Annotated in this window: 100 protein-coding genes and 2 pseudogenes (1 of these 102 only partly in view); 43 read left to right on the top strand and 59 right to left on the bottom strand. The window is 72.3% G+C overall.

Going from position 1 to position 113,949, the window contains the following annotated elements; genetic code table 11:
• Positions 1–1,826: 1,826 nt before the first annotated feature.
• The 4 genes from ACGFW6_RS31855 to ACGFW6_RS31870 all read right to left on the bottom strand — a co-directional run bounded on the left by ACGFW6_RS31855 (position 1,827) and on the right by ACGFW6_RS31870 (position 7,545).
• A complete protein-coding gene (locus ACGFW6_RS31855) occupies positions 1,827–4,715 on the bottom strand; it encodes an SNF2-related protein (protein WP_393517596.1) in 2,889 nt (962 codons plus the stop codon).
• A 122-nt stretch (positions 4,716–4,837) separates the two neighbouring features.
• The gene (locus ACGFW6_RS31860; RefSeq protein WP_393517599.1) at positions 4,838–5,416 is read right to left on the bottom strand and encodes a sugar kinase; all 579 of its coding nucleotides are present in this window, start codon (positions 5,414–5,416) and stop codon (positions 4,838–4,840) included.
• A complete protein-coding gene (locus ACGFW6_RS31865; RefSeq protein ID WP_393517602.1) occupies positions 5,413–6,561 on the bottom strand; it encodes an ROK family glucokinase in 1,149 nt (382 codons plus the stop codon). The genes ACGFW6_RS31860 and ACGFW6_RS31865 overlap by 4 nt, the downstream gene beginning before the upstream one ends.
• A 246-nt stretch (positions 6,562–6,807) precedes the next feature.
• Entirely contained in the window at positions 6,808–7,545 is a 738-nt protein-coding gene (locus ACGFW6_RS31870) for a GntR family transcriptional regulator (protein ID WP_393517999.1), read from the bottom strand.
• A 129-nt stretch (positions 7,546–7,674) separates the two neighbouring features.
• Between ACGFW6_RS31870 and ACGFW6_RS31875 the strand changes: the two genes are divergently transcribed.
• Complete coding sequence (locus tag ACGFW6_RS31875) at positions 7,675–8,697, top strand: Gfo/Idh/MocA family oxidoreductase (protein ID WP_393517605.1); 1,023 nt, start codon at positions 7,675–7,677, stop codon at positions 8,695–8,697.
• Positions 8,698–8,811: 114 nt separating this feature from the next.
• Here ACGFW6_RS31875 and ACGFW6_RS31880 read toward each other — a convergent pair whose 3' ends face one another.
• The 3 genes from ACGFW6_RS31880 to ACGFW6_RS31890 all read right to left on the bottom strand — a co-directional run bounded on the left by ACGFW6_RS31880 (position 8,812) and on the right by ACGFW6_RS31890 (position 12,137).
• A complete protein-coding gene (locus tag ACGFW6_RS31880; RefSeq protein ID WP_393517608.1) occupies positions 8,812–9,996 on the bottom strand; it encodes a cytochrome P450 in 1,185 nt (394 codons plus the stop codon).
• A 43-nt stretch (positions 9,997–10,039) separates the two neighbouring features.
• Positions 10,040–10,720 carry a response regulator gene (locus ACGFW6_RS31885; RefSeq protein WP_393517610.1) on the bottom strand — a complete coding sequence of 227 codons (681 nt, stop codon included), beginning with the start codon at positions 10,718–10,720 and terminating at the stop codon, positions 10,040–10,042.
• A 172-nt stretch (positions 10,721–10,892) separates the two neighbouring features.
• On the bottom strand, positions 10,893–12,137 hold the full coding sequence (locus ACGFW6_RS31890) for a sensor histidine kinase (protein WP_393517613.1): 1,245 nt from the start codon (positions 12,135–12,137) through the stop codon (positions 10,893–10,895).
• Positions 12,138–12,315: 178 nt separating this feature from the next.
• Between ACGFW6_RS31890 and ACGFW6_RS31895 the strand changes: the two genes are divergently transcribed.
• Entirely contained in the window at positions 12,316–12,516 is a 201-nt protein-coding gene (locus ACGFW6_RS31895; RefSeq protein WP_393517616.1) for a hypothetical protein, read from the top strand.
• A 60-nt stretch (positions 12,517–12,576) separates the two neighbouring features.
• Here the strand turns inward: ACGFW6_RS31895 and ACGFW6_RS31900 are convergent, their stop codons facing one another.
• From ACGFW6_RS31900 to ACGFW6_RS31915, 4 genes are all read right to left on the bottom strand, one after another.
• The gene (locus tag ACGFW6_RS31900; RefSeq protein WP_393517619.1) at positions 12,577–12,963 is read right to left on the bottom strand and encodes a ribonuclease domain-containing protein; all 387 of its coding nucleotides are present in this window, start codon (positions 12,961–12,963) and stop codon (positions 12,577–12,579) included.
• A 153-nt stretch (positions 12,964–13,116) separates the two neighbouring features.
• Positions 13,117–13,743, bottom strand: coding sequence for a dihydrofolate reductase family protein (locus ACGFW6_RS31905; RefSeq protein WP_393517622.1), 627 nt, complete (start codon positions 13,741–13,743; stop codon positions 13,117–13,119).
• A 66-nt stretch (positions 13,744–13,809) separates the two neighbouring features.
• Positions 13,810–14,868, bottom strand: coding sequence for a P1 family peptidase (locus tag ACGFW6_RS31910; protein WP_393517625.1), 1,059 nt, complete (start codon positions 14,866–14,868; stop codon positions 13,810–13,812).
• Positions 14,869–14,901: 33 nt separating this feature from the next.
• Positions 14,902–15,078, bottom strand: a complete 177-nt coding sequence (locus tag ACGFW6_RS31915; protein ID WP_393517628.1) for a hypothetical protein — start codon at positions 15,076–15,078, stop codon at positions 14,902–14,904.
• 177 nt (positions 15,079–15,255) lie between these two features.
• Between ACGFW6_RS31915 and ACGFW6_RS31920 the strand changes: the two genes are divergently transcribed.
• Complete coding sequence (locus ACGFW6_RS31920; RefSeq protein WP_393517631.1) at positions 15,256–16,002, top strand: SDR family oxidoreductase; 747 nt, start codon at positions 15,256–15,258, stop codon at positions 16,000–16,002.
• 288 nt (positions 16,003–16,290) lie between these two features.
• Here the strand turns inward: ACGFW6_RS31920 and alc are convergent, their stop codons facing one another.
• Together alc and allB are read right to left on the bottom strand one after the other, a co-directional pair.
• Complete coding sequence (gene alc, locus ACGFW6_RS31925) at positions 16,291–17,406, bottom strand: allantoicase (RefSeq protein WP_393517633.1); 1,116 nt, start codon at positions 17,404–17,406, stop codon at positions 16,291–16,293.
• A 38-nt stretch (positions 17,407–17,444) separates the two neighbouring features.
• Positions 17,445–18,782 (bottom strand): allantoinase AllB, encoded by a 1,338-nt coding sequence (gene allB, locus ACGFW6_RS31930; RefSeq protein ID WP_393517636.1) that lies wholly within the window; start codon positions 18,780–18,782, stop codon positions 17,445–17,447.
• A gap of 250 nt (positions 18,783–19,032) precedes the next feature.
• Here allB and ACGFW6_RS31935 point away from each other — a divergent pair, with 250 nt between their 5' ends.
• Entirely contained in the window at positions 19,033–19,827 is a 795-nt protein-coding gene (locus tag ACGFW6_RS31935; protein WP_393517639.1) for an IclR family transcriptional regulator, read from the top strand.
• Positions 19,824–20,492, top strand: coding sequence for a DUF6304 family protein (locus tag ACGFW6_RS31940; RefSeq protein ID WP_393517642.1), 669 nt, complete (start codon positions 19,824–19,826; stop codon positions 20,490–20,492). The genes ACGFW6_RS31935 and ACGFW6_RS31940 overlap by 4 nt, the downstream gene beginning before the upstream one ends.
• A gap of 1 nt (position 20,493) precedes the next feature.
• Here ACGFW6_RS31940 and ACGFW6_RS31945 read toward each other — a convergent pair whose 3' ends face one another.
• Entirely contained in the window at positions 20,494–20,805 is a 312-nt protein-coding gene (locus ACGFW6_RS31945) for a DUF5955 family protein (RefSeq protein WP_393517645.1), read from the bottom strand.
• A gap of 207 nt (positions 20,806–21,012) precedes the next feature.
• Between ACGFW6_RS31945 and ACGFW6_RS31950 the strand changes: the two genes are divergently transcribed.
• A complete protein-coding gene (locus ACGFW6_RS31950; RefSeq protein ID WP_393517648.1) occupies positions 21,013–21,615 on the top strand; it encodes an NTP transferase domain-containing protein in 603 nt (200 codons plus the stop codon).
• A gap of 210 nt (positions 21,616–21,825) precedes the next feature.
• On the top strand, positions 21,826–23,448 hold the full coding sequence (gene aceB, locus ACGFW6_RS31955) for a malate synthase A (protein ID WP_393517651.1): 1,623 nt from the start codon (positions 21,826–21,828) through the stop codon (positions 23,446–23,448).
• A gap of 1 nt (position 23,449) precedes the next feature.
• Here the strand turns inward: aceB and ACGFW6_RS31960 are convergent, their stop codons facing one another.
• Both ACGFW6_RS31960 and ACGFW6_RS31965 read right to left on the bottom strand, forming a co-directional pair.
• Positions 23,450–23,731, bottom strand: coding sequence for a SelT/SelW/SelH family protein (locus ACGFW6_RS31960; RefSeq protein WP_393517654.1), 282 nt, complete (start codon positions 23,729–23,731; stop codon positions 23,450–23,452).
• Complete coding sequence (locus tag ACGFW6_RS31965; protein ID WP_393517657.1) at positions 23,728–24,642, bottom strand: HipA family kinase; 915 nt, start codon at positions 24,640–24,642, stop codon at positions 23,728–23,730. The genes ACGFW6_RS31960 and ACGFW6_RS31965 overlap by 4 nt, the downstream gene beginning before the upstream one ends.
• A 263-nt stretch (positions 24,643–24,905) precedes the next feature.
• Between ACGFW6_RS31965 and ACGFW6_RS31970 the strand changes: the two genes are divergently transcribed.
• On the top strand, positions 24,906–26,369 hold the full coding sequence (locus ACGFW6_RS31970; RefSeq protein WP_393517660.1) for a catalase: 1,464 nt from the start codon (positions 24,906–24,908) through the stop codon (positions 26,367–26,369).
• A 171-nt stretch (positions 26,370–26,540) separates the two neighbouring features.
• Here ACGFW6_RS31970 and ACGFW6_RS31975 read toward each other — a convergent pair whose 3' ends face one another.
• Positions 26,541–28,058 carry an IucA/IucC family protein gene (locus ACGFW6_RS31975; RefSeq protein ID WP_393517663.1) on the bottom strand — a complete coding sequence of 506 codons (1,518 nt, stop codon included), beginning with the start codon at positions 28,056–28,058 and terminating at the stop codon, positions 26,541–26,543.
• A 93-nt stretch (positions 28,059–28,151) separates the two neighbouring features.
• Between ACGFW6_RS31975 and ACGFW6_RS31980 the strand changes: the two genes are divergently transcribed.
• The 3 genes from ACGFW6_RS31980 to ACGFW6_RS31990 are packed head-to-tail and all read left to right on the top strand — an operon-like array spanning position 28,152 to position 31,784.
• Positions 28,152–29,666 (top strand): IucA/IucC family protein, encoded by a 1,515-nt coding sequence (locus ACGFW6_RS31980; RefSeq protein ID WP_393517666.1) that lies wholly within the window; start codon positions 28,152–28,154, stop codon positions 29,664–29,666.
• Positions 29,667–29,709: 43 nt separating this feature from the next.
• A complete protein-coding gene (locus ACGFW6_RS31985; RefSeq protein WP_393517669.1) occupies positions 29,710–30,981 on the top strand; it encodes a VWA domain-containing protein in 1,272 nt (423 codons plus the stop codon).
• Complete coding sequence (locus tag ACGFW6_RS31990; RefSeq protein ID WP_393517672.1) at positions 30,981–31,784, top strand: hypothetical protein; 804 nt, start codon at positions 30,981–30,983, stop codon at positions 31,782–31,784. The genes ACGFW6_RS31985 and ACGFW6_RS31990 overlap by 1 nt, the downstream gene beginning before the upstream one ends.
• Positions 31,785–31,833: 49 nt before the next feature.
• Here ACGFW6_RS31990 and ACGFW6_RS31995 read toward each other — a convergent pair whose 3' ends face one another.
• Entirely contained in the window at positions 31,834–32,460 is a 627-nt protein-coding gene (locus tag ACGFW6_RS31995; protein WP_393517674.1) for a winged helix-turn-helix transcriptional regulator, read from the bottom strand.
• 87 nt (positions 32,461–32,547) lie between these two features.
• On the opposite strand from ACGFW6_RS31995, the gene ACGFW6_RS32000 reads away from it, so the two are divergent.
• The 4 genes from ACGFW6_RS32000 (at position 32,548) to ACGFW6_RS32015 (ending at position 35,583) form a co-directional block, all read left to right on the top strand.
• Positions 32,548–33,759: a pyridoxal phosphate-dependent aminotransferase gene (locus ACGFW6_RS32000; protein ID WP_393517677.1), complete on the top strand. Its 1,212-nt coding sequence runs from the start codon at positions 32,548–32,550 to the stop codon at positions 33,757–33,759.
• 47 nt (positions 33,760–33,806) lie between these two features.
• Positions 33,807–34,406, top strand: a complete 600-nt coding sequence (locus ACGFW6_RS32005; RefSeq protein WP_030954057.1) for a histidine phosphatase family protein — start codon at positions 33,807–33,809, stop codon at positions 34,404–34,406.
• Between the two features lie 73 nt (positions 34,407–34,479).
• Positions 34,480–35,109, top strand: a complete 630-nt coding sequence (locus ACGFW6_RS32010; RefSeq protein ID WP_393517680.1) for a hypothetical protein — start codon at positions 34,480–34,482, stop codon at positions 35,107–35,109.
• A 51-nt stretch (positions 35,110–35,160) separates the two neighbouring features.
• Positions 35,161–35,583, top strand: coding sequence for an acyl-CoA thioesterase (locus tag ACGFW6_RS32015; protein ID WP_393517683.1), 423 nt, complete (start codon positions 35,161–35,163; stop codon positions 35,581–35,583).
• 9 nt (positions 35,584–35,592) lie between these two features.
• Here the strand turns inward: ACGFW6_RS32015 and ACGFW6_RS32020 are convergent, their stop codons facing one another.
• Positions 35,593–35,988 carry a winged helix-turn-helix transcriptional regulator gene (locus tag ACGFW6_RS32020; protein ID WP_393517686.1) on the bottom strand — a complete coding sequence of 132 codons (396 nt, stop codon included), beginning with the start codon at positions 35,986–35,988 and terminating at the stop codon, positions 35,593–35,595.
• A 92-nt stretch (positions 35,989–36,080) separates the two neighbouring features.
• Between ACGFW6_RS32020 and ACGFW6_RS32025 the strand changes: the two genes are divergently transcribed.
• A complete protein-coding gene (locus ACGFW6_RS32025; RefSeq protein WP_393517689.1) occupies positions 36,081–37,511 on the top strand; it encodes an MFS transporter in 1,431 nt (476 codons plus the stop codon).
• A gap of 320 nt (positions 37,512–37,831) precedes the next feature.
• Here the strand turns inward: ACGFW6_RS32025 and ACGFW6_RS32030 are convergent, their stop codons facing one another.
• Entirely contained in the window at positions 37,832–38,686 is an 855-nt protein-coding gene (locus ACGFW6_RS32030) for an NAD(P)H-binding protein (RefSeq protein WP_393517692.1), read from the bottom strand.
• A gap of 96 nt (positions 38,687–38,782) precedes the next feature.
• Between ACGFW6_RS32030 and ACGFW6_RS32035 the strand changes: the two genes are divergently transcribed.
• Positions 38,783–39,577: a helix-turn-helix domain-containing protein gene (locus ACGFW6_RS32035; RefSeq protein WP_393517695.1), complete on the top strand. Its 795-nt coding sequence runs from the start codon at positions 38,783–38,785 to the stop codon at positions 39,575–39,577.
• 168 nt (positions 39,578–39,745) lie between these two features.
• Positions 39,746–39,874: a hypothetical protein gene (locus ACGFW6_RS32040; RefSeq protein ID WP_393517698.1), complete on the top strand. Its 129-nt coding sequence runs from the start codon at positions 39,746–39,748 to the stop codon at positions 39,872–39,874.
• Positions 39,875–39,894: 20 nt separating this feature from the next.
• Here the strand turns inward: ACGFW6_RS32040 and ACGFW6_RS32045 are convergent, their stop codons facing one another.
• Positions 39,895–41,541 carry a serine/threonine-protein kinase gene (locus ACGFW6_RS32045; protein WP_393517701.1) on the bottom strand — a complete coding sequence of 549 codons (1,647 nt, stop codon included), beginning with the start codon at positions 41,539–41,541 and terminating at the stop codon, positions 39,895–39,897.
• 124 nt (positions 41,542–41,665) lie between these two features.
• Here ACGFW6_RS32045 and ACGFW6_RS32050 point away from each other — a divergent pair, with 124 nt between their 5' ends.
• Positions 41,666–42,268: an exonuclease domain-containing protein gene (locus ACGFW6_RS32050; RefSeq protein ID WP_393517704.1), complete on the top strand. Its 603-nt coding sequence runs from the start codon at positions 41,666–41,668 to the stop codon at positions 42,266–42,268.
• Here ACGFW6_RS32050 and ACGFW6_RS32055 read toward each other — a convergent pair.
• From ACGFW6_RS32055 to ACGFW6_RS32170, 24 genes are all read right to left on the bottom strand, one after another.
• Positions 42,234–43,577: a nucleobase:cation symporter-2 family protein gene (locus ACGFW6_RS32055; RefSeq protein WP_393517707.1), complete on the bottom strand. Its 1,344-nt coding sequence runs from the start codon at positions 43,575–43,577 to the stop codon at positions 42,234–42,236. The genes ACGFW6_RS32050 and ACGFW6_RS32055 overlap by 35 nt on opposite strands.
• A 328-nt stretch (positions 43,578–43,905) precedes the next feature.
• Positions 43,906–45,282: an 8-oxoguanine deaminase gene (locus tag ACGFW6_RS32060; protein ID WP_393517710.1), complete on the bottom strand. Its 1,377-nt coding sequence runs from the start codon at positions 45,280–45,282 to the stop codon at positions 43,906–43,908.
• A 113-nt stretch (positions 45,283–45,395) separates the two neighbouring features.
• Positions 45,396–46,319, bottom strand: coding sequence for a factor-independent urate hydroxylase (gene pucL / locus ACGFW6_RS32065; RefSeq protein ID WP_393517713.1), 924 nt, complete (start codon positions 46,317–46,319; stop codon positions 45,396–45,398).
• Positions 46,320–46,324: 5 nt separating this feature from the next.
• Positions 46,325–46,717, bottom strand: coding sequence for a hydroxyisourate hydrolase (gene uraH, locus ACGFW6_RS32070; RefSeq protein WP_393517716.1), 393 nt, complete (start codon positions 46,715–46,717; stop codon positions 46,325–46,327).
• A 7-nt stretch (positions 46,718–46,724) separates the two neighbouring features.
• Positions 46,725–47,234, bottom strand: a complete 510-nt coding sequence (gene uraD / locus ACGFW6_RS32075) for a 2-oxo-4-hydroxy-4-carboxy-5-ureidoimidazoline decarboxylase (RefSeq protein ID WP_393517719.1) — start codon at positions 47,232–47,234, stop codon at positions 46,725–46,727.
• Positions 47,235–47,379: 145 nt separating this feature from the next.
• Entirely contained in the window at positions 47,380–47,748 is a 369-nt protein-coding gene (locus ACGFW6_RS32080; RefSeq protein WP_393517722.1) for a helix-turn-helix domain-containing protein, read from the bottom strand.
• Positions 47,745–47,996: a hypothetical protein gene (locus ACGFW6_RS32085; protein ID WP_393517725.1), complete on the bottom strand. Its 252-nt coding sequence runs from the start codon at positions 47,994–47,996 to the stop codon at positions 47,745–47,747. The genes ACGFW6_RS32080 and ACGFW6_RS32085 overlap by 4 nt, the downstream gene beginning before the upstream one ends.
• A gap of 154 nt (positions 47,997–48,150) precedes the next feature.
• Positions 48,151–49,206, bottom strand: a complete 1,056-nt coding sequence (gene hypE / locus ACGFW6_RS32090) for a hydrogenase expression/formation protein HypE (RefSeq protein WP_393517728.1) — start codon at positions 49,204–49,206, stop codon at positions 48,151–48,153.
• Complete coding sequence (gene hypD / locus ACGFW6_RS32095) at positions 49,199–50,326, bottom strand: hydrogenase formation protein HypD (protein WP_393517731.1); 1,128 nt, start codon at positions 50,324–50,326, stop codon at positions 49,199–49,201. The genes hypE and hypD overlap by 8 nt, the downstream gene beginning before the upstream one ends.
• The gene (locus ACGFW6_RS32100; RefSeq protein ID WP_393517734.1) at positions 50,323–50,628 is read right to left on the bottom strand and encodes a HypC/HybG/HupF family hydrogenase formation chaperone; all 306 of its coding nucleotides are present in this window, start codon (positions 50,626–50,628) and stop codon (positions 50,323–50,325) included. Before ACGFW6_RS32100 ends, hypD begins: the two co-directional genes overlap by 4 nt.
• Positions 50,629–50,676: 48 nt before the next feature.
• Positions 50,677–53,337 carry a carbamoyltransferase HypF gene (gene hypF / locus ACGFW6_RS32105; RefSeq protein ID WP_393517737.1) on the bottom strand — a complete coding sequence of 887 codons (2,661 nt, stop codon included), beginning with the start codon at positions 53,335–53,337 and terminating at the stop codon, positions 50,677–50,679.
• Positions 53,334–54,218, bottom strand: coding sequence for a hydrogenase nickel incorporation protein HypB (gene hypB, locus ACGFW6_RS32110; RefSeq protein WP_393517740.1), 885 nt, complete (start codon positions 54,216–54,218; stop codon positions 53,334–53,336). The genes hypF and hypB overlap by 4 nt, the downstream gene beginning before the upstream one ends.
• A 3-nt stretch (positions 54,219–54,221) precedes the next feature.
• Entirely contained in the window at positions 54,222–54,620 is a 399-nt protein-coding gene (gene hypA, locus ACGFW6_RS32115) for a hydrogenase maturation nickel metallochaperone HypA (protein ID WP_393517743.1), read from the bottom strand.
• A 128-nt stretch (positions 54,621–54,748) separates the two neighbouring features.
• Complete coding sequence (locus ACGFW6_RS32120) at positions 54,749–54,862, bottom strand: DUF6893 family small protein (RefSeq protein ID WP_373309792.1); 114 nt, start codon at positions 54,860–54,862, stop codon at positions 54,749–54,751.
• A complete protein-coding gene (locus ACGFW6_RS32125) occupies positions 54,859–55,395 on the bottom strand; it encodes a hydrogenase maturation protease (protein WP_393517746.1) in 537 nt (178 codons plus the stop codon). Before ACGFW6_RS32125 ends, ACGFW6_RS32120 begins: the two co-directional genes overlap by 4 nt.
• On the bottom strand, positions 55,392–56,807 hold the full coding sequence (locus ACGFW6_RS32130) for a hypothetical protein (RefSeq protein ID WP_393517749.1): 1,416 nt from the start codon (positions 56,805–56,807) through the stop codon (positions 55,392–55,394). The genes ACGFW6_RS32125 and ACGFW6_RS32130 overlap by 4 nt, the downstream gene beginning before the upstream one ends.
• On the bottom strand, positions 56,804–57,487 hold the full coding sequence (locus ACGFW6_RS32135; protein ID WP_393517752.1) for a DUF6084 family protein: 684 nt from the start codon (positions 57,485–57,487) through the stop codon (positions 56,804–56,806). The genes ACGFW6_RS32130 and ACGFW6_RS32135 overlap by 4 nt, the downstream gene beginning before the upstream one ends.
• The gene (locus ACGFW6_RS32140; protein ID WP_393517755.1) at positions 57,484–58,203 is read right to left on the bottom strand and encodes a DUF5947 family protein; all 720 of its coding nucleotides are present in this window, start codon (positions 58,201–58,203) and stop codon (positions 57,484–57,486) included. The genes ACGFW6_RS32135 and ACGFW6_RS32140 overlap by 4 nt, the downstream gene beginning before the upstream one ends.
• On the bottom strand, positions 58,200–58,715 hold the full coding sequence (locus ACGFW6_RS32145; RefSeq protein ID WP_393517758.1) for a hypothetical protein: 516 nt from the start codon (positions 58,713–58,715) through the stop codon (positions 58,200–58,202). Before ACGFW6_RS32145 ends, ACGFW6_RS32140 begins: the two co-directional genes overlap by 4 nt.
• The gene (locus ACGFW6_RS32150) at positions 58,712–60,496 is read right to left on the bottom strand and encodes a nickel-dependent hydrogenase large subunit (protein WP_393517760.1); all 1,785 of its coding nucleotides are present in this window, start codon (positions 60,494–60,496) and stop codon (positions 58,712–58,714) included. Before ACGFW6_RS32150 ends, ACGFW6_RS32145 begins: the two co-directional genes overlap by 4 nt.
• A gap of 89 nt (positions 60,497–60,585) precedes the next feature.
• Entirely contained in the window at positions 60,586–61,674 is a 1,089-nt protein-coding gene (locus ACGFW6_RS32155) for a hydrogenase expression protein HypE (RefSeq protein WP_393517763.1), read from the bottom strand.
• A 137-nt stretch (positions 61,675–61,811) separates the two neighbouring features.
• Positions 61,812–63,518, bottom strand: a complete 1,707-nt coding sequence (locus tag ACGFW6_RS32160; protein ID WP_393517766.1) for an enoyl-CoA hydratase-related protein — start codon at positions 63,516–63,518, stop codon at positions 61,812–61,814.
• A 372-nt stretch (positions 63,519–63,890) separates the two neighbouring features.
• Entirely contained in the window at positions 63,891–64,139 is a 249-nt protein-coding gene (locus ACGFW6_RS32165; protein WP_393517769.1) for a hypothetical protein, read from the bottom strand.
• Positions 64,126–64,371, bottom strand: coding sequence for a DUF6400 family protein (locus tag ACGFW6_RS32170; protein WP_393517772.1), 246 nt, complete (start codon positions 64,369–64,371; stop codon positions 64,126–64,128). Before ACGFW6_RS32170 ends, ACGFW6_RS32165 begins: the two co-directional genes overlap by 14 nt.
• A 219-nt stretch (positions 64,372–64,590) precedes the next feature.
• Here ACGFW6_RS32170 and ACGFW6_RS32175 point away from each other — a divergent pair, with 219 nt between their 5' ends.
• From ACGFW6_RS32175 to ACGFW6_RS32190, 4 genes are all read left to right on the top strand, one after another.
• Positions 64,591–65,412 carry a TIM barrel protein gene (locus ACGFW6_RS32175; protein WP_393517775.1) on the top strand — a complete coding sequence of 274 codons (822 nt, stop codon included), beginning with the start codon at positions 64,591–64,593 and terminating at the stop codon, positions 65,410–65,412.
• A gap of 25 nt (positions 65,413–65,437) precedes the next feature.
• Positions 65,438–66,328, top strand: a complete 891-nt coding sequence (locus ACGFW6_RS32180; RefSeq protein WP_393517778.1) for a 2-hydroxy-3-oxopropionate reductase — start codon at positions 65,438–65,440, stop codon at positions 66,326–66,328.
• A gap of 197 nt (positions 66,329–66,525) precedes the next feature.
• Positions 66,526–67,983 (top strand): catalase, encoded by a 1,458-nt coding sequence (locus ACGFW6_RS32185; RefSeq protein ID WP_393517781.1) that lies wholly within the window; start codon positions 66,526–66,528, stop codon positions 67,981–67,983.
• Between the two features lie 387 nt (positions 67,984–68,370).
• Positions 68,371–68,610: a hypothetical protein gene (locus ACGFW6_RS32190; protein WP_393517784.1), complete on the top strand. Its 240-nt coding sequence runs from the start codon at positions 68,371–68,373 to the stop codon at positions 68,608–68,610.
• Between the two features lie 186 nt (positions 68,611–68,796).
• Here ACGFW6_RS32190 and gcl read toward each other — a convergent pair whose 3' ends face one another.
• On the bottom strand, positions 68,797–70,581 hold the full coding sequence (gcl, locus tag ACGFW6_RS32195) for a glyoxylate carboligase (protein ID WP_393517787.1): 1,785 nt from the start codon (positions 70,579–70,581) through the stop codon (positions 68,797–68,799).
• 253 nt (positions 70,582–70,834) lie between these two features.
• Here gcl and ACGFW6_RS32200 point away from each other — a divergent pair, with 253 nt between their 5' ends.
• Entirely contained in the window at positions 70,835–71,530 is a 696-nt protein-coding gene (locus ACGFW6_RS32200; RefSeq protein WP_393517790.1) for a hypothetical protein, read from the top strand.
• 105 nt (positions 71,531–71,635) lie between these two features.
• On the opposite strand, the gene ACGFW6_RS32205 is transcribed toward ACGFW6_RS32200, so the two are convergent.
• On the bottom strand, positions 71,636–73,240 hold the full coding sequence (locus ACGFW6_RS32205; protein WP_393518001.1) for an AMP-binding protein: 1,605 nt from the start codon (positions 73,238–73,240) through the stop codon (positions 71,636–71,638).
• 23 nt (positions 73,241–73,263) lie between these two features.
• Positions 73,264–74,934, bottom strand: a complete 1,671-nt coding sequence (locus tag ACGFW6_RS32210) for an AMP-binding protein (protein WP_393517793.1) — start codon at positions 74,932–74,934, stop codon at positions 73,264–73,266.
• A gap of 128 nt (positions 74,935–75,062) precedes the next feature.
• On the opposite strand from ACGFW6_RS32210, the gene ACGFW6_RS32215 reads away from it, so the two are divergent.
• From ACGFW6_RS32215 to ACGFW6_RS32230, 4 genes are all read left to right on the top strand, one after another.
• Positions 75,063–75,887, top strand: coding sequence for a response regulator transcription factor (locus tag ACGFW6_RS32215; RefSeq protein ID WP_393518004.1), 825 nt, complete (start codon positions 75,063–75,065; stop codon positions 75,885–75,887).
• Between the two features lie 171 nt (positions 75,888–76,058).
• Positions 76,059–78,878 carry an AAA family ATPase gene (locus ACGFW6_RS32220; protein WP_393517796.1) on the top strand — a complete coding sequence of 940 codons (2,820 nt, stop codon included), beginning with the start codon at positions 76,059–76,061 and terminating at the stop codon, positions 78,876–78,878.
• A gap of 223 nt (positions 78,879–79,101) precedes the next feature.
• A complete protein-coding gene (locus ACGFW6_RS32225; protein WP_393517799.1) occupies positions 79,102–79,890 on the top strand; it encodes a S1 family peptidase in 789 nt (262 codons plus the stop codon).
• A gap of 148 nt (positions 79,891–80,038) precedes the next feature.
• Positions 80,039–80,722 (top strand): LysE family translocator, encoded by a 684-nt coding sequence (locus ACGFW6_RS32230; protein ID WP_393517802.1) that lies wholly within the window; start codon positions 80,039–80,041, stop codon positions 80,720–80,722.
• Between the two features lie 14 nt (positions 80,723–80,736).
• Here ACGFW6_RS32230 and ACGFW6_RS32235 read toward each other — a convergent pair whose 3' ends face one another.
• Positions 80,737–81,840 carry a winged helix DNA-binding domain-containing protein gene (locus ACGFW6_RS32235; protein ID WP_393517805.1) on the bottom strand — a complete coding sequence of 368 codons (1,104 nt, stop codon included), beginning with the start codon at positions 81,838–81,840 and terminating at the stop codon, positions 80,737–80,739.
• Positions 81,841–81,995: 155 nt separating this feature from the next.
• On the opposite strand from ACGFW6_RS32235, the gene ACGFW6_RS32240 reads away from it, so the two are divergent.
• The gene (locus ACGFW6_RS32240; protein WP_393517808.1) at positions 81,996–83,153 is read left to right on the top strand and encodes a magnesium and cobalt transport protein CorA; all 1,158 of its coding nucleotides are present in this window, start codon (positions 81,996–81,998) and stop codon (positions 83,151–83,153) included.
• 142 nt (positions 83,154–83,295) lie between these two features.
• On the opposite strand, the gene ACGFW6_RS32245 is transcribed toward ACGFW6_RS32240, so the two are convergent.
• Complete coding sequence (locus ACGFW6_RS32245; RefSeq protein WP_393517811.1) at positions 83,296–84,732, bottom strand: MFS transporter; 1,437 nt, start codon at positions 84,730–84,732, stop codon at positions 83,296–83,298.
• 143 nt (positions 84,733–84,875) lie between these two features.
• On the opposite strand from ACGFW6_RS32245, the gene ACGFW6_RS32250 reads away from it, so the two are divergent.
• The 4 genes from ACGFW6_RS32250 (at position 84,876) to ACGFW6_RS32265 (ending at position 88,978) form a co-directional block, all read left to right on the top strand.
• The gene (locus tag ACGFW6_RS32250; protein ID WP_393517815.1) at positions 84,876–85,523 is read left to right on the top strand and encodes a TetR/AcrR family transcriptional regulator; all 648 of its coding nucleotides are present in this window, start codon (positions 84,876–84,878) and stop codon (positions 85,521–85,523) included.
• A 158-nt stretch (positions 85,524–85,681) separates the two neighbouring features.
• On the top strand, positions 85,682–86,596 hold the full coding sequence (locus ACGFW6_RS32255; protein ID WP_393517818.1) for an amidohydrolase family protein: 915 nt from the start codon (positions 85,682–85,684) through the stop codon (positions 86,594–86,596).
• 178 nt (positions 86,597–86,774) lie between these two features.
• Entirely contained in the window at positions 86,775–87,476 is a 702-nt protein-coding gene (locus tag ACGFW6_RS32260) for a LuxR C-terminal-related transcriptional regulator (protein WP_393517821.1), read from the top strand.
• 155 nt (positions 87,477–87,631) lie between these two features.
• Positions 87,632–88,978: a hypothetical protein gene (locus tag ACGFW6_RS32265; RefSeq protein WP_393517824.1), complete on the top strand. Its 1,347-nt coding sequence runs from the start codon at positions 87,632–87,634 to the stop codon at positions 88,976–88,978.
• A gap of 118 nt (positions 88,979–89,096) precedes the next feature.
• On the opposite strand, the pseudogene ACGFW6_RS32270 reads toward ACGFW6_RS32265, so the two are convergent.
• Together ACGFW6_RS32270 and ACGFW6_RS32275 are read right to left on the bottom strand one after the other, a co-directional pair.
• Positions 89,097–89,774: pseudogene (locus ACGFW6_RS32270) on the bottom strand (LysR substrate-binding domain-containing protein); the annotation flags it as partial.
• 45 nt (positions 89,775–89,819) lie between these two features.
• A complete protein-coding gene (locus ACGFW6_RS32275) occupies positions 89,820–92,297 on the bottom strand; it encodes a SpoIIE family protein phosphatase (protein WP_393517827.1) in 2,478 nt (825 codons plus the stop codon).
• A 231-nt stretch (positions 92,298–92,528) separates the two neighbouring features.
• Between ACGFW6_RS32275 and ACGFW6_RS32280 the strand changes: the two genes are divergently transcribed.
• The 4 genes from ACGFW6_RS32280 (at position 92,529) to ACGFW6_RS32295 (ending at position 99,461) form a co-directional block, all read left to right on the top strand.
• The gene (locus ACGFW6_RS32280) at positions 92,529–94,595 is read left to right on the top strand and encodes a SpoIIE family protein phosphatase (RefSeq protein ID WP_393517830.1); all 2,067 of its coding nucleotides are present in this window, start codon (positions 92,529–92,531) and stop codon (positions 94,593–94,595) included.
• 69 nt (positions 94,596–94,664) lie between these two features.
• Positions 94,665–95,423, top strand: coding sequence for an IclR family transcriptional regulator (locus ACGFW6_RS32285; protein WP_393517833.1), 759 nt, complete (start codon positions 94,665–94,667; stop codon positions 95,421–95,423).
• Positions 95,424–95,527: 104 nt separating this feature from the next.
• On the top strand, positions 95,528–96,664 hold the full coding sequence (locus tag ACGFW6_RS32290) for a PP2C family protein-serine/threonine phosphatase (RefSeq protein WP_393517836.1): 1,137 nt from the start codon (positions 95,528–95,530) through the stop codon (positions 96,662–96,664).
• Positions 96,665–96,779: 115 nt separating this feature from the next.
• Positions 96,780–99,461, top strand: a complete 2,682-nt coding sequence (locus tag ACGFW6_RS32295; protein WP_393517839.1) for a SpoIIE family protein phosphatase — start codon at positions 96,780–96,782, stop codon at positions 99,459–99,461.
• Between the two features lie 45 nt (positions 99,462–99,506).
• Here the strand turns inward: ACGFW6_RS32295 and ACGFW6_RS32300 are convergent, their stop codons facing one another.
• Positions 99,507–99,719, bottom strand: coding sequence for a hypothetical protein (locus ACGFW6_RS32300; RefSeq protein ID WP_393517842.1), 213 nt, complete (start codon positions 99,717–99,719; stop codon positions 99,507–99,509).
• A 30-nt stretch (positions 99,720–99,749) separates the two neighbouring features.
• Here ACGFW6_RS32300 and ACGFW6_RS32305 point away from each other — a divergent pair, with 30 nt between their 5' ends.
• Together ACGFW6_RS32305 and ACGFW6_RS32310 are read left to right on the top strand one after the other, a co-directional pair.
• Positions 99,750–101,177, top strand: a complete 1,428-nt coding sequence (locus tag ACGFW6_RS32305) for a family 43 glycosylhydrolase (protein WP_393518006.1) — start codon at positions 99,750–99,752, stop codon at positions 101,175–101,177.
• Positions 101,178–101,204: 27 nt separating this feature from the next.
• Positions 101,205–101,318: pseudogene (locus ACGFW6_RS32310) on the top strand (polysaccharide deacetylase family protein); the annotation flags it as partial.
• On the opposite strand, the gene ACGFW6_RS32315 reads toward ACGFW6_RS32310, so the two are convergent.
• Complete coding sequence (locus ACGFW6_RS32315; RefSeq protein ID WP_393517845.1) at positions 101,313–102,323, bottom strand: DUF2278 family protein; 1,011 nt, start codon at positions 102,321–102,323, stop codon at positions 101,313–101,315. The pseudogene ACGFW6_RS32310 and the gene ACGFW6_RS32315 sit on opposite strands and share 6 nt — an antisense overlap.
• Positions 102,324–102,538: 215 nt before the next feature.
• Here ACGFW6_RS32315 and ACGFW6_RS32320 point away from each other — a divergent pair, with 215 nt between their 5' ends.
• Together ACGFW6_RS32320 and ACGFW6_RS32325 are read left to right on the top strand one after the other, a co-directional pair.
• Positions 102,539–102,982 (top strand): SRPBCC family protein, encoded by a 444-nt coding sequence (locus tag ACGFW6_RS32320; protein WP_393517848.1) that lies wholly within the window; start codon positions 102,539–102,541, stop codon positions 102,980–102,982.
• A 79-nt stretch (positions 102,983–103,061) separates the two neighbouring features.
• A complete protein-coding gene (locus tag ACGFW6_RS32325) occupies positions 103,062–104,375 on the top strand; it encodes a lanthionine synthetase LanC family protein (RefSeq protein ID WP_393517851.1) in 1,314 nt (437 codons plus the stop codon).
• On the opposite strand, the gene ACGFW6_RS32330 is transcribed toward ACGFW6_RS32325, so the two are convergent.
• From ACGFW6_RS32330 to ACGFW6_RS32350, 5 genes are all read right to left on the bottom strand, one after another.
• On the bottom strand, positions 104,321–105,478 hold the full coding sequence (locus ACGFW6_RS32330) for an XdhC family protein (RefSeq protein ID WP_393517854.1): 1,158 nt from the start codon (positions 105,476–105,478) through the stop codon (positions 104,321–104,323). The genes ACGFW6_RS32325 and ACGFW6_RS32330 overlap by 55 nt on opposite strands.
• Before the next feature lie 47 nt (positions 105,479–105,525).
• Positions 105,526–106,983 (bottom strand): NCS2 family permease, encoded by a 1,458-nt coding sequence (locus ACGFW6_RS32335; protein WP_393517857.1) that lies wholly within the window; start codon positions 106,981–106,983, stop codon positions 105,526–105,528.
• Between the two features lie 263 nt (positions 106,984–107,246).
• The gene (locus tag ACGFW6_RS32340) at positions 107,247–109,631 is read right to left on the bottom strand and encodes a xanthine dehydrogenase family protein molybdopterin-binding subunit (protein WP_393517860.1); all 2,385 of its coding nucleotides are present in this window, start codon (positions 109,629–109,631) and stop codon (positions 107,247–107,249) included.
• Positions 109,632–109,636: 5 nt separating this feature from the next.
• Positions 109,637–110,221, bottom strand: coding sequence for a (2Fe-2S)-binding protein (locus ACGFW6_RS32345; protein ID WP_393517863.1), 585 nt, complete (start codon positions 110,219–110,221; stop codon positions 109,637–109,639).
• Complete coding sequence (locus ACGFW6_RS32350; protein ID WP_393517866.1) at positions 110,221–111,111, bottom strand: FAD binding domain-containing protein; 891 nt, start codon at positions 111,109–111,111, stop codon at positions 110,221–110,223. The genes ACGFW6_RS32345 and ACGFW6_RS32350 overlap by 1 nt, the downstream gene beginning before the upstream one ends.
• 375 nt (positions 111,112–111,486) lie before the next feature.
• On the opposite strand from ACGFW6_RS32350, the gene ACGFW6_RS32355 reads away from it, so the two are divergent.
• Both ACGFW6_RS32355 and ACGFW6_RS32360 read left to right on the top strand, forming a co-directional pair.
• Entirely contained in the window at positions 111,487–113,163 is a 1,677-nt protein-coding gene (locus ACGFW6_RS32355) for a PucR family transcriptional regulator (RefSeq protein ID WP_393517869.1), read from the top strand.
• Positions 113,164–113,316: 153 nt separating this feature from the next.
• Positions 113,317–113,949: the 5' portion of a hypothetical protein gene (locus ACGFW6_RS32360; protein WP_393517872.1), read on the top strand. The gene runs 150 nt beyond the window's last position; only the first 633 of its 783 coding nucleotides appear in the window; the start codon lies at positions 113,317–113,319; its stop codon lies beyond the right edge, outside the window.

Consider the following 113,949-nt stretch of genomic DNA (forward strand, 5'->3'; position numbering starts at 1 on the left):
GGAGTGGGGAGGGGTGGGTGGCGCGGAGGGGGGAGGGTTGGGTGGTGAGGTGCGGGAGGAAGGGGGCGATGAGGGGTCGGGAGCGGTGGGTGGCGCGGAGTGGGGAGGAGTGGGCGGTCCGGTGCGAGGAGAGGTGGGTGGTCCGGTGCGAGGAGAGGCGGGCGGTCCGGTGCGAGGAGAGGTGGGTGGTCCGGTGCGGGGAGAGGTGGGTGGTCCGGTGCGAGGAGAGGTGGGTGGTCCGGTGCGAGGAGAGGTGGGTGGTCCGGTGCGAGGAGAGGTGGGTGGTCCGGTGCGAGGAGAGGCGGGCGGTCCGGTGCGGGGAGAGGTGGGGTCGTTGGTGGTGGGGGGTGTGTTGGGGGCCGCCGGGTCGTGGCGCCGGTCGTCGGCGGGAACTGGGGCGTCGGAGGGCGGGGGCGTGGGGGTGTGGCGCGGATGGTCGGCCGGCTCGAAGGTCTCGGACGCCTCGGACGCCTCGGACGCCTCGGACGCCTCGGAGGGCAGGTTCGTGGGGGCGGGGCCCAGGCGATCGGGCAGCTCGGAGGGCGGGGCAGTGGGGGCGTGGCGCGGGCGGTCGGCGGGATCGGGCAGCGCCGATTCGTCTTCGCCTTCCGGCAGGTCCGAGGACGGCATCAGGAAGGCGCCCGCGAGCAGGCTCTGTACGTCACGGACCCGCATCCGGGCGGCGGCCGTCCCCGGCCGACGAAGCGGCTCACTCTCGCGCTGCCGGACGTCGTCGCGGCCCGTGTCCCGTCGGCGACTTCGGTCTCCGGAGCCGGTCGCCGGCGTGGGCCGGCGCAGCCTGTCGGCGCCCTGCGCTCCCCTGTCGGCTTCCTCCGACTCGGCTCGCCGCCGCTCCTTCAACGCCGCGCGCAACGCCTCACGCGCGGCGTCCCCCGGCCGCGGCCCTGGTCGACCGGAGGCCGGGGTGGGCGCGCCAGAGGCCGGGGCGGACGCGCCGGAGGCCCGGGCGGACGCCTCGGTGCCGGGTGCCGTCGCCTCGTCCGACGGTTCCGCCTCGGTCATGTCCGCTTGCGTGCCCGGCCGTTGCGGCGCACCTGGCTGATTCGCTTCCGGCCGATGCGGGTCCGTGCCGGCTGAGCGGGCCGCCCCGGACGGCAGAGCGTCACTACCGCCCTCCACGCTGTCCGGACCCTCGGCAGAGCTGACGCCCGCGCCGCCGAGGCCGAGGTCCCGGTTCCGGGTGGGCCGCACGGCCGCGCGTGCGGCGTCTCCCGGGCGGGCGACCCGCCGCCGGCCCTCCCCCACGGCCGACTCCCCGCCCGCAGCGGCCGCTTGCTCAGCCTCTCGCCGCTCCCGGGCAGCCCGCAGCGCACGGCGTGCCGCATCAGCCGGTCGAGCGCCGGCGTCCCCACGCCGGCTCGACTCACTCCCTGCCGGCACCCCGGGCGACGCCTCCGGCACGGCGCCCGCCCGCTGACTCGACCCACCCCCTACCGACGCCCCGGCGTCCCCAGGCCGACTCGACTCACCCTCTGACGGCACCGCGGGCGGCACCTCCAACCCGGCCTCCCCACGCCCGCTCGGCTCACCCCCTACCGGCACCCCGGACGGCACCGACGACGAGGCATCCCCACACCGACTCGGCTCACTCCCTGCCGGCACCCCCGGCGACGCCTCCGGCCCGGCCTCCCCACGCCCGCTCGGCTCACCCCCTACCGGCACCCCCGACCCGGCCTCGGCCGGTCGGTGCGACTCGTCCTCTGCCCGCACTGTCGGCGGCACCTCCGACCCGGTGGCGGAGTCTTCCCTCTCTGTGGGCTGCACCGGCTCACCGCCCTCCGCGCTCCAGCGCTCCCCCGCCCCCGTCATGACTCCCTCCTCAGCGACACGAGGTCGGACAGTTCGTGGTTCGTCAGTTCCGTGAGGGCCGATTCGCCGGAGCCGAGGATCGCGTCGGCGAGGGCGCGCTTGGCTTCGAGCATCTCGGCGATGCGGTCCTCGACGGTGCCCTCGGTGATGAGGCGGTGGACCTGGACGGGCTGGGTCTGGCCGATGCGGTAGGCACGGTCGGTGGCCTGTTCCTCCACCGCCGGGTTCCACCAGCGGTCGAAGTGGACGACATGGCCGGCGCGCGTGAGGTTCAGGCCGGTGCCCGCGGCCTTGAGGGACAGGACCAGGACCGGCGTCGCGCCCTCCTGGAAGCGGTCCACCATGCGTTCGCGGTCCGGGACGGGCGTCCCGCCGTGGAGCAGGTCCACCGGGACCGCCCGGGCGGCGAGGTGGGCGGCGATCAGGCGGGCCATGCCCACGTACTGGGTGAAGACCAGGGCCGAGCCGTCCTCGGACAGCAGGGTGTCGAGCAGTTCGTCCAGCAGGGCGAGCTTGCCGGAGCGGGCCGCCAGGCCGTCGGCCGGTGCCGCCGCCTCCTTCAGGTACAGCGCGGGGTGGTCGCAGATCTGCTTCAGGGACGTGAGGAGTTTCAGCACCAGTCCGCGGCGCGCGATGCCCTGAGCCGTCTCGATGGCGAGCATCGACTCACGCACCACGGCCTCGTAGAGAGCGGCCTGTTCCCGGGTGAGAGGGACGGGGTGGTCGGTCTCGGTCTTCGGCGGCAGTTCGGGGACGATCCCGGGGTCGGACTTCTTGCGGCGCAGCAGGAACGGCCGTACCAGACGGGCCAGCCGGGTCACCGCCTCCTCGTCCTCGCCGTTCTCCACGGCACGCGCGTGGCGGGCACGGAATGCCTTGAGGGGTCCGAGCAGCCCGGGGGTCGTCCAGTCGAGCAGGGCCCAGAGTTCGGAGAGGTTGTTCTCCACCGGTGTGCCGGTCAGCGCCACGCGTGCGGGCGTCGGGATCGTGCGCAGCGCCTTCGCCGTCGCCGAGTAGGGGTTCTTCACGTGCTGCGCCTCGTCGGCTACGACCATGCCCCAGGTGTGCCCGGCAAGCGTCGGTGCAGTCGACCGCATGGTGCCGTAGGTCGTCAGGACGAAGCCGCCGTCCATGTCGTCCAGGGTGCGGTCCGGGCCGTGGAAGCGGCGGACGGGCACGCCGGGCGCGAAACGGGCGATCTCCCGCTGCCAGTTGCCCAGCAGGGACGCCGGGCAGACCACGAGGGTCGGGGAAGTACGGGCGCGCTTCAGGTGCAGGGCGATGACGGTGATCGTCTTGCCGAGCCCCATGTCGTCGGCCAGGCAGCCGCCGAGTCCCAGGGATGTCATGAGGTCCAGCCAGGCCAGGCCCCGGAGTTGGTAGTCGCGCAGGGTGGCGCGCAGGCACGGCGGCGGCTCGGCGGGCCGTACTCCCGCCGTGAGCCGGTCCCGCAGGGCGGCCAGGGCGCCGACCGGTACCGCTTCGACCGTCTCGCCGTCGACCTCCGCGCTGCCGGTGAGGGCGACGGAGAGCGCGTCGACCGGGTCGAGCAGGCCCAGTTCGCGCTTGCGTGCCTTGCGCACGAGGGCCGGGTCGACCAGTACCCAGCTGTCCCGCAGCCGGACGACCGGGCGGTGCGCCTCGGCGAGGGCGTCCATCTCGCCCTCGGTGAGCGGGTCGCCGCCGATCGCCAGCTGCCAGCGGAACTGGAGCAGTTCCTCGCTCTCGAAGAACCCGGTGCCGTCGGTCGCCGAGCCGGGCGCGGGCCGTACGACAGCGGCGGCGCTGAGGTCCTGTGCCAGGTCCCGGGGCCAGTGCACGGCCACGCCGGCCGCTGCGAGCCGGGTCGTGGCCACGCCCAGCAGGTCGCCCAACTCGTCGTCGGAGAGGGCCAGTACATCGGGCACGTCCTGCTCGGCGAGCCGGTCCAGAGGGGCCCACACCCGGGCCGCGCGGCGCACCGCCAGTGCGGCGTCCACCCGCGCCCGGGGCCCGAAGGCGTCGTCGGCCTCGCCGGCCCACAGGGCGGCCGCGTCGGCCACCAGGGTGGGGTCGGCGAGGCTGTGGACCTGGACGACGGCGGCGCCCGCGCGACGTGCGCCGTCGTCACGGTCGTCGAAGAGGTCGTACGCGGACAGGTCCAGGCGCAGCGAGATCCGTACGCCGGCGTCCATGCCGGCGGCGACCTCCGCCGCCCAGTCGTGGGCGCCGGGCAGGCGCTGGGCCTCGCGCGCGGCGAAGGGCTTCCCCGAGACGTGGGGCGCGGCGGGGGTGCGGGGCAGGGTGTCGGCGACCGCGTCCAGGAAGGCGCGCATCAGTGCTTCCGGCTCGGGCAGCCGCAGCGGGCCGGGACCGGGCAGGGGGACGGCGTGTCCCTCGTGGGGCAGGGCCGCGGCGATGGCGCGCAGATGGGCGATGTCGTCGGGGTCGAGGGGTCCGGCCCGCCAGGCATCGTGGCCGGTCGGGGTCAGGCCGGGCAGCAGCCGGCCGCGCGCGGTGAGGCGCAGGGCGTGCAGGGCGGCCGCGCCCCAGCAGGCGGTGGCGGGGTGGGCGGCCGGGTCCCGCCGGGCCCGCACGAGCAGCGGCAGGGCCTCGCCGAGCGGCAGGGTCAGGGCGGGGGCGGTCCTGCGGCGGACTCCGGCGCCATGGCGTCGTACGACGGTGAGCTCGGTGTCCCCGGTGGGCAGCGGGCCGCCCTCCGGGTCCCAGAAGGCGATCCGGCCCTCGCGCGGGAGGGGCGCGGGCAGGAAGAGGGCCGCCAGGCGCTGCGCGGGAAGGGCCGCGCCGTGCTGTCGCGCGTCCGCGGGCCGGTCGTGGCCGGTCGCGCGGTGCCCCGCGCCCCTGCCGGGCGCGGGAGAGCTGCCCACGGCAGTCCCGTCGCTCATCTGCCCTGTCACCTCCCGCCCTCGAGTCCGATCAACCGTCTTCGACTCTACGGGCGGGGTCTGACAATCGGCCTCGGTGGCCTGCGCGGCCCGGGGACCGTCACGGGTCGATCACCGGGCCGTCAGGGAACCGTGCGGGAGACCGCGTACACGAACGGGTGGTCCGGGTCGGACAGGTTGACGACGATGTCCTGGGTCGGCGCCGGGTTCTTCTGCTTGCGGACCAGGCCGTACCAGAGTCCGGAGTCCTTGAAGTCCCAGCCGGTGATCTTCTGATCGCGGGCGTTGATGGTGATCTCGTCGGCATCCAGGTCGTTCCGGTCGGCGCCGATGGACTTGAGGAAGACGTCCAGGTTGCCCTTGGTGGTCTCGAACTGGACGTAGAGACGGCTGGTCTTCCAGTTGTTCGTCTCGTAGTAGGCGACCTTGTACGACGGCACCGGGATCGGGATCTGGTACAGCCGGCGCTGCACCCGCGACGGCCAGCCCTCGCTGAGGCCGGTCGCCGAGTACTTCTCCTCCTTGTCCTTGCCGCTGTCGCGGCTCTGGTTGGCGGAGATCACCAGGTAGCCGGCCGGCACGCCGATGAGCAGCACGATGATGAGCAGGGTGAGCGTCCTGCGGCGGATCATGTGGCGACGGCCCTCGGGCGGCGGCTGGTCGCCCGGGGAGTCGGTCTGACGGGGTACGGACACGGTCACGCCGACCCCTGGGACGTCCGGCGGGCTTCGGCGAAGCGGGCGTAGCGCTCGTAGCGCTCCACCCGGCGCCGGTTGGCGCGCCGGAAGCGGCGGGCGACCAGGCGGGCCAGGTCCGCGGCGCCGACCATGCCGGCCTCGGGGCCGAGCTGGGCCCGCGTGATGCGTGCCTCGGGGCGGTAGCCGCGGCCGGTGAGGTGGCGCTTGAAGGCGTCCCGCGCGGGACCGATCAGCAGGTCGTCGGCGGCCGACACACCGCCGCCGATCACGAAGCAGGAGGGGTCCAGGGCCGCCGCGAGGTTCGCGATGCCGACGCCCAGCCACTGGCCGATGTCCTGGAGCAGCTCGATGCACATCGCGTCGCCGTCGCGGGCCAGCTCGGTGATCATCGGGCCGGTGATGTCGCCGATCTGGCCCTTGACGTGCTCGATGATCCCGTACGCCACGGGAGAGTCCGCGGCGGCGAGCTCCTTCGCCTCGCGCACCAGCGCGTTGCCGGAGCTGTACTGCTCCCAGCAGCCGCGGTTGCCGCACGGGCAGCGGTGGCCGCCGGGCACGACCTGCATATGGCCGAACTCACCGGCGACGCCGTACTTGCCCCGCTTGACCTGCCCGTCCTCCAGGATCGCGCCGCCGATGCCGGTGCCCAGCGTGATCATGACGAGGTGGTCCTCGCCGCGGCCGGCGCCGAAGCGCCACTCGGCCCAGGCGGCGGAGTTCGCGTCGTTGTCGACGAGGACGGGCACGGCGAGCCGGCCGGCCAGGCGGTCGCGCAGGGGCTCGTTGCGCCAGGACAGGTGGGGCGCGAACAGGACGCGGTTGCGTTCGGCGTCGACCCAGCCGGCCGCGCCGATGCCGACGGCGTGCACGTCGTGGCGGTCGGACAGGTCCAGGACCAGTTCGACGATGGTGTCCTCGACGACCTTCGGACTCTTGGACTTGTCCGGGGTCTCGGTGCGGACCTTTTCGAGGATGTTGCCGTCGGCGTCCACGACGCCCGCCATCACCTTGGTGCCGCCGATGTCGATGCCGACGGTGGGGACTCTGGGCGCCGTCAGGTGTGAGCGGCGCTCCCGGGGGCCCACCGTCCTCAGAACGGGGGCCCGCCGTGAGCCGATGGGGGCCGTGAAGTCGCGATAGGTGCTCATCGAGGCCGATTCTGCCGCACGCTCACGCGGGGTGCCGAACGGGGCGGCAAAGGTGGGCGCGCGTCACACGCCACCTGGGGGGCGCTCGTGGTCGCTCGCGCGGTTCATCCACGCCCCGAGGACGTCGCGCATCGGAGGAGTTTCATTGTCCTGACATTGCAACGTACCGAGCGGTCTCTCGCTCACGACCGTACGAGCTCACGACCGTACGAGTTCACGGCCGTACGAGCTCACGACCGCGCGAGCTCACGACCGTACGAGCAACTGGAACTCGAAGGAGTAGCGGCTCGGGCGGTAGGTGTGCGTGCCGTACTCCACCGCCCGGCCCGTGTCGTCGAACGTCACGCGCTGCATGGTGAGCAGCGGGGCGCCCTCCTCCTCGGCCAGGCGCTCGGCCTCGGCGGCGGTGGCGGCGCGGGCGCCGATGGTCTGGCGGGCGCTGTGCAGCGTGATGCCGGCGGCGCGCATCAGCCGGTACAGACCGGTGGCCTCCAGCTGCGCGGTGTCCAGGCCGAGCAGGCCGGGCGGCAGGTAGTTGCACAGGTACGCCATCGGCTCGCCATGCGCGAGACGCAGCCGCTCCACGCGGTGCACGTCGCTGTCCTCGGCCACCCCGAGGGCCGCGGCGACCTCGGCGGACGCCGGGACGACGGTGTTGACGATCACCCGGGTCGCCGGGCGCTGGCCGGCCGACTCCAGGTCGTCGTAGAGGCTGCTGAGCTCCAGCGGGCGCTTGACCTGGCTGTGCACGACCTGTGTCCCGACGCCCCGGCGGCGCACCAGCAGGCCCTTGTCCACCAGCGACTGGATGGCCTGGCGGACGGTCGGACGCGACAGGCCGAGGCGTGCGGCGAGCTCGATCTCGTTGCCCAGCAGGCTGCCGGGCGTGAGCGCTCCGTGCTCGATCGCGGCTTCGAGCTGTTGGGACAGCTGGAAGTACAAGGGCACCGGACTGCTCCGGTCCACGCTGAGCTCGAGTTCCACGGTCGGGTCCACTTCTGGTTTCGGCACGGGCCGACTGTAGCTCTACGCGTTGTTGACGGGAAGTCGTGTAGTTTGATTGTCCGGACATTTGCATTGACAGCGTACGCACTGAACCCGCACTTTGTTTCCATGCGCATCGGGGTCATCGGTACGGGCCGCATCGGCACGATCCACGCCAACACGCTCAGCCGTCATCGCGACGTCGGCTCCTTGATCCTCACGGACGCGGACGCCTCGCGCGCCCAGGAGCTCGCCCACCGGCTCGGTGAGACGGCGGCGCCCGGGGTGGACGAGATCTTCCGGTGGGGCGTGGACGCGGTGGTGATCACCACCGCGACGTCGGCCCATGCCGAGCTGATCGGCCGCGCGGCCCGGTCGGGGCTCCCGGTGTTCTGCGAGAAGCCCATAGCGCTCGATCTGCCGGGCACGCTGCAGGCGATCGGGGAGGTGGAGACCGCCGGGACGATCCTCCAGATGGGCTTCCAGCGGCGCTTCGACGCGGGCTACGCGGGCGCCCGTGAGGCGGTGCGCTCCGGCCGGCTCGGACGGCTGCACACGGTGCGGGCGCTGACCAGCGACCAGGCGCCGCCGCCGGTCGCCTGGCTGACGCTGTCCGGTGGGCTGTACCGGGACACGCTGATCCACGACTTCGACGTGCTGCGCTGGGTGACCGGGCGCGAGGTCGTCGACGTGTACGCGGCCGGGTCCGACGCCGGGCCCGCGATGTTCCGCGAGGCGGGCGACGTGGACACGGCCGCGGTGGTGCTCACGATGGACGACGGCACGCTCGCCACGGCCACGGCGACACGGCTGAACGGCGCCGGGTACGACGTGCGCATGGAGCTGGCCGGTGAGCTGGACACGGTCGTGGTGGGTCTGGACGACCGCACGCCGGTCGCGTCCACCGAGCCGACGGGGCCACCCGCCGCGGACAAGCCGTGGCCGGGGTTCCTGGAACGGTTCGGGCCCGCGTACGAGGCGGAGCTGAACGCCTTCGTGGAGGTCGTGCGCGGTGAGCGGGCCAACCCCTGCGACGGCCGGGAGGCCCTGCAGGCGCTGCGGATCTCGGAGGCGTGCGAGGTGTCGAGACGCGACCGAAGACCGGTCGCGATCGCCGAACTCCCGGGCGGAACGCAGAACGCGGCGCTGTGAGGCCGGGCCCCGGCCCGCGCCGGCACCCGCCCCACCCACCACGCCACCGGCGCACCGGAGCACCGGAAGACGGCGCCCCTCTCACTGGAGCACCGGAAGACGCCACCCGCTCCCCTACCAGCGCACCGGAAGGCTCCGTACCCCACGGATCAGTACGCCCGGCAGCCATGGCCCCGGCGGTCCGTCCAGGGCCAGGTCCGGGGCGCGCTCCAGCAGGGAACGTATCGCCGTGCGGGCCTCGAGGCGGGCCAGTGGGGCGCCCAGGCAGTAGTGGATGCCGTGGCCGAAGGCGACGTGGCCCCGGGTGTCGCGCCGGATGTCGAAGCGCTCCGGGGCGGGGAAGCGGGCCGCGTCGCGGTCGGCGGCCGTGAGGCCGATCATCACCGCCTCCCCCGGCGCGATCGGCACCCCGGCGATCTCCAGAGGCTCGGCGGCGAACCGGAACGTCGCGTTCTCCACCGGCCCCTCGTAACGCAGCGCCTCCTCGACCGCGCCGTCGACCAGGGTCATGTCGGCGCGCAGGGCGGCCAGTTGCTCGGGGTGGGTGAGCAGGGCGTGGATGGCGTTGGTGATGAGGTGGACCGTCGTCTCGTGGCCCGCGATCAGCAGGACGAAGGCCATGCCGCGCAGCTCCTGCGGGGAGAGCCGGTCGCCGTCCTCCGCGGTGGTGCGGATCAGGTCGCTCAGCAGGTCGGCGCTCGGACCCGCGCACCGCTTGTCCTCGATGAGTTCGGTGAGGTACTCGGCGAGGCGTGCGAAGGCGTCGTACTCGCTCTGTGCGCTGGTCGGGGCGACCGCCTCCGTGGAGATCTTGCGGAACTCCGTGCGGTCCATCTCGGGCACGCCGAGCAGCTCGCAGATCACGGTGATCGGGAGCGGATAGGCGAAGGAGTCCACCAGGTCGGCCCGGCCCCGCGGGAGCATCGCGTCGAGCAGTTCGTCGGTGATCTGCTGGATCCGCGGCCGCATTTCCTGCACCCGGCGCATCGTGAACGCGCGGGTGATCAGGGCGCGCAGGCGGGTGTGCTGGGGCGGGTCGGCGACGAGCAGGTACTTCCCGATCAGCTCCTCGTCGAGGAACGTCACGCCGATCCGGCTGCCGTCCTTGGCGAGCCTGGGGTCGGCCAGCGCGGCGCGCGCCTCCTCGTGGCCCACGACGAGCCAGGTCTCGTGGTGGGCGTCGGGCTCCTGCAGCCGCACCCGGTGCACCGGGCCGTCGGCGCGCAGCCGCGCGTACACGGGGTGCGGATCCGTACGGAACCCGTCGCCGAACTCCCCGAGATCGATCACGTCCGCCATGACGTCCCCCTCCCACTGCACCGAGAACGCACGGCGGCCCGCCCTAGTGCCCGTTGTCCTCCATTTCCTCCAGCAACCCCGCGTCGTACGCCAACAGGGCGATCTGGACACGGTTGTTGAGGTCGAGCTTGGCGAGGACGCGCGAGACGTGGGTCTTGACGGTGGCGACACTCATGAACAGCTCGGTGGCGATGTCGGCGTTGGACAGGCCCCGCCCCACCGCGACGGCGACCTCGCGTTCGCGGTCGTTGAGCACGGTGAGCCGTTCACGCGCGCGCGTGCGGCGGGTGTCGGCGGCGGCGCCGGCCGCGTGGTCCATCAACTGCCGTGTCACGGTGGGCGACAGGACCGGATCACCGGCCGCGACCCGGCGCACCGCGGCGACGATCTCGGCGGGCGGGGTGTCCTTGAGCACGAACCCGGCGGCCCCGGCGCGCAGGGCGCGCAGCACCTGGTCGTCGGCGTGGAAGGTGGTCAGCAGCACCACCTGCGGGGCGTCCTTCCTGCCGCGCAGCCGCTCCGTGGCCGTGAGCCCGTCGACCGACGGCATCCGGATGTCCATCAGCACCACGTCCGGCCGGGCGCGGTCGACCAGCGCCTCGACCTCGGAGCCGTCGGAGGCCTCGCCGACGATCTCGATGTCGTCGGCGCCGCCCAGCATGAAGGACAGCCCGGCCCTGACCAACGGGTCGTCGTCGACGAGGAGGAGCCTGATCGCAGTCATGCGCCACACGTAATCACGGTTGCACGGGGTTCAGGTGCCGTACGGCGTGGAGCGAGTTCCGGGCCCGCGCCTCCGGCCGACGCGGCACACGCGCGTGGACGCCGTTCCGACCGCTGGGCAACACAGCGGTGGGGAGGGCCTGTTGGGCGCCGTACCCCGGGTTCCGCGAGGGTCACGCCCACGGCAGCGCGCCCCGCACCTCGAAGCCCCCGTCCGCCGCGGGCCCGTGCTCCAGCCGCCCGCCGGTCAGCGTGGCCCGTTCGGTCAGGCCGATCAGGCCCTGTCCCGAGCCGGGTACGTGCGGGACCGGGCCCTCGGGCGCGGGATTGCGCACCGCGACGCACAGGCCCTCGCCCGGGGCGCCGGTCACCGTCACCGTGACCTCGGTGCCGGGGGCGTGCTTGCGGGCGTTGGTCAGGCCCTCCTGGGCGATGCGGTAGGCGGTGCGGCCGACGGAGGACGGTACGGCGCCGGGGTCGGTGACACGCAGGTCGAGGGTGACCTTCATGCCGGCCTCGCGGGACTCGGTGACCAGCGCCTCCAGGGCCGCGAGGGTCGGCTGCGGCCGGCCGCCGTCGTCGGCCTCGCCCGCCCGCAGCACGCCGATGATCTCCCGGAGGTCCTGGAGGGCCTCGTGGGAGCTCTCCCGGATGACGCCCGCCGCCCGCTGGATCTCCTCGCGGGGCGCGTCGGGCCGGAACTCCAGGGCGCCCGCGTGCACGCTGAGCAGCGTCAGCCGGTGCGCCAGGACGTCGTGCATCTCGCGGGCGATGGCCTCGCGGGCGAGCCGCTGCGCCTGCTCGGCGCGCAGGACGGCCTCGGTCTCGGCGCGCAGGGCGCGGTCGCGCAGGCTCAGCATGAGCTGGCGCTTGGACCGTACGAACATGCCCCAGCCGACGATCGCCCCCGTCAGCAGCACGCCGAAGACGATCGCCCAGACGTACGGCACGTCGGGGTCGGGGCGCAGCCAGAAGAACACCGGGACCAGCGCCAATTCCGCGAGGGCCACCCAGGCGACGTACCGGAAGGGCCGGTGCACGGAGAGCGTGAAGAGGGCGACCACGGCCGCGCCGCCCGCGGTGTTCGACACGAAACCGATCGGGATCATCGCGACGGCGAGTCCGAGGGGCCAGCGGCGCCGCAGCCACACCGCGGCGCACGAGAGGGCGCCGAGGACCTGGTCGAAGATGGCGTAGCCGTCCGGCAGGTCCTCGCTGCGCAGCGTGTCGGCGGCCAGCAGCCCGATGAACACCGCGAGCAGGAAGCAGCAGAAGTCGACGACCCAGTCGCGTGCCGTGCGCCGGGTTCGCCCGGAGCGTCCGGGGTCGAGTCCGAGTTCCTGCACCAGGGCGGACGGCAGCAGCCAGCGCGGCCCCGCGAACGCCTGCGGGGCGTGCTCCTGCGTGTCACCACTCACGGTCGACAAATCTACGCAGTACGAGGCACCGTCGCGCTTCCTCGGACGCGATCGCCGACCAAAGTCGCGGCATCGCCGACTTTGGACGCACCGGCCCCCGCGGAAGGTGGACTTCCGTCGGTCATGCCTCGCCCCGCGGCCGATTGGTGTGGGGGGTCCGCGGGGCGAGAGTCATGACATGAAGCAGTTGCTGGAGATCCTCGGATTCATCGCTCTGGTGCAGGGCGTCGCCGGACTCGTGCACGAGTTCACCGACTGGAACTGGGGTCTCGTGCAGCGGCTCGGCTTCCTCGACGGCCTCGAGATCTACGCGAGCGTGGCGCTCCTCGCGCTGGCGTTCGCGCTGTTCGCCGCCGCCGAGAGCCGGAAGTCCGGCTGAACCCGGACCGGACGTCCGGCAGGTCGCACCGTTCCTCGGCGTCGATCTCGTCCGGCGGGTTCAGCAGCCGTAGTCGACCAGGTCGAAGGACTCGTAGTGGTCGGCCGTGTAGTAGTCCTCCTGGTTCTCCTCACCGGTGACGATCCGGCGAGCTCCGCGCGTGGACGAGCCGGGGGTGATGACCGTGTACTCGTGGTAGTACCCGGTCGACTGGCTCGGCAGGATGCCTTCCCGGTTCTGGAAGACGGTGCCGTCCTGCTCGTAGGGGAAGGGACCGCCCTGCTCGATGAGGTCGAGCGTGTCGTGCGCCTGGGAGGGCAGGTCGCTGTAGCAGATGCTGCCCACGGCCGCGGCGGCCGGAGTGGCGGTGACGGTGCCGCCGACGAGGAGGGCGGACAGGACGGCGGCTGCGGCGCCGATGCGAGTGATTCGTGGGGGGAATCTCATGGCTTCATGATGACGCGCGTAGACAGTGGCATGTCAATGTCAAGAAGGGAGATTTTCCCTTCGAGTCCGTTGAGTTCTCGGGAAGTTAACGTGCTCCCCGGCACCCTCACCCGATCTCCATGAGGCCGAGCGAGAGCGTCTGCCGGGGGCGTCTCACGCATTCTCGGGGAGCTCGTACGTGCCGTACTCGGGGCGGCCCGCCAGGTCGTACGAGTTGATGGCGACGCCCTTGCTCGTGCTGCTTCCGCCGGTGTGCCGGAAGGCGGTGGGCACGGCGCCCTCCGTGAAGAGCCGGTGCCCCGACCCGAGCACCACCGGGAAGGTCAGCAGATGCAGGGTGTCCACGAGTCCGAGAGCCAGCAGCGACCTGACGAGGGCCCCGCTGCCGTGGATCTGGAGTTCGCCGTCGGTGCGCTCCTTCAGGGCGGCGACCTCCTTGCCGAGGTCACCGCTGACCACGGTGGTGCCGGCCCACTGCGGGTCGGTCAGGGTGGAGGAGGCGACGTACTTCGGCAGCGCGTTGAGCTTGGAGGCGACCGGGTCGGCGGGGTCGGTCACCTTCGGCCAGTACGAGGCGAAGATGTCGTACGTACGCCGCCCGAGGAGGAAGGCCGCGGGGCGCTCGAAGACCCCGGTGACGAACCGCCCGAAGTCGTCGTCGGCGTACGGAAAGCTCCAGCCGCCGTGCTCGAAGCCGCCGCGGGTGTCCTCCTCCCGGCCGCCGGGCGCCTGGTAGACGCCGTCGAGCGTGACGAAGAGGGTGGAGACGAGCTTGCCCATGACGAGTGCCTCTTTTCCAAGGGGACGTCTGCTGTCATGAGCTCAGACCCCGCCCGCACCCGCAACTCATCGGTGGGCCGGCCGCCGCAGCAGGGCGAGCAGCGCTTCCGGGGGCAGCGGGTGGCGCGTGTCGCCACCGGGTCCCGTGGTCGTGGTGGCGGCCAGCAGGGCGTTGAGGACGGCCTCCTCCACCGCGTCGAGTACGGCGGTGAAGAGTGGGTCGAGCGTGTCGTCGGGCGCGAGGGCGGGCCCTGACGGGCTGCCCGTCGGCCGGGTGCCGAAGGCGATGCCGTAGTCGCCGCTGCCGTGACCGTAGGCGCCGCCGGACCTGGCCAGCGCGAAGACGGAGCGGCGGGCGAGCCGGGTCAGCCGGCGGGCGTCCAGCGGGGCGTCCGTCGCGGCGACGACCATGCAGGAACCGGTGTCCGGCAGCCCGGCCGGGGCCGGCAGACCGACATCGGCGGGAGTGACCGTACGCCCGCCCACCCTCAGCGTGCCCCCGAAGTTGGCCTGCACCAGCACGCCGAGCGTGGTCTGCCGCCCCGCCACCGGCACCCTTCGCGAGGAGGTACCGATGCCGGCCTTGAAGCCCAGGGCGACCGTGCCGGTGCCGGCCCCGACGCACCCCTCGGGCACCGGCCCGTCGGAGGCCGTCTCCAGCGCCGCACGGACGTGGGCGTCGCGGACCGGGCGCGAGCGGATGTCGGACAGCAGCCCGTCGTTGCACTCCCCCACCACGGGGTTCAGGCTCCGGGCGCGCGCTCCCTCGGGCCGTTCGAGCAGCCAGCCGACCAGGGCGTCCGCGACACGGAACGCGGACAGTGTGGAGGTGAGCAGGACGGGCGTCTCCAGGGCGCCGAGTTCGGCCAGTTGCGTGGCGCCGATCAGCTTGCCGTAGCCGTTGCCCGCGAACACCCCTGCGGGCAACGGACTTTCGGGGCCCACCCCGGCGGGCACGATCGCGGTGACCCCGCTGTGCACGTCCGGTGGGGCCACCAGGGTGGTGTGCCCCACGCGCACCCCCGGCACGTCGGTGAGCGCGTTGTGGGGGCCCGTCGGAAGGTCGCCCACGCCCAGTCCGATGTCACGGGCTCGGCACGGCGCAGGGGGTGCGGTTGGGTGCATGGCGGCACCCTAGTCCGGCCCTGCTCGCGGTCGTCACCTGCGGCGGCCGCGGGCCGACCAGCCGCTTCCGACGCCCGCCAGGTGAAGGGCCAGCGCCATGAGGCCGAGCAGCATGATGTTGGTGGAGGTGAAGGTGTCGTTGGTCGAGATCTCCGCGGCGTTGATCAGGAAGGCTATGAAGAACAGGACTGCGGAAGCGATGGCCAGCACGATGTCCGTCCCTTTCGTCGACTCCGGCCGGTGCGCCGGTCGCCATCCGGATGCCCCGAACCCGGCTGAGCATGCGGCGGGGTGACGGGCCGGCGTGCGACGGGCGCCTCGAACCCGCCCGGACTCGGTGTCCGGATGCCGCCAGCATCGCCGTCCGCGCGGAGCTGGGATGGACCCATGACAACCACTTACGGAACTCTGCACGACAAGGTCGCCCTGGTCACGGGCGGCAGCCGGGGCATCGGCGCGGCCACGGCACTGCGGCTGGCGCGGGAGGGCGCGGACGTCGCGGTGACGTACGTGCATGGCAAGGAGGCGGCCGAGGAGGTCGTACGGGCCGTCGAGACGCTGGGCCGCCGAGCCGTGGCCCTGCGCGCGGACGCCGGTGACGCGGACGAGGCGCAGGGCGCGGTGGACCGTGCCGCCGAGGCGCTCGGGGGCCTGGACGTGCTGGTGAACAACGCCGGCGTCGGGGTGCTGGGCCCGCTGGAGGGTCTGTCGCTCACCGATGTCGACCGGGTCCTCGCGGTGAACGTGCGGGGCGTCTTCCTGACGTCGCGGGCGGCGGCCGCCCGCATGGGTGCCGGGGGCCGGATCATCACGATCGGCACCTGTATGACACAGCGGGTGCCGGGCCCCGGCGGCACGCTCTACGCGACCAGCAAGTCGGCCCTCATCGGCCTGACGAAGGCGCTCGCCCGCGAGCTGGGCCCGCGCGGGATCACGGCGAACATCGTCCACCCCGGCCCCATCGACACGGACATGAACCCGGCCGACGGCCCGTTCGCGTCCGGCCAGGCGGCCATGACCGCGCTGGGCCGCTTCGGCACGGCCGACGAAGTGGCCGCGACGGTCGCGTACCTGGCCGCGGCGGACTACGTCACGGGGACGGAGTTCGCGGTGGACGGGGGCCACGCGGCATGACAAGACGTGGGGCGCACCGGTGCTGTCCGGCCGGCGCGCCCCACGAGATCAGAGCACCGGCGCCGCCCGACCGGTACGCCCACGAGATCAGGGCACCGGCGCCGCCCGACCGGTACACCCCGCGGGTTCAGAGCACCGGTGCCGTCCGACCGGTACACCCCGCGGGATCGGGCGCACGGCACAGTCCGACCCGCCCCGACGGATCATGCGCACCACCGGTGCCGTACGGCCGGCGCGGCCCGCGAAAGCGGGTGCGCCGGTCGTCGTCCGGGCCGTTGCCGCTCGGAATCAGCCGCCCAGCTCCTGGTGGCGTGCCGTCAGGGTCGCCGTGCCCTGCTCCGTGAGGGAGCCGTGCAGACGCAGGCGGGAGATGCCGCCGTCGGGGAAGATGTCCACGCGCGCGCGCGTGCCGACGGCGGGCTCCGGCAGGACGAAACGGTGGTTGGTGTCGGGCTGCAGGCGGGTGCGCGGCAGGATCTCCGTCCACTCGCCGTCCTCGCCGTCCTTCACGGACACCGCCGCCCAGCCCGCGCTGTTGCCCTTCAGGTACGCCGTGTCGATCTCGACGGCCCTGATCCGGGACTCCGCCACCAGCTGGTAGCGGATCCAGTCGTTGCCCCGGTCGCGGCGCCGGCGGGTCTCCCAGCCGTCGTCCATCTTGCGGGAGCGGCCCGGCTGGATGGTGTTCGTGGCGGGCGAGTAGAAGCGGTCGGAGGCGTCCTCGACCTGGCCGCCGTTCTCCAGGGCGACCACGTCGAAGGTGTCCAGCACCGACAGCCACGCGGGGTCGGGCACGACCTCGCCGTGCACGCGCAGGCGGGCGATGCCGCCGTCGGGGTGCTGGCCGACCCGCAGGTGGGTGAAGCGCTGCTCGGTGGAGACGGCGAACCCGTTCGCCGCGTGGCCGCCGATCGGCGTGCGCGGGACCAGGGTCGTCCACTTGACGTCGTCGCCGAGCAGTTCCTCGGGGGACGGGGAACCCGGTACGGACGCGCCCTCGACGGACACCGCCTGCGGGTAGTTGCCGCGGAAGTGGGCCGTGTCGACGACGATCCCGCGGATCACGCCGGGCGCGCCGAGGCGTACGAGCGCCCAGTCGTGGTCCTCGGCCGTGGGCCACGGGTGCTCGGCGGAGGCACCGCGGCGGCGCCGGGTCTCCCAGCCGTCCATGATCTTGCCCTTGTGGCCGAAGTGCTCGGGGTCGAACTCGGCCCGCTCGGGCACCAGCAGGTTCTCCCGCTGGGCGAAGAACTCGTCGTTGGCGGCGATGACTCCGGCGCCCAGCCGGCGGTCGGCGAGGTTGGCGTACTGGGTGAACGGGAAGTCGGCGGTGCGGTAGTCCGCGTACGGGTCGCCGCCGCCGTAGGGGTTCGCGTCGCCGGTGAAGCTGGGTATCGCCGTCACGGTGATCAGTTCTGCCTTTCGGGATCGATGGGTGGGAGTCAGTGGGTCCGGGTGAGGAGTCGCCCCTTCGGGTCGGTGAACTCGCCGTCCGCGACGATGCGTTCGCCGCGCAGCCAGGTGGACTTCACGACGCCGTACAGGGTCTTGCCGGCGTACGCCGTCACGCGGTTGCGGTGCTGGAGGGCGGCCGGGTCCACGGTGAACGTCTCGTCGGGCGCGAGGACCGCGAAGTCGGCGTCGCGGCCGGCCTCGATGGCGCCCTTCTGGTCCAGTCCGACGAGCTGCGCGGTCCGTGCCGACATCCAGCGCACCACGTCCTCCAGGCCGTGCCCGCGCCTGCGGGCCTCGGTCCACACGGCCGCGAGGCTCAGCTGGAGTCCGGAGATGCCGCCCCAGGCGGTGGCGAAGTCGTCGGTCTTGAGGTCGGCCGTGGAGGGCGAGTGGTCGGTCACCACGCAGTCGACGGTGCCGTCGGCCAGTGCCTGCCACAGCAGGTCCTGGTTGGCGGACTCGCGGATCGGCGGGCAGCACTTGAACTCGCTGGCACCGTCGGGGACTTCCTCGGCGGTCAGGGTGAGGTAGTGCGGGCAGGTCTCGACGGTGATCCGTACGCCGTCCCGCTTGGCCTCGGCGATCAGCGGCAGCGCGTCGCTGGAGGAGAGGTGGAGCACGTGCACACGCGCGTGGAGCCGCTTCGCCTGCGCGATGAGCTGAGCGATCGCCGTGTCCTCGGCGTCACGCGGACGCGAGGCGAGGAAGTCGGCGTACCTGGGGCCGCCGTGCTGCGGGGCGGCGTCGAGGTGGTGCGGGTCCTCGGCGTGCACGATCAGCAGGCCGCCGAAGGAGGTGATCTCCGCCAGGGACTGGGCGAGCCGGTCCTGGTCGAGGTGCGGGAACTCGTCCACGCCGGACGGCGACAGGAACGCCTTGAAGCCGAAGACACCGGCCTCGTGCAGCGGGCGCAGATCCTTGACGTTGTCGGGCAGGGCACCGCCCCAGAAGCCGACGTCGATGTGCGCCTTGTCGGCGGCGACGCCCCTCTTGGTCCGGAGGTTGTCGACCGTCGTGGTCGGCGGCAGGGAGTTCAGCGGCATGTCGACGAGGGTGGTGATGCCGCCGGCCGCCGCGGCGCGCGTGGCGGTCCAGAAGCCCTCCCACTCGGTGCGCCCGGGGTCGTTGACATGCACGTGCGTGTCGACCAGGCCGGGCAGCAGCACGTCGTCGCCGAGGTCCACCAGGCGGGCCCCGGACGGGACTTCGGCGTCGTGGCCGAGTACGGCGGTGATCTTGCCGGCGGAGACGGCGACCGAGGCGGCCCGCGTCCCCTCCGGGGTGATGACGCGCGTCGAGCGCAGCACCAGTTCAGTGTCGGACACCCGGACCCCTCTCTGCCGCCCTTGACTTCCGTCCCAGCGGAATTCAACGTTCTGTTGAAGGAGTCTTCACTCCCGTTCCGGCGCCGTCAAGGGCACACTTCTCCACAGTGCACCCGTGCGACACTCTCTGGACGTTTCCACAAAGCGGAATTACAATTCCACCAAGCAGAACGTAGCTACGTACAACCAGGGAGTCAACCGACCGACGGGTAGGCTTCTGCCCTTCCACCGGTCCCGAAAGGAACGCGCCGTGCCGACGTCCAGCGCCAGCACCACCGACGCCGCCAAGTCCAACGGCGGCGGCGTCCAGTCCCTCGAGCGCGCCTTCGACCTCCTGGAGCGGATGGCGGACGCGGGCGGCGAGGTGGGCCTGAGTGAGCTGTCCGCGAGCAGCGGGCTGCCGCTGCCCACCATCCACCGCCTGATGCGCACGCTCGTGGCCTGCGGCTACGTCCGTCAGCAGCCCAACCGCCGCTACGCCCTCGGCCCCCGCCTGATCCGTCTCGGCGAGTCGGCCTCCCGGCTGCTCGGCACCTGGGCCCGCCCCTACCTCGCCCGCCTCGTCGAGGAGACCGGCGAGACCGCGAACATGGCCCTGCTCGACGGCGACGAGATCGTCTACGTCGCCCAGGTGCCGTCCAAGCACTCGATGCGCATGTTCACCGAGGTCGGCCGGCGCGTGCTGCCGCACTCCACCGGTGTCGGCAAGGCGCTTCTCGCCTCCTTCCCGCCGGAGGAGGTGCGCGCGCTGCTGTCCCGCACGGGCATGCCGGCCGCCACGGAGAAGACGATCACCACGCCGGACGGTTTCCTCGCGGCGCTGGAGGACGTGCGCCGCCAGGGTTACGCCGTCGACGACAACGAGCAGGAGATCGGCGTGCGCTGCCTCGCGGTCCCGGTGCCCGACTCCCCGACCGCGGCGGCCATCTCCATCTCCGGCCCGGCCGGCCGGGTCACCGAGGCGGCCACGGACAAGATCGTGCCGATGCTCCAGCAGGTGGCCGGCGAGCTGTCGGAGGCACTGGCCACCCAGAGCACCGCGTGACGCCGTTAACGCGTTGGCCGGGCCGGTACACCGACCGGCACGGCACCGAGGAGATCGTCTTCGAGTCGGACGGCCGCGAGCTGATCCGTACGACGATCAGGGGTGTGCGCTTCGAGGGCCCGACGATGGACTCGCTCGGCGCGCAGACCGGCGAACCGCCCGAGCCGGCGTTCACCTTCCTCGACGGCGACCTCTGGTCGTGCCTGCTGGAGTGGGAGCTGACCGTCCCCGTCGAGGCGGCGGGTCGGCCCGGGCGCCTCGCGACGGTGCACTGCGCCGCGCGGCTCCAGTACCCCACGGAGACGGAGAACCTGACCGTCACCCTGACGCTGGACGGCCACGAGTACCGCGCCACGCACCTCGACTTCGAGGACGCGCTGAACGAGATCGCGAACGCGCTGCCCGGCCGGGCCCGCCTCAGGGCGTGCCTCTCGTGCGCCTGGTCCGACTACTCGCCGGGGACCCACGGCATGATGACCGGGCTGGCCTGCTTCCGGGACGCCAAGGACGCCTACCGGCGCTGCGACGGCAAGCACGGCCCCGACGGCATCTTCGCGATCTGGCCGCGGCGCACCGAGCTCGTCCAGGAGACCTGGCGGTGCGAGGAGTTCGAGCACCGGACGGCGGACCGGGGTTACCGGGGCCCGTTCCCGTACCCGGCCTGAACTAGCGGCGCGGTTCGCCGAACATCTCCACGGCGTCGCGTACCTGCGTGAGCCCCGGGGACAGCGCGCTCACCGATCCGATCGCACCCGCGATCAGCAGCAGCGACCTGCGCAGCCGGGGCGTCTCCGGCGCCCCCGTGACCACCATCGCGGCCAGCGCCGCGAGCTCGTCCTCGGCGATGGCGCGGTCCGGGAACTCCGCGGGATGCGCGGCGAGTTCGCGGCGCAGCCGGGACACCGCCGTCCGCAGTTCCGCCACCCTCGAGTCCTCGTCGCTGCCCGTCACCGGCCTCTGCCCCAAGCTCCGCAACAAAGCTCCCCCTCGCACGCCGTTGTGCGCCAGCCCTCGCGCAATCCCCGCCGAGCACCCCTGGCGCAGCTCGGGCGCCGGGGACGCCGGTCAGTAAACGCCACCGGATGCCGAAGCGCCACCGCGCGGACGGAAATTCAGTCGTTGGGAGTCGGGGCACTCGCGCAGGTGTCAGGTATGCAGGACGCATGACGGACAAGGACATGACGCATGGCTGAGAACGAACCGCTTCCGGTCGCCGGTCTGCTGCTCGCCGCCGGCGGCGGCCGGCGCCTCGGCGGACGCCCCAAGGCCCTGCTCCCGCACCGCGGCCGGCCGCTCGTGGAGTACGCGGCCGGGGTGCTGCGCGCGGCCGGCTGCGCCCGCGTCCACGTGGTGCTCGGCGCCGCCGCCGACGACGTACGGGAGCGCGCGGAACTCGGCGACTGCATCCTGGTGGAGAACCCGGACTGGGCCGACGGGATGGGCTCCTCACTGCGCGCCGGGCTCGCGTCGCTCACCGGGACGGGGGCCCGGGCGGCGCTCGTCTCGCTCGTGGACCAGCCGGGCATCGGTGCCGAGGCGGTCGCGCGGGTACGCGCCGCGTACACGGACGACACGTCCCTCGTCTCGGCCGCCTACGAGGGGGTGCGCGGCCATCCCGTCCTGTTCGGCGCCGCCCACTGGACGGGCATCGCGGCGAGCGCGACGGGCGACCGGGGGGCACGCGCCTACCTCAAGGATCACGCGGCGGCGGTCCGGCTCGTCGAGTGCGGGGACGTGGCACGGCCGTACGACATCGACACGGCGGCCGACCTGAGCCACCTTGAGTGAGCGGGGTGGCACCGAGCGCCACCTTGCCTCGACTCAGAGAATCTCGATATCAACAAACCATTGAACTTCCACCATGAGGAAACTAGTATCCACTGTTCAGAAGCGCCCGACCGCTCCACGGGCGCCAGTAGCCGTATCCGGGAAGACTGGCACCCGGTGCCAGAAGCTCGACAGCTCGTCCACGTAGCTCGCTGAAGGAAGTGACAGCTCATGTCCGCACCAGCGCCGTCCCCGCTGGCCATCGTCGACGCCGAGCCCCTGCCGCGGCAGGAGGAGGTCCTCACGGAGCCGGCCCTCGCCTTCGTGGCCGAGCTGCACCGCCGGTTCACGCCCCGGCGTGACGAACTCCTCGCCCGTCGCGGTGAGCGCCGCGCCGAGATCGCCCGCACCTCCACGCTCGACTTCCTCCCGGAGACCGCCGCGATCCGCGCGGACGACTCCTGGCGGGTGGCTCCCTGTCCGCCCGCGCTCCAGGACCGCCGCGTCGAGATCACCGGCCCCACCGACCGCAAGATGACCATCAACGCGCTGAACTCCGGCGCCAAGGTGTGGCTCGCCGACTTCGAGGACGCCTCCGCGCCCACCTGGGAGAACGTCGTCCTCGGCCAGGTCAACCTGAGCGACGCCTACACCCGGAACATCGACTTCACCGACGAGAGGTCCGGCAAGTCGTACGCCCTCAAGGACGCCGACGAGCTCGCGACCGTCGTCATGCGCCCGCGCGGCTGGCACCTGAACGAGCGTCACCTCCAGGTCGACGGCGTGCCGGTCCCCGGCGCCCTCGTCGACTTCGGCCTGTACTTCTTCCACAACGCCCAACGCCTGCTCGACCTCGGCAAGGGCCCGTACTTCTACCTCCCGAAGACGGAGTCGTACCTGGAGGCCCGCCTCTGGAACGACGTGTTCGTCTTCGCGCAGGACCACGTCGGCATCCCGCAGGGCACCATCCGCGCGACCGTCCTGATCGAGACGATCACGGCGGCGTACGAGATGGAGGAGATCCTCTACGAACTGCGCGACCACGCCTCGGGGTTGAACGCCGGCCGCTGGGACTACCTGTTCTCCATCGTGAAGAACTTCCGTGACGGCGGCGCCGAGTTCGTCCTGCCGGACCGCAACGCGGTCACGATGACGGCCCCGTTCATGCGGGCGTACACCGAACTCCTCGTGCGCACCTGCCACAAGCGCGGCGCGCACGCGATCGGCGGCATGGCGGCGTTCATCCCGTCCCGCCGGGACGCCGAGGTCAACAAGGTCGCCTTCGAGAAGGTCCGCGCCGACAAGGACCGCGAGGCCGGGGACGGTTTCGACGGCTCCTGGGTCGCCCACCCCGACCTGGTCCCGATCGCCATGGAGTCCTTCGACAGGGTCCTCGGCGACAAGCCGAACCAGAAGGACCGCCTGCGCGAGGACGTGTCCGTCCAGGCGGCCGACCTCATCGCGATCGACTCGCTGGACGCCAAGCCGACGTACGCGGGTCTGGTCAACGCCGTCCAGGTCGGCATCCGCTACATCGAGGCGTGGCTGCGCGGCCTCGGCGCGGTCGCCATCTTCAACCTCATGGAGGACGCGGCCACCGCCGAGATCTCCCGCTCGCAGATCTGGCAGTGGATCAACGCGGGCGTCGAGTTCGAGAACGGCGAGCACGCCACGCCCGAGCTGGCCCGCAAGGTCGCCGCCGAGGAACTGGCGAACATCCGCGCCGAGATCGGCGAGGAGGCCTTCGCGGCCGGCCACTGGCAGCAGGCCCACGACCTGCTCCTGGAGGTCTCCCTCGACGCCGACTACGCGGACTTCCTGACGCTGCCCGCCTACGAGCAGCTCAAGGGCTGACCTACAGCGGCGATGCCTTGTCCGAGTGGCCCAGGGACCTTCCCGGGGCCACTCGGTCGCGTACGGCCTGCTTGACCGCCGTCGGCTCGGGGAAGCCCTGCTCGCGGCGGTCCCAGACCACCTCGCCGTCCACGCGCACCACGAAGATGCCGCCCTTGCCCGGCTTCAGCGCCAGTTCGGACAGCTCCGCCTCGAAGGTGGTGAGCAGTTCCTGCGCCAGCCAGGCCGCGCGCGGCAGCCACCTGCACTGGGTGCAGTACTCGATCTCGACACGGCCGCTCATCCGAGGTGCACCGACCAATCCTGTTCGGCCGCCGGCTTTCCGTGCAGGTCGGGGACCCGCTTGAGCCAGTTCGGCCGGCCCGCTTGAGACTTCGCCGCCCTGCGGGCCTCCTCGGCGGCGAGTTCCTCCCGGGTGGGGAAGTCGGTGGGGAGCCAGGCCGCGGACGCCTCCACGCGCGCGTGGAGGTGGGCGACGTAGGCCTCGCGGGCCGCCTCGGGCGTCCCGTGGCCGGGCTCGTCGGCCAGCCAGGCGTCCGGCACCTCCGCCACGATCGTCCGCAGCAGCTCCTCGGTCACCCTGGGCGCCAGTTCGGCGTCGGCGGCACGCACGTCCGGGGCGTAGTGGCCGAGGGCGTGGTGACGGAAGTCGTAGGACTTCTCCGGGTCCGCGCCGTCCCAGCGGTGGTGGAAGATCAGGGCCGCTCCGTGGTCGATCAGCCACAGGCGGGCCGGGACGGTGCCGGACGTCGGCCAGATCATCAGGTTCGAGCTGTGGACCGTGCGGTCGACGTTCGCGGTCAGCGCGTCCAGCCAGACGATCCGTCCGGCCTCCAGCGGGTCCACGGGGAACGCCTTGGCGACCTCCGGCGTGAAGTCGCGCGCCCCCGGCAGGAAGTCCATGCCGAGGTTGACGCCCGCACTGGCGGCGTGCAGCTCGCGCACCTCCTGGTGCGGCTCGCCGTCCGCGACGGCGGGGTCGAAGTGGACCAGGACCAGCTCGGGGAAGCGCAGCCCCAGGGCACGGGCCAGCTCACCGACGATCACCTCGGCGACCAGCGCCTTGCGGCCCTGCGCGGAGCCGGTGAACTTCACGACGTAGGTGCCCAGGTCGTCGGCCTCGACGACGCCGGGCACGGAGCCGCCGGACCGCAAGGGGGCGACGTAGCGGACAGCGGTGACCTCTCGCAGCATTCTCGCGGGTCACCCGCCTCTCGTGAGCGATGCCGGCCTCGGGCACGAACAGCTCATGGTAACCGAGCGTGACATCGGGCGACGAATGCTTTCCGGGCCCGGGACAGCCTGAGTCGGCCGGCGCCAGAGGGGTACACGTCCAGGGCCACCCCGGAACGAAGCTCGTTCTGGACAAAGTCCAGAAGGTGCCGATGTCCCGGCAGCGGGGTTCACTGCTGGGGTGGGCGAAGCGACCTGGAATCGGCTCAGGACGGAGGACGCTCATGACTCAGGAGCCTCGGACGGCCCCCTACACCACCAACAACGTCGGCATCCCGGTGGAGAGCGACGAGCACTCGCTCACCGTCGGCGCCGACGGCCCCATTCTGCTCCAGGACCACTACCTCATCGAGAAGATGGCCCAGTTCAACCGGGAACGCGTCCCCGAGCGGGTGGTGCACGCCAAGGGCAGCGGGGCGTACGGGTACTTCGAAGTGACCAACGACGTCAGCCAGTTCACCAAGGCGGACCTGTTCCAGCCCGGCAAACGCACTCCGATGCTGGCCCGGTTCTCGACCGTCGCCGGTGAGCAGGGTTCGCCGGACACCTGGCGCGACCCGCGCGGCTTCGCCCTGAAGTTCTACACCGAGCAGGGCAACTACGACATGGTCGGCAACAACACGCCGGTCTTCTTCGTGCGCGACACGATCAAGTTCCAGGACTTCATCCGGTCCCAGAAGCGCCACCCGGTGACCGGGCTGCGCAGCAACGACATGCAGTGGGACTTCTGGACCCTGTCCCCCGAGTCCGCGCACCAGGTGACGTGGCTGATGGGCGACCGGGGCATCCCGAAGACCTACCGCCACATGAACGGCTACTCGTCGCACACCTACATGTGGATCAACGGCGGCGGCGAGCGGTTCTGGGTGAAGTACCACTTCAAGACCGACCAGGGCATCGACTTCCTCACCCAGGAGGAGGCCGACGAGCTGGCCGGGGCGGACGCGGACAAGCACCGCCGTGACCTGTTCGACGCGATCGAGTCCGGGAACGCGCCGAGCTGGACCCTGAAGGTCCAGATCATGCCGTTCGAGGACGCCGCGGACTACCGGTTCAACCCGTTCGACCTCACCAAGGTCTGGCCGCACGGCGACTACCCGCTCATCGACGTCGGCCGGATGGTCCTCGACACCAACCCCGAGGACTACTTCGTCCACATCGAGCAGGCCGCGTTCGAACCGTCCAACATGGTGCCGGGCATCGGCCCCTCGCCGGACAAGATGCTGCTGGGCCGCCTGTTCTCCTACCCGGACACCCACCGGTACCGGATCGGCCCGAACTACGCCCAGCTCCCGCCGAACCGGCCGCACGCGCCGGTGAACTCCTACGCCAAGGACGGCCCGATGCGCTACGAGCCGTCCCGGGCGTCGATGCCGTACGCGCCGAACTCCTACGGCGGACCCGACGCGGACTTCGGCCGCTTCGGTGACCCGGCGAGCTGGCACACCGCCGGTGAGCTGGTCCGCGAGGCGACCAAGCGGCACGCCGAGGACGACGACTGGGGCCAGGCGGGGACCCAGGTCCGCGAGGTCCTGGACGACGCCGCGCGGGACCGGCTGGTCTCGAACGTCAGCGGCCACCTGCTCCAGGAGGTGTCCCGACCGGTCCTGGACCGAGCGCTCCAGTACTGGCGGAACATCGACAAGAACATCGGCGACCGCATCGCCGCGAAGGTCAACGGCGGCTGAGGCCGCCGCTCCCGGCACCGGCGGCGAGGGCGACCCGCCCGGCCGCCGGGAACACCGGAACGTCCCCGTGCGGACCTCGCTGTTCCGCACGGGGACGCGGTGCGAACGCACGCGTCCCCGCGGCCGAGGCGAACGCCCGCAGCGGACGGGTCGTGGACCGGCGGACGCGCGTCACCCGCCGGCGAGCGGGTTGGGCAGCGGCAGATAACGGGCGGCCGCGCCGTCCGCGCCGGTCCAGCGCAGCAGCAGGTTGGTCTTGCCGGGCAGCGTGGGGGACGACAGCAGGGCCCAGATCTCCGGGAGGTCGTGGCGGGCGAGCTCGCGGCGTACCGCGGGCCAGGGGTCCAGCGCCGGGTGGTGTTCGACCAGGGCGCCGGCGATCTCCACGAGATGGTTGACGACCAGGCAGTACACCAGCCGCTCCCAGCCCGCCTCCCGTGACACCTCCGGCAGCAGCTTGACGCCCTCGGCGTCCCGGAACAGGGCCTGGACCGGCAGTCCGGCGCGGTCGACGGCGACCAGCGTGTTCTGCAGGTGTGCCTCCAGCACGACGCCGTGGTCGGCGAAGGCCGCGAGGGCGGGCGGCACGACCTGGGCCAGATACGCCTCCCACCACAGGGCCGGGTCCGCGGCCCCGTCCAGCGGGCTGCCCTCGAAGCCCTCGACGAGCCCGGCGGCCAGCAGCGGGGTCGCGCCCGGGAGGACGTGGCCGCGCAGCCCGTCCCGGACCAGGACGGCGAGTTCCTCGAAGGCGAAAGCGGCGGTGCGGTAGCCGCGGTCGGCGAGCCAGGCGGCGGGGCCGTCCTGCGCGGCGAGGGCGGCGGCCGCCGCGGTGTCGGTGCGGCGCAGCCTCAGCAGGTCGTGGCGCCACAGCCGGCGGATGTCGTTGGTGATGCGCACGTCCAGGCTGAACTTCAGGAAGAGGTCGTGCTCGGCGGCGTACAGCGTGCGGATCGCGGCCGTCGGCCGGACGTCGAAGCCGGTCGTGCCCAGCCGCAGCAGCCGCCCGTCGGCGAACGCGTCCGCGAGCTCACGGCCGGCCAGCTCCAGCTGCCAGGGGTGCGCGGGCAGCAGACGGTAGCCGGGCGGGGCCTCGCCCAGGGCGTCCAGCGCGGTGGTGTCGCCCTCCTCGGCGACCTCGTCCTCCCGCACGGCGAGCAGCGTCAGCGGGAAGCGGGCGTACGCCTCGGGCGCGTAGGGCAGCCAGGCGGCGACCGGGCCGCCGCCGCGCGCCTTGGGGGCGGGGTGGTAGGGGTGGCCGGTCAGGAGGGACTGCTCGGAGCGCAGGTACGGGTCCTCCGGCGGCGGCGTACGTGTGCGGGCCGTGAGCAGCGCGGCCACCGCGTCCCGGCTGTCGAGCATCTCGGCGGGCAGTTCGTGATTGGACAGTCCGGTGTGGCGGCGCAGCTCGTCGGCCACGAGTTTGACCAGTTCCGGGTGTCCGACGCGCTGCCAGGCACCGTCGACCCGCAACTCGGGCTCGGCGGGCCGCCGCTCCCCGCGGACCCGCAGCAGCCGGCCGGTGCCGCCCAGCCGGTACACCCGGCGCTCGGCGTCCGCCGCGCCGGCCGCCGCGTACGGTTCGGCCACCTCGCGCAGCAGGCAGTTGAGCAGGGGCGCGACCGCGTGGGCGTCGGCGCGGTCCGCGACGCCGGCCGCGGTCGGAGGGGTGAGCTGCACGTGATCCACTCGTTCTCTATGGTCCGTTCAGGTGGGAAGACGATCAGTATGTCTGTCGTCGGCGCCTGCCCGACGCCCTACTCGTACCCGAGGAGCCCGCCCGTGCACCGTCCTCCCAGCGCAGAGGCCGAGGTCGCCGCCGAACTGGCCGAGGTGCGCCCCGGCCTCGTGGCGCGCTACACGGCCGAACTCCCCGGAGCCCGGGCGGCCGTCCTGACCCGGCTGTGGCGTGCGCTCGCCCACGAGCCGCTGCCCTGGGTGGCCGGCCGTGAGCGGGGCGCGCGGGGCCTGACCCTGCGTCTTGCGGACGGCCGCCGGCTGCACGGCCCGCATGCCGACCCGTACACCACCGCCGCGTACGTCACCGCCGTACGACTCGACGGGACGACGTACGACGACCCAGCCCGGCTCGTGACCGCTCTGGCGGTGCCGCACGGTATGTCGTTCGCCGCCGAACTCGGCCACAGCGTCGCCTCGTTGGCGCTGTCGCGGGCCGGACAGGAGGATCACTCGCAGGAGTGGCCGACGCTGGACCGGGAGTGGGAGCAGCGGGTGGTGGACGGGCATCCGTTCCATCCCAACTGCCGTTCCCGGCCCGGGTTCTCGGTCGCCGAGCAGCTGGCCTACGGGCCCGAGCACCGGCCGGTGGTGACGCTGGGGCTGGTGCCGGTGCGGGCGGAGGAGTGTCTGGTGACGGGTGCGTGGCCGCGGGAGATGCGGGACGGCGGGCGGCTGCTGGTCCCCGTGCATCCGTGGCAGGCCGAGCACGTCCTCAAACGGCCCCGCGATCCCTACGAGGCCGGATCGGCCGCGCATCCGCTGATGTCCCTGCGCACGCTCGCCCTGCCGGAAGGGCCGCACGTCAAGACGGCGTTGAGCGCCCGGCTGACGTCGTCGGTGCGGGACATCTCGGTGTACTCCATCGGCCTGTCGGCCACGCTGTCGTCGTTCGCGGAGATGCTCGCGGCCCGGATGGACGGGCTGCTGCACGTCACGCGCACGCTGGGCGCGGCCACGGCCGGCTCCCCCGATCTGGCCGCGGTGGTGCGGGAGTCGCCGCAGGAGTACGCCGGGCCCGGTGAGCGGGTGGTGCCGGTGGCCGCGCTGGCGACCACGGACCTGCCCCGGTCCCCGCAGTGGCTGGCCGAGTTCACGCGGCTGGCGCTCACCGTGGGGCTGCGGCTGCTGGAGCTGGGCGTGGCGCTGGAGGCGCACGGGCAGAACCTGCTCGTGGTGCTGTCGGCGGACGGCTCACCGGTGCGTCTGGTCTACCGCGACCTCGCCGACATCCGTGTCGGCCCGGCGCGGCTCGCACGGCACGGCATCCCGGTGCCGGAGCTGACCGGACGGGTCGTCACGGACGATGTGACGGCCCTGCGCCGCAAGTTGTTCGGTTCGCTGGTGGCGGGGGCGCTCGCGGGTACGGCGGGTTCGGGCCCGGTGCTGCGCGAGGCGCTGGGGGCGGTCGTGGGCGACCTGCCGGACACCGGGGATCTCGCGGCCCTGCGTGCGGAGCCGCTGCCGACGAAGGCGCTGACGCTGATGCGGCTGTCGCCGGGGACACCCGGGGATCAGTGGACGCTGCTGCCCAATGCGCTGGTCACCGAGGTGTTCTGACCTCGTTTTGAAGCGGGACACCTGAGATCAATAAGATCCGCCGATGATCAGAACACAACGGCTGGCGGCAGGGATCTGTGCCCTGCTCGCCGCGCTCACGGCCGGGATAGCCTTCCCGGCCGGGGCGGTCGCCGACGAGACCACCGCCACCGCTCCGAAGGTCGATCTCGTGATCGACGTCAGCGGCTCGATGCGGGCGAAGGACATCGACGGCCAGTCGCGGATGGCCGCGGCGAAGCAGGCCTTCAACGAGGTGCTGGACGCGACCCCCGAGGAGGTCCAGCTCGGTATCCGCACCCTCGGCGCCAACTACCCGGGCGACGACCGGAAGACGGGCTGCAAGGACACCGCGCAGCTCTACCCGGTCGGCCCGCTGGACCGCACCGAGGCCAAGACGGCGGTGGCGACGCTGACGCCCACCGGCTGGACGCCGATCGGCCCCGCGCTGCTGAAGGCCGCCGACGACCTCGACGGCGGCGAGGGCTCCAAGCGCATCGTGCTGATCAGTGACGGCGAGGACACCTGCGCCCCGCTCGACCCGTGCGAGGTGGCCCGCGAGATCGCCGCCAAGGGCATCGGCCTGACCATCGACACGCTCGGCCTGGTCCCGAACACCAAGATGCGCCAGCAGCTGAGCTGCATCGCCGAGGCGACCGGCGGCACCTTCACCTCGGTCGAGCACACCGAGGAACTCGCCGACAAGGTCAACCAGTTGGTGGACCGGGCGGCGGACCCGGTCGTGACTCCGGTCGCGACGACCGGCGCCGACCAGTGCGCGAAGGCACCGACGCTGAAGTCCGGTCTCTACACCGACCGGGAGGAGTTCGGGCAGCAGCGCTGGTACCGCGTGGACGTGGAGCCCGGCCAGGAGCTGCGCACGTCGGTGAGCGTGTCGGCCGACCGGGCGGTGAACCCCTCCTACGGGGTGATGCTGCGGGCGGTGACCGAGCGGGGCCGGGAGATCGTGCGCGGCGAGGCCGCGGGCAACGGCCGCACCGACGTCGTGTCCACCGGTGTGCGCTACCCGAAGGCGGAGGCCGACGGTGACGACGAGGACACCGCACCCGCCGAGACCGTGTGTCTCCAGGTCACCCAGTCCTTCTCGGCGGGCTCCGGCGTGCAGACCACGCCCGGACTGCCGCTGGAGCTGACGGTCGACGTCGTGGACGGGCCGTCGGCGGCCGGCGACGTGGCCTCCTTCGGCCTCGGGCGCGGCTGGTGGCTGCTGGGCGCGCTGATCCTCACCGGCTTCCTCGCCGGTCTCATCTGGGGCTGGCTGTCGCGCTGGCGGGTCGCGGTCTGGAGGACCAACTGATGCGGATCACACGAGTGCTGAGCGGCGCCCTGCTGGCGCTGGGGCTGGCGGCGGGTCCCGCGGCCGCCGACGCCTCGCCGTCGCCGAGCGCGTCGGAGGAGGGCGGCACGCCGACCACGGCGGGCACCTCCTTCCGTACGGCCGCCGAGGTCGAGCAGGGGCAGACGGCGACGGCGAGCGCCTCCACGGGTGACTACCTGTACTGGTCGTTCCCGGCGGACGCCGGACAGCGCCCCACCGTGAAGGCGACGGTGAAGCTGCCGGACACGCACGCCGCCGAGAGCTGGCAGATCGACGTGTACGACGGTCTGCGCCGCCGTCAGGCCTGCCAGTACGGCGCCCAGACGCGCACCGCCGCGGCGAACTCCGCCTCGGTCGAGCTGACCTGTGTCCTGCGCACCGTGCGGGCCTGGTCGGAGCAGTGGGCCGACGACCCGCTGCCGGGCACCTACTACGTCCGGCTCTCGGTCGTGGACGTGACCACCTCCGACCTCGGCCTGCCGGTCGGCGCCGAGGTCCGGGTCGACTCCAAGGACATCGGCGGTTCGGCCGCGGTGGACGGGTCGCTGGCGCAGCCGCTCGTGCCGGGTGTGGCCGTGAAGCCGCAGGAGGAAGAGGAGAGTTCGTCGGCCTCGGCGGTGCTGTCGAGCATCGAGCCCGAGGACGGCTGGGCCTCGGGCTGGTGGTCCGACCGCTGGGTGTGGACCGCGATCGGCGGAGCGCTGGCCGCGCTCGCGGGCATCGGCGGCTATGCGCTGACCCGCGGTGCGGGGCGGCCGACGCGGGTGCCGCCGAGCGCCTGACACTCCGCCACCAGGGGCTCACCGCACGGGCGGTGGGCCCCTTGGCCCATCACGCCTCCTTCAGCGCCTTCGCGAGCGTGCCCTCGCCGGTCACCTCGATACGCCCGCCCCGTACGGCGTCGGTCACGCTCAACTCCCCGCGGGCGACGGCCTCGCACGTCTCTGAGTCCAGGACCAGCCGTGCGTCGGGCTCCCCGGGGGCGGGTCCGTCGCCGTAGACCGGCCCGTCCTCGGCGCCGACGTGCAGATGGAAGTCACCTTCCTCCAGGCGGACTTCGACCAGCCCCTCCCCTTCGAGCGCCCGCAGCAGCGGCAGCGCGAACCAGTGGGCGCGCACCGCGTCGGTGGGCCGCCGCTCGCCCAGCTCGGCCTGACCCCACTCCCCCAGCGCCTGCAGCACGGGCAGCAACTCCCGGCCACGCGGGGTGAGTTCGTACACGTAGGCCGCTCCGGGCGGCGGCAGCCTGCGCCGTGTGCTGATGCCGTCCCGCTCCATGTCCTTCAGCCGGGAGGCCAGCACGTCCGTGCTGACGCCGGGCAGGTCGGCGTGCAGGTCGGTGTAGCGCCGCGGGCCGGCCAGCAGTTCCCGGACGATCAGCAGGGTCCAGCGGTCGCCGACGGTGTCGAGCGCCCGGGCGGCGGAACAGTACTGGTCGTAGCTTCGGCGAGGTGACATGCGACGCAGTCTAGACATGTTGTTGGACTTTCCAAGCTCGAACTTGGTAAAACCAAGCAACACACGAAACCGGAGGGGCGAGCGCGCATGGAGTTCCGGCAGTCGAGCAAGCTGAGCGAGGTCTGTTACGAGATCCGCGGCCCGGTGATCGAGCACGCGAACGCGCTGGAGGAGGCGGGCCACAGCGTGCTGCGCCTGAACACCGGCAACCCCGCGCTCTTCGGCTTCGAAGCGCCGCAGGAGATCCTCCAGGACATGATCCGGATGCTCCCCCAGGCGCACGGCTACACCGACTCGCGCGGCATCCTCTCCGCCCGCCGCGCCGTCGCCCAGCGCTACCAGACGCTCGGCCTGGAGGTCGGCGTCGACGACGTCTTCCTCGGCAACGGCGTCTCCGAGCTGGTCTCGATGGCCGTACAGGCACTGGTCGAGGACGGCGACGAGATCCTCATCCCCGCCCCGGACTTCCCGCTGTGGACGGCCGTCACGACGCTCGCCGGCGGCAAGGCCGTCCACTACCTGTGCGACGAGCAGTCCGACTGGTACCCGGACCTGGACGACATGGCGTCGAAGATCACGGACCGTACGCGCGCCGTGGTCATCATCAACCCGAACAACCCCACCGGCGCGGTCTACCCCAAGGAGGTCCTGGAGGGCATCCTCGACCTCGCCCGCCGGCACGGCCTGATGGTCTTCGCCGACGAGATCTACGACCAGATCCTGTACGACGACGCCGTGCACCACTCGGTCGCCGCCCTCGCCCCCGACCTGGTCGTCCTCACCTTCTGCGGCCTGTCCAAGACCTACCGGGTGGCGGGCTTCCGCTCGGGGTGGCTGGTGGTCACCGGCCCGAAGCAGCACGCGAAGGACTATCTGGAGGGCCTGACCATGCTGGCCTCCATGCGGCTGTGCGCCAACGCGCCCGCCCAGTACGCCATCCAGGCGGCGCTCGGCGGCCGCCAGTCCATCCGGGACCTGACGAACCCCGGCGGCAGGCTGCGCGAACAGCGCGACGTGGCCTGGGAGAAGCTCAACGAGATCCCGGGCGTGTCCTGCGTGAAGCCGAAGGGCGCGCTGTACGCCTTCCCGCGCATCGACCCCAAGGTGCACAAGATCCACGACGACGAGAAGTTCGTCCTGGACCTGCTGCTGCGGGAGAAGATCCAGGTCGTGCAGGGCACGGGCTTCAACTGGCCGGCCCCCGACCACTTCCGCATCCTGACCCTGCCGTACGCGGAGGACCTGGAGGCGGCGATCGGGCGGATCGGGCGTTTCCTGAGCGGATACCGGCAGACCTGACCGCGGGATTCCGTGGAGTCGGGGCGCTGGGCTCTTAGCCTGGGCCCATGAGTGATCTCTTTCTCGTCCGGCACGGCGAGACCGAGTGGTCCCGCTCCGGACGGCACACCGGCTGGACCGACGTACCGCTCACCGAACACGGGCGGGAGGAGGCGCGGCGGCTCGTGCCGCTGATCCGTTCACACCGGATCGGGGCGTCGTTCGTCAGTCCGGCCCAGCGCGCACGGGAGACGGCCGAGCTGATCGGGCTGCACGGCACACGCGTCGACACCGATCTGCGGGAGTGGGACTACGGCGGCTACGAGGGCATCACGACCGTCGAGATCCAGGCCGAGCGGCCCGGCTGGTTCCTGTTCCGGGACGGTGTCGCGCCGGGGCCGCCCGACCATCCCGGGGAGACCCCGGAGCAGGTCGGGGAGCGCGCGGACCGGATGCTGGCCAAGGTGGACGCCGCGTTCGCCAACACCGAGGGGTGCGTGGTGCTGGTGGCCCACGGGCACTTCCTGCGCGTGCTCACGGCCCGGCGGCTCGGGCTGCCGCCCGCGGACGGGGCGCTGTTCCAACTGGCCACGGGGACGGTGTGCCGGCTGAGCACGGAGCACGGGCGGCCGGTGATCTCGGGGTGGAATGTCAGACCCGGGCCGTAGCCTTCCCAGCAGAGGGGAAAGCCGCCCGGCCGGCAGACGGCACCGGCGCCGGGCGCCCGGGGAGGAGCACGCCGTGACCAGACCACCGACCGCCGCCCAGCGGCGTGTCATCGACGCCGCCGATCCCGACACGGGACGGCTCAGGGGCACGGAGACCCAGCTCGCGGCACTGGTGAAACGGGGCCTCGCCTTCCGGCATCCCCGGCCGCCGCACGATCACTTCCTGACCCCGGCGGGACATCGGATACGGGACGCGGAGCCGGCGCCGCCCGCGCCGGCCGAGGACACCGCGGCCAAGGGCGTGTTCGCCGCGCGGATCGGCGGTGAGGAGGACGCCCCGCGCTCGGGCCCGGCCCGGCTGCGCGAGGTGCGCGGAGCCTGGCAGGGCCTGCTGGAGCTGCGCCGGATGACCAGTCGGGACGGAGCGGTGGACCGGCCCTGCGACTGGGAGCGCACGCATCTGGTGCAGGCCGCCGCCCTCGCGCTGGAGGCGGCCGGCCATCCTCCGGCCGAGCCGGACTCCACGGAGGGATACCGGGTGCGGGCGACCCGGCAGCCCGAGGCCGTCGCCGTGCACGAGAGCGACGCCGCGCGGCTGCGGGGCTGCGCGGCCACACTGGAGGAGGCGGGCTGGCAGGTCGGCGAGCACACCGAGCCGCGTACCAGGGCGCGCTATCTGCTGGCGTCCCCACGACGGGCATGACGCACATGCCAAGATCGGTGCACTGGGCACCGAAGGCGAGAAGGGGAAGCAGTGAGCGAGCAGTTTTCCGTCCGGGTCACCGTCCGCGGCTACGAGACCGACACCCAGGGGCACGTCAACCAGAGCGTGTACATCAACTACGCCGAGCACGCCCGCTGGTCACTGCTCCAGGCCGCGGGCATCACCCAGACGGGGCTGATGGGCAAGGGCGTCGGTCCCGTCGCGCTGGAGACGACCATCCGCTACCAGCGCGAGCTCCTCGCCGGTGACGAGGTCGACGTCACCTGCGCCTTCGCGTGGTCGGGCGGCAAGACCTTCCGCGTCCTGCAGACCATCAGCAAGGCCGACGGCACGGTGGCGGCCGAACTCGAGGGCGTCGGCGGGCTGATGGACCTGAAGGCCCGCAAGCTGGTGGCGAACCCGCAGGACTACTTCAAGGAACTGTCCACGGACCCGAGCCTGTTCGGGCTGTAGTCGCCGCAGTCACCCCTGCTCCTCGTCGTGCGCGGCGTCGTAGGCCGCGCGCGACTCGGCGATGTGGACCCTGTTCCGCTCGGCCCAGTCGGTCAGGCGTTGCAGGGTCTCGTGCAACTCCAGGGCCACCGGCGTCAGTTCGTACTCCACCTTCGGCGGCACCGTCGCGTGCACGGTGCGCGTGACGAGGCCGTCGCGCTCCAGATTGCGCAGGGTGAGGGTCAGCATCCGGCGGCTGATGCCCTCGATGCCGCGCTCCAGCTCCGTGAACCGGATGGGGCCGTGGGCCGCCGCGACGAGGATCTGGACGCTCCATTTCCCGGAGACCCTGTCAAGAACTTCCCGGACCGGGCACGCCTGCGCGTTCACTGCCTGGACGGTCACACCGGTGTTCCTCTGGGACATCGGACTGCCTCCTTACGCCGCCCTCCATGGTCACTCACGATGTACCCCGTTACAAGTCGTGCACCTATGGAGAACCCGGAGGCAGCGCCGTCATGGCCATCGTCGAGTCCCGGAGGCGCGGACCGCGCCGCACACGCACCCACTCCCGCTGGGCGTCTCTCGTCGTGCTGTGCGCGGGGACCCTGATGACGATCCTGGACGGCAACATCGTCACGGTCGCCATGCCGGCCGTCCAGAGCGACCTCGGTTTCTCGGGACCCGGGCTGGCCTGGGTCGTCAACGCCTATCTGATCCCCTTCGGCGGGCTGCTGTTGCTGGTGGGCCGGCTCGGCGACCTGATCGGCCGCAAGCGGATGTTCACGGCGGGCCTCGCCGTGTTCACCGCGGCCTCCGTGCTGTGCGGGGTGGCGACCGGGCAGAGCGCCCTGATCGCGGCGCGGGCTCTGCAGGGCGTGGGCGGGGCGATGACCTCGGCCGTGGTGCTCGGCATGCTGGTCGCGTTGTTCCCCGAGCCGGGTGAACGGGCCCGCGCCATCGCGGTGTTCAGCGCGGTCGGCGCGGCGGGCGGTGCGCTCGGCACGTTCCTCGGCGGGGCGCTGACCGAGGCCCTGAACTGGCACTGGATCTTCCTGATCAACCTGCCGATCGGCGTCGTGGCCTGGCTGGCGGCCGTGCGCGTACTGGAGCCGGACCGCGGCGCCGGGCTCGGCAAGGGCGCCGACTACCCGGGCGCGCTGCTGGTGACCGGCGCGCTGATGCTCACGGTGTACGTGATCGTCGGCGCGGGCGACCGGGATCTCACCGCGACCCTGCTGCTCGCCGCTCTCGCCCTGGCCCTGTTCGCGGCGTTCACCCTCCGCCAGGCCCGGGCCGCGCGTCCGCTGCTACGGCTGCGGCTGTTCGGCTCCCGGCTGCTGAGCGGCGCCAACGCCGTGCAGATCCTGATGATCGCGACGATGTACGGCTTCCAGTTCATCGGCGCGCTCTACCTCCAACGGGTCCTCGGCTACGGCGAGTTGCTCACCGGCACGGCCTTCCTGCCGGCGCCGGTCGCGATCGGGGTGCTGATGCTGGGGCTGTCGGCCCGTGCCGTCGGACGGTTCGGCGCGTACCGGGTGCTGCTCGCCGGGCTGCTGCTCATCGTCGCCGGCATGGCGCTGCTGAGCCGCGCACCGGTCGACGGCTCCTACGTCACGGACGTCCTCCCGCCCCTGCTCCTCCTCGCCACCGGGTTCGCCGCGGCGATGCCGGCGCTGACCGGGCTCGCGATGTCGGGGGCCCGCGAGGAGGACGCGGGGCTGGCGTCCGGACTCTTCAACACCACGCAGGTGGTGGGCGGTTCGCTGGGGCTGGCGGTCCTGTCGGTTCTGGCGGCGAGCCGGACGGAGCTGCTGCTGGCCGACGGTGCGGGGCTGGTCGCCGCCACCGCCGAGGGGTACCGGCTGGCGTTCCAGGTGGCGACGGGGATCGCGGTGGGGGCACTGGGGGTGGCCGCGGTCGTACTGCGGGGGCGGCGGGACTGAGCGGGCGAAGCGTCGGCTCCCGGGATCGGCGAAGCGCCCGCCCCCGGGATGCGGGCCGCCACGCGCGGGACCGTTGAGACGGCGGCCCGGCAAGCGGGGACCGGACCCGCGCGGCCCGGCCCCCTTCGCGAACCCGAGCGGACGGCCCCCTTCGCCGGCCCCCGCGGCCTGACCCCCTTCGCGAAACCCGCCTGGCCAAACCCTTCGCGAACCCGAGCGGACGGCCCCCTTCGCCGGCCCCCGCGGCCTGACCCCCTTCGCGAAACCCGCCTGACCCACCCCCTTCGCGGACCCGCGCGGCCCGGCCCCGGTCGCCGTGCTCAGTCCGCCCCGAAGGCGGCCCGGTGGTCCCGGGCCCAGTCCCGATAGCCTCGTGCCGGCCGACCCAGTACCCGCGGTACGTCCTCGGTGACGACGGCGTTGCCGCCCTCCTCGATGAAGCGGGCGCCGGCCATGAGGCTGTCCGCGTAGTCGGGGCCCAGGCCCGCGGCGAGCAGGTGTTCACGACGCTGGTCCGCGGTCAGCGGGAGCAGTGTCACCGGGCGGCCGAGCAGCTCGCCGAGCACCGCGGCCTGGCCACTGGCGCTGATGGTCTCGGGGCCGGTCGGGGTGTAGGTGCGCCCCGCGTGGCGGGCGTCGAGCAGCGCGCTCACGGCGACCTCGGCCACGTCCCGGGGATCGACCACGCCCTGCCTGCCGTCGCCCATCAGATGGGGTGCCGGGGTGCCCTCCCTGACGGACTCCGCCCAGGCCAGCGTGTTGGAGGCGAAGGAGGAGGGACGCAGGACCGTCCACTCCAGGCCGCTCGCCCGCACCGCCTCCTCGCCGGGCAGATGCCAGCGGCCGAACCCGCCCAGCCGGGGATCCCCCGTTCCGATCGAGGAGAGTTTCACGATCCGCCGCACCCCGGCCGCCCGGGCCGCCTCGACCAGGCCCCGGTCGTGCTCGGCGTCGTCCGGGCCGAACACGCCGACCAGGAAGGCGGCTTCCGCGCCCGCCATCGCCTCCTCGACCGAGGCCCGGTCCCGGGGGTGCCCGGGCACGGCCTCGGCGCCCGAGGGCACCCGGGCCGCCGCCGGGTCCCGGGTCAGGGCGCGCACCTTCTCCCCACGCTCCGCGAGCTGCCGTACGACTTCACTGCCGATGGTGCCGGTGGCACCCGTCACAAGGATCATGTCCTCCACGGTGGGCCCCTGGCGGCGCCGGACTCTTGGAAATTCCGGCACGGTTCACCGGCCCGGACGGCCGGGTGCCGGACATACGGTGGAGGCGTGACGAACACCTTCTCCCGACAGATCCTGCCCACGCCCGAGGCGTTGCGCCCCTGGGTCACGGGCATCGGGTCCGTGTCGGTGGGCACGGAGTCGACGGAGCCGTACGTGCGGCTCCCCGACACCGCGACGACGATCGTGTTCCGGGTCGGCGAGAACGGCCGCCGCAGCACGCTGGTCGTCGGCCCGCGCACCCGCGCCTCGTACCACCACGCCGAACGGTTCGCCTCCTGCCTGGAGATGCGACTGGCGCCCGGCACCACACGTCCCCTGCTCGGCGTCCCGGCGGTCGATCTCGTGGGCCGGATGATGCCCCTCGACGAGCTGACCGCCGCTCCCGCCCGCCGGCTGGCCCGTGCACTGCGGGACCTGGAGCCGGAGGAGGTCGTGCCGCACCTGGCGCGGTCGTTCCCCGATCTGTCCGCCGCCACGGACCGCTCCCGCGCCGCCGTACTGGCGGCGGGTGCGGAGGCCCTGTCGACGCGGAGCGGCCGCGTGCCCGGTCCGGTGCGGGAGGTGGCACGCGAACTCGCCGTCAGCGAGCGTCAGTTGCGCAACCTCTTCACCGAGGGCGTCGGTCTCTCCCCCAAGCACTACGCCCGCATCAACCGGGTGCGCGCGGTGCTGGCGCAGGCCGACGACGTCCCGTGGGCCCAGCTCGCCGCCGCGACGGGCTACTACGACCAGTCCCACATGACGTCCGACTTCCGCACCCTGATGGGTGTACCGCCCCGCTCCTTCTTCACCGGCCGTCTCCCGGACGCCCTGCCCTGCCAGGCGCTGAGGCACGGTTAGGGCCTCACGGCCGCCGGCCGGCGGGCCCGGCCGAGGTCACCCGGCGTCCGGCCCGGAAGCACCGCGGTCGCCGGCGGCTCCGGCCGGCCGTGGCACACGTACGGCTCCGGCCGCCGGTGGCACTCGTACGGCTCTCAGCCGCGCCCCTGGTCAGGGCTCCCGCGCCCCGTGCCGCTGATCCGCGCCGAGAACCTCGCCCGCGTGACCTCCCGGCACCGGTGGGTCCTCGCCGTCTACCTCGGCACCGTCTTCATCGCCGTGCCCGCCCTGGTCATCGTGCTGGTGGACGTGGTCTGAGCACGGCGTCCCACGAGGCCCTAAGCCGCGTCCCGCCAGATCGTCAGGTCCAGCTTGAGGAAGGCCAGGTCCGGCATGGCGGTCGACTTGGTCTGGAGCACGAGCAGCGCGATGTCGCCCGAGGAGTGCTTGACGCAGAACTGGGTGCCGTTCGCCGCCGCGGCGAGCGACCAGCGGTGCCGGTCCGCACCGGCGAGCAGCAGACGGCACTCGTCGAGGGTGGCTCCGGTGCCCGAGTCGTCGAAGACCTGGAGGAACACGCTGCTGTCGCTGTCCAGCGCGCACCCGGCGTTCTTGCAGTCGAAGCGGATGTCTCCCTTGCGGTCCCAGCGCTGGAACGGCTTCGCGAAGCTGACGGAACTCTTCGCGTCCAGCCACAGGCCGCCGTCCGCGACGGGCCGCGGAGTTGCGGGGGCCGTCGAGGAGGGCGAGGGCCGCGCGTCCTTCGGTGTCCCGGCGTCGGTCCCCGAGGCCCCGGTGCCCTCCCGCGTCGCCGGGGCGGACGCCCCGGAGGACGCCGATGACGAGGCGGACTCGTCCGGGCCGTGCGTGGCCGGTACGCCGGACACCCAGTCACGGAACCGGTCCCGCGCGTCCGGGACCGCCCACAGCAGACCGGTCAGCAGCGCCCCCGTCGTCACCACCGAGGCCGTGACCAGCGCGGTACGACGTCGGCGTGCCCGCCGCTCGTCCGGCCCCGCGGGCAGCGGTTGCGGTCGCGAGACGACCAGCGGCGCCGGGTGCAGCACCCGGGTGGGGACGGGCACCGGCGCCGGAACGTTCACCTCCGGCCCCCGCACCTCTCGCCACACGGCCGGCCCCGCCCCCGCGTCGGCCTCGCTCCCGAGCCGGCGCCGGCACCATGCGACGACCTCCGCCAGGCCGGCCCGATCCGCCGCGTCGACGGCCAGGCACCGGGCGATCAGCGGGCGCAACTGCTCGGGCAGCGCGCTCAGATCGGGCCGCTCGTGCACGATCCGGTAGAGCACCGTGGCCGCGGGGCCCTCGCCGTACAGCGCCCGGCCCAGGGCCGCGAACGCCGCTGTCTGGCCGAGCGCGAAGACGTCGGTCACCTCGGTGACCTCACCCGCGACGGCCTGCTCGGGAGCCATGAACTGGGGCGTCCCGACGGCCGACCCGGTGGCCGTGTACGAGGTGGCGTCCGCGGCCATCGAGATGCCGAAGTCGATGACCCGGGGCCCGTCGGCGGCCAGCAGTACGTTCGACGGCTTCAGGTCCCGGTGCACGATGCCCGCGCCATGGATGGCCTGGAGTGCCTCGGCCACCCCTGCCATCAGCCACAGCACCGCCGGCACCGGCAGCGGTCCGCGCCGGGCCACGGCTTCCGCCAGAGAGGGCCCGGGCACGTACAGCGTGGCCAGCCAGGGCGGGGTGCCGTCCGCGTCGGCGTCGATCAGTTCGGCCGTGTACGCGCCCCGCACCCGACGGGCCGCCTCCACTTCCCGGCGGAAACGCCGCCGGAAGTCCTGGTTGTCGGCCAGCTCCGGCCGGACGACCTTGATCGCCACCGGTCTGCCGCCCTGCGTGTGCGACAGATAGACCCGGCCCATGCCACCCGCGCCGAGCCGGGCGGAGAGGCGGTAGCCGGCCACCACGGGCGGATCGTCCCCCTGAAGCGGCTCGAACACCTCGGTCGCGCTGCTCATCGGCCCGCTGCCCCCTCGTCCCCTCGAATCCCCTGGCCCCCGGTCGCCCGTGAGGCGACCGAGGCAGAAGCCTAAGCGGAATTCGGATGCGGGAAGCCCCGGTCACCTGCGAAGCTCCCTCTCCATGGCCGCGCGACGCATCAGACCGAGCCGCTACATCTCCGTCGACATCGAGGCCGACGGCCCGATCCCGGGCCCCTACTCGATGCTGAGCATCGGCGCGGCGGTCGCCGGCGTGCAGGACGGCGACGGATTCACCGCGGCCGACCCGGAGAAGCACACCTTCTACCGGGAACTGCGGCCGATCAGCGAGGAGTTCGTGCCGGAGGCGCTGGCCGTGAGCGGGCTGGACCGGGAGCGGCTCAAGGCCGAGGGAAGTGAACCGGTCGTCGCGCTCACGGAGTTCGGCGACTGGGTGCGTGAGGTGAGCGCCGGGGCGCAGCCGGTGATGTGCGGCTATCCGGCGTCGTACGACTGGACGTTCCTGTACTGGTACCTGATCCGGTTCACGGGAGCGAGCCCGTTCGGCCACTCCGGCTGCCTGGACATGAAGACCCTGTACGCCACGAAGGCGGGCCTGCCCCTGCGGGCGGTGGCGAAGGGCACGATGCCGCGTGAGCTGCTGTCGCGGCGTCGTCACACGCACCATGCGCGGGACGACGCCGTCGAGCAGGCCGAGCTGTTCGCCAACCTCATGGTGTGGCCGGGGCCCGGGTCGCCCCGGTGATCTCCTCCCCTGCCTCCATGGGATGGGTGACGTCCTGGGCGTCCTTGCCCCTGCCCAGGTGATTGAAGACCAGGTTGAGCGCCACCGCCGCCACACAGCCCGTCGAGATGCCGGAGTCCAGGACGATCCTGACCGTCTCCGGGAAGGCGTGGTAGAACTCCGGCGCCGTGATCGGGATGATGCCGACGGCCAGCGAGACGGCGACGATCAGGATGTTGTTGTCCTTGTCCAGGCCGGCCCGGACGAGGGTCTGGATGCCGCTCGCGGCGACGGACCCGAAGAGCACCACACCCGCGCCGCCCAGCACCGGTCGCGGTACGACGGCGATGAGCGAGGCGGCCATCGGGCACAGGCCCATCAGCACCAGGAAGCCACCGCCCGTGGCGACGACGTACCGGCTGCGGATCTTCGTCATCGCCACCAGGCCGATGTTCTGGGCGAAGGCGCTGCACATGAAGCCGTTGAACAGCGGGCTGAGCGCGGAGCCGAGGGTGTCGGCGCGCAGGCCCGCCGCGATGGTCCTCTCGTCGGCCGGGCGGTCGACGATCTCGCCCAGCGCCAGCATGTCGGCGGTCGATTCCGTCATCGACACGACCATCACCACGCACAGCGAGATGATCGCGGCGAGCTGGAACTGCGGGGCGCCGAAGTGGAAGGGGGTCGGGAAGCCGACGACGTCCGCGTCCGCCACCGGCCCGAAGTCCGTGACGCCGAAGGGGATCGCGAGCAGGGTGCCGGCGACCAGTCCGAGGAGGACGGCGATCTGCTTGACGAAGCCGCGGGTGAAGCGGCGCAGGAGCAGCACGATGAGCAGGGTCCCGGCCGCCAGGCCCAGGTTCGTGGCCGAACCGTAGTCGTGGGCCGCCGGGTCGGGACCCTGGGCCCAGCCGAAGGCGACCGGCAGCAGCGAGATGCCGATCAGGGTGATGACCGTGCCGGTGACCACCGGCGGGAAGAAGCGCACGGCCTTGCTGAAGAAGGGGGCGGCGACGAATCCGAGGAGACCGGCGACGATCACCGCGCCGAAGATGATCGGCAGGGCGTCGGACTTGTCCTCGGTGGAGGCGACGATCGCCGTCATGGGGGCGACGCCCGCGAAGGTGACGCCGTTGACGAAGGGCAGCCGGGCGCCGATCTTCCAGATGCCGAGCGTCTGGAGGAAGGTCGCGATGCCCGCGGTGAACAGGCAGGCGCCGGTGAGGAAGGTCAGTTCGGCGGCGGTCAGACCTATCGCCGCGCCGACTATCAGGGGTGGGGCGACGACTCCCGCGTACATGGCGGCCACATGCTGAAGGCCGGTCGTCGCCATTTTCAGCGCGGGGAGTTTCTCGTCTACTGGGTGAGCGGACTGAGCGGGCACTGCGGCTCTCCTCCGGTCGGGTACACGGCTGCGCGGGCTGGCCGCCGTGGGTGTCAAGGAGGTGGTGCGCGGTCGTGCGGGACCGGTGGGGGTGGGGGGACGGTGACCGTTCCGGGGCGCGTGCGTCCAACACGCGCCCCGGACACGGCCGCCATGGACCCCGCTCGGGTCCACGGCTGCCGACCGGGAGCCGTCCCTCCCGGCCGGAGATCACATGCCGTATCGACGCTGTGGAGTTGGTGATACGGGGTGCGCCGTACCCGGTGTGCCCGGGGGCCTACTGGGCGGCGATCCGGGCCAGGCGCTGGGCCTGCTCCCGCGTGGAGCGGGCGATCGCGTCCTCGTCGGCGGTGAGCAGCCGGCCGTTCTCCACGATCTGCCGGCCGTTCACGAACGACGCGGTGACCGGGGCCGCCGCGCCGAAGACCAGTGCGGTCACCGGGTCGGCGATGGAGGCGTGGGCGAGCGTGTCCAGCTTCCACAGCACCAGGTCGGCGAGCTTGCCCGGCTCGAGCGAGCCGATCTCGGCGGCCCGGCCGAGGACCTGGGCGCCGCCGAAGGTGCCGAGGCGCAGCGCCTGGCGGGCGTTCAGGGCGGCCTCGCGGTGGGCGCCGAGGCGGTTGATGAGCAGGGCGTTGCGCAGCTCGGTGTGCAGTTCGCCGGACTCGTTGGACGCGGTGCCGTCGACGCCGAGGCCGACCGGGACGCCGGCCGCGAGCATGTCGGGGACGCGGGCGATGCCGGCGGCGAGGCGGGCGTTGGAGGACGGGCAGTGGGCGACACCGGTCTTCGTGCGGGCGAAGGCGGCGATGTCGGAGTCGTTCATGTGGACGCAGTGCGCCATCCACACGTCCTCGCCGAGCCAGCCCGTGGACTCGAAGTAGTCGGTCGGGCCCATGCCGAACAGCTCGTGGCAGAACTTCTCCTCCTCCACGGTCTCCGAGCCGTGGGTGTGCATGCGCACACCGAGGCGGCGGGCCAGCTCGGCGCCCTGCTTGAGGAGTTCGGTGGAGATGGAGAACGGGGAGCAGGGGGCGACGGCGACCTGGGTCATCGCGTCGAAGGAGGCGTCGTGGTGCTGCTTGACGGTCTCCTCGGTCCCGGCGAGCGCGCCTTCGAGGGTCTCGACGGCGAAGTCCGGCGGCAGCCCGCCGTCCTTCTCGCTGCGGTCCATGGAGCCGCGGGCCAGGGTGAAGCGCACACCCATGTCGCGGGCGGCGCCGATGATGGCGCCGGACAGGTCGCCGGAGCCCTGCGGGTAGACGTAGTGGTGGTCCATGGCGGTGGTGACACCGCCGCGGGCCATCATCGCCAGGGAGCCCTGCGCGGCCGAGCGGACCATCGGCTCGTCGATGCGCGCCCAGGTCGGGTAGAGCGCGACGAGCCAGTTGAAGAGGTTGTGGTCGGTGGCCAGGCCCCGGGTGATCCACTGGTAGAAGTGGTGGTGGGTGTTGATCAGGCCGGGGGTCACGAGATGGCCGGTGGCGTCGATGCGGCGTACGACGTTCTCCAGGCCCTCGGGGGCCCGGCCCGCGCCGAGCGACTCGATGCGGTTGTCCGCGACGACGATGTGGCCGGTGGCGTACTCGGTGTCGTTCGCGTCCACTGTCGCGATCGAACAGTTCTCGATGACGATGCGCTGGGCTGCTGCCATGATTCGTCCTTTGCGCTGTTGTGGAGAGGGCACGGCAGGACCCTGGGGGATTTGAGTGCCGCGGCCGGATCGGGGAGGACCTCACCGGCCGCGGGTGCCGATAGGGGGAGTTACTACAGGTTGGTGAGGTCCACCGGGATCTTCGGCTCGCAGCCGTCCCGCAGGATGGTGGCCTCGATCAGGCCGTACGGCCGGTCGGCCGCGTAGTACACCTCGTTGTCGTTCTTCAGCCCGAACGGCTCCAGGTCCACCAGGAAGTGGTGCTTGTTCGGGAGCGAGAAGCGGACCTCGTCGATCTCGCTGCGGTTGTTGATGATCCGTGAACCCATCTGGTACAGGGTCTGCTGGAGCGAGAGGGAGTAGGTCTCGGCGAAGGCCTGGAGCATGTGCTTCCTGGTCTGCTCGTAGGACTTCTCCCAGTTGGGCATCCGCTGCTCGTCGTCGGTCCAGTTGAACCGCCAGCGGGCGGAGACCTGGGTGGCCAGGATGCGGTCGTAGGCCTCCTGGAGCGTCGTGTACTTGTCCTTGACGTAGCCCCAGAACTCGGAGTTGGTCGAGTTCATCACGACGAGGTCCTTGAGGCCGGAGACGACCTCCCACTTCTCACCGTCGTAGGTGATCTGCGTCAGCCGGGTCTCCTGGCCCTTGCGGACGAAGGAGTGCTTGACCTCGTCGGAGCCGATGAACCGGGAGTTGGCGTCGGACGCCTCGATCCGCTCCCAGGCGTACTCCTCGATGCGGATCCGGGCGATCTGGATGGGCTCCTGGCTGGTCACGAAGTGCCGGGCCAGGTGGATGCCGAACTGCTCGGCCGACTCGATGCCGTGCTCCTTGGCGAACGCGAACACCGTGTTCTTGGTGGTGTCGGTCGGCAGGACGTTGGCGTTGGAGCCGGAGTAGTGGACCTCGTCCATGTCGCCGGACAGGGCGACCGAGACGTTCAGGTCCTTGATGTGGTGGGTGGCGCCGTCCCGCGTGATCTTTACGACTCGGTTCTCGGCCTTGCCGTACTGGTTCTGTCCCAGGATCGTGGGCATGTCTGCTAGCTCCCTCGGTAAACGGAGTAGCCGAACGGGTTGAGCAGCAGCGGTACGTGGTAATGCTCCCCGGCCGTCACGGCGAAGGTGATGGCCACCTCGGGGAAGAACACGGCACCGCTGTCCCGATTCGCGGGGGCGTCCTGCTGCGCATCGGCTTGCTTGTTCTCGAAATACGGCTCCACCGCGAAGTCGAGCCGTACGTGTGTGGTGCCCTCCGGCAGCGCCGGGAGGTCCTTGCACCGCCCGTCCGCGTCGGTCGCGGAGCCGCCGAGCGCCTGCCACTGCGCGTCGCGCCCGGAACGGGCGGCGAGCTGGATGGCGACGCCCTCGGCGGGGCGGCCGACGGAGGTGTCCAGGATGTGCGTGGACACCGAGGCGGTGGTGCTGGTGCTCATGCTGCTCTCAGTCCTCTTCGACGATGCGGGCGAGCCGAATACGGTTGATCTTGCCCAGCTCGGTGCGGACGATCTCCCGCTCCTGCTCCGGCGAGTTGCCGATCCGCTCCTTGACCGCGTCGCGCATCTGCTCGCCGGTCCGGCCGGTGGCGCAGATCAGGAAGACATGGCCGAACCGGTCCTGGTAGGCCAGGTTGAGTTCGAGCATCTCCGCCTTGAGCTCCTCGGAGGCGCCGGCCATGCCGCGCTGCTCCCGCGCCGAGGTCGGGTCGCCCGGCTTGGGGCGGCCGATCGGCGGGTGTCCGGCCATGGCCTCCGCGAGGTCCTCGGCGGTCAGCTCGGCCATGGCGGCGTCACTGGCGGCGTAGAGGGCGTCGGTGGTGGCGTAGGGGCGGGCGGCGAGCAGCCGGCGCGCCCATGCCGTGGAGGCGCACGCCTCGTGGAGCGCGGCGTGGGCCGCGTGCTCCTCCAGGGCGTTGAACCGGGCCAGGCCCGGGGGCGTGGAATTCGACGTCACGGGAGCCTCCGTGGCCGCGAAGGGCCTTCGTACTGAACGGGCGTGCCGATATGTAACGCCCTACGACGACGAGACGTCAACACTTTGTTGAAAATTCGCGGGACCGAAACGGAGCGGGCCGCATCAGGAAACAGAGTGGGCCGCTTCAGGCACCCTTCTCACGGTTCAGGTAGTTGTAGACCGTGAAGCGGCTCACGCCGAGCGCGCTCGCGACGGTCTCGACGCCGTGCCGCACGGAGAAGGCGCCGCGCGCCTCCAGTATCCGTACGACCTCCTGCTTGTCCTTGCGGTCCAGGTCGGCCAGCGGCTTGCCCTTGCGGCGCTCCATGGCCGCGAGGATGTGGTCGAGGGAGTCGGCGAGCTGCGGCAGGCGCACGGCGACGACGTCGGCGCCCTCCCAGGAGAGCACGACGTCCTCGGGCCCGGCCTCGTCCGGCGGGAGTATCTCGCCACCCATGGCGTCGACCAGTGGCTTCACGGCCGCGATGAAGGGCTCGTCCCCGGTGCCGGTCACTCCTCGCCCTCCCCGACCACGTTGACCTGGAGGGAGATCCGGGTGGCGCCGGCCTCCAGGCTCCTGCGCAGCAGGGCGTCCACGGCGGTGAGCACGGCGTCGCCGCCACCCTCCGCCGTGTTGCCGAACGGGCCGACGTCCACCGCGTCCAGCTCGGCCGCCTCGATGACCTGGCGGGCGACCAGCGCGTGCGCGGGTGCCTCGTCGAGGTCGAAGGGCTCGGTCGTGAACTCCACTCTCAATCGCACGCGCTCAACCTAACGCGCCCGCGATCGTTCGGGCAGCCCCTTCACCACCCGCATGACCTGCCTTGACAGGCCCCGAGAAGCGGCGGCATGCTTCCGCCCAGCAGAATATGAATTCCGCTGGACGGAAGAATGAGGGACGGTCGCCGGTTCCGGTTCAGCAGATCCTCGGCAGCTGCTCCCCCAGTGGCAGGTCGACCACGCGCGTACCGCCCAGCCCGGTGCGGGCCACGACCATGCCGGGGTGCGACTCGACGGCCTCGCCGATCACAGCCGAGTCCGCGCCCAGGGGGTGGGCCCGCATCGCGTCCAGTACGGCGTCGGCGTGCTCGCGCGGCACGAAGGCCACCAGCTTGCCCTCGTTGGCGATGTACATCGGGTCCAGGCCGAGGATCGCGCAGGCGTTCGCCACGGCGGGCGGGACGGGGACGTCGCGTTCCCGGATCACCACCCCCGCGCCGGAGGCCGCCGCGATCTCGTTGAGGGAGGCCGCGAGGCCACCCCGGGTGGGGTCGCGCAGCACGTGCAGATCCGGGGTCACGGCGAGCATGGCCTCGACCAGGCCGCCGAGCGCGGCGCAGTCGCTCTCGATCTCCACGCCGAACTCCAGGCCCTCCCGGACGCTCATCACCGCCACCCCGTGGACGCCGATCGCGCCGCTGACGATCACGACGTCGCCGGGGACGACCCGCTGCGGCCGCAGGTCGACGCCCGCCGGGACCAGCCCGATGCCGGCCGTGTTGAGGTAGATCCCGTCGCCGTGCCCGGCCTCCACCACCTTGGTGTCACCGGTCGCCACCTCCACGCCCGCGGTGCGCGCGGCGGCGCCCAGCGCCTCGGCGACCCGGGTGACCGTCTCCAGCTCCACGCCCTCTTCGAGGATGAAGCCGCAGGAGAGATAGGCGGCCCTGGCCCCGCTCATGGCGAGGTCGTTGACCGTGCCGTTGACCGCCAGGTCGCCGATGCTGCCGCCGGGGAAGAACAGCGGGCGTACGACGTAGGAGTCCGTGGAGAAGGCCAGCCGGGCCCCGCCGAGGGAGACGACCGCGGAGTCACCCATCTGCGCGAGCACCTCGCCGCCGAAGGCGGGCGCGAAGATCTGCTGGACCAGCTCGGCGGAGAGGGCACCGCCCCCTCCGTGGCCCATGACGACCCGGGGCCGGTCCCGCAGCGGGGCCGGACAGGTCCACGCGGTCACATCGAGGTCAGACAACGGGGCTCGCCTCCCGGGCGGTGGCGGCGGGCACGTCCAGCCGCCGGTACAGGTAGTACGCCGCGCAGGCGCCCTCGCTGGAGACCATCGTGGCGCCCAGCGGGGTACGGGGCGTGCACAGGGTCCCGAAGGCAGCGCACTCGTGCGGCTTGAGCAGGCCCTGCAGGACCTCTCCGCTGCGGCACTCGGCGGGCTCCTCGGTCCGGATCCCCTCGACCGAGAAGCGGTGCTCGGCGTCGTGGTCGCGGTACTTCGGCGACAGCCGCCAGCCGCTGTCGGGAATCACCCCGATGCCCCGCCAGGCACGGTCGGTGACCTCGAAGACGTCCTCCAGCATGGCCCGCGCGGCCGGGTTGCCCTCGGGCCGTACGGCGCGCGCGTAGGCGTTGTCGACGGTGTACTCGCCGCGCTCCAGCTGCCCGACGGTGCGGCGTACGCCTTCGAGGATGTCCAGCGGCTCGAAGCCGGTCACCACGATCGGCACCCGGAAGCGCTCCGCCAGCCCCGGGTACTCCCCCATGCCCATCACGCTGCACACGTGCCCGGCCGCCAGGAAGCCCTGCACCCGGCAGCTCGGCGACGACATGATCGCCTCGATGGCGGGAGGGACGCGGACATGGGACACGAGCATGCTGAAGTTCCTCACGCCGTGTCTGCGAGCCTGGTGGACCGTCATGGCGTTGGGCGGCGCGGTCGTCTCGAAGCCGATGCCGAAGAACACGACCTCGCGGTCCGGGTTCTGCCGGGCGATCCGCAGGGCGTCGAGCGGCGAGTACACGACCCGCACGTCGCCGCCCTCGCCGCGCACCTGGAACAGGTCCCGGCCGGTGCCGGGCACGCGCAGCATGTCGCCGAAGGAGCAGAAGATCACGTCGGGGCGGGAGGCGATCTCCAGCGCCTTGTCGATGACCTCCAGCGGCGTCACACAGACCGGACAGCCCGGCCCGTGGATCAGCTCGACCTCGTCGGGCAGGAGCTGGTCGAGACCGTGCCGGATGATGCTGTGCGTCTGCCCGCCGCACACCTCCATCAGCGCCCACGGCCTGGTCACCGTGGCCGCGATCTCGTCGAGCAGCCGGCGGGCCAGCTCCGGGTCCTGGAACTCCTCGATGTACTTCACTGGTTGCCCACCTCTTCCACCGGGGCCACGCCCGCCTCCGCCGCCGCCATCTCCCAGGCGTCGCCGAACTCCTCCTGGAGCATGCCGAGTTCGGCGAACAGCTCCAGGGTCTGCTTCGCCGACTCCTCGTCCAGCCGCTGCAGGGCGAAGCCGACGTGGACGATGGCGTACTCGCCGACCTGGAGGTCCGGCAGATACTCCAGGCACACCTCCTTGACCACGCCGCCGAAGTCGACGGCGGCCATCCGGGTGCCGTCGCGTTCCTCGATCTCCAGCACTCTGCCGGGTACCGCCAGGCACATGGGCCTCTCCTCGCTGTGGTTCGCGGGTCGTTCGTGGGTCGCGGGTCCTCAGTCGCCGGTGCTCGTGCGGGCGGCCACCATCAGCTGGCCCAGCGCGAGGCCGCCGTCGTTCGGTGGCACCAGGCGGTGCCGCAGCACCGTGAAACCGTCGTGGCGCAGGGCGGTCGCGCAGGCCGCGGACAGCAGCGTGTTGGCGAACACGCCGCCCGTCAGGGCCACCGTGTCCAGGCCGTGCCGCTGCCGCGCCCGACGGCACAGGGCGTGCACGAGTCCCGCCACACCGCGGTGGAAGCGGGCGGCGACCGTCGCCGCCGTGTGGCCCTCCCGAAGGTCGCGGACGATCGCCGCGACGACGGGCGCGGAGTCGGCCCGGACCGGCTCGCCGTCGCCGAGCGCGAAGGCATACGCGGTGGTGTCGTCGGCGGGCGCCTCCAGCGCGGCGGCCTCCAGCTCGACCGCCGCCTGGGCCTCGTAGCCGGCACGGTGGCAGACACCGGCGAGCGAGGACACGGCGTCGAAGAGCCGGCCCATGCTGGAGGTCGGCACACAGTTCAGGTCGCGCTCCAACTGCCGCTGGAGCAGGCGCCGTTCGTCGGGCGGGCAGGCCGCGGTGCAGGCGAGGTCGGCGGACCAGTCGAGGCCGGCCGCACGCAGCTGGGCCAGCGCCATGCGGTACGGCCTGCGCACCGCCGCGTCGCCGCCGGGCAGGGGGACGTACGCCAGGTGTCCGAAGCGCGTGAAGCCGGCGTAGTCCGCGAGCAGGAACTCCCCGCCCCACACCGCGCCGTCGTCGCCGTGGCCGGTGCCGTCGAAGGCGACGCCGATCACCGGCCGGCTGCCGTCCAGCCCGTGCTCGGCCATCGCGGCGGCGATGTGGGCGTGATGGTGCTGGACGCGTACGACGGTCCGGCCCGCCGCGTTCCGGTCGGCCCAGCGGGTGGAGCGGTAGCCGGGATGCCGGTCGCAGGCCAGCCTCCGCGGCCGTACTCCGGTGATGGACTCCAGCTGGTCCACGGCGTGTTCGAAGGCGCCCTGCGTCGCGAGGTCGTCCATGTCGCCGATGTGCGCCGACAGCCAAGCCTGCCGTCCCTCGCCGAGGCAGAAGGCGTTCTTCAGGTCGCCGCCGGTGGCGAGGGCCGGGCTGATCGGCAGCGGCAGGGTGAGCGGCAGCGGGGTGTGGCCGCGGGAACGCCGGAGCACCAGCGGCGCGGAGTCGCAGAGTCGGACCACGGAGTCGTCGCACGGCACATGGATCGGCCGGTCGTGCGTCAGCCAGGCGTCGGCCAGGTGCGCGAGGCGTTCCAGGGCCTCGGCGTCGTCGGTGACGATCGGCTCGCCCGAGACGTTGCCGCTGGTCATGACCAGCAGCCGGGGGCCGTCCGGGTCGCCGGGCAGACCGAGCAGGAGATGGTGCACGGGGGTGTACGGCAGCATCACCCCGAGGTCGGGACTGCCGGGCGCGACGGACTCGGCGGGTCGCGCCGCCCCCTCGGCGTACGACGGGTCCGGGCGGCGCCGCAGCAGCACGACCGGCCGGGCCGGGCCTTCGAGCAGCGTCCGCTCCTCGGGGCCCAGCCGGACGAGGTGCTCGACGTCGGCCGCGCTTCGCGCCATGACGGCGAAGGGCTTGTCGCCCCGGGCCTTGCGGCGCCGCAGCAGCGAAACGGCGTCGGCGTTCGTGGCGTCACAGGCCAGGTGGTACCCGCCGAGCCCCTTCACGGCGAGGATCGCACCCCGCGCGAGCAGGGCCCGGGCCTCGGCGACCGGGTCCGTACCGACGGTGCCGACCACATCCGGATCCACGCAGGCGGCGCCCTCGACAACGGGGTCCGCGTAGCCGGCGCCCTCGGCCACCGGGTCCACGTAGGCGGCGCCTTCGACAACGGGGTCCGCGTAGGCGGCGCCCTCGGCCACCGGGTCCACGTAGGCGGCGCCCTCGGCAACGGGGTCCGCGCCGACCGTGCTCCCGGCAACCGGCTCCACCGGGACCGTGCCCGCACCCACCGGCTCCAAGCCGACCGCCCCGGCAACCCGGTCCCCACCGACCGTGCCCCCGGCGGCAACCCGGTCCACCCCGGCGGTGCCCCCGCCCCCCGGGATGATCAGGCGCAGCCGGGGCCCGCAGGACGGGCAGGCCACCGGTTGCGCGTGGAAGCGCCGGTCGGCCGGATCGCGGTACTCGCGGGCGCAGTCGGCGCACATCGGGAAGCCGGCCATCGTGGTGTTCGCGCGGTCGTACGGGACGCCGGTGACGATCGTGAAGCGGGGCCCGCAGTGGGTGCAGTTGACGAACGGGTGGCGATACCGCCGGTCGGCCGGATCCGCCAGTTCGGCGAGGCAGTCGGCGCAGGTGGCGGTGTCCGGGGAGACCAGGGTGCGGGCCGGACCGCCGGTGCGGGAGGCGAGGATGGTGAACGCCTCTCCCCCGGCGGCGGGCAACTCCTGGTGGTCGACGGACTCCACCCGCGCCAGCGGCGGCGCCTGGACCGCCAGCCGGTCGCAGAAGCGGGCCACGGCCGCGACACTGCCCTCGACCTCAGCGACGACGCCCTCGGGCGTGTTGGTCACATGTCCGACCAGGGCGAGTTCGGTGGCGAGGCCGTAGACGTACGGCCGGAAGCCCACTCCCTGCACCACGCCCCGGACGACCACGCGCCGCCGGTGCGGCGGGTCCTGGGCGACGGCGGCCGGACGCGGCGGAGCGCTCACGAGCGGGTCGGGGCCGCGGCGGTGGCGTCCGCCGCGGCCGTGTGAACGTGGGTGTGGTCGTGGCCTTGGCCGTGCGAGTGGCCGCGGCCCTGCGACTGGTCGGGGTCGTCGCCGTGCGAGCGGCCGTGGCCGTGCGACTGGCCGTGCGAGTGGCCGGCGCCGTGCGAGTGGCCGTGGCCCCGGCCCGTTTCCGGGCGGCCGGCCATGACCGGCGTGTGCGGGGGCGCGCCCTCCGCCGCGGCGAGCGCCCGGTCGAGCAGCGTGCCGACGCCCCGGTCCCGGCGGGCCGAGGTCAGGACCACCTCCACGCCCGGGTTGACGCGCTCCACGTTCGCGCGGAACGCGCCCTCGTCGAACTCCACGGCCTCGGCGATGTCGGTCTTGGTGACCACGACGAGATGGGCGAGGCCGAAGGCGGTGGGGTACTTGAGCGGCTTGTCCTCGCCCTCGGTCACGGAGGCGAGGACGACCCTGAGGGTCTCCCCCAGGTCGTAGGAGGCGGGGCAGACCAGGTTGCCGACGTTCTCCACGAACAGCAGCCTTGTGCCGTCGGGCAGCCATCCGTCGAGGTGCCCGGCGAGCATCGCCGCCTCCAGATGGCACAGCCCGTCGGTGAGGACCTGCTTCACCGGGACACCGGATCGCGCGAGGCGCTCGGCGTCGTTCTCGGTGGCGAGGTCGGCGGTGAGCGCCGCGACGGCGACGGACCGCTCCCTGGCCAGCAGCAGTTCGCGTTCCAGCAGCGCGGTCTTGCCGCTGCCGGGGCTCGACAGCAGGTTGACGACGGTGGTGCCGCGGGACTCCAGGTGCATGCGCAGCAGGTGGGCGCTCGCGTCGTTCTTCGCGAGCACGGCCTGTTGCAGGTCGACGACACGGCACATGGTTCAGCACTCCTCGGGGATCGGTTCGCGGGCGTCCGCGTGCGGCGGCCCGCCGTCCTCCCACCGCACCTCGGCGATCTGGAGTTCGCGGCCCGCGAGCAGCTCGGCCTCGGCGCCGCCGCACTCGGGGCAAGTCAGCCGGGGCGGCATGCCGACGGCCCACTCGTGCGCGCAGGGCGTGCAGCGGGCGCGGCCGGGCACCGGTTCGGTGACCAGTTCGGCGCCCTCCAGCAAGGTCCCCGCGCAGGCGAGTTCGAAGCAGAAGGTGAGGGAGTCGGGAACGACGCCCGCCAGTTCGCCCACCCGCAGCCGCACCGCGCGCACCGCGGTGACGTCCCGGTGCTGCGCGGCGGCCGTTTCCACCTGGTCGATCACGGCCAGCGCGACGGACATCTCGTGCATGGGTCCTCGTCCTCCAGGGGCCGGCCTTCATTAGAGGCGAGCACCCGGGGCCCGGGGGCCAGGCACGCCGTGGCCGGAGCGCCGGGTACGCCGTTCGACGCAAGGCGGCGCACCCGGCGGCCGCGGCGTCACATCCGGCGGATCCGGAGGTAGCGCCGGAGGTCGGGCAGCACCTGGGTGGCGACGGCGGCCGCGGCGGCCAGCGCGGCGCCTGCGGCCCCGGCGGCGAGGATCTTCTTCATCCCGTCTCTCCTCCTGTGGAAGCTTCGGCGGTCGGGGCCCGTACGGGGGCCGGCGTCCCGCCTTCCAGCAACTCTTCGATCAGGCGCACGGCCTGGGGTACGGCCTCGGACACCTGCGGGCTGAGACCGATACCCTCGTCGGTGGAGGCCGGTTCGCAGCCGACGACCAGGACGCGCCCCGGTGGCTGTCCGCCGGTGCCGGCGCACAGCGTGTCCAGCAGCGCGAGCACGGTGTCGGGCGTCATGCGGTGCCCGTCGATCGCGGGGACGGCGTCGCCGGCGACCGGGCGTCCGTCATGCTCGATGACGTACAGCGTGCCGGGGGCCTCGCCGCGTTCGGTGGCGTCGACGAGGACGAGGGTGTCGTAGCCGTCCAGGAGCTGGTAGGCGAGGTGTACCCCGCGCACTCCGACGTCCACGACCTCGACGTGGTCCGGCAGCTCGCGTGCGGTGAGCCGGCGTGCGGTCTCCACGCCGAAGCCGTCGTCGCCGAGGAAGATGTTGCCGATGCCGGCCACCAGCGTGCGCGTCATGGGGCGTCCTCCGCCACGGCCACCTCGTCCGGCTGGAAGTACAGGTAGCGGCCCTGTTCGCGGCGGATGTCGGCGCCCGGGTCGCCGTCGACCGTCACCGCGAGGTGCACCGCGCCGTCGACGTCGTGCAGCACCGCCTCGACGGTCGCGGTGCGGCCGTGCAGGAACAGGTCCTGGGCGTCGGTGTGCCGCAGCCCGGGGCGCAGTTCGACGCGGCTGCCCTTGCCGACGGACCGGCCGTCGACCATGACCCGGTCCTGCTCGGGGTCGAAGCCGGCGTCGCTGGCCGGGTCCCACCAGGGGGTCTCGGGCCGGGCGACGCCGAACTCGTCGGGGAATCCCTCGGGCTCGCCGGTGATCTCGCGCAGGCCGCGCACCGCGCCGTGCAGGCGTTCCAGTACCTCGGCCGGCATGGAGTCCGCGAGGTCGATGACGGCGGCGGCCCGTTCGTCGGTGCCGCGGGCCTCGCGTTTCTCCGCGTCGGTGAGGGCCGCGGTGCGCAGGGCGAGGATCTCGTCGATCTCGGTGGCGTCGTAGAGGGCGCCCAGGCTCTCGGGGGCGATGGCCGGGTGGTCCTCCAGGATGATCGGGGAGGACAGCACGAGGTCGGCGCGGCCGGGTTCGCCGGCGAGCACGGGCCAGGTGTGCAGATTGCGGCAGGCGGCGACCGCGCTCCTGGCCCACTCGGGGGGATCGGTCAGCGACAGGAACGATCCGGCGCTCAGGGCCATGAGGAGGTGCGTGGCCACGAGGGAGTGCGGCAGCGCCGCGTCCCGGTCGGCGGCGTGGCCCTCCGGTGGTGTCCAGGGGGTGGTGTTCTCCACGACGGCGGTCAGCCGTGACACCCGGTAGGGGCCGTCGAGTTCGCTCGTGGACAGCCGCACCACCCCGGTGATCTCGGCGCTGCGCCGGATCAGCCGCCCCACGGTCCGGCCCGTCGCGTCCAGGACGGGCTCGGTGTCCTCGACGGCGGGCTTCAGGAAGGGGAACTCGATCCCGTCTCCGGCCAGTTGCGCGACCGGTGCGACGAGCTCCACCCGCTCCTCGGCCCCTTCGTCCCAGGGCACCAGCACCCGGTCGTCGAGGTGGAGTTCGGGTACGGTCTCGAAGCCGCCGTCGGGCAGGGCGCGCTGCACGGTGCGGCGCCGGGCGTGCAGGAAGCGGACCTCGACCGCGAGGACCGCGTCCGCTCTCGGCTCGATCAGGCACTCGGTGTGCTGGAAGTCGTGCTCCTCGCACTCGGCGCCCCAGGCGGGCGGGACCAGGACGCCGAACTGCCAGCGCAGCCGGTTCTTGGCCGCGGAGGCGCGGTACGGGTAGAGCACATAGCCCTCGAAGAGCACGGCGTCGGCCACCTGCCGGGCGAGGGCGAGGCGCTCCTCGGTCTCGGGGGCGAACGCGGGGGCGGTCACGGCCGGTTCCTTCCGGTGGTGCCGGTGAGCGTGCGCAGCGGGTCGTGCGACGGCTGGTCGGCGGTGGCGAGCAGCGCCTTCAGCGTCGCCTCCCAGGAGGGCAGCGCGTGCCGGGAGCGGTAGGCGAGGAGGGCGTCCATGGTGTCGCCGGGCAGCCGGATCCAGCCGCAGCCGGGGAAGTGCTGCTCGACCATCTCCCGCCAGGTGGCGACCGGCATCCGGAAGGGCGCCTCCCGGTCCCACGGGACGGGTTCGACCCGGAAGCCCCCGGTGCCGGTGAACGCCGTGCCGGAGAACAGCATCAGCAGCGGGACCTCGCCGTCGGTGAGGGCGTTCAGGTACCGGGTCGCGGCGATGTCCATGTCGTAGGTGCAGGGCACGACGAGGTCGGCCTCGGTCTCGCCGGTGAACGCGGAGACCAGCAGCGGGACCTGCGCGAACTGCACCGGCTGGAGGGTGCTGCCCCAGCGGGCGCGCTCGCCGAACAGGTCGGTGAGCCCGTCGGCCTCGTCGGGCGCGTAGCCGCGGCGGGCGGGCTCGATACGGATCTGGCAGCGCAGCGCGATGGCGTGCACGGGGGTGTCGCCGGAGGCGGTGACCCGCAGCCGGAAGACGAGGGTGGGGCCGGCGGCGAACCGGTCGGCCCGCACACCGAGGCAGGTGAAGGAGAACTCGGTCACGACGGCTCCGCCTCATCCGGGGACTGCGGTTCGGCGACGCCCCCGAGGGGCGCGGGCAACTGCGCGGTCTGCCACGACGGCGCGGCGGACGAACCACCGCCCGAGGCGGCGGCTTCGGCCCGTCGCCGTACGTCCGCGAAGCAGGCGTCCAGCGCGGCCCGTGCCTCCGCGCCGCCGTCGAAGCCCTGCCACAACAGGCGCATCCGGCCGACGAGTTCGTAGCAGACGTCGATCGGGACGAGGTGGCACTCGAAGGAGTCGCCGTCGCGGCGCAGCAGGAGCGCCTCCACGTCCGGTTCGAGGAGGGCGGCGAGCCGGCTGCCGCCGAGGACCTCCTCGAAGGCGGCCGGTTCGAGTTCGCTCTCGGTCGCGCCGGCCGGGCTGGGGTAGAGGGCGACCAGCCGGTCCAGCGCGGCGTTGCGGAAGAGGAAGACGACGCCGACCGGGATCCGCAGCGCCTCCCACGCCCGTTCGTCGAGGTGGTGCTCCTGGTCGGTGAGATAGCGGGCCGGGACCGCGCGGAAGCGGCCCGCGGCGGCGCCGGGTTGCTGCATGAGCAGCGCGCAGGCGGTGCAGGCGCAGACGAGGGCGCGTTGTTCGGTGTCGACCAGGTGGCGGTGGTCCCCGGGCACCTCGACCGCGCACAGCTCGCAGTGCTCGGGCTGCGGCGGACGTGGGGCCAGGAACCTCCGCAGGCCGACCGTGGCCGCGGTCACCGGGTCTTCGTCCCGATCTGCAGGAGGGCGGGTGCCGGCTCCACCTCGACGACCGTGACCTCCGGCGCGAAGCAGGCGAGCGCCGCCTCGGCGGCCTCCCTTGCGCCGGCGCCGGAGCCACAGCCGCAGCCGCCGCTCGCGGCCGCCCGCAGCCGCAGGGTGCCGGTCTCCTCGTCGAAGCCCGCCACCTCCAGGTCGTGCTGCCGCACGCTGTCCAGGGCGCGCCCGATGCGGGTGTCCCGGTCCTCGGGGTGCAGGTCGTGCAGGACCAGCAGGCTCGCGACGAGTTCGTCGCCGAGGAGCCGCGCGAGCGGCTCGCCGGGCACGGCCGACAGCAGGTGCAGGACACGGGCCAGTCCGTTGCCGTAGAACTCCATGAGGCAGCGGACGAGTTCCTCGGCCGCGGCGACGTTGGCAGGCTCGCCGGTCGCGCTCAGCCGGTCGAGGATCTCCTCGATGCGGCGGCCGGTCTCCTCCGCGCCCGCCGGCCGCGCCGTCGTCGTCGCGCTCATCCGCCCAGCCCGCTCAGGCCGGTGGGCACGTGCAGGCTCTTCACGGTCTTGCCGCCGCCGACGTACATGTGGACGCCGCAGGGCAGACAGGGGTCGAAGCTGCGCACGGCGCGCATGATGTCGATGCCCTTGAAGTTCTCCGGGGAGTTCTCCTCGAAGATCGGGGTGTTCTGCACGGCGTCCTCGTACGGGCCCGGGGTGCCGTAGCTGTCGCGGACGCTGGCGTTCCACGGGGTGGGCGGGTACGGGTGGTAGTTGGCGATCTTGCCGTCGCGGATCACCATGTGGTGGGAGAGGACGCCGCGGACGGCCTCGGTGAAGCCGCAGCCGATGGCCTGGTCCGGGACCTCGAACTTCTCCCAGGTCTGGGTGCGTCCGGCGCGGACCTCCTCCAGGCCCTTCTCGGCGCAGTGCAGGGCGACGGCGGCGGCGTACGCCTGGAAGTAGGTGCGCGCGCGGTTGCGTTCCAGCGCGTTGGACCACTGCGGGATCTTCCACTCGAAGGTGGTCTCCGGCTTGGTCATGGTGCGCGGCAGGTTGATGACCACGCTGTGTCCGGTGGCCTTGACGTACCCGATGTCGACGAGTCCGGACAGGGCCGTGGACCACAGGCGGGCGATGGGGCCGCCGCCGGTGTCCAGGGCGAGGTGGTCCTTGCCGTCGAACCAGCGCGGGGACATCACCCAGCTGTACTTGTCGTCGAAGTCGCGCTTCTGCGGGGCGGGGATGGTGTGCTGGTTCCACGGGTGGCGGGGGTCGACCGGGTTGCCGAGCGGGTCGTGGGTGACGAACTGCTCCTGGCCCTGCCAGTCCTCGTAGTAGGAGCTGCCCAGCAGGATGCGGATGCCGAGGTTGATCTCGGTGAGGTCGTTGGTGACCAGCTTGCCGTCCACGACGACACCCGGGGTGACGAACATCCGCCGGCCCCAGTCGGTCATGTTGGCGTAGGTGAAGTCGCAGTACTCGGGGTCGTTGAGGGCGCCCCAGCAGCCGAGCAGGACGCGGCGGCGGCCGACCTCCTCGTAGCCGGGGAGGGCCTCGTAGAAGAAGTCGAACAGGTCGTCGTGCAGGGGGACGACCCGCTTCATGAACTCCACGTACCGCATCAGGCGGCTCATGTAGTCGGTGAACAGCTGCACGGAGGCGACCGTGCCGACGCCGCCCGGGTAGAGCGTGGAGGGGTGCACATGGCGCCCCTCCATCAGGCAGAACATCTCCCGGGTGTAGCGGCTGACTTGCAGCGCCTCGCGGTAGAACTCGCCCTCCAGCGGGTTCAGCGAGCGCATGATGTCGGCGATGGTGCGGTAGCCGTGCTCCGCGGCGTGCGGGGCCTCGGTGCGCTCGGCGAGTTCGAGGACGCCGGGGTTGGTCTCGCGGACCATCTTCTCGCAGTAGTCGACCCCGACCAGGTTCTCCTGGAAGATGTTGTGGTCGAACATGTACTCCGCGGACTCGCCGAGGTTGATGATCCACTCACCGAGGTGCGGGGGCTTCACGCCGTACGCCATGTTCTGCGCGTACACCGAGCAGGTGGCGTGGTTGTCGCCGCAGATGCCGCAGATGCGGCTGGTGATGAAGTGGGCGTCGCGGGGGTCCTTGCCGCGCATGAAGACGCTGTAGCCGCGGAAGACGGACGAGGTGCTGTAGCACTCGGCGACCCGCTTCTGCTTGAAGTCGATCTTCGTGTGGATGCCCAGGCTGCCCACGATCCGGGTGATGGGATCCCAGGACATCTCCACCAGGCCGCTGCCGTCGCCGGCCGCCTTCGTCTTCGCTGCCATCGTCGTTTGCCGTGCCCTTCGTTGCGCGGGAGGTTCGGGTTGTGTGCGGGGGTGCACGAAGCGGGGGGCCGATCAACGGCGGCGGGACGTCACCACGGGGGCCGGTAGCCGGTGGTGATCTTCTCCCCGGTACGGCGCCACTTGGGCTCCTTGTCCACCGTCTTGCCGGTGACCTGCCGCAGCTTGCGGACCACGGCGCCGTAGACGGAGCTGCCCGAGACGGACAGCTTGGCGCCGGGGGGTTCGTCCATGAACGGCATGAACTTGTCGGGGAAGCCCGGCATGGTGCAGGCGATGCAGATGCCGCCGACGTTCGGGCAGCCGCCGACGCCGTTCATCCAGCCGCGCTTGGGCACGTTGCACTTGACCACCGGGCCCCAGCAGCCGATCTTGACCAGGCACTTCGGCGAGTCGTACGACTCCGCGAACTCGCCCTGCTCGTAGTAGCCCGCCCGGTCGCAGCCCTCGTGCACGGTGGCCCCGAACAGCCAGGTGGGACGCAGCTTGTCGTCCAGCGGGATCATCGGGGCGGCGCCGGTCGCCTGGTAGAGCAGGTAGGTCAGCGTCTCGGCGAAGTTGTCGGGCTGGATCGGGCAGCCGGGGACACAGACGATCGGGATGCCGGCCTGCGACTTCCAGTCCCAGCCGAGGTAGTCCGGGACCCCCATGGCACCGGTCGGGTTGCCGGCCATCGCGTGGATGCCGCCGTACGTGGCACAGGTGCCGATGGCGACCACGGCCAGGGCCTTCGGGGCGAGCCGGTCGATCCACTCGCTGGTGGTGATCGGCTGGCCGGTCTCGGGGTTGTCGCCGAAGCCGCACCAGTAGCCCTCGGGCTTGATCGCCTCGTTGGGGATCGACCCCTCGACGACCAGCACGAACGGGTCGATCTCGCCGCGCTCGCCCTTGAAGAACCACTCGATGAAGGTGTCGGCGCCGCCGACCGGGCCGCACTCGAAGTCGATGAGCGGCCAGTGCACCTGGATCTTCGGCAGCCCCGGCAGCACGCCGAGGACGATCTCCTCGATGCTCGGCTGCATGGCCGCCGTCAGTGCGACCGAGTCGCCGTCGCAGCTCAGGCCGGCGTTGATCCACAGGACATGGATCGTGGGTGTCTCGTCGGCGGGTGCACCGGTGGTGTCCGCAGCGCCGACCGTCTCCGGCGTCGCCTCAGTCATGGGACCGCCTCCATGGGAGGTAAGTGATGAAGGCCCGCATTTCGGGTCATCGGATTCTTGGTATCAGCGGTTCGGCCGGGGTGAAACACACCGTGGGCCATTCGTGTGACAGCGGCTGCCCGGGTGGCGGGACCGCTTCACGCGAGCGGGGGCGGAGAGAGGTGCGGCGGGGTGCACCGGGGCCGGTGCTTGTGGACGAAGGCGCGGCGCAGCGCGTGGTACGGGGCGTCCGGGTCGTCGAAGGTCCGTCGCATGCGGGCCAGCTCCCGTTCCCGGAAGGCGGCGATGGGGGTGGTGGCCTCGCGCCGTTCCAGCTCCGCCTTCTTCGCGGCGATCCGCGAGGCCGTCGCCGGGAGCGCCGCGAGGCGGGCGGCGAGGGCGCCGGTCTCCCGGGCGAAGTCACCGGGGCCGCAGTCGATCAGCCGGTCGGCGAGTCCGAGGCGCAGGGCGCTCGCCGCGCTCACGGGCAGCGCCTCGCGCATGAGTCGCTCGGCCGGGGCCGGCCCCACCCTGCGGGGCAGGGTGTACGTCCAGTACTCCGAGCCGTACAGGCCCATCAGGCGGTAGTGCGGGTTGAGGACGGTGCCGTAGCGGCACCAGACCTCGTCGGCGGCCAGGGCCAGCATCGCCCCGCCCGCGGCGGCGTTGCCCGCGACGGCCGCGATCACGAGCCGGTCGGTGGTGGTCAGGACCGCCTCGACGAGGTCGTCGATGGCGTTGATGTTGGCCCAGGACTCGGCGGCGGGGTCGGCGGCGGCCTCGATGACGCCGAGGTGGATCCCGTTGGAGAAGAAGTCCCGTTCCCCGCCGAGCACCAGTACCGAGGTGGGGCGGGCGCACGCCTCGCGGTAGGCGTCCAGGAGGCGCCGGCACTGCTCGGTGCTCATGGCACCGCCGGGGAAGGAGAAGGTCAGGAACCCGGCGCCGCCGTCCTCCCGGTAGCGGATGTCCGTCCAGGTGGGCTCGCTCGCGTCGGGCAGCACGGGCGGCGCGTGCTCCGGCAGGGGCGGCAGCCGGTCGCCCAGGGCCCGCACGGCGGGGAGCTTGAAGGTCGGCGGCTGCCCGGGCAGGCGGCGGGGCCGCAGTTCGGGGATCCACACGGCGCCGTCGGTGGTGGCCCGGCAGATCGCTCCGGCGCGGGTGGCGAGCAGCTCGCCGGGACGGCCGCGCAGGGCGCTCTCGGGGTGCCCGCCGTGCAGGTACCACTCACCGCCGAGCAGCACGTCCAGCACACCGGGCTGCGAGTCCGCAGCCCGCAGCTTGCGCACGACGGCCTCGGTGGAGTCGGCGGCCCAGTCGATCCGCCGGACCCTCTGGTCGAGGTACGGCCGGACCCGCACGGACGCGCCCGCCAGGCCCGCCTCGTCCTGCGCGGCGGGGACGTGGACGCCCCCGGCGTAGCGCTCCACGGCCAGGAGTACGGCGGTGAGCGCGGCGTCGGCGACCTCGCCCCGGTACAGGTCACTCTTGGCGACCGGAGGCACCCGGCACGGCACCGTCGCCCACACGTCGCCCGCGTCCATCTCGGCGGCGGCCTGCAGGACCGTGACACCCCAGCGTTCGGCGCCCTCGTGGATGGCCCAGTCCAGGGAGGACGGCCCGCGGTCGCCGAGCGGCCCGGGGTGGACGATCAGGCAGGTGTACGCCGCCCACACGTCCTCGGGGATCGCCGTCCTCAGCATCGGTGCCACGACGAGCTGCGGGGCGTGACGCCGTACGGCATCCGTGAGGGAACGGTCCGGCAGGGCGAGTTCCACCGCCACCTGGTGGCCGCGGTCGCGCAGCTCGGCGTGGACGCGCTGGGTGAGGCTGTTGAACGCGCTGGCGACGAGCAGGATCTGCACGGCTGCCTCCGGGCGGACGACCGGCGGCCGGGGGTGACCACCGACCGCGATCCTCCGTCACCCGGGCCCGTGGTCCGCGGTGACAGACGGTGGGGTCATCCGAATGACAGACGATGGGGTCGTCCGAACGCGCGGGGCAGGGCGCCGGGCGGCCGCACCGGGCGCGGCCCGTGCGGAGCGGGTACCTACGGTTTCGCGTCTGCGGTCTCACCTGGTGCGCGGCCTGTGCGGAGCGGGTACCTACGGTTTCGCGTCTGCGGTCTCACCTGGTGCGCGGCCTGTGCGGAGCTGGTACCTACGGTTTCGCGTCTGCGGTCTCACCTGGTGCGCGGCCCGTGCGGAGCTGGTACCTACGGTTTCGCGTCTGCGGTCTCACCAGGCGCGGGTCATGCGCTGCCAGAGGGAGCGCGTCGCGCCGAAGCCGGTCTCGTGGGTCCAGATGTGGGTGCACGACCGGCACTGGAGGTGCAGCAGGCTTCCGGTGTTGGAGAGCAGGTAGCGCCAGTGCCGCGAGCAGGTGCGCTGCTGTTCGCAGTCGCCGCAGCCGCGGCGGTCGTCGCAGTTCGGGCAGGCGACCCAGGCCCGGCGTCCGGCGTCGGCCTGCGGGTCACGCGGCAGCATGCCCGCCTCCTCGCGGCGGGAGCACGCCGGCCGCGACCAGCTCGTCGTAGACACGCTGCTGGTCCGCGTCGAGGCCGGAGTACAGGAGCTCGTACGCCTCCTCCTCGCCGCGCAGCGCGGCGCCGGGGTCCCAGTCGGAGCCGAGGGCGTCCAGGACGTGGGCCCGGCGGAGCATCTCGTGCGCGCTCAGGTCGACGGAGAACTCGACGGATTCGGGGCCATAGGAGGACATGCGACCGAACGTAGGTAAGCCTTCCCCGCCCGGGCAAGGGCGGGTGGGAGAAGTCACAGCAGGTCAGAGCCGACTGTATCGCCGTGCTCACTGCCCGACGTCGGCGTTTTCACCGGGCTCTCCTCTTGACAACCCACAGCCACGAACGGCAATCTTCCATTAAGCAGAAACGAACTTCCGCAATACGGAATCTCGACACGGAAGGGAGCGCCGACCCCCATGGGATTCGCAGAGCAGCGCTTCAACGTCAACCTGTCGATCCTCTTCACGGAACTCCCGCTCCTGGAGCGCCCCGCGGCCGCCGCCGCGGCGGGCTTCACCGCGGTCGAGCTGTGGTGGCCCTGGGTCGACTCCCCCACCCCCGAGCGCGCCGAGCTCGACGCCCTGAAGAAGGCGATCGAGGAGGCGGGCGTCCAGCTCACCGGCCTGAACTTCTACGCCGGCCGGCTGCCCGGCCCCGACCGCGGCGCCCTGTCGGTGCCGGGCGAGGAGTCGGAGAGGTTCCGCGCCAACATCGACGTGGCGGCCGACTTCGCGGCCTCGCTCGGCTGCACGGCGCTCAACGCCCTCTACGGCAACCGCGTCGAGGGGGTGGACCCGGCCGAGCAGGACGCGCTCGCGCTGGAGAACCTCGTCCTCGCGGCCCGGGCCGCCGACCGGATCGGCGCGATCCTGCTGATCGAGGCCCTGAACCAGCCCGAGTCGCCGCTGTACCCGCTGGTCAGCGCGCCGGCCGCGGTGAGCGTCGTGGACCGGGTCAACGAGGCCACCGGGCTCGGCAACGCCCGCTTCCTCATGGACCTCTACCACCTGTCCATGAACGGCGAGGACCTCCCGGCGGTGATCGAGGAGTACGCGGCGAAGACCGGCCACGTCCAGATCGCCGACAACCCGGGCCGTGGCGCCCCGGGCACGGGGACGCTCCCCCTCGAAGAGCTCCTCGACCAGCTGCACAAGGCGGGCTACGACGGCTGGGTCGGCCTCGAGTACAAGCCGGGCGACCGCCCGAGCGCCGAGGCCTTCGACTGGCTGCCCCGCTGACCTCACCACCGAAAGGCACCCCATCATGAGCAACCTCCCCAAGATCGCCTGGATAGGCCTCGGCATCATGGGCTCCCCCATGTCCGAGAACCTGATCAAGGCGGGTTACCAGGTCACCGGCTTCACCCTGGAGCAGGACAAGCTGGACCGCCTGGCCGCGGCCGGCGGCACCGCCGCCGCCTCGATCGCCGAGGCGGTGCGCGAAGCCGACGTCGTCATCACCATGGTCCCGGCCTCCCCGCAGGTCGAGGCCATCGCCTACGGCCCCGACGGCATCCTGGAGAACGCGAGGTCCGGCGCGCTGCTGATCGACATGTCCTCGATCACCCCGCAGACCTCGGTCGACCTGGCGAAGGCCGCCAAGGACAAGGGCATCCGCGTACTGGACGCCCCCGTGTCCGGCGGCGAGGCCGGCGCCATCGAGGCCGTGCTCTCCATCATGGTCGGCGGTGAGCAGGCCGACTTCGACGAGGCCAAGCCGCTCCTGGACGCGCTCGGCAAGACCATCGTGCTGTGCGGTCCGCACGGCTCGGGCCAGACCGTGAAGGCGGCCAACCAGCTGATCGTCGCCGTGAACATCCAGGCGTGCGCCGAGGCCGTGGTCTTCCTGGAGAAGTCCGGTGTGGACCTCCAGGCGGCCCTGGACGTGCTCAACGGCGGCCTGGCCGGCTCGACCGTGCTGACGCGGAAGAAGGACAACTTCCTCAGCCGCGACTTCAAGCCGGGCTTCCGGATCGACCTGCACCACAAGGACATGGGCATCGTCACGGACGCCGCCCGCAACGTCGGCGCCGCCCTGCCGGTGGGCGCCGTGGTCGCCCAACTGGTCGCGTCCCTGCGCGCGCAGGGCGACGGCGGCCTGGACCACTCGGCCCTGCTGCGGGCCGTGGAGCGCCTGTCGGGCGCCCAGGTCTGAGCCGGCCTCTCCCCAGACTTCCGGGCCGCGGTGCCGCTGACACCTGTCCTGTCGCGCCCAGGCGTCACCGCGGCCCGGAATCCTCTTCAACAAACCGTTGATTTGATTCAACAAACTGTTGACGCTCAGATCACCCCACTTCTAGGCTCCACAAAGCGGAAACAGGTTTCCGCTGACACCCGCACGGAAGGTCCCCGATGTCGAAGCGCGTGCTCACGACCGAGGCCGGCGCCCCGGTCGCCGACAACCAGAACTCAGCCTCCGCCGGCGTCGGCGGCCCGCTCCTCCTCCAGGACCAGCACCTGCTGGAGAAGCTGGCGCGCTTCAACCGCGAGCGCATCCCGGAGCGCGTGGTGCACGCCCGGGGCTCCGGCGCCTACGGTCACTTCGAGGTGACCGACGACGTCACCGGCTTCACCCACGCCGACTTCCTGAGCGAGGTGGGCAAGCGGACCGAGGTCTTCCTGCGCTTCTCGACGGTGGCCGACAGCCTCGGCGGCGCGGACGCGGTCCGCGACCCGCGCGGTTTCGCGGTCAAGTTCTATACGGCCGAGGGCAATTACGACCTGGTCGGTAACAACACCCCGGTGTTCTTCATCAAGGACCCGATCAAGTTCCCCGACTTCATCCACTCGCAGAAGCGCGACCCGTTCACCGGCAAGCAGGAGCCGGACAACGTCTGGGACTTCTGGGCGCACGCCCCCGAGGCCACGCACCAGGTGACCTGGCTGATGGGCGACCGCGGCATCCCGGCGTCGTACCGCCACATGAACGGCTACGGCTCGCACACCTACCAGTGGACGAACGCCGACGGCGAGGCGTTCTTCGTCAAGTACCACTTCAAGACCAACCAGGGCATCCGCTCCCTGAGCGGTGAGCAGGCCGCCGAGCTCGCGGGCAAGGACCCCAACTCGCACCAGACGGACCTGCTCCAGGCCATCGAGCGGGGCGTGCACCCGTCGTGGACCCTGTACGTCCAGCTGATGCCGGCGGCCGAGGCGGCCGACTACCGCTTCAACCCGTTCGACCTGACCAAGGTCTGGCCGCACAAGGACTACCCGCTCCAGCGCGTGGGCCGGCTGGTGCTCGACCGCAACCCGGACAACGTCTTCGCGGAGGTCGAGCAGGCCGCGTTCTCCCCGAACAACTTCGTGCCCGGCATCGGTCCCTCCCCCGACAAGATGCTCCAGGGCCGCCTCTTCGCCTACGCGGACGCCCACCGCTACCGCCTGGGCGTCAACCACACCCAGCTCGCGGTGAACGCCCCGAGGGCGACGGCCGCGCGGAACTACGGCTGTGACGGTCTCATGGCGACCAACTCCCAGGGCCGCGGGGCGAAGAACTACGAGCCGAACTCCTACGACGGCCCGGTGGAGACCGGCCGCCCCCTGTCGGCGCCGCTGGCGCTGACCGGCTGGACCGGCACCCACGAGGCCCCGCTGCACACCAAGGACGACGCCTTCTTCCAGGCCGGCGAGCTGTACCGCCTGATGTCCGCCGAGGAGAAGTCCCGTCTGATCGCGAACATCGCCGGCGGCCTGTCCCAGGTCTCCCGCGACGACGTGATCGAGAAGAACCTGGCCCACTTCCACGCCGCCGACCCCGAGTACGGCAAGCGCGTGGAGGAGGCGGTCCGCGCCCTGCGCGAGGACTGAACTCCCTGACTGCGTCCGTCTCCTGACGGGAGGTCATGAGACGGACGCATCGCCCGCGCACGACACCGAGCGACCCGGATGAGGGGTGGTCGCCGGCGTCGGGCGCGGGCAACGTGAGGACCGCGGCGGCGTGCGAGCCAGTGCGGTGGTGAAGGTCCGGACTCCTTCTTCGACCAGAGGGAAGGAGCCCCGGTTCCGTCGCTGCCGCCGCGGTCCCGAGCCCCCCGACCCCGTCCGGCGGCGCGAACGTCCTGTCGCGCCCAGCCTCGCACCGTCGGACGGCCACAACCGAATACGCCTCACCGGCGAAGAGCGCCGGGTACGGACGGTCCCGTACCCGGCGCTCTTCGGCGTGCGCGGGAGCGGCTTCCGCAGGAGGCTGAAGGCATGGCACATCCAACGGAGCATCCGCACGTCGTGGTGCACCCTCCGGCGCTGGACGGCTCCCGGCGGGTCACCGAAGGCGACGAGACGCTGGGCATCGCCACGCACGTGGACGACGTGAGCGAGATCCTGCGGCTCGCCGACCTGTATGTCACGGACATCTCGGAGAGCGACTTCATCGACTGGCAGGGCGGCGGCCCGGACGACTGGCCGGGGCTGTCGGAGCACCACGAGGGGGCATAGCAGGCCCACGCAAACCTCAAATCAAGCTCTGAATCTTGTTCAAGGGGCTTCAACCACCGTCGTACGCGGGCACATTCTCCTCAACACGGTGCCCGCCGGCACGGGGGCGGCGGGCACCGACGGGGGAGCACGGAAAAGGGGCGGTCCAGCCTTTCGGCTGGACCGCCCCTTCTGCGAGCGGACGCGTCAGACCTTCAGCGTCCTGATCGACGTCGGCGCGTGGCCGGGCTCCGTCGCGATCTCCTCGAACTCGACGACATTGCTGATGTCGTTGGTCGTGGACATGGAGATGTTGGTGATGCGCTCGAGGATCGCCTCGACCACGACCGGGACCCGGTACTCCTGCGCGAGCTTCTTGGCCTGCTCCAGGGCCGCGCCCAGCTCGGCCGGGTCGGTCACCCGGATCGCCTTGCAGCCGAGGCCCTCGGCGACCTTGACGTGGTCGACGCCGTACACGCCCAGCTCGGGCGAGTTGATGTTCTCGAACTCCAGGTTGACCTGGAAGTCGATCTCGAACGCCCGCTGCGCCTGACGGATCAGACCCAGGTACGAGTTGTTCACCAGGACGTGGACGTACGGGATCCGGTGCTGCGCGCCGACCGCCAGCTCCTCGATCATGAACTGGAAGTCGTAGTCGCCGGACAGCGCGACGACCTGCGCCTCCGGGTCGGCCTTGGCGACACCCAGCGCGGCCGGGATGGTCCAGCCGAGGGGGCCCGCCTGGCCGCAGTTGATCCAGTGCCGCGGCTTGAAGACGTGCAGCATCTGGGCGCCGGCGATCTGCGAGAGGCCGATGGTGGAGACGTACCGGGTCTCCGGGCCGAAGGCCTTGTTCATCTCCTCGTAGACGCGCTGCGGCTTGATCGGGACGTCGTCGAAGTGCGTACGGCGCTGGAGCGTGGCCTTCTTCTCCTGCGCGGACGCGGCCCAGTCGGAGCGGTCCGGCAGCTTGCCGGCGGCCTTCAACTCCTTGGCCACCTCGACGAACAGCTCCAGGGCGGCCTTCGCGTCGGACGCGATGCCGTAGTCCGGGGCGAAGATCTTGCCGATCTGGGTGGGCTCGATGTCGACGTGGACGAACTTCCGCCCGGCGGTGTAGACGTCGAGCTTGCCGGTGTGGCGGTTGGCCCAGCGGTTGCCGATGCCGAGGACGAAGTCGGACTCCAGGAAGGTCGCGTTGCCGTAGCGGTGCGAGGTCTGCAGGCCCACCATGCCGGCGTTCAGCTCGTGGTCGTCGGGGAGCAGGCCCCAGCCCATCAGGGTCGGGACGACCGGCGTACCGGTCAGCTCGGCGAACTCGACGAGGAGTTCGGCGGCGTCGGCGTTGATGACACCGCCACCCGCGACGATCAGCGGCCGCTCGGAAGCGTTCAGCAGCCCGATCGCCTTCTCGACCTGCGCGCGGGTCGCGGCCGGCTTGTAGACGGGGAGGGGCTCGTAGGTCTCCGGGTCGAACTCGATCTCGGTGAGCTGGACGTCGATCGGCAGGTCGATGAGGACCGGGCCGGGGCGGCCGGAGCGCATCAGGTGGAACGCCTGCTGGAAGACGCCGGGGACCTGCGCGGCCTCCAGGACGGTCACCGCCATCTTGGTGACCGGCTTGGCGATCGAGGCGATGTCGACCGCCTGGAAGTCCTCTTTGTGGATCACGGCGGTCGGAGCCTGACCGGTGATGCACAGGATCGGGATGGAGTCGCCGATCGCGGAGTACAGGCCGGTGATCATGTCGGTGCCGGCCGGACCGGAGGTGCCGATGCAGACGCCGATGTTGCCCGGGTGGGTGCGGGTGTAGCCCTCCGCCATGTGCGAGGCGCCCTCCACATGGCGGGCGAGGGTGTGGTTGATGCCGCCGGAAGCCTTGAGCGCCGCGTAGAAGGGGTTGATCGCCGCGCCCGGCACGCCGAACGCGTTGCTGACGCCCTCGCGCTTGAGGATCTCGACTGCCGCTCGGGCAGCGGTCATACGTGCCATTGAGTACTCCTGCTTCGGCCGTCGGATTCGCACTCCCGTCGCGCCCCGCGGTGAGCAATTCCGTGACGATGTCGGTCCCGCAGGTGGCCACCGAAGGGCGATCCCCCTCGATTTCCACATTGCGGAAACTCTTTTCTGCTATCTGGAAGCAATGTAGGCGGGCGGGTGAAGACCGTCAAGAGGGGGACAACCGGGCGCCGCCTGGAGGACGATGGGTCCGCTGTCCCGATGCGAGGTCGTCCTGGAGAGGGTCATGTCCGAGAGCGTGTCGGTGCGCTGCCCGGCCTGCCGGCGCGAGCATCTGTACGCGGCACCCGCCTATCCCTGTGCGTGCGGGGCCCCCGTCGTGCCGCCGCTGGACCCGGCCGGCACGGCGACGGCCGTGACCCATCGCGCCTGGGACGACGAGTGGATCAGCGTCCGCTGCGCGGTGTGCGGCCGCGAGGGCGAGTGGCCCCGTCCGGAGCTCGGCTGCTCCTGCGGAACCCTGCTGCGGGTGCCGGTGGCGCGGGTGAGCGCGCAGGAGGAGGAAGAAGGGGCGGAACCGCAGGCGGAGCCCACCGCGCGCCGCGCGTTCCAGCCCATCACGATCCGGACCGCCCGTGACGCGGTCACCGCGGCCGCCGTGTATCTGCGCTGGCTCGGCTACCGGGACATCCGCCGCGCCGACCAGCGGCCCACGTCCGGGATCGGCATCGCCGCGCACGGTCTGCTCGCCCAGGTCGACCCGACGGTACGGCCGGCCTCCCTGCGGGACGTGGAGTGCCTGTGGCTGACGGCCATGACGGAGTCGGCCGCCTGCGTCTACTTCTCCCTGTCCGGATACGCCCCCGACGCCCGCGCCCGCGCCGACACTCTCGGCGTCCCCCTGTTCGTCCTGGACCTCACGGGCACGCCCCAGCCGGTCAACACACTCGCCGACGAACTGGACTCCACGGGCGCCCGCTGACCGGTTCGCAGCCCGAGGAAGCGGTGCGAGGAACCGCGCGACCGGCCACGACGGCCCCGCAGCCGCTCGACGGCGCCGACCCCGGCGCGCGGTTCCCCGAGCCCGTCAGGGCGTCGCCGGACCGTCCGCGAACCGCTCCCGCAGTTCCACCTTGCGCACCTTGCCCGACACCGTCATCGGGAAGGTGTCGAGGATCTGCAGCCGGCTCGGGATCTTGTAGTGCGCGAGCTGTCCCTCGCAGAAGGCCCGCAGTTCCCCCAGGGTCAGCGGGGCGGCCGCGTCGCGCGGGATGACGCACGCGAGGACCTCCTCGCCGTAGCGCTCGTGCGGCACCCCGACCACCTGCACGTCCGCGATCCCGGGGTGGGCGTGGAGGAACTCCTCGATCTCGCGCGGGTAGATGTTCTCGCCGCCCCGGATGATCATGTCCTTGATGCGGCCGACGATCTCGACGTAGCCGTCCTCCCGCATCGTCGCGAGGTCGCCGGTGTGCATCCAGCGCCCGGCGTCGACGGCCTCGGCGGTCTTCTCGGGCTCGTTCCAGTAGCCGAGCATCACGCTGTAGCCGCGGGTGCACAGCTCGCCCGCGGTGCCGCGCGGCTGGGTCACCCCGGTCGCCGGGTCGACGACCTTCACCTCGATGTGCGGCAGCACCCGGCCGACGGTGCCGGTGCGGTGCTCCAGGTCGTCGTCCATGCGGGTCTGCAGCGAGACCGGGGACGTCTCGGTCATGCCGTAGCAGATGGAGACCTCCGCCATGTGCATCTCGGCGACCACCCGCTTCATGACCTCCACCGGGCAGGGCGAGCCCGCCATGATGCCGGTGCGCAGGGTGGAGAGGTCGTAGGAGGCGAAGTCGGGGAGGTTGAGCTCCGCGATGAACATCGTCGGGACGCCGTACAGCGAGGTGCAGCGCTCCTGCTGGACGGCCTCCAGCGTGGCCTTCGGGTCGAAGGAGGGCGCGGGGATCACCATGCAGGCGCCGTGCGAGGTGGCGGCGAGGTTGCCCATCACCATGCCGAAGCAGTGGTAGAAGGGCACCGGGATGCACACCCGGTCCTGCTCGCTGTAGGCGATCAGCTCCCCCACGAAGTACCCGTTGTTGAGGATGTTGTGGTGGGACAGCGTGGCTCCCTTGGGGAAGCCCGTCGTGCCCGAGGTGTACTGGATGTTGATGGGGTCGTCGCAGGACAGTTCCTCGAACGTGGTGGGCGTCCCGCGCTCGATCAGCGCCCGCCAGCTCGGGTCCCCGATGTACACGGTCTCCCGCAGCTGCGGGCACTTGCCGCGCACCTGCTCGACCATCGCCCGGTAGTCGCTGGTCCGGTGGCTGAGGGAGGCGACCAGCAGGGAGATCCCGGCCTGGTTGAGGACGTACTCGACCTCGTGGGTGCGGTAGGCCGGGTTGATGTTCACCATGATCGCGCCGATGCGGGCCGTGGCGTACTGGACCAGGACCCACTCGGGGCAGTTGACCGCCCAGATCCCCACCCGGTCGCCCTTGGCGATCCCGCTCGCGAGCAGCCCGTACGCCAGCTCGTCGACATCGGCGGAGAACTGGGCGTAGGTCCAGCGCCGCCCGGACGGCACGTCGACCAGCGCCTCCCGGTCCGGCCAGGCCGCGACCGCGCGGTCCAGGTTGGCCCCGATGGTGTCCCCGACCAGGACCGTCGGGCTGGTCCCGTGCGTGTACGACGACTCGGAAGACACGGACGACACAGACGACTCGGTGCTCACCGGAAGTCCTCCTCGCGGTACTCGGCGTCCGAGCCGGCGGCCGTGGCCTCGCGCAGCTCGATGCGGCGGATCTTGCCGGAGACGGTCTTGGGCAGCGGCGCGAACTCCAGGCGGCGCACCCGCTTGTACGGCGCGAGGACCTCCCGGGAATGCTCGAAGAGCACCTTGGCCGTGTCGGGACCCGGCTCCCAGCCCTCCGCGAGGACCACGTACGCCTTGGGCACCGCGAGGCGTACCTCGTCCGGCGCGGGCACGACGGCCGCCTCCGCCACCGCCTCGTGCTCCAGCAGGGCGCTCTCCAGCTCGAACGGGGAGATCTTGTAGTCGGACGCCTTGAAGACGTCGTCGGCGCGGCCGACGTAGGTGATGTAGCCGTCGGCGTCCCGGGAGCCGATGTCGCCGGTGCGGTAGTAGCCGCCGGCCATCGCCTCCGCGGTGCGGTCGGCGTCGCCGTGGTAGCCGGTCATCACGCCGACCGGGCGCTCGGACAGGTCGAGGGCGATCTCGCCCTCGTCGGCGCCGGGGGCGCCGGAGACCGGGTCGAGCAGTTCGACGCGGAAGCCGGGGCTGGGGCGGCCCATGGAGCCGGTCTTCAAGGGCTGACCCGGGCTGTTGGAGACCTGGACGGCGGTCTCGGTCTGTCCGAAGCCGTCCCGGATGGTCACCCCCCAGGCCCGCCGGACCTGCTCGATGACCTCCGGGTTCAGGGGCTCGCCCGCCGCCACGACCTCGCGGGGCGGGGTGCGCAGCGCGCCGAGGTCGGCCTGGATCAGCATGCGCCAGACGGTCGGCGGGGCGCAGAAGGTGGTGACGCCGGCCCGGTCCATCTCGGTCATCAGCCGGACCGCGTCAAAGCGCGCGTAGTTGACGAGGAAGACGGTCGCCTCGGCGTTCCACGGCGCGAACAGGTTGGACCAGGCGTGCTTGGCCCAGCCGGGCGAGGAGATGTTGAGGTGCACGTCGCCGGGCTTGAGGCCGATCCAGTACATGGTGGCCAGGTGCCCGACGGGATACGAGGTGTGGGTGTGCTCGACCAGCTTGGGGCGGGCGGTGGTGCCGGAGGTGAAGTAGAGCATCAGCGGGTCGTCGGCCGCGGTCGGCCCGTCGGGGGTGAACCCGGCGGAGACGGTGTACGCGTCCTCGTACGTCTGCCATCCCTCGGGCGCCCCGCCGACGGCGATCCGGGTGTAGCGCCCGGGGACCTCGTCGAACTTTCCGGTGTCCTCGGCCCGCACCAGCACATGCCGGACCCGTCCGCGCTCCACTCGGTCGCGCAGGTCGGCGGGGCCGAGCAGCGGGGTGGCCGGGATGACGACGGCGCCCAGCTTCATCGCGGCGAGGGCGGTCTCCCACAGCTCGGCCTGGTTGCCGAGCATGACGAGGACCCGGTCCTCGCGCCGGACGCCGCGGGCCCGCAGCCAGTTGGCGACGCGGGCGGAGCGCTCGGACATCTCGGCGAAGGACAGCCGGACCTCGGTGCCGTCCTCCTCGACGATGTGCAGCGCGGTGCGGTCGTTCCCGTCCGCGATCACGTCGAACCAGTCCAGCGCCCAGTTGAATCGCTCGGGCCGCGGCCAGGAGAAGTCCTGGTACGCGGTGGCGTAGTCCTCGCGGTGTGCCAGCAGGAAGTCCCGCGCGCTGCGGAACAGCTCCGTCCCCGTCGTCATCTGTCCTCCTAGTTACCGGACCTTGCCGGGCGGCTCTCTGCCATCGTGTAATCCGTGACGTGGGTCTCACTACCCCCGAACGGGGGTGTGCGCTCGGGAATCAGCGGTGAAAGGGCGAGCAGGTGGCAGTGAACGCGGCCGCATCGGTGGAGATAGGGCGTGCACTGGTGCGCCTGCGCCGCTCGACCGGGCTGCCGGTCGCCTTCGGCGGTCTGGTGGAACCCGGGCACCCGAGGGTGCGCATCAGCGAACTGAACGGCACGGCCACCGACTCGCTGCGCAGACTCGCGGTGACCGCCGGCAACGGCCTGGGCGGCAAGGCCGTGGCGCTGGCCCGCCCGTGCGCCGTCACGGACTACTCCTCCTCACGGCAGATCACCCACGAGTACGACGCCGCGGTCGCCATGGAGGGGCTGTGCTCGGTGGTGGCGGTCCCGGTCGTCGTACGGCGCCGGGTGCGCGGTGTCCTGTACGGCGCCCTGCGCACGGCCCAGCCGCTGGGCGACCGCACGCTGACGGCGGCCATGGAGGCGGCGCGGGACGTCGAGCAGGCGCTGGTGGTGCGCGAGGAGGCGCGGGGGCTGCTGGAGGCGGCCCGGCCACGACAGGCGCCGCCCGACCGCGGCGCGGTGTGGGAGCAGGTGCGTGAGGCGCACGCGGCGCTGCGCGCGCTCGCCCCGCGCATCGGCGATCCGGGCCTGCGCGCGGAACTGCTGGACGCCTGCGGCCTGCTGACGGAGGGGCCCGCGCCGAACGGCGTGCAGCTGGCCCCGCGCGAACTGGACGTGCTGGCGTGCGTCGCCGCCGGCGCCACGAACGCGGCCACCGCCGAGCGGCTGGGGCTGCGCGCGGAGACCGTCAAGGGCTATTTGCGGTCGGCCATGCGCAAGCTGGGTACCCACACGCGGGGTGAGGCGGTGGCGGCGGCGCGCAGGGCGGGGCTGCTGCCGTAGCGGCGCCGTCGCGGTGGTGGTCCGGGCCACCGCGACAACCCCTCATTCATTCACCCGCGCTTTGAATTTCCCCATGCTCCAAGGTTGTTATTTGCCTCACCTTGCCGGCGGTCCGAATTTCAAAGACCTGTTGCCTAATATTGGCCCGGACACGACACACGGAGGGGAGCGGTGACCGTGCGACGGGACTTCAAGGAGCCTGCCAGATGCCGCCCCGACCAGGTCATCGGCAGGGAGGAACTGTTCACGGCGGCACGTGAGCAGCTCGCCCGGGGCGGCAGCGTGCTGCTTCACGGACCTGCCGGAATCGGAAAGTCGACGGTCCTGCGGGCATTGGCCGGCGAATGCGGCGGGACGGCGCGCACGGTGTTGCGCTGCTCGCCCACGGAGTCCGAATCCCACCTTCCGTTCCTGGCCCTGGCCGACCTCCTCGGCCTGGTCCTCGACGAGGTCTCCGACCGGCTCCCGGCCGCCCAGCGCACCGCCCTGGAGGCGGCCCTCACCGGCCGCGGCGAGTCCAGCCTCCAGCGCGACGGCCTCGCCCTGCGCCTGGCCGTGCTGTCCGCGCTGCGCGCCCTCGCCGACTCCGGCCCCGTCCTGGTCGTCGCCGACGACCTCCAGTGGCTGGATCCGGCCAGCGCCGAACTCCTCGGCTTCGCCGCCCGCCGCCTCGGTGACACCCCGGTGCGGATGCTGTTCGCGGTGCGGACCGAGGGCGAGGAGTACGACCGCCATCTACGCGCGTCTCCGCCGGACACGCTCGCCGTACGGCTCGGCCCGCTGTCCCGCGCCCAGATGTCCACGCTGCTCGAGAACCGCGGCTACACCGGCCTGCCCCGCTCCACCGTCCGGGACATCCACCGCACCAGCGGCGGCAACGCCCTGTTCGCCCTCGAACTGGGCCGCGCCCTCGCCGAGAACGCCACCCCGCCCCGCCCCGGCGAGCCGCTGCCGGTGCCCACCTCGCTGCGCGCCCTGGTGCTGAACCGGCTGGAGATGCTGTCCGACCAGGCCCGCCGCACCCTCCTCGTCGCGAGCGCGGGCGCCCGCCCGACGCTGGCCCTGCTGCACGCCGCCGGCCGGGAGGACGCCGAGGCGGAGACCGCCCAGGCCGCGGAACTGGGGCTGCTCGCCACCGAACCCGAGGGCCCCGCCGTCCGGTTCGCGCACCCGATGATCTCCGCGGCGCTGTACGCGGAGGCTCCCGCGCAGGAGCGCCGGGCCGCGCACGCGGCGCTGTCCACGGCCGCCTCCGATCCGATCGAACGCGCCCGGCACCTGGCCCTCGCGACCACCGGCACCGACCCGGAGGTCGCCGCGCGCCTGGCCGAGGCCGCCGCGCTGGCCCGGGACCGGGGCGCGCCGTCGGTGGCCGCGCAGCTGTCCCTGCTCGCCGCCCGGCACACCCCGGCCGACGGCGCGCCGAGCCCGGACGCCCTGCGGCTGGCGGCCACCGACGACGCGATCACCGCCGGCGAGCTGGACCTGGCCCGGGACATCGCGCGTGAGGTGCTCGCCCGCACGGCCGTGCCGGCGGAACGGGTGCGGGCGTGGATCGCGGTGATCGAGACGGCGGGCCACGCCATGACCGAGGTCGACTCGATCTTCCCGCAGGCGCTGGCCGACGCGGGCGAGGACCCGAAGCTGCTCGCGCTGGTCCACTACCAACTGACCTGGCGCGCCCTGCTCGTGGAGGGCGACTTCGACGAGGCCCGCGAGGAGGCCGGGTACGCGGCGGAGCTGGCCGCGCGGGCCGGTGACCGCTACACCGAGCTGCTGTCGCTCGCGCTCAAGGCGCAGATCGAGACCCTCATGGGGCACCCGGACGCCCCCTCGACCATCCGGCGCGCCCTGGAGGAGCCCCAGGACCCGAGGGTGGCCTGCCATCACAACGGGGCCGGCTACTCCCGCTTCCGCTGGCTGATCATGAGCGACCAGCTCCCCGAGGCCCGCGCGGCGGTCACCGCGCTGCTGCGCGAGGTGCGCCGGCACGGCTGGGTCGAGAGCGAGGTGCACTTCCTGCGCGGGGTCGCCGAGACGGAGCTGCACTCGGGCCACTGCGGACGCGCCCTGGACCTGGCCCGCGAGAGTCTGCGGCTCGCCCGCGACACCGGGATCGGCGAGGTCGCCTCCGCCGTGCTGACCTCGCTCGCGGAGGCGGCGGGCGGCGAGGTGGAGCGGGCGCTGACGCTGGCGCGGGAGGCAATGGAGCACGCCGAGGAGGACGGCGACCAGATGTACGTCTCGCGGGCCCTGGCCGCTCTCGGGCACGCCCAGCTGGTGGCCGGGGACACCGAGGGGGCGGTGCGTTCGCTGCGCCGGGTGCGCGAGGTGGAGCAGGGCCTCGGCATCACCGACCCGGCGCGCGGCCGCTGGCACGGCGACCTCGCGGAGGCCCTGGTGCGCGGCGGCGAGATCGCGGAGGCGCAGGACGTCATCGACGTCACCCGTGAGCAGGCGCTGCGGCTGGACCGTGAGAGCGTGCTGGCCGTGCTGGACCGGGCTCAGGCGCTGGTGCGCGCGGCACGCGGCGACCAGGACGCGGCCGTGGCCCAGTTGACGTCGGCCCAGGACCGGCTCGGCAAGCTGGGGTACGGCCTGGAGGAGGCGCGGGCCGCCTTCGCGCTGGCCCAACTGCGCTGCGCCGTCTCGGGTCCGGCGTCGTACGACGAGCCGGCCCGGCTGTTCCGCCGTTGCCGGGCGCTGCCGTGGCTGCGGCGCGTCGAGGCGGCGGCCGCGGTCGGCGCCGTGCAGCCGGCGCCCGCGCCCGAGGTCGCGCCGGACGGCCTCGACGGGCTGGACGGGCTCGCCTCGATGGAGCGTCAGGTCGCCGCGCTGGTCATGGAGGGCGCGACGAACCGGGAGATCGCCGCGCGTCTGTTCATCAGCGTCAAGACGGTCGAGGCGACCCTGACCCGGGTCTACCGCAAGCTCGGGATCCGGTCGCGGGTCGACATCGTCCGCCTGGCGGCGGGGCGCCGCACGACCTGAATTTCACCCGTCCAGGCCGGTCCGGACAGGTTTAGCGGTACACGACCGAGGGTTTTCCCTGCCCAACTCCCTTAGGGGGTTCCCTCATTGGGAAGGGGAACGTCCGGGACCTACCTTATGGATGTGCCGCTCGCCCGGGCACACGGGGGCCGGTCCCGCGTCCCTCGTGCAACCCCCCACACCCGTGCGACCCCCCACCGGCCATTTCCCCTGAGGAGTCTCCTTGTTCGGGCTCACCCGTGCCAGAAGGACGGCCGCCGTGGCGGCCACCGTCGCCGCCGCCGCGGCGGCCCTGCTCAGCGCCCCCACCGCTGAGGCCGCGGACTCGCGCATCGTCGGCGGTTCGACGACCACGACCGGCGCGTACCCCTTCATGATGCAGATCACCGACGCCTCGCAGAACCAGTTCTGCGGCGGCACGCTGGTCTCCGCCACCAAGGTCGTCACCGCGGCGCACTGCATGGTCGGCGAGTCCACCTCCAGCGTCCGGGTCGTCGGCGGGCGCACCTACCTCAACGGCACGAACGGCACGGTCAGCCGGGTCAGCGGCATCTGGATTCACCCGGACTACCAGGACGTCACCCAGGGCAACGACGTGGCCGTGCTGACCCTGTCCACGTCGATGTCGTACACCCCGGCCTCGTACGTCGACTCCTCGGACACCGGTGTGTACGCGGCGGGCACCACGGCCCGCATCCTCGGCTGGGGCACCACCTCCTCGGGCGGCAGCTCCTCCAACCAGCTGCGCACGGCCACCGTGCCCACGGTCGCCGACTCCAGCTGTGCGAGCTCCTACGGTTCGGACTTCATCGCGTCCGACATGGTTTGCGCCGGATACACCTCCGGCGGCGTCGACACCTGCCAGGGCGACAGCGGCGGTCCCCTGCTCATCGGGGGCGTCCTGGCAGGGATCACTTCCTGGGGCGAGGGGTGCGCCCAGGCCGGTTACCCGGGTGTCTACACCCGGCTGACCACGTTCTCGGACGAGGTGGGCGAGCAGATCGCCTCCTGACCGGGAACGTCGTCCAGAAAGTCTCCTGAGCACACCTCAGGTGAGAGACCGGGGGCGTTGCGAGCCTCCACGAGCGGCCCGCAACGCCCCCTATCCATGTCCGCCCGCCCCGGTATTGAATGGCCGGATTCGTACGGAGGTGAGGGGCATGGTGTCCACCGACCGGCTGCTGGCGTTCGCGGCGACGTCGCTGCTGGTGGTCCTGATCCCGGGACCCAGCGTGCTGTTCGTGATCGGACGGGCCCTGGCCCACGGCCGCCGCACCGCGGTGGCGACGGCCGTCGGCAACTCCTTCGGCTCCTACGCGCTGGTGATCGCGGTCGCGGTGGGCATCGGCTCACTGGTGGAGCGGTCCGCGGCGATCTACCTCACGGTCAAACTGGCGGGCGCGGCCTACCTCGTGTTCCTGGGCGTCCAGGCGTTCCGGCACCGCAAGGAACTGCGCGTGTCGGCGGCCGAACCCGTCGCGGCGCGTCCGGCGCGCGGCGATCTGCGCACGGTCCTCGACGGCGCCCTGGTCGGCGTCACCAATCCCAAGGGCATCGTGTTCTTCGCCGCCGTACTCCCCCAGTTCGTCGACCAGTCGGCGGGGCATGTCCCCTTGCAGATGCTGGTGCTGGGCCTGATCCCGATCGTCATCGGCCTGGTCACGGACACCCTGTGGGGCCTGACCGCGTCCGCCACCCGCTCCTGGTTCGCTCTCCCCCACTCTCGGCTTCGCTCGAGCGGGGGGACCCCCATGGACCGGCGGCTGTCGCTGATCGGCGGGGCGGGCGGCTTCACCATGATCGGGCTCGGTGTGACGGTGGCGGTGACGGGCCGCGCGGACTGAGGGCCGCCGCCCGGCTAGGGGATGACGGTCCCGAACCGGATGTCGTACGCCTCCTGCGGGTGCATGACCCGCAGCATGCGCTCCGCCTCCTCGGTCACCTCCCCGCGCCGGGCCCGGGTGAGGTCGCCGAACGGCTCGATGACGAGGGCGTCGTCGAGGAGGCGCCACACGCCGGCGAGGAAGCCGTCGACCAGGAACGGGCAGTGGAGCATGTTCGCGTGCCAGGTGCGGCCGCGGTTCGCGGGCGGGATCACCCGGGTGCGGTCGGCGTGGGAGAGCAGCAGGTTGTCGAACTCCGGCAGGAAGCGGGGCGGCGCCGGGGTGTCCGCGTCGGGCCGCGGGGCGTCGGGGAGGTCGAAGAGTTCGACGCCGTTCTCGTCCCGGAAGGTCAGCAGCTCGGGGCGCAGGCGTTCGAAGACGGGACGCATCCGGGTCAGTCCGGCCCAGGTCTGCATGTCCTTGACGGACGCCGGCCCGAAGGCGGCCAGATAGCGCAGGACCGTGGCGTCGGGCGAGGCGGCCGGCTCGGCGGGGCGCCCCAGCCAGTGCTCGACGGTGGTGAGGGAGACCTGCGCGCCGCGCCCCCACAGTCCGCGCGGGGTGACCTGGACGAGGGGCAGCTTGCAGCGGGCGGCGACGGCCAGGGACTGCGGGTCGGCGTCCGGCCACTCGGCGCCGAGCGCCTCGCGCAGCTGCTTCATGGTGCGCGGCTCCGCCTCGACCAGCTCACGGGAGATCACGGCGAGCCGGTCCAGGTCGACACCGACGAGGCCCTTGCGGAAGTAGTTGATCTCGCGGTCGCGCGCGGGCTGCACCAGCGGGCGCAGGGTGAGGCTGTCCTCGGCGCTGTGCAGGTGGATCGTCGAGCGCATGGTGACGATCCGCACCGCCGCGCGGTCGGCGAGCGGTGCGGACAGTTCCCCGGGCGTGAAGCCGTCGAGCCGGGCGGCGAGCGCGTAGTACGGCGGCTTGACCTCCTGCGCCTGGAGGCCGACCAGATGCTCCACGGCCGCCAGGGCGGACATCGGGGAGCGGCGCAGCAGGAGCTGGCGGTCGAGGGTGGCCCGGTTGAGGGCGCGGGTGCTGAGAACGGGCTCTGCCGTGGTCCGCTTCGTCATGCCGATGACGCTAGCGAGAGTTGCGGACACGTTCTGTCCGCGAGTCGCACGGAGTCCTGGATCGGCTCACCCACCCCGCCCATGTCATTCGCCCCGTATATCCTGCTCGGTGATCACGCACGTCCACCCGTCGCCCTGATCGGGAGGGAGCCGCAATGTCCGAGCGACGCCCCCGCCCCGCCTCGAAGAACCCCATGAAGTCCGTGTGGCGCCGTGGCCTCACCCCACCGCCCGCGGAGCCTCCCGCGCCGGCGCCCGGGACACCTTCCCGCGCTCCGGAGCCGTCCGAGGTGGTGAGCGTGGTGCAGGCGGCGCTCTACCGGGACGGCGTGCGGGTGTCCTCCCCCGCCACCCTCGCCGAGACCTTCCGCGAGCTGCGCGACCAGCCGTCCGGCATGGCGTGGATCGGCCTGGCCCGGCCGACGGAGGCCGAGCTGCTGTCCCTGGCCGCCGAGTTCGACCTGCATCCGCTGTCGATCGAGGACGCGATGGAGGCCCATCAGCGGCCCAAGCTGGAGCGTTACGGCGACACGCTGTTCGTGGTGCTGCGGGCGGCCCGCTATCTCGACGCGCCCGAGGAGGTCGACTTCGGCGAGCTGCACGTCTTCGTCGGACCCGACTTCGTGATCACCGTCCGCCATGGCGCGGCCCCCGATCTGTCGGCGGTGCGCCGGCGCATGGAGGAGACGCCCGAGCTGCTCAAGCTCGGCCCGGAGGCGGTGCTCTACGCCATACTCGACGCCGTCGTCGACGGCTACGAGCCGGTCGTGGCGGGCGTCCAGATCGACATCGACGAGATCGAGACCGAGGTCTTCCGCGGCGACCCCGAGGTCTCCCGCCGTATCTACGAACTCTCCCGCGAGATGGTCGAGTTCCAGCGCGCCACCCGTCCGCTGGTCGGGATGCTGCACGGCCTGATGGCGGGCTTCTCCAAGTACGGCACGGACGAGGAACTCCAGCGCTATCTGCGTGATGTGGCCGACCACGTCACGCACACCAGCGAACGCGTCGACGGCTTCCGCCAGGCCCTCACCGAGATCCTGACCGTCAACGCGACCCTGGTCACGCAGCAGCAGAACGCGGAGATGCGGGCCCTGGCGGAGGCGGGGTTCGAACAGAACGAGGAGATCAAACGGATCTCGTCCTGGGCGGCGATCCTGTTCGCGCCCACCCTCGTCGGCACCATCTACGGCATGAACTTCGACCATATGCCGGAGCTGCACTGGGTGTTCGGGTATCCCTTCGCGATCGCCCTGATGGCCGTCGTGTGCATCAGTCTGTACATCATCTTCAAGCGCAAGGACTGGCTCTGAGCCCGGTCACATCCACGGCCGACGACCGGCCCTCCCCGCAGCGACCGGCGGAGGGGCGACTCCTGCGGGACGGACGGGGTCCGGGGTCCTGAGCGTGACACGGGCCGCCGTCCGGACCGGGTGAGGCCGTGACGAGCACCGGTCAGTGCACGTGCGGCCCGCCGGCCTGCTGCGGTGTGCCGCGCGGTACGAGGCCCAGGGCCACGACGGCGCCGGCCGCGGCAGCCACGGCGCACACCGTGAACGCGTCGCCGAAGCCGCCCGCCGATCCCCGCTCGAAGCCGGCGGCCGCGACGCTCGAGACGACGGCGACACCGATCGAACCGCCCACCTCGTGGGCGGTGTTGACGACGCCGGAGGCGAGCCCGGCCTCGCGGTGCTCCACCATGCCCAGGGCGGTCGTACCGGCCGTGACGAGGACGGCGCCGATGCCGAGCGAGGCGAGCACGAAGCCCGGCAGCAGACCGGCGTACACGCTGCCGTTCTCCGGCAGCCGGGTCAGCGGGACGGTTCCGGCGGCGGCCACGGCCATGCCCGCGACCGCCGTCGGACGGCTGCCGATCCTCCCGACGAGCCGGGAGCCGACGTGGGCGCCGACGCCGGTGGCCACGGCGACGGGCAGGAACAGCAGGCCGGTCCGCAGCGGGCTGAACCCGCGGACGTGCTGGAGGTAGGCGGATCCGAGGAAGAAGAACGAGATCAGCAGAGCGGTGGCGACGAGCATCAGGAAGACTCCGGCGAGCACCGGCCGCCGGGTGAACATCCGCAGGTCCATCAGCGGCGCCCGGGAAGCCCGTTCCACCGCCACGAAGGCCGTGTAGGCGACCACGGCACCGGTCAACGGCAGCAGGCTCGCGGCACCCGTCCACCCGGCGTCACCCGCCTCGACCAGGCCGTAGATCAGGGCGGCGGTGCCCGTGGTGACGAGGAGAGCGCCCGGTATGTCGAGGCGGGCGGGCAGCGGGGCACGGGCCGGGACGAGGGTGGGCAGGACGGCGAGCAGGAGCAGCCCGACGGGCACGTTGACGTAGAACACCCACGGCCAGCCGGGGCCGTCGGTGAGCGCGCCGCCGAGGACCACACCGGCCGCCGCGCCGGCGCCGCCGATGGCCGACCAGACGCCGAGCGCCTTGTTGCGTTCGGCGCCGTGGAAGGCCGTGGTGACGACGGACAGCGCGGCCGGGGACAGCAGGGCCGCGCCGACGCCCTGACCGATCCGGCCGCCGAGCAGCATGGGCGCGTTCTGGGCCAGGCCCGTGACCAGGGAGGCCGTGGTGAAGAGCGCGAGTCCGGCGAGCAGGGTGCGGCGGGCGCCGAGAGCGTCGGCGAGCCGGCCGCCGAGCAGCATCAGCCCGCCGAAGCAGAGGGTGTAGGCGGTGACCACCCAGGTCAGCGCCTCGCGGTCGAGGTCGAGGTCGGCCGCCATGTCGGGCAGGGCGACGTTCACGACGGTGACGTCCAGGACGAGCATGAACTGCGCCACGCAGATCAGCGCGAGGGCCGCCCAGCGGCGCGGGCCGGCGGGCGGTGGACGGTCGTGTGCGTCCGTGTGCGGTGCACCGGCTGTGGAGTGGGCCATGACGTGTCCTTCCGGATGCGGTCCGAGGGTCCGACCGCGGGTACGACCGCGGGCATGACCGACGGCGAGGGTCTGACTGAACCATACTGTTCAGTTCATATGAACTCAACCGTACAGTTCAGATGAGTGCTAAGGTCGAGGTCATGAGCACGAACAGCGTGAAACAGCCGCCGAGCGGCCCCCGCGCGGAGCTCAAGCGGCGGGCCATCGTGCGGGCCGCCCGCGAGCTGTTCCTGCGGGAGGGTTTCGGCGTGGGGATGGACACCATCGCCGCCGAGGCGGGCGTGTCGAAGGTGACCGTCTACAACCACTTCGGCAGCAAGGAATCCCTGTTCACAGCGGTCATCACGGACGCCCTGGACGAGCCGCTGGCCGGGGAGTCGTCCGCCGCCCTGGAGGGCCTGGCCGAGGCGGGCGACCTGCGCTCCGCCCTCGTCGACGCGGCGCGCGCCTGGGTCCGGGCCGTGCGCACCAATGACGAGGTCACCGCCCTGCACAACCTCGTCGCCGCGGAGGTGCACCGCTTCCCCGAGCTGGCCGAGGCATGGCGGCACCGTGGCACGGAGAGCCACCATCCCGCGGTCGCCGGCGCCCTGGGCACCCTCGCCGAGCAGGGCCGGCTGAAGATCCCCGACCTCCAGGTGGCGATCATCCAGTTCTACGGCCTGCTCGTCTTCCCCCACATGGTCTTCAGCTCCCACGGCGCCCAGATCGACGACGACCTGACGGACCGTCTGGTCACCGGTGGCGTCGACATGTTCCTGGCCCACTACGGCCCGCGGGGCGAGTAGCCGGGGCCGGCGGGGCCGGGGCCCCGCGTACCGCGTGACCTACGCTGGGAAGGTTCCGCGGGCCGCGAGGTACGCGTGGGGAGAACCGACCGCGCACGGCCGCCCGCCGGGGTCGTCCGTGCCGGACGGTCCGTGATCTTCGAGCGACGGGACCGGCTTTGAGCGACGGAGCGACGGGCACGCACGGCACGAGCACGGCCGAGGAGGCGGTGGAGGTACGGCGGTTCTGGCAGCGGCTGGGGCTGCCGGGACTGATCGACGTGCACACCCACTTCATGCCGGAGCGCGTCCTGCACAAGGTCTGGGGCTACTTCGACTCGCTCGGACCGCTGACCGGCGGGATCGAGTGGCCGATCACCTACCGCGCGGAGGAGGCCGAACGGGTCGCCGTGATCCGGGACCTGGGCGTACGCGCCTTCACCTCGATGCTCTATCCGCACAAGGCGGACATGGCCGAGTGGCTCAACGCCTGGGCCGTCGACTTCGCCCGCCGCACCCCGGACTGCCTGCACACCTCGACCTTCTTCCCCGAGCCGGGAGTCGAGTCCTACGTCCGCGAGGCCGTCGAGGCGGGCACCCGGGTCTTCAAGGCACATGTGCAGGTGGGTGCGTACGACCCGGCCGACGAGGCCCTCGACGCCACCTGGGGACTGCTGGCCGAGGCCGCGACACCCGTCGTGATCCACTGCGGATCGGGCCCCATGCCCGGCAAGTACACCGGACCCGAACCCGTGAGCCGCGTGCTCGCCCGGCACCCCAGGCTGCGGCTGATCGTCGCGCACATGGGACTGCCCGAGTACGAGGACTTCCTCGACCTCGCCGAGCGCTACGAGGAGGTGCGCCTCGACACGACCATGGCGTTCACCGACTTCAGCGAACGCATGGCCCCGTTCCCGCGGCGTGCCCTGCCCCGCCTGGCGGACCTCGGCGACCGCATCCTGCTCGGCAGCGACTTCCCCAACATCCCCTATCCGTACGTCCATCAGCTCGCGGCCCTGGAACGCCTGGAGCTCGGGGACGCGTGGCTGCGCGGCGTGTGCCACGACAACGGGGCGCGCCTGTTCGGGCTGTGACGGCACCGACCACGGCTTCGACGGCGGACACGGCGTGGTGCGACGCCGGTCCCGTCGGGGCCAAGTCCTGACCGATCTCCTACTTCGTCTTTACGAGAGCTACGCTAACGTAGGTGAACGAAACCGTTTCGTTCTGCTGGGCAGGCCGCCACCCGCCTCGGCCAGGAAGAAGGCAGACATGGTCTCCGTACTCGTGGTCAACGACCAGTCTCTCCAGCGCCTCGCCCTGCGCATGCTCCTCGGCGCCGAGCCGGATCTGCACGTCGTCGGGGAAGCGACGAGCGAGGCCGAGGCGGTCCGGCTGAGCGCCGCGCTCCACCCCGACGTGGTGCTGGTGGCCGGCCGCCCGTCGGAGCCGGCGGACACCCTGGAGACCGTGCGGCACCTGACCCGGCAGGACCGCTTCCCGAGCCCCCTCGGATCCGCGCGGCCGGACGCGCACACCCCCCGTGTCCTGGTGCTCACCCCCACCGGTCACGAGGAGTACGCCTACGCGGCCCTGCGCGCCGGCGCGGACGGGTTCCTCCTGGAGGACGCCGCACCGGACGAACTCGCCTCGGCCGTCCGGGTCGTGGCCGCCGGGGACGCCGTCGTCACACCCGCCCTGACCCGCGCGCTCATCGACGCCGTCCGCGAACAGCGCACCGTACGCCCCTTGTCGCGCGTTTCGGGACTCGACACGCTGACCGGACGCGAGCGGGACGTCCTCGTCGCCGTGGCCTCCGGTTGGTCCAACGCCGAGATCGCCGAACGGCTTTCCATCGCGCCTACCACGGTCAAGACGCATGTGAGCAATATCCTCACCAAGATCGGCGCCCGCGCTCGCGTCCAGGCGGTCACGTTCGCGTACGAGTCCGGCCTCGTCCGGCCCGCCGCCTGACGCCGGGCCAACTGGCGGGCCCGCGCTACACCATCCGGTGGCTTCTCGCCCCCAAGCGTTTTTCATATCACCCGATTTCCTATTCATTCCACTGTCCGGCTCTTGGTGCTGACCAGCCGTCACGAGGCCCTGAACCAAGTCGAGGAGAGTGGAAGATGACGACATCGCCAAGATGGCGATCTGTTCTGACGCCGGCGGCCATGGCCGCCGCGCTCGCCGCAGCCGCCCTGGCGAGCGGGGGCACCGTCTACGCCGACGACCACGCGACGCCCCAGCCGCCCTACCCGAGCAAGCCGGTCCACCCGGCCCACGCTCCGCAGCCGGCGTACCCGGCGAAGCCGGGGCACCCGGGCAAGCCCATGCACCCCGCGAAGCCGGAACATCCCGGCAAGCCGATGCACCCGGCGAAGCCCGCGCATCCGGACAAGCCGATGCATCCGGAGAAGCCGATGCATCCCGCGAAGCCGGTCCACCCGGACAAGCCTGACTACCCGGCGAAGCCCGCGAAGCCTGAGTACCCGGCCAAGCCGGTCAAGCCTGAGTACCCGGCCAAGCCGGTCAAGCCTGAACACCCGGCCAAGCCCGTGTATCCCGCGAAGCCGGTCAAGCCCGAATACCCGGCCAAGCCCGTACATCCGGCGAAGCCGGAGTACCCGGCGAAGCCTGTAAAGCCTGAATACCCGGCGAAACCCGTGTACCCGGCCAAGCCCGTCAAGCCGGAATACCCCGCGAAGCCCGTGTACCCGGCCAAGCCCGTCAAGCCCGAGTACCCCGCGAAGCCCGAATACCCGGCCAAGCCCGTCAAGCCTGAATACCCGGCGAAGCCCGTGTACCCGGCCAAGCCCGTCAAGCCGGAATACCCCGCGAAGCCCGTGTACCCGGCCAAGCCCGTCAAGCCCGAGTACCCGGCCAAGCCTGAATACCCGGCCAAGCCCGTCAAGCCGGAATACCCCGCGAAGCCCGTGTACCCGGCCAAGCCGGCGAAGCCTGAGTACCCCGCCAAGCCCGCGTACCCGGCCAAGCCCGCCAAGCCGGAATACCCCGCCAAGCCCGCGTACCCGGCCAAGCCCGCCAAGCCGGAATACCCCGCCAAGCCCGTGTACCCGGCCAAGCCCGCCAAGCCTGAATACCCGGCGAAGCCCGCACACCCGGAGAAGCCTGCGTATCCGGCCAAGCCGGCGAAGCCCGAGTACCCGGCGAAGCCCGCGCACCCCGACAAGCCCGACTACCCCTCGAAGCCGGCCAAGCCCGAGTACCCGTCAAAGCCGGCCCACCCGGACAAGCCTGACTACCCGGCGAAGCCCGCGCACCCCGACAAGCCGGACTACCCGTCCAAGCCCGCCCACCCGGAGAAGCCCGACTACCCGGCGAAGCCCGCGCACCCCGACAAGCCGGACTACCCCTCCAAGCCCGCCCACCCGGACAAGCCCTCGCATCCGGACAAGCCTGACCACCCCTCGAAGCCCACCCACACCAAGCACCAGGACAAGGAGCAGTGGTGACCAGGAGCAGCTGATCCTGTCTGGTGCCGCCTGGAGTGCCGGGCCCGGTCGATCCGGGTCCGGCACTCCGCTGTCCGGGCGCGGACGCCCGCCAACGGGCCTCGATCGCCCGCCGCAGTGCGTCCCGGCAGGCGAGGATCGCCGGGTGCCGGCCCCCGCCACGGCATACGACGGTGAACACCCGGCGGGTGCGACGGCCGCGCGGCAGCTCGCGCAGGTCGACGGTCGCGGACTGTCCGTTCCACACGAGGTCGGGGAGGAAGGCCGCGGCGAGCCCGCGTTCCACGAGCCGGAGGTGGAGCAGCAGGTCGGTGGTCTCGAACCGTACGTCCGGTTCGAAACCGGCGTCGCGGCACAGGGTCATCGCCCAGTGGCGGGCGGCCGTGCCCTCGGGTTCCATCACCCAGGGATGGCCGGCGAGCGCACGCAACGTCGCCGTCGGGCCGTGGGTTCCGGGGTGGCCGGCGCGGGCGGGCAGGGCGAGGCGCAGGGGGTCGTCGAGCAGGTCCGCCTGTTCGAGTTCCGCAAGCCTCGCGTTGGGGTTGCCGGGGTACTCCTCGGCGAGGACCAGGTCGAAGTCGCGGGCCTGAAGGGCCGGCAGGGACTTCTCCGGTTCCAGCTGGGTGACGTGGACGCGCAAATGCGGGTGCCGCTCGCGCGGGTCGGGCGCCGCCGAGCTACCGAGCCGCCAGGCCGCCGGGCCGCCGGGCCGCCGGGCCGCCGGGCCGCCGGGCCGCCGGACGGTACGCCGGGTACAGACCGGTCCGCCGGGCCGCCGGACGGTACGCCGGTACAGACCGGTCCGTCACGCATCGCCGGGAGCGGTGCGAGGCCGGCGGGCTCAGTGCGTCCGCGGGAGTTCCTGCTCGGCCCAGATGATCTTGCCCTCGGGTGTGTAGCGGGCGCCCCAGCGATGGGCGAGCTGCGCCACCAGGAACAGGCCGCGGCCGCCCTCGTCCATGCTCCGGGCGTGGCGCAGCCGGGGGGCGGTGCTGCTGCCGTCGGCGACCTCGCAGGTCAGCCGGGAGTCGCGGAGCAGCCGTAGCCGGATGGGCGGTTCGGCGTAGCGGATGGCGTTGGTGACCAGCTCGCTCACGATCAGCTCGGTCGTCATGGCCAGTTCGCCGAGCCCCCATGTCTCCACCTGCCGGGTCGCGCGGGCCCGGACGTCGGCCACGGCCGCCGGGTCGACGGGCACCTCGAAGGAGGCGACGTGCTCGGTGCCCAGGGCGTGGGTGCGTGCCAGGAGCAGGGCGATGTCGTCGGGCTGCGGCGCGGGCACCACCTCGCGCACCGCGGACGTGCACAGCGTGGCCAGGTCGAGCCCCTGACGGGACAGCAGCTCGCCCAGCCGCGTCATGCCGCGTTCCATGTCGTGGTCGGCCGCCTCCACCAGACCGTCGGTGTACAGGCCGAACAGGCTGCCCTCAGCGAGCTCGATCTCGGTGGCCTCGAACCCCATCCCGCCCAGCCCGAGCGGCGGTCCGGCCGGAGGCTCGGGGAACGACACCCGTCCGTCGGGCGCGACGACGACCGGCGGCGGATGCCCGGCGCGGGCCATCGTGCAGCGTCGGGTGACCGGGTCGTAGACGGCGTACAGACAGGTCGCGCCGAGGAAGCCGGCCGTGCCCCGGTGCGCCGCCTCGGCTCCGTCCTCGGCCCGCTCCTCGCTGAGCCGGAGCACCAGGTCGTCGAGGTGGGCCAGCAGCTCGTCGGGCGGCATCTCCATGTCGGCGAGGGTCTGTACGGCGGTGCGCAGCCGGCCCATGGTCGCCGCGGCGGTGATGCCGTGCCCGACGACGTCGCCGACGACGAGGCCCACCCGGGCGCCGGACAACGGGATCACGTCGAACCAGTCGCCGCCCACGCCGCCCGTCGGGTCCGCCGGCAGGTAGGAGGAGGCGACCTCCAGCGCCGTACCGCCCGTCAGGGCCTGCGGCAGCAGGCTGCGCTGGAGGGTGACCGCCGCGGTGTGCTCACGGGTGTAGCGCCGGGCGTTGTCGACGCACAGCGCGGCCCGGGCCACCAGCTCCTGGGCGACGAGGACGTCGTCGGGCTGGAACGAGACGGGGTTGAGCGACCGGACGAACGTGGTGAGGCCGAGCGCGGTGTTGCGGGCCCGCATCGGCACGGAGATCAGGGAGTGCAGGCCGAACTCCCGCATGCTGGCCGCCCGCGCGGGCTGTTCGGTGACCCACAGATCGTCGGACGGGTCGAGGACCGGGATGAGGATCGGATCGCCGTCGATGAGCAGATGCGCGTCGTGCGGCGGCGGCACGAAGTCCACGCGCTCCCCGACCCGCGCCACCGCCTCCGGGCAGCCCTCGCGCACCGAGCTCATGCCGGCCCGGCGCATCACGGGCTTCGCGGGCGCCGGGCCCGCGTCGGTCAGCCACGCGCCGTGCCCCTCGTTGCTCAGCACCGGCTCCAGCAGGTCCACGACGACGAAGTCCGCGAACCGGGGCACGGCGAAGTCGGCCAGCTCCTGGGCCGTCCACAGCACGTCCAGGGTGGTGCCGATGCGGGTCCCGGACTCGTTGACCAGCGACAGCAACTGGCGGGCGTTCCACCGCTCGGTGACGTCCGAGACCATGTAGCAGACCCCGGTGATGGAGTTCTCGGGGCCGGTGAGGGGGAAGAACGACGTGGAGTAGGCGTGCTGGCGGCGCGGGTCGGCCCAGCTCCAGCCGACGTACTCGTAGTCCGTGACCGGCACACCGGTCTCCAGGACCTTGCGCATCAGGCCCTCGATGGTGTCCGCCTGGAGTCCGGGCAGCAGTTCGCTGAGCCGGCGGCCGAGGCGCTGCGCGCGGGGTACGCCACCGAAGCGTTCCAGGGTGTCGTTGAGCCAGATGTAGCGCAGCTGGGTGTCCATCACGGCCATGCCGACGGGGGCGCGGGTCAGGAAGCCGTCGAGCACGGACTCACCGGCCGCCCACTGCTGGTGCTGCGCGCGTGCGGAGATCAGGAAGCACTCGTCGGCGCCGATGCGGAACGCCGCGGAGACCCTCAGGTCGACGTCGACCCGGCTGCCGTCGGAGTGCCGCAGGGGGACGCGGCCGCTCCACCCCATGCCGGCCCGGCAGCGGTCCGCGACCGCCGCGACCCGCAGCGGGTCGCCGGGCATCGCCAGCAGCCGCGCCGCGGAGCCGCCGACCGTCCGCGACGCGGGCAGCCCGAGGAGTTCCTCAGCGGCGCGGGTCCAGCCGAGCACGACGCCGTGGCCGGACACCACCGCCGCCGCGTCGGTGGACGCGTCGAAGAGGGCGCGCGGTGCTGTCGACGCGGGCTCGTCGGGCCTTTCTCGGGGAGGGTCCATGGTCCTCACGCAGGGTCGCTCGGGTCCCGTGCTCTACAGGACCATGTTCCTGCTAGTCCGCCCGTTGTGCACGGGCCCGCGGCCTCCCGCTCCCGTGCTGTGACGGCCGCGCGGCGCCAGGAGTGGGCAAGGTGCGAGCGCGGAGGGAGCATGGAGGTGCCGGTCGGCGCAGCCGTGGATACGACGGGGGAACCGCAGCGGGTGGGTACGGCCGGCGGCGGAGGAGCTGGGATGGCAGCCGAGACCTTCGAGTCCGACAGTGGCGGGTACGGCCCCGGGCCGCCCCGGACGACCGGCCTGCTCGACGTGCTGAGCGTGGCCGCGGTGGTCGTGGACGCCGACGGGCGCGTGGTGTTCTGGACCCCGCAGGCGGAAGAGCTCTTCGGGTACACCGCCGAGGAGGCCCTGGGCACGCCCGCGGCACGTCTCTTCATCCACGCCGAGCATCTGCCGGCCGTGGTGCAGCTGTTCACGGAGGTTCTGGAGACCGGCCGCAGCTGGGCCGGGACCTTCCCGGTGCGGCACAAGGACGGCAGCACCCGGCTGACGGAGTTCCGCAACATGCGTCTGCTGGACGATCTCGGGGACGTCTACGCCCTGGGCATCGCCGCCGACCACTCGCTGCTGCAGCGCGTGGAGACGGACCTGGCGCTGTGCGAGCGGCTGATCAACCAGTCCCCGATCGGTATCGCCCTGGTCGACCCCGAGCTGCGTTTCCTGCTGGTCAATCCGGCGCTGGAGCGGATCGACGGCACCCCCGCGGAGGACCATGTGGGCCGTCGGCTGATGGAGACCCTGCCGCTGCCCGACATCGACACGATCGTGTCCTGTCTGCGCCAGGTGCTCACCACCGGCACCCCGCTGCTCGACCAGTACCACGTGGGCCGCCCGCCGGCCGACCCCGAGCACGAGCACGCCTGGTCGCTGTCCTTCTACCGGCTGGAGGACCCCGGCGGCCGGGTGCTGGGCGCGGCCATCTCGTTCGTCGACGTCACCGAGCGGCACCGGGCCGCCGCCGAGGCCGACCGGGCCCGCCGGCGCCTGGCCCTGATCGCGGACGCCTCCACCCGGGTCGGCACCACGCTGGAGGTGGGGCGGACCGCGGACGAGCTGGCGGAGATCGCCACGCCCGAGCTGGCCGACGTGGTCGCCGTGGACGTGCTGGACTCCGCGCTCGCGTGCCGGCGCATGCGGCAGCCGGACAACGGTCCGGAGCTGTTCCGCGCGCTCGCGCTGAAGGCGTCGTACCCGAGTGTGGCGCTGCGCGCGGCGGACCCGCCGGGCGATCTCGCCGCCTACGAGGGGGACCGGCTGGTCACCCTGTGCGTGCACACGGGCCGGCCGGTCCTGGTGCGGCACGTCGGCGAGGACGATCTGCGGCGCATCGCCCGCGACCCCGAGGCCACCAGTCTTCTCGCGCGGGCCGGCGTGCACTCCTACATGGCGGTGCCGCTCATCGCGCACGGCGAGGTGCTGGGCGCCCTCGACCTCAAGCGGACCCGCAATCCGGTGCCGTTCGACGAGGACGACGTCGTCCTCGCGAGCGAGCTGGCCAGCCGGGCCGCCGTCGCCATCGACAACGCCCGCTGGTTCCAGAGCGTGCGCAACACCGCCCTCACCCTCCAGCGCAGCCTGCTGCCGGACCATCCGCCGCACCACACCGGCCTCGAGATCGCCTACCGCTACCAGCCCGCGCAGGCCACCAGCGAGGTCGGCGGCGACTGGTACGACGTCATCCCGCTGGAGGACGACAAGACCACGCTGGTCGTCGGCGACGTCATGGGCAACGGCATCGACGCGGCCGCCACGATGGGCCGGCTGCGGACCGCGACCTGCGCCTACGCCGACCTCGATCTGGATCCGGGTGCCGTGCTGCGCCACCTGGACAAGATCACCTGCGATCTGGAGCACTACATCGTCACCTGCCTGTACGCGGTGTTCGACCCGCGCACCCGGCGCTGCCACATCGCCAACGCCGGACACATGCCGCCCGCGCTGGCCCGCCCCGGCCGACCGCCGGAGCTGCTCGAACTGCCCGCCGGGGCCCCGCTCGGCGTCGGCGGCATCCCGTTCCGGACCACGTCCGTCGAGCTCGGCCCCGGCGATCTGCTGGTCCTGTACACCGACGGCCTCGTCGAGACCCGGCACCACTCCATCGACGACCGGCTGAACGTGATGCTCGGCTTCCTCGACGAACCCGGCAGACCCCTGGAGGAGACCTGCGACCTGCTCCTGTACGGACTGCGGCATCCGGACGACCACGACGACGTCGCGCTGCTCGTCGCCCGGGTGCTGTAGGCAAGCCCCATCCGGCAGGCGCCGTCCGCCCGCCTTGCCCGTGCCGGGCGCCCGGCGCACGCTGTTCCTATGGGTGTGAATGACGGCCCCACGCTCATCGGCTCGGTGCAGCGCGCGTTCCGTCTGCTGGAAGCGATGAGCGCGCACGAGAACGGCGCGCCCGCGAAGCAACTGGCGCGGGAGACGGGCCTGCCGCTGGCCACGGCCTACCACCTGCTGCGGACGCTGGTCCACGACGGCTATGTGCGCAAGCTCGACGACGGCGGGTTCATCCTCGGCGAGCGGCTCGGGACCCTGCACACCACGGGCCGGGCGCAGGCGCTGCTCAGCCGGATCCGGCCCACGCTGGCCGCGCTGCGCGACGAGCTGTCCAGCGCCGCCTACCTCACGTTCTACGAGGAGGGGGAGATCCGGGTGGCCGAGATCGTCGACGGCCCGCGCGCTCCCCGCGTCGATCTCTGGGTGGGGTTCGAGGACGCCGGGCACGCCACGGCGCTCGGCAAGTCCGTGCTGCGGGAGCTGGACGAGGAGGCGCGCAAGGACTACCTGTCCCGGCACCAGCTCGCCGATCTCACGCCGCGGACCATCACCGACCGCCCTGAGCTGCTCAGACGGCTGGAATCCGCGCCCCTCGCCCCCGCGGTCACCGACATGGAGGAGTACGCCCTCGGCACGGTCTGTGTCGCGGTGCCCGTGTACAGCGGGAACACCCTCGGCTCGCTCGGCGTCTCGCTGCGGGCCGACCGGCGCTCGCGGCTGGAGGAGGTCACGGCCCGGCTGATCCCGACCGCGGACCGGGTGACCAGGGGCCTGTCGCTCACTATCTGAAATCCCTGTGCTTGTCCGACCCGGGGTGGAACCCGTTTCCTGAATAAACCGGACATTTCATTGGGCGTACGCCCCTGCGCACAGGTGAGGACAGCGGACAAGCGATGAGCAAGGCCCCTGATCACGGCCCCGACCACTGGCCGAGGCGCATGGTCGCCGCCACGCCCCTACTGCCCATTCTGATCGTCTGCGGTCTCGTGCTCGTCGATCTCGCGGGCGGCTCGGGGGTGACCTGGGTGCCGCTGCTCGCCACGGGCCCCGCGCTCGCCGCCACCACCGGCGGGCCGCGCGGTGTTCTCTGCGTGGGGCTGCTGTCCGCCGCGCTGGGGGTGGCACTCGGCCTCCGGGGCGGTGCCGCGGACAGCGATCTCGTGGTCGCGCTGACGTCCCTGCTGGTGATCACCGTGGCGTGCGCCGCGACCAGCACGCTGCGCATCCGCCGCGAGCGGGTGCTGGCGGCGGTGCGCTCGGTCGCCGAGGCCGCCCAGCACGCGCTGCTGCAGCCCGTACCGGCGACGGTCGGACCGTTCCAGGTGGCCGTGCGCTACAGCGCCGCCGCGGCCGAGGCCCGCATCGGCGGGGATCTGTACGCGCTGGTGTCGACACCGCACGGGGTCAGGCTGATCGTCGGCGACGTACGCGGCAAGGGGCTGCCGGCCGTCAGCACGGCGGCCCTGGTCGTCGGTGTCTTCCGCGAGGCCGCGCACGACGAGCCCGATCTGCTGGACGTCGTCGCCAGGATCGAGCGGAGCCTGGCGCGCAACCTGGGCAGCGACGACTTCGTCACCGCCGTGGTCGCCGGGTACCCCCGCACGGGCCAGCTGGAGGTCGTCAACTGCGGGCACGCGCCGCCGCTGCTGGTGCGGGACTCGGTCGTCGTACCGGTGGAGCCGGACCGTCCGGCGCCGCCGCTCGGCCTGCGCAACCTGTCGGGCGAGACGCCCGCGCTGCACGTGCTGCCCTTCGCCGACGGGGACCAGCTGCTGCTGTACACCGACGGTGTCACCGAGGCCCGCAACCACGACCGTGAGTTCTATCCGCTCGCCGAGGGGCTGGCCCGGCACACCTGCGACGAGCCCGTGGACACCGTCACCGCGCTGCATGGCGAGCTCCAGGCCCACGTCGGCGGCCGGCTCCACGACGACGCGGCCCTGCTGCTGCTGCGCATGCCGACCACCGACGGGGCACCGGCGGCGGCCCCTGAGCCGTCCGGCGCCGGGTGCGTCGGGTCGTGCCCGTAGGGGATCCGCCGAGGCACCTCGGATCCGCCGGCTCACCGACCGCCCCCGGCCGGGCCGGTGCCCTCCCTGCGGCAAGCACCGTGCCCGCCCCGTGAAACGGTGTTAGAAATGAGGCATGGCCGGATTCCTCGGCCGCCTGCGCTCGCTGTTGAGCGCACGTACCGTGGCCCGGCAGGTCTTCGTGCTGCAGGCGGCCATCGTCGTGCTCCTCGTCGTCGCCGCCGTCGTGGCACTGGTGCTCCAGGTGCGCACCGACACCAGGCGGGAGGCCGGCAACCGTTCCCTCGCCGTCGCCGAGTCCTTCGCGAACGCGCCGGGCATCGAGGAGGCCCTGTCGAACCCCGACCCCAGCGCGGTGCTCCAGCCCCGCGCCGAGGCGGCGCGCGAGGCCACCGACGTGGACTTCATCGTCGTGATGACCAAGGACGGGATCCGCTACACCCACCCCAACCCCGACCGGATCGGCCGGCACTTCGTCGGCACCATCGCGCCGGCCGCCGCGGGCGGGGTCGTACGGGAGACGTACACCGGCACCCTGGGTCCGTCCGTGCGGGCCGTGGTCCCCGTGACCGACGACGACGGCAAGGTCGTCGCCCTGGTGGCCGCGGGGGTGACGCTGGACAGCGTCGGCGGGGTCGTGGACCACCAGCTGCCGACGCTGCTGGGCTCGGCGGCCGGCGCGCTCGCCCTCGCCACCGCCGGGACCGCGCTCGTCAGCCGCCGGCTGCTGCGGCAGACACACGGGCTCGGCCCCGAAGAGATGACGCGGATGTACGAGCATCACGACGCCGTCCTGCACTCCGTGCGCGAAGGCGTCCTGATCATGGACGACCGGCGGCGGCTGGCGCTCGCGAACGACGAGGCGCGCCGGCTGCTCGGACTGACCGCGGACGCGGAGGGGCGGCCCTGTGTCGCCCTCGGCATCGGCAGCGACCTGGCCCGGCTGTTCGCCTCGGGGCGGGACGCCACCGACGAGGTGCATCTGGCGCAGGGCCGGCTGCTCGCGGTCAGCCAGCGTTCGACCGACCGGGACGGCGGGCCGCCCGGCAGTGTCGCGACGCTGCGGGACACCACCGAGCTGCGGACCCTGACCGGCCGGGCGGACGTGGCGCAGGAGCGGCTGAAGCTGCTGTACGACGCCGGGCTGGAGATCGGCACCACCCTGGACGTCACGCGCACCTCGCAGGAGCTGACCGACTTCGCGGTGCCCCGGTTCGCCGACTTCGTCTCCGTCGATCTCGCCGATCCGGTGCTGCGCGGCGAGGAGCCCAAGGAGGGCAGCGCCGACATGCGCCGGGTGGCGTTCCGGGGCGTACGGGACGACAGTCCGCTCTATCCGATCGGCAAGCTGATCCACTTCGCCCCGGCCACTCCGCAGGCGTTCGGGTTCGGTACCGGCGAGTCGGTGCTGGAGACGGACATGGCCGCCCTCGCCGGCTGGCAGGAGCAGGATCCCGTGAACGCCCGCAGGCTCGTGCGGTACGGGTTCCACTCGATGCTCACGGTGCCGCTGCGGGCCCGCGGCGTCATCATGGGCATGGCCAGCTTCTGGCGCGCCGACCGGCCCGACCCCTTCGAGCACGAGGACATCACGCTCGCGGAGGAGCTGGTGGCGCGGGCCGCCGTGAGCATCGACAACGCCCGCCGCTACACCCGCGAGCACACCCTGTCGGTGACCCTCCAGCGCAGTCTGCTGCCGCGGGCCCTGCCCGGGCAGAGCGCCCTCGACGTGGCCTACCGCTATCTGCCGGCGCAGGCGGCGCAGGGCGGGGTCGGCGGGGACTGGTTCGACGTCATCCCGCTGCCGGGCGCGCGGGTGGCGCTGGTCGTGGGCGACGTCGTGGGCCACGGGCTGCACGCGGCGGCGACGATGGGCCGGCTGCGTACCGCGGTCGACAACTTCTCCACGCTGGATCTGCCGCCGGACGAACTCCTCGGCCATCTGGACGAGTTGGTGGCGCGCATCGACCAGGACGAGGGCGAGGGCGAGGAGGAGGTCGCGCCGATCACGGGGGCGACCTGTCTGTACGCGGTGTACGACCCGTCCACCGGGATGTGCTCCCTCTCCCGCGCCGGCCACCTCGAACCGGCGCTCGTGCACCCCGACGGCCGGGTCGAGTTCCTGACCGTGCCGGGCGGCGCGCCGCTGGGTCTGGGCGGCAGCATGCCCTTCGAGGCGCGGGAGGTACGGCTGCCCGAGGGCAGCGGGCTGGTGCTGTACACGGACGGGCTGGTCGAGGACCACGGCCAGGACATCGACGAGGGGCTGGAGCGGCTGCGGGGCGCGCTCGCCGCGACGCCCCCGACGGGGGGCCGGACGCCGGAGGAGACGTGCAAGGCGGTCCTGGAGACCCTGCGGCCGGAGCGTCCCCGCGACGACGTCGCCCTCGTCGTGGCCCGGACGCGGCTGCTCCCCTCCGACCGGACGGCGTCCTGGGACGTACCGGACGAGGCCTCCGCCGTGGCCCGGGTGCGGGCGGCCGCGGCCCGCACCCTGACGGAGTGGGGGCTCGAGGAGGAGGCGTTCACGACCGAGCTGATCCTCAGCGAGCTGGTCACCAACGCCCTGCGGCACGCCACCGGCCCGATCCGGGTCCGGCTGATCCGCGACCTCGCCCTGATCTGCGAGGTCTCCGACGGCAGCAGCACCGCCCCGCACCTGCGCAGCGCGGCCACCACGGACGAGGGCGGCCGGGGCCTGTTCCTGGTGGCCCAGTTCGCCGAGCGCTGGGGCACCCGCTACACGGCGGCCGGCAAGGTGATCTGGACGGAACAGCCGCTGCCGCAGGGACGGTGACCGCCCGCGGGGCACCGCTGTAACGGGCGATACGGCGAGGTCCGCTCAGGTCGCTCTGCGGTTGCGCGGCTCCTTCTGCGCCAGCAGCTGCTCGCGCAGCGCCCGGCACGCGGGTTCGCGCGCGGTGCGGGACGGACCGACGTGCGGCCCGACGAAAGCGTTGACGCGGACATGGCCCGCTTCTATCTTCTGAACCCCGTCACGGTCGGAATTGCGAACCACGTTCGAGATTACGGACAGGGGCATGATGTGAACCATGGAACTCCTCCGCGACACAACGCCGTTCGGCTGATCCTCGCGCTGCTCGTCGCGCTCGCGGGCTGTCTCGTCGCACCGGGCTCCCCCGCCCGGGCCGCCGTCCCCGACTCCCCCGCCGCGACCTACACCAACCCGGTCGCCGAGAAGCGGGCCGACCCGCACATCTTCAGACACACCGACGGCTACTACTACTTCACCGCGACCGTCCCCGAGTACGACCGCATCGTGCTGCGCCGGGCGACCACGATCCAGGGCCTGTCCACCGCCCAGGAGGTGACGATCTGGACCAGGCACTCCAGCGGGGTCATGGGCGCGCACATCTGGGCGCCGGAGATCCACTTCATCGACGGCAAGTGGTACGTCTACTTCGCCGCCGGCGCCACCAGCGACGTGTGGGCGATCCGGATGTACGTCCTGGAGGGCACCGGTGCCAACCCGCTGACCGCCGCCTGGACGGAGAAGGGCCAGATCAAGACCCGGTGGGAGAGCTTCTCCCTGGACGCAACGACCTTCGTCGTGGGCGGTGTGCGGTATCTGGCCTGGGCCCAGCGCGACCCGTCCGTGAACAACAACACCGACGTCTACCTCGCCAGCATGGCCAACCCCTGGACCATCACGGGCACTCCCGTGATGCTGTCGCGGCCCACCTACTCCTGGGAGAGCGCCGGCTACAAGGTCAACGAGGGCCCGGCGGTGATCCAGCACGGCGGCAAGGTCTTCATGACCTACTCGGCCGGCGCCACCGACAGCAACTACTGCCTGGGGCTGCTGTCCGCCTCCGCGAGCGCCGACCTGCTCGACACCGCGAACTGGAGCAAGAGTCCGTCGCCGGTCTTCACCAGCAACGCGAGCACGAGCCAGTACGGGCCGGGCCACAACTCCTTCACCGTCTCCGAGGACGGCAGGAGCGACGTCCTCGTCTACCACGACCGCAGCTACAAGGACATCAGCGGCGACCCGCTGAACGACCCCAACCGCCGCACCCGCGTGCAGAAGCTGTACTGGAAGGCGGACGGCACCCCCGACTTCGGCATCCCGGTGGCCGACGGGGTCACCCCGCAGCGCCTGTCGTCGTACAACCTCGCCGACGGGTTCGTCCGGCACTGGGAGTACCGCGCCCGCGTCGAGGCGGGCGTCTCCCCGCTCGCGGACTCCCAGTTCCGCGCGGTCACCGGGCTGGCCGGCGGCGGCACGGTCTCCCTGGAGTCGGCCAACTTCCCCGGCTACTACCTGCGGCACAAGAACTTCGAGGTGTGGCTGGAGAAGAACGACGGGACGGCGCAGTTCGCCGCCGACGCGACCTTCCACCGGCGAGCCGGGCTGTCCGACGCGGCGGGGCTCTCCTACGAGTCGTACAACTACCCGGGGCGCTACGTCCGGCACTACGACCACCTGCTGTACGTCCGGACGCCGAGCACCACGACGGACCGGGCGGACGCCACGTTCTACGCCCAGTAGCCCGGGAGAAACCACTGGAAAGCCCAGCTCATCCGGCAGCGGATCCTCGACCGGACCGACCGGGACCGGATCATCCTGCTGCACGACATCTACGACGGGACCGTGCCGGCGGTGCCCGGGATCATCGGCGGTGTATCAGAAGACGACCGACCAGCCCTCACGCCCGGCCTGTTCGGCGGTGTAGGAGACGCCGTCCACCTTGAGCCTCGCCGCGTCGAGGAGGCTGATCTCGCCGCCGTGATTGCCCAGCCGGGCACCTCCGTCGAGGCGCACGGTGAGACCGGCCCCGGGGGCGAGCGGGCCGGCGGGCACGGCGGAGCGCTGCCCCAGCCGGTCCTGGATCTGCCACCCGGTCAGGTCGACGGGATCGGGCGAGGCGTTGAGCAGGGTGACGCTCTCGGCCTCGGGAGCGGGGCCGCGCGGGTTGACGAGGGCGGCGACGATCCGGACGGGCCGGGTGCCGGGCACCGGACGCGCGCCGTCGACGTCCCCGATGGTGTGGCCGGTGACGTCGTCGGTCTTCCAGGACTGGCTCTGGAAGGCGAGGAAGACGGCGACCCAGCGGGACTGCGCCGGGAAGTGCAGGAGCAGCCCTCCGTCCTGCCAGACGCCGTCGGAGTCGCGGAAACGGCCGCTGTTGCCCTGGTTCATATGGATGTCGTGGACACCGTTGCCGGGCAGGAAGCCGAAGATCTTGTCCCTCGTCCTCGCCTCGGGTCCCCAGCGCTCGCCGAACAGGTACAGCCGCGCGTCCTGGTCGGCGACCGCACGGCGGACGGAGTGGTCGAGGAGGTCGGCGAGGTCGTTGTCGGGGCCCTCGAGGTCCGGGGGCAGCTTCCGCATCAGGGCCGGGTCGAAGAGGTTGCCGCGCACGAAGTCGAGGTTCGGGCCGCCGGGGCCGGGCGGCAGGGTGTTCCAGCCGCTCGCCAGCCCCGCCAGCCGGTCCGTGATCGGGTGCCGGAAGTCGTCGCTGACGAAGTACAGCAGCTCGGAGGGCCGTTGCTGGGACAGGACGTTGACGGCGGCGCGGTAGGCGGTGCCGCCGTCGTCGGTGACGTGGATCTGATAGTGCGGCGAGTCGCTGCCGCCTTCGCGCCGGGTGTCGACGGCCCGTCCGATCAGTACGCCGTAGGTCTTCAGCGGCATGACGACCAACTCCCCCTGGAGGTGGGCGGAATGCCCACTCTTGAAAGGAAGGCTAGGGGCTGGGCGGGCCGGCCGAAGCCGAGTTCACTCCGCGTACGCCTGCCCGCCGACGGGCGGCCGGCCCCCCTGCGCGCCCCGTATACGCCACGGGCGCCGCCGGGCGTCGGCGTCGTGACCAGCCCTGACTCCACAGCACCGTTCCGTAAGATCGCTCCGTGGCGAACTTCCTCCTCGAACGCACGGTTCCGCTCCCTCTCACGGAGGCGTGGCGCCGCCTGACGGAGTGGCACCGCCACGCCGACGTCGTCCCCCTGACCCGCATCAGGGTCACCACCCCCGAACCGACCCATGAGGGCACCCTCTTCGTCGCCCGCTCCGGCATCGGCCCGCTCTCCTTCGACGACCCGATGCGGGTGACGCTCTGGCACCCCCCGTCGGACGACGCCACCCCGGGCATGTGCCGGCTGGAGAAACAGGGCCGGGTGATACAGGGCTGGGCCGAGATCGAGGTCCGCCCCGGACCCGGCGGACGCACCCGGGTGGTGTGGCGGGAGGAACTGCGGGTGCGGTTCGTGCCGGGAGCTCTGGACGGGGTGGTGGGACGTACGGCGCGGTATGTGTTCGGGCGGGCGATGAACCGGCTGCTCAGGCGGGCCTGACGGCTGTCCCGCCGAGAGGGGGCCCGGTACGGCCCGGTGCCCCGGTGGGACCCGGAGCCGGCCGTGCCAGAGTGGGCCCATGACGGAGATCGATGCAACGAGCATCAATGCGGGCGAAGTCGAGGCGCTGGCGGTGGACGGGCTGCGGTGGCTGCTCTCCGTGGCACGGGAGGACGAGGGCGAGGGGATCGGCTGGTCCATCAGGGCGTCCGACGCCGACCTCGATCCCCTGCTCTACAACGGCACCGCCGGTGTCATACCGGTGCTGCTGGAGGCCTGGCGGCACTTCGGTGACGACTCCTACGCGGACGCCGCCCGGCGTGCGGCACGCTACCTGGCGGCGGCCGTGGAGAGCTGGGAGGACGCCTCGCTCTACTTCGGCCGGACCGGGATGGCGCTCGTGTTGCGTGCCGTGTACGACGAACTGGGCGACACGGCCGCCGGTGCCGCCGCCGACCGGGCCCTGGAACTCGTGCGGGCCACCCGCGGCGACGGGGAGCGCTGGGGCGACCTGTACGAACTGATGGGCGGCAACGCGGGCATCGGCCTGGGGGCGCTGCTGTGCGGCGCGGACGATCTCGCCGTATCGGCCGTGGAGTCGTACACGCGCACCGCCGAGGCCACCGCGCACGGCGTGCGGTGGCAGCACCGGCCCGGCGCGTCCGGCCGGATGCACCACATCTCGCACGGCACCCTCGGCATCGTGTACGGGCTGGCCGCCGTCGGCCACGCGGCCGGCCGCGCCGATCTGGTCGAGCTCGCACTGGCCGGTGCCGCGGACGTCGTCTCCCGCGACGAGGACGGTCCCGACGGATTCCTCGTCCCGCACTCCGACCCGCAGCACCGTCCCGATCTGGTCCAGCGCCACAACTACGGCTGGTGCCACGGGCCCGCGGGCGACGCCCAGGTCTTCCGGCTGCTGCGCGACCTGACCGGCGACCCCGTCTGGCCGGCCCTCGCCGACCGCTGCTGGCACACCGTCACGCACTCGGGGCTGCCGAAACGGCTGCGCCCCGGGTTCTGGGACAACAACGGCCGCTGCTGCGGCACGGCGGGCGTCCTGGCGCTGGCGTGCGACCGGATCGCCGAGCAGGGCGACTCCCCCGCGTTCGCCGAGGCCCTCGTCGCCGATCTCGCCGCCCGCGCCACCCGGGACGCCGACGGCGCCCGCTGGTCCAACGTCGAACACCGGGCCACCCCGAGCGGCCTGGAGCCGCAGACCGGGTGGGCGATGGGCAGCGCGGGCATCGTGCGGGAACTCCTGCGCCACGTCAGGATCTCCCGGGGCGGCGCCCCCGCCTACGCCTTCGCCTGGCCCGACCAGCCGGCGCCCCGGTCTCAGGCCACCGACCCGATCCGCCCCGCCGGCCCGGACGTGGACGTCGCGTCGTGATGGATCGGCGTGTGCGCGCCGGTCAGTGAGACCCCGCTGCCGCCCCGCCGGGCGGCGACGATCTCCGCGGCGATCGACAGGGCCGTCTCCTCGGGCGTACGGGCGCCCAGGTCGAGGCCGATCGGGGAGCGCAGGCGGGCCAGCTCCAGTTCGGTGACGCCGACCTGCCTGAGCCGCTCGTTGCGGTCCAGGTGGGTGCGGCGCGAGCCCATCGCGCCCACGTACGCCACCGGCAGCCGCAGCGCCGACCGCAGCAGCGGGACGTCGAACTTGGCGTCGTGGGTGAGCACGCACAGGACCGTCCGCGCGTCCACCTCGGTGCGCTCCAGGTACTTGTGCGGCCACTCCACGACGATCTCGTCGGCCTCCGGGAAGCGGGTCTTCGTCGCGAAGACGGGGCGGGCGTCGCACACCGTCACGCGGTAGTTCAGGAACTTGCCGATCCGTACGAGCGCGGACGCGAAGTCGATGGCGCCGAAGACGATCATCCGGGGCGCGGGGACGGAGGACTCGACCAGGACCGTGAGCGGGGCTCCGCAGCGCGAGCCCTGTTCGCCGATCTCCAGGGTGCCCGTGCGTCCCGCGTCCAGGAACGCGCCGGCCTCCGCGGCGACCGTGCGGTCCAGTTCGGGGTGGCCACCGTAGCCGCCGTCGTAGGTGCCGTCGGGCCGGACCAGCAGCGCGCGGCCCATCAGATCGGACGGGCCGGACACGATCCGGGCGACGGCCGCCGCCTCGCCGGACGACGCAGCGGCCAGTGCCGCCGTCACCACCGGCCGGGCGGGGTCCTGCGCCCGTACCGGGGTGACCAGGATGTCGATGACGCCCCCGCACGTCAGGCCGACGGCGAAGGCGTCCTCGTCGCTGTAGCCGAAGCGCTCCAGGACCGTCTCGCCGTCCTGCAGCGCCTGTTGGCACAGTTCGTACACCGCGCCCTCCACACAGCCGCCGGAGACCGAGCCGATCGCCGTGCCGTCGGCGTCCACCGCGAGCGCGGCGCCGGGCTGGCGGGGTGCGCTGCCGCCGACCGCCACCACGGTGGCCACGGCGAAGTCGCGTCCCTGCTCGACCCACCGGTGCAGCTCTTCGGCGATGTCCAGCATCTGTCGGTCTCCTTAAAGCGGTTGGGTGGAGGGCGGTTCGCGCACGGCTAGTGCACGCCCATCCAGCTCTCAATGGGATTGAGGGCGAAATAGACGATGAAGATGCCTGTCAGGGCCCACATGAAGGCCCCGATCTCGCGCGCCTTGCCCTGAGCGATCTTGATGGCGACGTACGAGATGACGCCGGCCGCGACACCCGCGGTGATCGAGTAGGTGAACGGCATGATCACGACGGTGAGGAACACCGGGATCGCGGTGGCCCGGTCGGCCCAGTCCACGTGCCGTGCGTTCATCATCATCATGGCGCCGATGACCACCAGGGCCGCCGCCGCGACCTCGCCCGGCACGATCGCCGTGAGCGGGGTGAAGAACAGACAGGCCGCGAAGAACAGGCCGGTGACGACCGAGGAAAGTCCCGTACGGGCGCCCTCGCCGACGCCGGTCGCCGACTCGACGAACACGGTCTGGCCCGACGCCCCCGAGACGCCGCCGATCGCGCCGCCGGCACCGTCGATGAACAGGGCCTTGGACAGGCCCGGCATCCGGCCCTTGTCGTCGGCGAGCTTGGCCTCGGTGCCGACGCCGATGATGGTGGCCATCGCGTCGAAGAACCCGGCGAGCACCAGGGTGAAGACGATCATGCCGACGGTCATCGCGCCGACCTCGCCCCAGCCGCCGAACTCGACGTTGCCGAAGATGGAGAAGTCGGGCATGGACACGGCGCTGCCGTGCAGTTCGGGGGCGCCGCTGGCCCACTGCTTGGGGTCGATGACGCCGAAGGCGTTGAGGACGACGGCGAGCACGGTGCCGCTGACGATGCCGATCAGGATCGCGCCGGGGATGCCGCGCGCCTGGAGCATGAAGATCGCGAGGAGGGTGACCGCGAAGAGCAGGACCGGCCAGCCGGCCAGTTCGCCGGCGGGGCCGAGGGTGACCGGGGTGGCCTCGCCCTGGTGCACGAAGCCGGCCTTGTAGAAGCCGATCAGCGCGACGAACAGGCCGATGCCCATGGTGATGGCGTGCTTGAGCGCGAGCGGGATCGCATTCATGATCATCTCGCGCAGGCCGGTGACGACCAGCAGCATGATCACGACGCCGTACATCACGCACATGCCCATGGCCTGCGGCCAGGTCATCTGCGGGGCGACCTGCGAGGCGAGCACGCCGGAGACGGAGAGGCCGGCCGCGAGGGCGAGCGGCACCTTGCCGAAGAAGCCCATCAGCAAGGTGCTGAAGGCCGCCGCGAACGCGGTCGCGGTGATCAGCGCCTTCTGGGCGAGCATGTCACCCGCCGCGTCCTTGCCGGACAGGATGAGCGGGTTGAGCAGGAGGATGTACGCCATCGCCATGAAGGTCGTGACGCCGCCGCGCACCTCACGCGCGACCGTGGATTCTCTCTTGGTTATGTGAAAGTACCGGTCGAGCCAGGACCTGCCGGCCGGGACGCGGGTGCCTTCTCCCGCGTCTTCGGCTGTGGTCGCCGGCTCCAGTGACTGCTGGGTCATGTGGGCCTACTCCCAAGGTTCAAAGGGGCACCCGCCTCAACCGCCCTGACGGCTGATCAGCCACATGTGTGGCTGCGGGATTTGGGAAGGTGCTTCGGCCGCACGACCCGGGGGACGGCCCGAGACGAACGAACGGGATCTGTGGTGCTGGTACGTGCGTGTCCTCGACCTGCCGCGAGCGGTGCGGCGCATCGAGTACTCCGGGCGGTGCGGCGGAGTGTGTGACGTTCCCTCACACCGCCCGGAGGGCCCTGCGGGTGCCGCTACGCCGTGCCGGTGAGGTGTTCCGGCCGTACCGGCGTGCGGTTGAGCTCCAGCCCGGTCGCGCTCCGGATCGCCGAGAGGACGGCCGGGGTCGAGGACAGGGTGGGCGCCTCACCGATGCCACGCAGCCCGTACGGGGCGTGGTCGTCGGCGAGTTCGAGCACGTCGACGGGGATGATCGGCGTGTCGAGAATCGTGGGGAGCAGGTAGTCCGTGAAGGAGGGGTTCCTGACCTTCGCGGTCTTGGGGTCGACGATGATCTCCTCCATCACCGCGATACCCATGCCCTGCAGGGTGCCGCCCTGGATCTGGCCGAGGACGGACAGCGGGTTGAGCGCCTTGCCGACGTCCTGGGCGCAGGCCAGCTCGATGACCTTGACCAGGCCGAGTTCGGTGTCCACCTCGACGACCGCGCGGTGCGCGGCGAAGGAGTACTGGACGTGTCCGTTGCCCTGGCCGGTACGCAGGTCGAAGGCCTCGGTCGGACGGTGCCGCCACTCGGCCTCGACCTCGACGACCTCGCCCTCCAGCACGTCGGCCAGGTCACCGAGGACCTCGCCGCCGTCGGTCACGACCTTGCCGCCCTCCAGGAGCAGCTCGGCGGTGGCCCAGGCGGGGTGGTAGGAGCCGAACTTGCGGCGCCCGATCTCCAGGACCTTCTCGCGGACGAGCTCGCAGGAGTTCTTGACGGCGCCGCCGGTGACGTACGTCTGCCGGGACGCGGACGTCGAGCCGGCGCTGCCGACCTGCGTGTCCGCCGGGTGGATGGTCACCTGGGTGACACCCAGCTCGGTGCGGGCGATCTGCGCGTGGACGGTGACGCCGCCCTGGCCGACCTCCGCCATCGCGGTGTGCACCGTGGCCACCGCCTCGCCGCCGACGACCTCCATGCGCACCTTGGCGGTGGAGTAGTCGTCGAAGCCCTCGGAGAAGCCGACGTTCTTGATGCCGACCGCGTAGCCGACACCGCGTACGACGCCCTCGCCGTGCGTGGTGTTGGACAGGCCGCCCGGCAGCTGCCGTACGTCGGCGCCCTCGCTGGACTCCCACTGGCGCTCCGGCGGCAGGGGCATCGCCTTGACGCGGCGCAGGAGTTCGGCGACCGGCGCCGGGGAGTCGACGGGCTGGCCCGTGGGCATGATCGTGCCCTGCTCCATGGCGTTGAGCTGCCGCAGCTCCACCGGGTCCATGCCCAGCTTCGCGGCCAGCTTGTCCATCTGCGCCTCGTAGGCGAAGCACGCCTGGACCGCGCCGAAGCCGCGCATGGCGCCGCAGGGCGGGTTGTTGGTGTAGAGCGCGATGGCCTCGATGTCGACGTCCTCGACCACGTACGGGCCGATGCTGAGCGAGGAGGCGTTGCCGACGACCGCCGGGGAGGCGGAGGCGTAGGCGCCGCCGTCCAGCACGATCCGGCACTTCACGTGCGTGAGCTTGCCGTCCTGGGTGGCCCCGTGCTCGTAGTACAGCTTGGCCGGGTGGCGGTGGACGTGCCCGAAGAAGGACTCGAACCGGTTGTAGACGATCTTGACGGGCTTGCCCGTGCGCATCGCCAGCAGACAGGCGTGGATCTGCATCGACAGGTCCTCGCGGCCGCCGAAGGCGCCGCCGACGCCGGACAGCGTCATCCTGACCTTGCTCTCGGGCAGGCCGAGGACCGGGGCGATCTGCTTGAGGTCGCTGTGCAGCCACTGGGTGGCGATGTACAGGTGGACGCCGCCGTCCTCGTCAGGCACCGCGAGGCCGGACTCCGGGCCGAGGAAGGCCTGGTCCTGCATGCCGAAGGTGTACTCGCCCCTGACGATCACGTCGGCACGCTCGGCGGCGGCCGCCGCGTCGCCGCGCAGGATCGGCTGGCGGTGCACGATGTTGGGGTGCGGGACGTGGCCGCTGTGGTGGTCGTCGCGGCCTTCGTGGATGAGGATCGCGTCGGGGGCGGTCGCCGAGGCCTCGTCGGTGATGACGGGCAGTTCGCGGTAGTCGACCTTGATCTTGGCGGCGGCGCGACGAGCCGTCTCCGGGTGGTCGGCGGCGACGATGGCGACCGGCTCACCGTGGTGGCGGACCTTGCCGTGCGCGAGGACCGGGGTGTCCTGGATCTCCAGGCCGTAGTTCTTCACGTCGGTCGGCAGATCGTCGTACGTCAGGACCGCGTAGACACCCGCCATGGCGAGGGCCTCGCTCGTGTCGATGGACACGATCTCGGCGTGCGCGACGGTGGACCGCAGGATCTGGCCCCAGAGCATGTCCTCGTGCCACATGTCGGAGGAGTACGCGAACTCTCCGGTGACCTTGAGGGTGCCGTCCGGGCGGAGCGTCGACTCGCCGATGCCGCCCTTGGTCTGGGACCCCTGGGTGATCTTCGTGGGAGCGCCGTTGGTGGGCATGCTGCTTAGACCGCCTCTCCCTGCCGGGCGGCCGCGAGGCGGACCGCGTCCATGATCTTCTCGTAACCGGTGCAACGGCACAGGTTGCCCGACAGCGCCTCGCGGATGTCCGCGTCGGTCGGGTTCGGGTTGCGCTCCAGCATCTCGTCCGCGGCGACCAGCAGACCCGGCGTGCAGAAGCCGCACTGGACGGCGCCGGCGTCGATGAACGCCTGCTGGATCGGGGAGAGTTCGGTGCCCTCGCCGGTCTGCGAGTCCTGCCCCTTGGCCGCCCACTGCTGGGCGTCCTGCAGGGACGTACCGCAGGCACCGGTGGCGCAGCCGCCGTGCTCGGCGCGCTGCTTGGCGAAGTCCGCGAGCCCCTCGACGGTGACGACCTCGCGGCCCTCGGCCTGTCCGGCGGCGACCAGGCACGAACACACCGGCACGCCGTCCAGCCGGACCGTGCAGGATCCGCATTCGCCCTGCTCGCAGGCGTTCTTCGAGCCCGGAAGGCCCATCCGCTCCCGCAGCACGTACAGCAGGGACTCGCCCTCCCACACGTCGTCGGCTTCCTGCGGACGTCCGTTGACAGTGAAGTTGACACGCATTACGCGGCTCCCTCCGTGAGGCGGCGCTCGCCGCGGTACGACTCCCAGGTCCAGGTCAGCGTGCGGCGCGCCATGACGCCGACCGCGTGCCGGCGGTAGCTCGCCGTGCCCCGGACATCGTCGATCGGGTTGCAGGCGCCCGAGCACAGCTCGGCGAACTGCTTGGCGACCGACGGAGTGATGATCTTGCCGTTGTCCCAGAAGCCGCCCTCTTCGAGCGCCGCGTTCAGGAACTCCTCGGCGGCCTTGGCCCGCACGGGCGTGGGGGCGGCCGAGCCGATCCCCGTGCGCACGGTCCGCGTCTCGGGGTGCAGCGCGAGTCCGAAGGCGCACACGGCGATGACCATCGCGTTGCGGGTGCCGACCTTCGAGTACTGCTGCGGCCCGTCGGCCTTCTTGATGTGGACGGCGCGAATGAGCTCGTCCGCCGCGAGCGCGTTGCGCTTCACGCCGGTGTAGAACTCGTCGATCGGGATACGGCGGCTGCCGCGCACCGACTCGACCTCGACCTCGGCGCCTGCCGCGAGGAGGGCGGGGTGGGCGTCACCGGCCGGGGAGGCGGTGCCGAGGTTGCCGCCGACGCCGCCGCGGTTGCGGATCTGCGGGGAGGCGACCGTGTGGGAGGCGAGCGCGAGGCCCGGCAGCTCGGCGCGCAGGTCCTCCATGATCCGCGTGTACGGCACAGAGGCGCCGAGCCGCACGCTCTCCTCGCCGACCTCCCACTCGTAGAGGTCGCCGATGCGGTTCAGGTCGAGAAGGTACTCGGGCCGACGGTGGTCGAAGTTGATCTCGACCATCACATCGGTGCCACCCGCAATCGGCACAGCGGTGGGGTGCTCGGCCTTCGCGGCGAGCGCCTCCTCCCAGCTGGCGGGGCGAAGGAAGTCCATGACCGGCTCTCTTCTTCGTCTCGTGGGTCGTACGGTTTGAGCCAGATCAGGTGCGGCGGGCCCGGCTCGTTCATGTGCTGTTAACGCGCATTGACGTCAGTACACAGCGCCGTACTCCACCGGGGTCAGTCACGGAAACCATGAAGGAGTTGGCTGGCCAGGGTGGGCATCTTGTAGATTCGTATGAACGGAGGTCACCAGTAACCTCCACGTCTTTCTCCGGAAACACCGGACACGGCCCTGTGACCTGGGACACCGTCCGAAAGACGACGAGCACCGCCCCGGCGCCGCTCATCGGCCCTCGGCTCGGGCCGCACCCCACAGACCCCTGAAGATCCATCATAGATTTCGAGACAAAGAACGGCGGCGACGAGAATGCGGCTGCGCGCACTGCTGGAAACCGACGCGCTGGGCCTCAAGCTGCTCGGCGGCGAGGACGAGCTGGATCGCACCGTGCGCGGCGTGATGACCACCGACCTGCGCGACCCCAGCCGCTATCTGTCCGGCGGTGAGCTGGTGCTCACGGGCCTTGCCTGGCGGCGCGACGCCGCGGACTCCGACCCTTTCGTGCGCATCCTGGTGCAGGCCGGCGTGGCGGCCCTGGCGGCCGGTGAGGCCGAGCTCGGCGACATCCCCGACGACCTGGTGCTGGCGTGTGCCCGCCACCGCCTCCCGCTGTTCGCGGTGCACGAGTCGGTGGCTTTCGCGACGGTCACCGAGCATGTCGTGCGGCAGGTCAGCGGCGAGCGGGCCGGGGATCTGGCGGCCGTCGTCGACCGGCACCGCCGGATGATGACCTCGGGCCCGGCGGGCGGCGGCCCGGACGTGGTCCTGGACCTCCTCGGCTCGGACCTGGACCTGCGGGCCTGGGTGCTCTCACCGACCGGCCGGCTCATCGCCGGCTCCGAGGTCGGCGGCCCCGCGCTGCCCGCGGAGCTGTGCGCACGGCTGGCGGCGGAGCATCTGACGGCCGCCCGCACGGGCCGCCGCGGCCCGCACCGGATCACGCTCGGCTCCGGGACGTACTCCCTGTTCCCGATCGTCCGCAGCGGCGGCCGCTCCGCGCAGGGCTCTCGGGACGTGCGCGAGACGCTGCTGTCGGACTGGCTGCTGGCCGTGGAGGCGGACGCGAGCGACTGGCCCGAGGAGCGGCTCGACCTGCTCCAGGGCGTCACCCAGCTGATCGCCGTCGAACGGGACCGCAGGGACGCGGCCCGCACCGTCCGCCGCCGCCTCGCCCAGGAGGTCCTGGAGCTGGTCCAGACGGGCGCGGCACCGGCCGAGATCGCCGCACGCCTCCGGGTGGCCGCACCGGTCCTGCTGCCCGGCCTCGGGGCGGCCCCGCACTGGCAGGTGGTCGTCGCGCGGGCCGAGTGGGAGGGCTCCGACATCGAGGCGGGCCCGATCGCCCAGTCCCTGCTGGAGGAGATCCTGGTGGACCCGCTGGCCACCGGCCCCGAACCCTCCGACCGCATCGCGGTGGCCCACACGGGCGACGAGGCCATCGCCCTGGTCCCCCTCCCCGCCGTCTCCTCGGAGCACGACGGCTCGGAGGCCGGCATCCTCGCCGACGCGCTCCTGGAGTCGGTACGCGCCCCGCTCTCCGCGGGCCTGAACGACGACGGCCGGGTCACGCTCGGCGTCAGCGCGGCGGTGCACTCGGCGGAGGGCCTGCGCGGCGCCCTGGAGGAGGCCCGTCACGCCCGCCGGGTGGCGGCGGCGCGCCCCGGCAGGGTCTGCGCGGCCGGCCACCAGGAACTGGCGTCCCACGTCCTCCTCCTGCCGTTCGTCCCGGACGACGTACGCAGGGCCTTCACCGCCCGCCTCCTGGACCCCCTGCGCGACTACGACCGCCGCCACCGCGCGGAACTGATCCCGACCCTCGAGGCGTTCCTGGACTGCGACGGCTCCTGGACGCGCTGCGCGACCCGTCTCCACCTGCACGTCAACACACTGCGCTACCGGGTCGGCAGGATCGAGCAGTTGACGAGTCGGGACCTCTCCCGACTGGAGGACAAGCTCGATTTCTTCTTGGCATTGCGGATGAGTTGACCCCACCCGGCCACCCCGCCGGATGGCACCAAGTGCCGCCACTGTCCCACGACTTTGTGAAATCCTTCACCCACCCTCTTGGCCGGGCCGCCAGATTCGTGCTGAGATGCCGCCACCACTCAACAGCTCGATGGCGTGCTCGGGGAGGGACAGGTGGCGCATACCGCCATGTCTGGTAACGGAACGAACGACGGTGACGATCCACTCCAGACCGCGGTATGGCGGCTGCGCTCACGCGCCTGCTGGGCGGACGCGGCGGCCCTGCTACGGCCGGTGACCGCGGCGGCCTCGCTGCAGCGGGCGTCCTTGCTGGTGGAGCGCTGCCTCTACACCGAACAGGGCTGGGCGGAGGCGGAGGACGCCCTGCGGACGGCCGAGGCGCTCGCCCACAGTGACGACGAGCGGGGCGCGGCCGCTTGTGAACGCGGGCAACTTGCTTATGCGGCGACGCTGCACGGAGTGCGCGACCGGGCGGACGAGGCGCGGGCTGCGCTGGGCCGCGCGGCGGCGCTGATCCCTCCGGGGGCAGCGGGCCGGGCCCTCCTGGACTTCCGCCGCGGCCTCCTCGCCGAGAACCTGGCCCGCTCGCCCCAAGCGGCACGAGCCGCCTACCGCCGGGCCCACGCCGGCGCCACGGCGCACGCCGACCCGCTCCTGCTCTCCTTCACCTGGCGCCATCTGGCCGGACTGGCCCTGCGCGACGGCGAGTTGGCGGAGGCCCGGCACGGCTTCGCCGAGTCCCTGCGCATCCGCGAGGAACTCGGCTACCTCGTGGGCACGGCCCCC

The sequence above is a fragment of the Streptomyces sp. Y7 genome, from assembly GCF_043195415.1.
Lineage (GTDB): Bacteria > Actinomycetota > Actinomycetes > Streptomycetales > Streptomycetaceae > Streptomyces.

Bases quoted from the DNA above. Each gene is read 5' to 3' on its own strand.
- ACGFW6_RS31855 (WP_393517596.1), bottom strand. From the start codon at position 4,715: ATGAGCGACGGGACTGCCGTGGGCAGCTCTCCCGCGCCCGGCAGGGGC.
- ACGFW6_RS31865 (WP_393517602.1), bottom strand. From the start codon at position 6,561: ATGAGCACCTATCGCGACTTCACGGCCCCCATCGGCTCACGGCGGGCC.
- ACGFW6_RS31875 (WP_393517605.1), top strand. From the start codon at position 7,675: ATGCGCATCGGGGTCATCGGTACGGGCCGCATCGGCACGATCCACGCC.
- ACGFW6_RS31880 (WP_393517608.1), bottom strand. From the start codon at position 9,996: ATGGCGGACGTGATCGATCTCGGGGAGTTCGGCGACGGGTTCCGTACG.
- ACGFW6_RS31885 (WP_393517610.1), bottom strand. From the start codon at position 10,720: ATGACTGCGATCAGGCTCCTCCTCGTCGACGACGACCCGTTGGTCAGG.
- ACGFW6_RS31895 (WP_393517616.1), top strand. From the start codon at position 12,316: ATGAAGCAGTTGCTGGAGATCCTCGGATTCATCGCTCTGGTGCAGGGC.
- ACGFW6_RS31900 (WP_393517619.1), bottom strand. From the start codon at position 12,963: ATGAGATTCCCCCCACGAATCACTCGCATCGGCGCCGCAGCCGCCGTC.
- ACGFW6_RS31905 (WP_393517622.1), bottom strand. From the start codon at position 13,743: ATGGGCAAGCTCGTCTCCACCCTCTTCGTCACGCTCGACGGCGTCTAC.
- ACGFW6_RS31910 (WP_393517625.1), bottom strand. From the start codon at position 14,868: ATGCACCCAACCGCACCCCCTGCGCCGTGCCGAGCCCGTGACATCGGA.
- ACGFW6_RS31920 (WP_393517631.1), top strand. From the start codon at position 15,256: ATGACAACCACTTACGGAACTCTGCACGACAAGGTCGCCCTGGTCACG.
- ACGFW6_RS31950 (WP_393517648.1), top strand. From the start codon at position 21,013: ATGGCTGAGAACGAACCGCTTCCGGTCGCCGGTCTGCTGCTCGCCGCC.
- aceB (WP_393517651.1), top strand. From the start codon at position 21,826: ATGTCCGCACCAGCGCCGTCCCCGCTGGCCATCGTCGACGCCGAGCCC.
- ACGFW6_RS31960 (WP_393517654.1), bottom strand. From the start codon at position 23,731: ATGAGCGGCCGTGTCGAGATCGAGTACTGCACCCAGTGCAGGTGGCTG.
- ACGFW6_RS31965 (WP_393517657.1), bottom strand. From the start codon at position 24,642: ATGCTGCGAGAGGTCACCGCTGTCCGCTACGTCGCCCCCTTGCGGTCC.
- ACGFW6_RS31970 (WP_393517660.1), top strand. From the start codon at position 24,906: ATGACTCAGGAGCCTCGGACGGCCCCCTACACCACCAACAACGTCGGC.
- ACGFW6_RS31985 (WP_393517669.1), top strand. From the start codon at position 29,710: ATGATCAGAACACAACGGCTGGCGGCAGGGATCTGTGCCCTGCTCGCC.
- ACGFW6_RS31990 (WP_393517672.1), top strand. From the start codon at position 30,981: ATGCGGATCACACGAGTGCTGAGCGGCGCCCTGCTGGCGCTGGGGCTG.
- ACGFW6_RS31995 (WP_393517674.1), bottom strand. From the start codon at position 32,460: ATGTCACCTCGCCGAAGCTACGACCAGTACTGTTCCGCCGCCCGGGCG.
- ACGFW6_RS32000 (WP_393517677.1), top strand. From the start codon at position 32,548: ATGGAGTTCCGGCAGTCGAGCAAGCTGAGCGAGGTCTGTTACGAGATC.
- ACGFW6_RS32005 (WP_030954057.1), top strand. From the start codon at position 33,807: ATGAGTGATCTCTTTCTCGTCCGGCACGGCGAGACCGAGTGGTCCCGC.
- ACGFW6_RS32020 (WP_393517686.1), bottom strand. From the start codon at position 35,988: ATGTCCCAGAGGAACACCGGTGTGACCGTCCAGGCAGTGAACGCGCAG.
- ACGFW6_RS32025 (WP_393517689.1), top strand. From the start codon at position 36,081: ATGGCCATCGTCGAGTCCCGGAGGCGCGGACCGCGCCGCACACGCACC.
- ACGFW6_RS32030 (WP_393517692.1), bottom strand. From the start codon at position 38,686: ATGATCCTTGTGACGGGTGCCACCGGCACCATCGGCAGTGAAGTCGTA.
- ACGFW6_RS32045 (WP_393517701.1), bottom strand. From the start codon at position 41,541: ATGAGCAGCGCGACCGAGGTGTTCGAGCCGCTTCAGGGGGACGATCCG.
- ACGFW6_RS32050 (WP_393517704.1), top strand. From the start codon at position 41,666: ATGGCCGCGCGACGCATCAGACCGAGCCGCTACATCTCCGTCGACATC.
- ACGFW6_RS32055 (WP_393517707.1), bottom strand. From the start codon at position 43,577: ATGGCGACGACCGGCCTTCAGCATGTGGCCGCCATGTACGCGGGAGTC.
- ACGFW6_RS32060 (WP_393517710.1), bottom strand. From the start codon at position 45,282: ATGGCAGCAGCCCAGCGCATCGTCATCGAGAACTGTTCGATCGCGACA.
- pucL (WP_393517713.1), bottom strand. From the start codon at position 46,319: ATGCCCACGATCCTGGGACAGAACCAGTACGGCAAGGCCGAGAACCGA.
- uraH (WP_393517716.1), bottom strand. From the start codon at position 46,717: ATGAGCACCAGCACCACCGCCTCGGTGTCCACGCACATCCTGGACACC.
- ACGFW6_RS32100 (WP_393517734.1), bottom strand. From the start codon at position 50,628: ATGTGCCTGGCGGTACCCGGCAGAGTGCTGGAGATCGAGGAACGCGAC.
- hypB (WP_393517740.1), bottom strand. From the start codon at position 54,218: ATGTGCCGTGTCGTCGACCTGCAACAGGCCGTGCTCGCGAAGAACGAC.
- hypA (WP_393517743.1), bottom strand. From the start codon at position 54,620: ATGCACGAGATGTCCGTCGCGCTGGCCGTGATCGACCAGGTGGAAACG.
- ACGFW6_RS32120 (WP_373309792.1), bottom strand. From the start codon at position 54,862: ATGAAGAAGATCCTCGCCGCCGGGGCCGCAGGCGCCGCGCTGGCCGCC.
- ACGFW6_RS32125 (WP_393517746.1), bottom strand. From the start codon at position 55,395: ATGACGCGCACGCTGGTGGCCGGCATCGGCAACATCTTCCTCGGCGAC.
- ACGFW6_RS32145 (WP_393517758.1), bottom strand. From the start codon at position 58,715: ATGAGCGCGACGACGACGGCGCGGCCGGCGGGCGCGGAGGAGACCGGC.
- ACGFW6_RS32150 (WP_393517760.1), bottom strand. From the start codon at position 60,496: ATGGCAGCGAAGACGAAGGCGGCCGGCGACGGCAGCGGCCTGGTGGAG.
- ACGFW6_RS32155 (WP_393517763.1), bottom strand. From the start codon at position 61,674: ATGACTGAGGCGACGCCGGAGACGGTCGGCGCTGCGGACACCACCGGT.
- ACGFW6_RS32165 (WP_393517769.1), bottom strand. From the start codon at position 64,139: ATGCTGCCGCGTGACCCGCAGGCCGACGCCGGACGCCGGGCCTGGGTC.
- ACGFW6_RS32170 (WP_393517772.1), bottom strand. From the start codon at position 64,371: ATGTCCTCCTATGGCCCCGAATCCGTCGAGTTCTCCGTCGACCTGAGC.
- ACGFW6_RS32175 (WP_393517775.1), top strand. From the start codon at position 64,591: ATGGGATTCGCAGAGCAGCGCTTCAACGTCAACCTGTCGATCCTCTTC.
- ACGFW6_RS32180 (WP_393517778.1), top strand. From the start codon at position 65,438: ATGAGCAACCTCCCCAAGATCGCCTGGATAGGCCTCGGCATCATGGGC.
- ACGFW6_RS32185 (WP_393517781.1), top strand. From the start codon at position 66,526: ATGTCGAAGCGCGTGCTCACGACCGAGGCCGGCGCCCCGGTCGCCGAC.
- ACGFW6_RS32190 (WP_393517784.1), top strand. From the start codon at position 68,371: ATGGCACATCCAACGGAGCATCCGCACGTCGTGGTGCACCCTCCGGCG.
- gcl (WP_393517787.1), bottom strand. From the start codon at position 70,581: ATGGCACGTATGACCGCTGCCCGAGCGGCAGTCGAGATCCTCAAGCGC.
- ACGFW6_RS32200 (WP_393517790.1), top strand. From the start codon at position 70,835: ATGTCCGAGAGCGTGTCGGTGCGCTGCCCGGCCTGCCGGCGCGAGCAT.
- ACGFW6_RS32210 (WP_393517793.1), bottom strand. From the start codon at position 74,934: ATGACGACGGGGACGGAGCTGTTCCGCAGCGCGCGGGACTTCCTGCTG.
- ACGFW6_RS32230 (WP_393517802.1), top strand. From the start codon at position 80,039: ATGGTGTCCACCGACCGGCTGCTGGCGTTCGCGGCGACGTCGCTGCTG.
- ACGFW6_RS32235 (WP_393517805.1), bottom strand. From the start codon at position 81,840: ATGACGAAGCGGACCACGGCAGAGCCCGTTCTCAGCACCCGCGCCCTC.
- ACGFW6_RS32240 (WP_393517808.1), top strand. From the start codon at position 81,996: ATGTCCGAGCGACGCCCCCGCCCCGCCTCGAAGAACCCCATGAAGTCC.
- ACGFW6_RS32245 (WP_393517811.1), bottom strand. From the start codon at position 84,732: ATGGCCCACTCCACAGCCGGTGCACCGCACACGGACGCACACGACCGT.
- ACGFW6_RS32250 (WP_393517815.1), top strand. From the start codon at position 84,876: ATGAGCACGAACAGCGTGAAACAGCCGCCGAGCGGCCCCCGCGCGGAG.
- ACGFW6_RS32260 (WP_393517821.1), top strand. From the start codon at position 86,775: ATGGTCTCCGTACTCGTGGTCAACGACCAGTCTCTCCAGCGCCTCGCC.
- ACGFW6_RS32265 (WP_393517824.1), top strand. From the start codon at position 87,632: ATGACGACATCGCCAAGATGGCGATCTGTTCTGACGCCGGCGGCCATG.
- ACGFW6_RS32275 (WP_393517827.1), bottom strand. From the start codon at position 92,297: ATGGACCCTCCCCGAGAAAGGCCCGACGAGCCCGCGTCGACAGCACCG.
- ACGFW6_RS32280 (WP_393517830.1), top strand. From the start codon at position 92,529: ATGGCAGCCGAGACCTTCGAGTCCGACAGTGGCGGGTACGGCCCCGGG.
- ACGFW6_RS32285 (WP_393517833.1), top strand. From the start codon at position 94,665: ATGGGTGTGAATGACGGCCCCACGCTCATCGGCTCGGTGCAGCGCGCG.
- ACGFW6_RS32290 (WP_393517836.1), top strand. From the start codon at position 95,528: ATGAGCAAGGCCCCTGATCACGGCCCCGACCACTGGCCGAGGCGCATG.
- ACGFW6_RS32295 (WP_393517839.1), top strand. From the start codon at position 96,780: ATGGCCGGATTCCTCGGCCGCCTGCGCTCGCTGTTGAGCGCACGTACC.
- ACGFW6_RS32300 (WP_393517842.1), bottom strand. From the start codon at position 99,719: ATGGTTCACATCATGCCCCTGTCCGTAATCTCGAACGTGGTTCGCAAT.
- ACGFW6_RS32315 (WP_393517845.1), bottom strand. From the start codon at position 102,323: ATGCCGCTGAAGACCTACGGCGTACTGATCGGACGGGCCGTCGACACC.
- ACGFW6_RS32325 (WP_393517851.1), top strand. From the start codon at position 103,062: ATGACGGAGATCGATGCAACGAGCATCAATGCGGGCGAAGTCGAGGCG.
- ACGFW6_RS32330 (WP_393517854.1), bottom strand. From the start codon at position 105,478: ATGCTGGACATCGCCGAAGAGCTGCACCGGTGGGTCGAGCAGGGACGC.
- ACGFW6_RS32335 (WP_393517857.1), bottom strand. From the start codon at position 106,983: ATGACCCAGCAGTCACTGGAGCCGGCGACCACAGCCGAAGACGCGGGA.
- ACGFW6_RS32340 (WP_393517860.1), bottom strand. From the start codon at position 109,631: ATGCCCACCAACGGCGCTCCCACGAAGATCACCCAGGGGTCCCAGACC.
- ACGFW6_RS32345 (WP_393517863.1), bottom strand. From the start codon at position 110,221: ATGCGTGTCAACTTCACTGTCAACGGACGTCCGCAGGAAGCCGACGAC.
- ACGFW6_RS32350 (WP_393517866.1), bottom strand. From the start codon at position 111,111: ATGGACTTCCTTCGCCCCGCCAGCTGGGAGGAGGCGCTCGCCGCGAAG.
- ACGFW6_RS32355 (WP_393517869.1), top strand. From the start codon at position 111,487: ATGCGGCTGCGCGCACTGCTGGAAACCGACGCGCTGGGCCTCAAGCTG.